Here is a 115,343-nt window from a genome sequence, read left to right as displayed (position 1 = left end):
GAACTGAAAAAAGCTTATCAGGAACAACAGAGACATGGCTCAATGAACTTTGCAGCAACCTGTCCATATGGGGGAGACAGATATGTTTTGAAACGATTATCAGATATGGGATTTGAGCTTGACAAGTATAGAAGCCAATGAGCGAGATACTGCTACGGACTGTTTTATGCAACTTCTGATGGAAATATGTATTGCTATATAAAAAAATAAATATTATTGACGATATTGATGCAATAATATATAATAAGCGTAAAACATATTCGGCAATGAAGAGGAAAGAGGAGCAAGCAAGCCGACAGAGAGAAAAACCCATGGGCTGAAAGGTTTTTTAGGTGAGAGCTACTCCGACCCGCCTCAGAGTCGTTGATGATGAATCAACCGGTTAGCCGTCGTTAAAGGCTTAGAGATGGCATGATCATGATTTTTCATGCTAAATTGGGTGGTACCACGAACACAACCTTCGTCCCATTATGGAGACGAAGGTTTATTTTTTTAATATAAAACATTTAATGGAGGAGTGACAGACATGGGTAATAAAAAAGAACAGGAATTTGTAAAAGAGATTACCCCAATGGAAGAAGATTTTTCCCAATGGTATACGGATGTAATACTTAAAACTGACATGGTAGACTATGCGCCTGTAAAAGGTTGCATGGTTATTAAGCCTTACGGCTATGGAGTATGGGAAGGCATTCAAAGGGTGGCTGATAAAAGATTTAAGGAAACAGGCCATAAGAACGCTTATTTTCCTCTGTTGATTCCCGAAAGCTTTTTGAAGAAGGAAGCAGATCACTTCGAAGGTTTTGCTCCTGAAGTTTTATGGGTTACTCATGGAGGCAACGAGGAGCTTGCTGAGAAGTTGTTTATCAGACCTACTTCAGAGACCATAATCTGCACCATGTATTCCAAATGGGTTCAATCCTACAGGGATTTGCCTGTATTGATAAATCAATGGGCCAATGTAGTCAGATGGGAAAAGACAATAAGACCTTTCCTAAGAACTGCTGAATTCTTATGGCAGGAAGGTCATACAGTCCATGCTACTGAGGAAGAAGCTCAGGAAGAAACCTTAAAGATGTTGGAAGTATACAGACAGGTGGCAGAAGATGAACTGGCTATGCCTGTAATCCTTGGCCAAAAGAGCGAAAAGGAAAAATTTGCAGGTGCCAATAAGACCTATACAATGGAAGCCATGATGCATGACGGTAAGGCCTTACAGGCAGGTACATCTCACAATCTAGGCCAGAATTTTGCCAAGATGTTTGATATACAATTCCTTGACAAAGACGGAGTAAGAAAGTACGCCTGGAGCACATCCTGGGGTATTTCAACAAGGCTCATAGGCGGTATAATAATGGTTCATGGAGATAACAGAGGATTGAAGATGCCGCCAAGAGTTGCGCCAATACAAGTTGTGGTTCTTCCAATAGCTTTCCATAAAGAAGGAGTATTGGATAAGGCGATGGAAATCAAGAATGAATTAGCAAAGAACTTTAGAGTGGAATTAGATGATAGGGATACCTACAGCTCCGGTTGGAAGTTCAACTATTGGGAGATGAAGGGTGTACCTCTAAGACTTGAAATAGGACCGAAGGATATTGAATTGGGTCAGGTTACAGCAGTCAGAAGAGACACATTGGAGAAATTCACATTACCTATGGAAGGCTTGACAGAAAAAGTAGGAGAGATATTGGACGACATCCATCAGACCATGTTCAATACTGCACTGAAGAATAGAGAGCAAAAGACTTACACAACCACAGATTATGAAGAAATAAAGAAGATAATGAAAGAAAACCCCGGATTTGTAAAGACCATGTGGTGTGGCAGCAGGGAATGTGAAGATAAGTTAAAGGAAGAAACAGGAGCTACCATAAGATGCATGCCTTTTGAACAGGAGCACTTGGGAGATACATGTCCATTCTGCGGCAAGAAGGCAGAGCACATGATTTATATAGCAAAGGCCTACTAGGCAAAATTTTTGAATAAACAGCTTGAAATTTTTCATAATAAGTAGTAATATATATAACAATCATATATTGGAAATGCATTGATGGGAAAAAGTAGATGCGACTGTCCTAAAGAGAGTCGGCGGCTGGTGGAAGCCGATGGGCAAGGCATTGAATTCCATCCCGGAGCAGCCTGTGATGAACAGGAACGGTAAATACCGTTAAATACTTGAGAGAGCAGTATATGCTGCTAATTAGGGTGGCAACGCGGAAAACCTTTCGTCCCTTTATGGGTGCGAAAGGTTTTATTTTTTATATTTATAAATTTATAAGGAGGAAGAGATTATGCTGGATATTAAGGAAATCAGGGCCAATCCTGAAGAAGTCATAAGAAAGCTCAAAAGAAGAGGCGGAGAATACAGGATTGCTGAAGTTTTGGAATTGGATGAGCAAAGAAGAGATATATTAGCAGCTGTTGAAGAGCTGAAGGCTAAGAGAAACAAAGTATCAGAAGAAATTGCGAAAATCAAGAAGGCAAAGGGCCATGCAGATGATTTAATTGCCGAGATGAAAGTTGTATCCGATAAAATTAAGGAAGATGATGACAAAGTAAGAGAGATAGAAGAGAAGATAACACAAGTACTAATGACCATACCAAATACACCTAATGACAGCATACCGGACGGCAAATCAGATGCAGACAACAAAGAAATGAGAAGATGGGGAGAACCTACTAAATTCCCTTATGAACCAAAAGCTCACTGGGATATTGGAGAGAATCTGGGTATATTGGATTTTGCTACAGCCGGAAAGGTTACGGGTGCAAGATTCACATTCTATAGAGGTTTAGGAGCAAGACTTGAAAGAGCCTTGATAAACTTCATGCTGGATACTCATATAGCCAATGGATACACTGAAATATTGCCACCTTATATGGCCAACACCAGAAGCATGCAGGGCACAGGGCAACTGCCTAAATTTGAAGAGGATATGTTTAAGGTAAACAACACTGATTATTACCTGATACCAACAGCAGAAGTTCCTGTTACCAACATACACAGAGAAGAAATATTGGATGGAACTAAACTTCCAATAAAATATACGGCATATAGTGCCTGCTTCAGAGCAGAAGCCGGATCTGCAGGAAGAGATACAAGAGGGCTTATCAGACAGCATCAGTTTAACAAGGTTGAATTGGTTAAATTCGCTCATCCGGATCATTCCTATGAAGAGCTTGAATCGTTAACCAATGATGCAGAGAGAATTCTCCAACTATTAGGTTTACCCTATAGAGTTGTATGCTTGTGTGCAGGAGATTTAGGATTCTCATCAGCCAAGACCTACGATTTGGAAGTTTGGATGCCCAGTTACAACAGATATGTGGAAATCTCAAGCTGCAGCAACTTTGAGGACTTCCAGGCCAGAAGAGCAGATATTAAATTTAAGGAAAATCCAAAGGATAAGGCTAGGTTTGTCCATACCCTCAATGGTTCAGGTGTGGCAGTAGGCAGAACCGTGGCAGCCATACTGGAAAATTACCAGCAGGAAGACGGAAGTGTAATTATACCGGAAGTATTGAGACCTTACATGGCCGGATTGGAAAAGATAAGCAAATAAAGACCATGTGTTGGCTGTCAAGCAAATAGAATAAAGAACTAAGAATCAAATGGCGCTAATCGTTTTATATATGATTGGCGTCATTTTTTAGTATACTACCATGAGTACAAGCTAGTGTATGAAGCAATTACATATATGCTACCGGATTGTGCCCGGCTATGTATGAAAGAAGTGGGGCTTTCATACTGTGAAAAAGCCCAGAGGGATTGACAGGAGCAATTGTGATTGAACTGAATTCAAAGGACCGTGTTTAATTATTCCATTTTCGTCAAAAAAGAGGTTAATTTCGCCATTTGAGATTTTAACAGTTTTTTTTTATATAATTATAATTAAAGGGTGTTGGTATATTTCATCGCATATGTGCAGCATAGTAAACCATAATTTTTCAACGAAATCTGCAAGCAACGGAGCTTGTTTTCATTGCTTTCTTAAACTGAGAAGACTAAGGGAGGGGGAAATACGAAAAATGTCAAAAGGCTTTTAGCAATTGCACTAATCCTGATTCTTTCATTTAATCAATTGTCCATGGCAGTGCTGGCGGAAGGTGGCGAGGAACCTTAGTCAGAGGGTGAAGGGCTTGCTGAACAGGCCATTGCCAGTCAGGTAAAAGAGATCACAGCTTTTGCCGAGCTGCCTGAGGATATTCGTATTCAGAATACCATGACACCCATATTTCCGGATACGGTGGCGGGCACTGTATATGGAGAAACAGTCCAAATCCCGGTGAGTTGGGAGATTAATGAGCCATATAATCCCGATGAACCTCAAGAAGGGACTTATGTATTTACGGCTGCTGTGGGGGAAGGATATATAGTGGCAGAGGGTGTAGTACTTCCATGCATCACTGTGGTCATCTCCAAAACAGAAGACAGGATATCTTTGCAAAGCAGCGGCAGTTATTTTGATGGAGAGGGAACATGGGAGAATCGCTACAAAATTTACACTGCTGAGGAACTTGCCAAGCTTGCGGAGTTGGTGAGTTCAAAAGATGAACATTATAGCAGTGCATATTATGAATTGATGAATGATATCGACCTTTCGGCCTATAACGAAGGTGCGGGCTGGAAGCCCATCGGAAGATATATTGAGAAGGCACCTTTTTCCTTTAACGATGCATCCTTTAGAGGTCATTTTGATGGCAAAGACCATAGCATTAGTGGCTTGACAATTAATTATAGAGGAATTTCAGATTTCAATTATCTAATGGATTCCATTGGTTTGTTTGGATGCATTGATGGTGGTGTAGTAGAAAATGTTAGGTTAATTGATGTAGATATTAACAGTGCGCTTGGCGCAGGTGCTGTGGTGGGACGTGTTAAGAGTGGAACAGTGCAAAACTGCGCAGCATTGAATTCTATGGTTAAAGGCTATAGTGATACTGGACGTGTTGTAGGAAAAATAATTGAAGGCACCCTTTTAGATAATGTTGCTTTCGAAGAGATGGAGGTTAATGAGGGATATGTATATGACGGTAATAGAAATGACAAGAACGGAGAAAGCATAAGTTTAGACCGGATTTATGATGAAAGTTTCTGGATGGGCTTAGGCTGGAGCGAAGATTGGGTTTTTGAGTATTATATGCTCCCTGTGCTTTCCATTTTCAAGGATCTGCTTGATCAACCAAGTATAGAAAAGGATTATCTCAAACAAGATCTTTCAAATGCTACAGTGGAAGTTACAGGGGATTTTACTTATAATGGCGAAAAAATCGAGCCGGAATTTGTCATTGGTGGTATGGCACTGGAGAAAGGCAAGGATTATATTGTTAATATTACCAGCAAAGACGGAGCAGGAACCAGTAAAGGCACAAAAGCCGGAGAGGTGACATTAGACCTGATATTCAGACGCCAATATAAGGGAATAAGAAAAGATGTTAAATATATTATTAAGAAGGCAAGGGTACAAAGCATTGACACAGTTGTAGACAATGATGAGATGACGGCGTATGAGGCCAAAAATGCAACAAACGGGGAAGAAGTAATCCAACTGGCAAAATTTCCTGATGAGGTTTCTGTCACAACTGATACGATAAAGACTACACTGCCTATCACATGGGCAACAATTACGCCATACAATGCCAAAGGTGCAGAGTATGAAGTAATTGGCACTCTCCAGGGCAATGAAAATATAGATGCCAATGGCAAGACCATAGAAGGGATAAGGGTCGTTGTTACTCCCATTACAGCGGAAAACCCTGTCTTCGATGAAGTACAGGTGGCAAGAAACGAGAATCCGGCTGCTACAGCCGATGATTTGGGAGAAAGCGTTTTGCCCATAAAGGGCAGCATAACCATTAAGGGTATAGATGATGTATCGGTTGACTATGCCATTGGTTGGGACAAGGATATAACGCTGGACAGAACCCGGGCAGGCAACGAACAGACCTTTAAAGGAACCGTCATATATGTTAATCCGCCTCAATGGCTGACTTTGCCCAGCAGTACGGAGGTCAGCCGAAAGGTGAAAGTAGTGGAAGAAATCTATAAAGTAACCTTTAATCTAAATGGAGGCACCCGTACAGGCGGCGGTGAATTGACCCAGCTCATTGCCAAGGGAAATGGGGCCATGGCTCCTACCGTTGTCCGCAATGGATACACCTTCATTGGATGGGACAAGGACTTTAGCAATGTGACGGAGGATCTTACGGTTACGGCTCAATGGCGTTATGACAGCGGATATAGTTCATCCGGTGGTCGATCATCCTCTTATGGAAACTCATCCTCCAACATCACTTTGTCAGGAGACTGGACTGTTGATACCATTGGCAACAAGCCTACCTTGGCAAGAAAAATCTTAAGAGATAAGCCTGATGAAAAAGGTAATCTCACCATAAACATCACCAATGAGATGGTGAAAGAAGGAATCAGTGAAGTCAAGAAAAAGTGGTCTGGGCGAGAAAGCTATGGCATTGCTCTAGCCTTTGACAATATATCTGAGGGTATCAAGACCATGACTGTCACCATTGAGGCTTCAGCCATAGACAATCTGGTTTCACAAGGCATTAGTAACTTGACCATACAATGCGTAATATACAGAATTACACTGGACGAAAAGGCCATCAAGATGCTAGATAGTCAATCTACCGGCAATGTGACCATCACAGTGACTCCATACAAAGTGTCTGGCATGGCGGCAACCGTCATTGGAAACCGCCCGGTTTTCGAAATCATTTTTAGGGATGGCAATGGTAAGGAAATTGTGGCATTCGGCAGCGGCACCATTACCAGAGGTATCAGGTATAACCCTGCATCAGGTGAAAACAAAGGCAATCTGTTTATAGTCAAAGTCACAGACCATGGTATAGAATGGATGGGAAATTCAGTATATGAAGAAGGCTGGATGATGTGGAGCGGAAGCAGCAATTCGGTCTATGGTGTGGGTTATAAAATACCTGCTTTATTCGCGGATACTAAAAACCAATGGGCAAAGGATAACATCGACTTTGTGGTAAATCGGGGGCTACTTTCAGGAGTATCATCCACCACATTTGAACCCAATAAAGAGATCACAAGAGCATATTTCCTAACGGCACTGGGCAAGTTATCCGGTGCGGATGTGGCAAATTTCAAGACTTCAAGCTTCACCGACGTGGCCAACGGCAGCACTGCCATTACAAGGGAAGAAATGGCGGTGATGATGCAAAATTACGCAAAGGCTTTAGGCTACACGCTGCCAGTTACCAATCAGCACACCCCATTTACTGATGAGAGCAACATCAGTAAATGGGCCAAAGATGCCGTCAAAGGCATTGCACAGGCCGGCATTATGATTGGCAAGGAAGATGGAAAATTCGATCCAAAGGGCAGTGTCACAAAAGCAGAAGCAGCTACAATTCTAAGGCGCTTTGTGGAAATAGTCGTTGATTAGCCCTTTTATATATGACTGGAATATTGAATATATCTAAATAGCGAAGCAGTCTTAACTGCCTCGCTATTTTTAGTGCGCCCAGCATGAATGCAAGCTAGTCGTGGAAAGTCCCAAGGAAACCATAGGGGTTTTAGTGAAAAAGTTGTGAAGCACCTTTCTTATAACCCATAGGAAAGTATAATTCTACCTTAATATTGACTTTCCGTAATGGGTTTCAAGAAAGGCTTCATTGATTGTTATAAACGCTTACAAAGGAAGCCTTTCTTACTTATGAACTATTGGACGAATATAAATATTAGTGATATAATTTCCTAAATGACAATTGTAATAATTGGTATGCATGACAATAAACACTAATGGAGGGGATGCAATGAAACGGTGTAGTTGGTGCGGTAACGATGAATTATACATAAAGTATCATGATGAGGAATGGGGAGTGCCTGTCTACGACGATAGGAAGCAATTCGAATTACTTGTGCTGGAGTCTGCCCAGGCTGGACTCAGTTGGATAACCATACTGAGAAGAAGGGAGAACTACAGAAAAGCCTATGATGATTTTGATCCTGTATTAGTGGCAAATTACAGAGAAGAAAAAGTACAGGAGCTGATGAGAAATGAAGGCATCATAAGAAATGAAAGAAAAATCAGAGCTTCAATAAACAATGCCAAAAGGTTTCTTGAGATACAAAAGGAGTTCGGCAGCTTCTGCGATTATATATGGGGATTCATAGGGCACAAGCCTGTTATAAACAGTTGGAAAAGCCTATCAGAGCTTCCTGCAAAGACGGAGTTATCAGAGATAATAAGCAAGGATATGAAGAAAAGAGGCTTTCAATTTCTGGGACCTGTTATCATGTATGCTCATATGCAGGCAACAGGCCTAGTCAATGACCATGTGGTGGACTGTTTCAGATATGAGGGGCTTATTGGCAGAGCCTATGATATGAAATAAGACCTGGATGATTTACTTTATTATGAATAAGGAGGTCATGTTATGTATTATGGAGATAAGGTAAAACTGAGAGCTTATAAAAGGGAAGATATAAAGTTAGCCTGTGAATACATGAATGATAATGAACTTAAAAGATTGCTGGTAAATAAAATCCCTTATCCCACGATTCTGGATCAGGAAGAAAAGTGGTTTGAAAGTCTTGTGGATCTAAAGGATTCCTATAACTTTGCCATAGAAGACCTGGAAACAGGAAAGTATATCGGAGGATGCGGAATAAATAAGATTAATTGGCTCAATAGACATGTAATTATAGGCATATTTATAGGAGATAAGAATTATTGGGGAAAAGGATACGGAACAGATGCTGTTAAGGTTTTGGTGAAATTCATATTTGAGCAGATGAATATGAATAAGATAAAGCTCAATGTTTTTTCATTCAATAAAAGAGCCATAAGATGCTATGAAAAGTGCGGTTTTCAGGTGGAAGGTATATTAAAACAAGAACTTTTCAGAGATGGCCAATACTATGATGAATATGCTATGGCTATATTTTTTGAGGATTGGAAGAAAGCCAATAAGTAGAAAAAAGGGACAAGGTTAAGTGAAAATTGAAAGGATAGCAAAGAGGGGTACATTGTTCACATTTCAAGAGGGAGATTCCCTCTTTTCTCAGGATACCTCTGTGTATCTAATAGATGTAGGAGATAAGCTTTTTTTATGTGACACCCATGTGGGACCAAAATCCATGGCTATTGTTAAAGACCATATAAATGCTGAAGGATTAGAAAATAAAGAAATTATAGTGTTCAACTCCCATGGGGATTGGGATCACATTTGGGGCAACTGTGCTTTTCCTGATTCAACCATCATAGCTCATGAAAGCTGCAGAAGGAGAATTATTGAATATGGAGAAAAGGACCTTGAGAGGTTCAAAGATAAGTACCATGATGGCTCCTTTGGATTGAAGCTGCCAAACCTGACCTTTGACAGCAGATTGAGCTTTGAGGACTACGGCATTGAGTTTATATATGCCCCGGGCCATACCGTTGATTCTGCAATTTGCTATGATAAGGAAGATTCTGTTTTATTTGTCGGGGATTTGATTGAATATCCGGAGCCATATTTACAGTATGAAAACTTACAAGAATATATAAACACACTGGAATACATAAAAAGCAAAAAAGCTGATGTCATTATATGCGGTCATTCAGGTATAGTTGATGATAATTTGATAAATGAAAACATTGATTTTATTAAAAGACAAATGAAATAGGAGGCTTACATGCATATTAAATCACTGAATAGATTGGATCCAATAACGGAAAAGGAAATTGAGGAAGTTTACTGGAGCTGCAAGGAGCATGATAATCTTAAAGGTAATTTATATCTGGATGGAACAGTAAATTTTAATCAAGAAATGAAATACCTTTTTTTGCTTTATGAAGAAAATAAATTGGTCAGCTTTCTATTTATGTTTATACCTACTCGGGAGGAAGCTGAAATATCAGCCTATACACTGCCTGATTATAGAAGAAGAGGTTACTTCAAAAAGCTATTGTCAGAGGCAGTTGAAGAATTAAAAATATATGATATAAAGGATATATTGTTTGTTTGTGAAAACCAATCCTTATCAGGCAAAGAAAGCATCAATAGCTTAGGGGCAGAGTATGATTTTACAGAATACTATATGAAGTTTGATAAAGCCAGCAAAATCCTTGACAATAGTGATGAGTTCAAAACAAAATTTTATTTACCTGATAAATCGGATATAAGAAGACTGGCCTATATAAGTGCCCAGGTATATGAAGGAAATTATGAAGAGGAAGAAGAATTTATAAAAAATTGCCTTAACTCAGCAGAAAGAAAAACCTATGCCACTGTTTTGGGAGACCAAATTATAGGAATTGGCAGCGGATACTTCGGACATGAAGAGGTTGCAATATATGGTGTAGGTATACTTCCGGAGTTTCAAGGCAAAGGATATGGAAAGGAATTGATTCTTCTCATAGTAAAACATCTGCTGGAAACTGGTCATGATGATATAACAATTGAAGTAGACAGCAATAATATAAAAGCATTTAATCTTTATAAAAATACCGGATTTGTAATAAAAACTGCATTTGACTATTACAGAAAACCTGTTAAAACCATTAATCTATAGGAGATGATTTATGATATGAAAAATTTATTAGATGTTTCAAGAATTCAATTGAAAAATATTCCATGCATATACATAAAACCTGTGTTCAATATGGAAGAAGTACCAACCATAATCTATTATCACGGTTGGGAATCAAATAAGGATAAAAATTTGTTTCTTGGCAAAATACTGGCTGTTCATGGATATAATGTGATTATGCCCGATGCCATCCATCACGGGGAAAGATGCAAACTGGAAAAGTATGGTGTACAAGAGCTTCGCAAATACTTTTGGGAGGTTGTCCTGAATACTGTAAAGGAGTATGAAACATTGATAAATGCTGCTGTAGATAGACTGGGAATATCTAGGGATAGATTGGCCGTAATGGGCCATTCCATGGGAGGATTTATCGCCAGCGGAATATTTGCATCTAATGATGAAATCAAGTGTCTCATTAATATGAATGGAGCCGGTGCATGGCAGAAGGCAGAAATGATATTTAAAGCTGTGGATTATGAAGGAAAAGGCATGGCGGATAAAAAGCAGTTGGAGGAAATGGCAAATTATGATCCCTTATCAAGGAAGGATGCACTATATCCCAGACCTATACTTTTGCTTCATGGAGACGCAGATACTTCAGTACCTATAGATATACAGAGATACTTTTATGACGAGATAAAGGAATTGTACAAAGACAAGGCAGAAAGACTTAAATTTGTTATAGAGCCAAAACTGAATCATTATAAGACCCTTGGAATGATGGAAGAAACTTTAGCATGGTTAGAGAAGTATTTGTAACTAATATAGGAAAAATGTAGCCTAAATATATAGCATATATTATAAAAATGGAAGAAGATTTAGAGGTGATATTATGAAAAAGATTTTTGAGCTTGCGGGCTCTGTTTTATTGGCCTTTGCCATTGCCATGTTTCTTAAGAGCAATGTATTTGCCATCCCTGAGGTAAGAATGAGTTCCATGGAAAATACTCTTATCCAAGGAGAAAGAGTATTGGAACTAAAATTTGTATATGGATTTACTGAGCCTAAAAGAGGGGATGTAATAGTATTAAACAGGGAAAGATAAAGTGAGGGATTTGTATCTGATTATTTCAATGAAATAAAGGATACAATAAATGTTATTAAAGGAGAAGTATCCAGAAATCATTTAATTAAAAGAGTCATAGGCATACCTGGTGATGAAATAGTAATTGATGGCGGCAAGGTATATATTAATGGCCAATTGATCCAAGAGGCCTATGTAAAGGGAGAGACTTATGCGGAAGGAATTGAGTTTCCGATAAGGGTGCCTGAAGGTAAGGTGTTCGTTATGGGTGACAATAGAGAGGTGAGTTTGGACAGCAGGCAGTTAGGCTTCATAGATTACAAGCAGATAGAGGGTAAAGCAGTACTCAAAGTCTGGCCTTTAAGTAAAATAAGAATAATCGAAAAGTGAGAAAAAAAAACCATAATGGAATTGGCACATAATAAATATATATCAAACGTGGAAATTAAAGAGTTAAAAGATATTGCAAATAATCATCAACCAGTTGAATATTTTTAGTTTAGAGATATTTCATTATATTGCGGCTTCAAAGCTATTGAAGACACAAGATTTCAAAGTATGGTTCTTTCATCGAAATAAATTTTATGTAATTGAGAATACTGATGATGTGGAAAGGATAAGCTAGAGATGTAAAAACTGAATAGGATTAATGAGGTGTAAGCAGTGGATTTATGGAGAAAAAAGATTTTTAAATGGCAAGTCATCTCAGTGCTTTGGATACTTGTTGCCGGATCATTATTGCACTTCACTTATGAATGGTCCGGAAAATCACCTATAGTGGGAGCATTCAGTGCAGTAAACGAAAGCGTTTGGGAACACCTCAAATTAGGATATTGGTCCATGATATTCTTTTGCCTTATTGAATATCCATTTTTGAAAGACATGGTAGGAAACTATTTTTTTGCAAAAGCTGTGGGTATAACAGCCATGAATGCTTTTATTGTAGTGTTTTTCTATTTATATGTTGCATTGACAGGAAAACACTCATTGTTTTTTGATATATTATTATATATAATAGGAGCAGTGATCTTTGGAATACTAAATTACACTATTATGATAAAAAAGCATGATGGGAAGCTTAATAGACTGGGAGTTGCTTTGCTTGTAATATTTGGTTTCACATTTATATTATTTACTTATTTTCCACCAAATTTGAAGATTTTCAAAGCTCCTTAGGAAAAGCTATGGAATAAAGACCACAAATTAACACTTAAATTTTCATTACTGTTGTTGACACTTAGAGTTTTACCTGATATAATTTAATATGTCTTAAATTTTGGAGAGATGTCCGAGTGGTTGATGGAGCTGGTCTTGAAAACCAGAGATGTTTCACGACATCCGTGGGTTCGAATCCCACTCTCTCCTCCATTTAATTTTATAGAAATTTAAAAACTTAGACCTGGAGAAGTACTCAAGTAGGTCGAAGAGGCGCCCCTGCTAAGGGCGTAGGTCGGGAAACTGGCGCGAGGGTTCGAATCCCTCCTTCTCCGCCATCAAAAAGCAAATCACTCACTAGAGTGGTTTTTTTATTTAATCCGAACAGGAAACTGGGATTCGAACGGGCGGAAAAAGAAAATGCGACCTTTGGAAGCATTTTTCCGCCCAGGCTTGATAGTGAGCGGAGCGAACGGAGCGAATCCCTCCTTCTCCCCCATTAGAAAAGTGATCATCTTAAAAGATGATCTTTTTTTGTTGTATAAAAATAAAATAACCGCATGGGGATTCGAATGCAAAAGCAGACTTTGAGGATGGTTTCAGAAAATAGATTGAGATTTCTGGAAAGTGGGTACATTTATGGGTAATTATGATTGTTTTCTGAAAGATTAGGAGCAATATGTCTATTGAATGACTTGTTTTGACTCTTGGAGAATTTTCAGGCTAAATCTCCTATTGACTTGTAATTTGATAGGAGTGTATCATAATATAGCACATATTAATGAAATGTACGCGTACGAAAGACAGATTTCCCTTTTTCAATATTACCTCTTCTGATAAAAAACATAAACAAAGAGGATCGGAACTCATTGGTGTTTTCACATGTAAAAGTGGAGAGAGGCAACTTTTTTATGGCTTGGATGAATATTTCAAAATTATGTATAGGTTGCCCGGAAGGGAACATTTGTTGAACTCGTATATTTCAGATGTGGAGCTGACGTTCTTAAGTAACAACAAGAAAGGATGTATTTCATGAAACCTATTTCAAGGAAGAAGCTCATTATACTTATCGGAATTATGATGGTTCTGGTATTAGCCACTGCATCAGGTGTCTATGCTGCCAGCAATGAAGTCGATAATTCCAGTATGTTCTATGGCACGGGGTGGGCTTTATTGCCACCAATGATAACTATAGTATTGGCTCTCATAACCAAAGAGGTGTACTCATCATTGTTCATTGGTATCCTCATAGGTTCTTTGATGTATGCAAACTTTAATTTATTGGGAATGCTTGATCAAACCGTATCCATTATAAGCAGCCGATTAGGTGATAATGGAGGTATTATTATATTTATTGTATGCTTAGGCATAATTGTGGCATTGTTTCAGGCTTCCGGATGTACTTCAGCCTTCGGCAGATGGGCATTAGAACATGTGAAAACCAAGAGAATGGCTCTTATCAGTACAACATTGTTAGGCTTATTTTTTGTAATTGATGACTACTTTAATGCGCTTACTACGGGCAATATCATGAGGCCTATGACGGACAGCAAGAAGGTGAGCCGAGCCAGACTTGCATATAATGTAGACTGTACATCGGCGCCAATATGTATCATTGCACCGGTATCATCATGGGCTGCAGCTGTTGCATCTTATGTTCCGCCGGAAGTAGATGCGGACGGATTTGTTCTTTTCTTAAAGTGTATACCCTATAATTTCTACGCAATATTAACATTATGCATGCTGTTTACATTGGCAATCATGAATTTTAATTTTGGACCTATGCGTACTTATGAGTATCTGGCGGAAGTAAAGGGTGATATATACGGAGGAACAGGAGACCTTTATGCAGCATCCAAGGCAGTAGAAGAAAATCCCAACGGAAAAGTTATTGATATGATACTTCCTGTTGTAGTTCTTATCGCATCCTGCATATTTGGACTTGTTTATACCGGTGGCATACTTGAAGGAGCAGGATTTATAGAAGCCTTCAGTGCATGCGATGCGTCCTTAGGCTTGCCCATTGGAGGTCTCATCGCTTTGGTATTTACCATAATATATTTCTTCGCTCGAAGAGTAATAACTTTTGAGCAATTTACAGAAGCTGTTCCCAACGGCGCAGTTGCCATGACTCCAGCCTTGCTGATATTGGTATTTTCCTGGGGCATCGAAGGCATCTGCCGTGAGAGCCTGGGCGCAAGTGTTTTCGTTGCAAATACGTTTGCAAACAGCACTTTCCCGATGATGTTCCTTCCGGCTATCTTCTATGTCCTGGGAGCATTTGTATCTTTTGCCACAGGAACTTCTTGGGGAACCTTCGGTATCCTTATTCCAATTTCCCTGGCAATGTTCGGAAATTCAGCAGCAAATCCTCTTGCTGTCATTACTCTTTCTGCAACACTTGCAGGGGCAGTTACAGGAGATCACTGCTCGCCGATTTCTGAAACAGCTATAATGTCATCGACAGCAGCTCAGGTAGATTTTATGACACATGTGATGACACAACTTCCATATGCTTTGTTTACTGCAGGTTTTTCACTGGTAGGATACCTGGTTGCAGGATTTGTAAAGAGTCCTATCGTACTTCCAATAATGGTCGCAATCATGATTGGGGTTTTGGTGGTTATGAAGCAAATATTGAAGGACAAGCCTATCCAGGAGCCTATCAGATATGTTTCTCAAAAAGCAAGAGAGATACAGGCACAGGCTCAACAGGAATAAGAGGATTTCATAAAGTGAGTCAGGTGCCAGCCTGTCAACTTGTCTACCATTTATATGTTATAAGCTACCACGCATTTCTAAGATAGATAAAAAAAGGAGGCAAATAGCAGCATTAGCTGCTGTTTGCCTCCTTTGCATTTATGTGGTAATATGTAAAAAAGCATATGATCATATAATATTTCAATAAAAATGAATCTACTATGAGGTTCATATTGCATGGAGGTAAGTATGGTTAAGATAGGATGCTGTGCCAGGTTTTTTAATAGGTATGAAAATGAAGTAAGGTTTGCAAAAGAAAATGGATTTGATTTTATGCAACTTTGGTATGATAGCAGAGGATTGTGTCTACATGAAGATGATAGAGATTTTATTGATACTATAAAAAGGCATGGATTTCCTACCATTATCCATGCGGTGCTTAATATAGATGAATTTGACGAACATGTACCTAAACTGCTTGCTTTATTAAAGGAATTGGGGCATAAAGAGTTAATAATTCATCCAATATGCATGAATCAACCTATAGATGAAGGCACATTAGATATATTAGATGAAAAGGTTAGATTTGCATTAGATGTTTTTAATCCGGAAGGCATAACATTACATTTGGAAAACAACAGCAAGCTAGATCCAATATTTACAGATACAAATGAGATTGAAAAAATATTTGCTAACAATAAAAGGCTGGAGTTTATATTGGATATTGCTCATATAGATAGCATGGAGCATTTAAGTGATATGGTCCATATAAAAAAGCCTAACATTTTGCATATAGCAGATAAGCATTTTAATGTTGTACATGAGCATTTGCCTATTGGACAAGGAGAGATGGATTTTAAACATATATTCAAAAACATTCTTAATGATTTTAACGGAAAGATAATATTGGAAATTGTGAATACAGATCAAGATATAGTAAATTCCAAGAAAATTATTGAAAGCATATTAAAGGAAAAATAGGTGAATCATGATTTATTTGATAACAAATTTGTCATAAGGAAAAAATTAAAATAACTTTATAATGCTGACACTGGGTAGAAGCTAATGAAGCTATGTTTTTTAAAGCATAGCTTTTTCTATTTTCCCCATGGCTGTAGACATTAGGTCTGAATGTTTTCAGGGGCTAAAGCAAGGTTTTAGATAAAACAGTAACTTTGGGAGTTATTGATGAGGAGAGGCACAAAGTAAATGTAGAAGAGCTGCAAAGCAGATAAATCTAAAACTCTACAACTCTAATAATTCACTTTTTTAAATCTATAGGATAAATATTTATTATTCCAAATTAATCTAATGCATGCAACAATTTACCTAAAATGTTGCTTTGAACTGTATTCGACATAAATATACATTCTCCTCTATAAATTTTGAATAATTTTTATTCTTATAGCATATATAAAAAGTTAAAGCTGTACCAAGGAATAAAGCTCATCCTTCTGATCCTGGTTCACTCCAATGTATCTCAGAGTAATACTTTGAGAACTATGGTTGAAGGTGTCCATTATCAGGCCGATATTATACAAAGACATTTTGTAGGTCCAATACCCCCATGTTTTTCTCAGACTGTGGGTGCCAAAATTCTGTATCCCCAACATATCGGCGCATTCCTTTAAAACCCTGTAGGCTTGAATTCTACCAATATAACCTCCCTTTTTGCTTGGAAACAAGTAACTCTCATAAGATAGTCCCGTATCTCTGACATATTCTTTGATTAGCTTCTTCAAAGCATCATTTATCTTTATTTTTTTCACCTTTCCCGTTTTCTTTTCCTTTAATATTAAGTAATCCTGGAATTGCATATTTGGGGTCATTATATCCTTTACCTTTAATGGGATAATGTCACTGATTCTCAGTCCGGTGTTAAGTCCAAACTTAAAAAGCAATGCATATTTCTCATCTTTTACCTTTAGAAGTTGATACATTTGTTTGATTTTTGCCTTGTCTCTAATTGGTTCTACTGTCATAAAATATCACTCCCTAATGCAACAAAATATATATTTTCTTGATAATATAATACATTGCATTTTATGTCAACTTTAAATCGCCATTCATATGGTGCATTGATGAAGCCTTGATATATCTGACTTATAAGCTTTTGATAAAGCAACATTTTAGGTAAATTGTTGCATAGTATTTAGGAACAGAGTATCAAAATAGGATTTGAGTCCTATGACAAAATTCAATAGAACCTTATGTAAAAGGCAAACTTATTGAAAAATAAGGACGCAAAGCTACGAGTCTAAGGTGAAATCACTATGATAGTCGGGTTGCCAGGATGTATTGAGATTTATGATTTAAAGCTATGGCAGACTTGTCATAGCTTTTGTTGTTAATGAATTGGCTGTAGTTTTCCACATGAGACAAAAGGATTTATTGCTAAACTTCACAAAACGGAAGTAGTTATAAATTACTTAATAGATTTAAAAAGGCCAATATGCACAAATAATCATGATTAAACAAAGGAGTGGCGGAAACATGCTTCAATTAACAGATGAAGAGCTTTTGGGATACATAAAAACCTGTGAATCTGAAGTTAACACATTGGCAGAAATTCACAAGTCCTTGATTCAAAGAAACATAAAGTGCAATATTGAAGAACTTCGACAAAAAATATCTTTTTTGTATCGTGACGGTTATATAGGAAATGAACCAACTGTTGACGGTGTCAATATGTACTACATAATTTTTAATCCCGGTGACATGACAGTAAATGATGCAACTTAATTAAGTCAGAATGTACGATGAATCAGGGAAAAAGAAATGCTTCTGACTGTTGTACATTCTATCAAATAAATCCTTGGAATTAACAATTTTAAGATTAGGAGGATAAAAGGTTATGGAGAAGAAACTTGCAAAACCTTCAAACAGTGGAATGGAGAAGGGGATATCACAAGGATCAATTTCAATAACAGATGAAATGGAGAAAAAAAGGGAACTTGCCAGAAAACATGCCCAAGATAAAGTGAAAGCCAGAACATTGGCAAAACAGCAGCAGTTGGCTGAAAGAATAGCCGTTGCAACAGAACAGCTTGCCTCCGGCATCGAGGAAGCAAGCAGTGCAGCAGAAGAACTTGGTGCAACGATGGCCCAGATTGCCAGAGGTGCCAACGAAGCATCTTCTGCAGCGGAAGAGTCAAGGGCTGCCATAAACCAGATAGACAAGGCTTCTGTTGTAGCTGAAAAGAATGCAAAGGAATCCCTGGAGAGGGTTAATATTGCAAAGGAGTTAATAGAAAATACTTCAAATGATATTGAAATGATGATTAAGGGAATTAAGGAATCTGCTGAAACCAACCTGGAATCTGTTAAGTTGGTGGGAGAACTGGAAAACCAATCCAATGAGATAGGAGAAATAGTGCAGGCTGTGGTGAGAATTGCGGATCAGACCAACCTGCTTGCTCTCAATGCGGCTATAGAAGCTGCCAGGGCCGGTGAGCATGGAAAAGGATTTGCTGTGGTAGCTGATGAAGTGAGAAACCTTGCGGAGATCTCGGAAAAATCGGCTAGAAACATTACAGAACTAGTAAATGAGATACAAAACAATGTAAAAATTGTTGTAGCTGACATCCAAAATGCCGGTAAAGCAGCCAATGAAGAAGTGGAAAAGGCAAAGAAAACCACTGCTGATCTTGTAAAAATAAATGAAGAGATTATTACTGTGAGAGATGGTGTTGCAGAGATATCACAGAATGCAGTGGATGCAAATAAAGGAGCAGGTGAGTTCCTGGTGTTGGCTGAACAGGTTGCAGTGGCTGCAGATCAACAAAGCAGTGCTGCAGAGGAAGTGGAAAAGTCAATCCAGATGCAAAACAGAGCCTTCAATGAATTGAATGCTGGTGCTGCGGATTTGGCACAGATGGCAGAAGATTTAAAAGTATCTACCGATGCACAAAAATCATCTGAATCTCTTGCAGCTGCCGCTGAGGAATTGTCGGCCAATGTGGAAGAGGCCAACTCCACTGCAAACGAGATATTGAAAGCCATGCAGCAGATAGCCTCCGGTGCCCAGGCTCAGGCTGAGCTTACCGACAATGCTGCAAAATTGGCTGAAAGACTTGCTGTTGCTGCGAAGCAAATGAGTGAAAGAGCAAAATTCTCAGCGGATAAGATAGAGGAGCTGCAGAATCTTCTGGAAGCAAACAAGATAGCTGTTGATAATTTGATTGCAGGTATTTCCGCTTCTGCAGAATCCAGCATGGTGTCAGCTAAGAATATAAAGAACCTGGAGGAAACCACCAGAAGGATTGATAAAATTGTTGATGCAATAGTAAACGTATCTATTCAAACAAATATGTTGGCTGTAAACGGTTCCATTGAAGCAGCAAGGGCAGGAGAATTCGGTAGAGGTTTCTCTGTAGTTGCAGGTGATATAAGAGCTTTGGCCAATGAGTCTGCAGAAAACACAGACAAGATCAAGGATCTTGTAAGAGGCATACAAAACCAGATTCAAAGGGTTGCAGCGGATATTGACCTTTCCAGCAAAACTTCTTTAGCAGAAGTAGAAAAGGCAAGGAAGACCACCCACAATCTCAATGTTATAGAAGAGAGCATGATAAGGATACTTGAAGGAGCAAGAGAAATTCTGAAGGGTTCAGAAGAATCCCTGGTGGCTCTGGAGCAGGCAAAGAAAGGTGTAGACCAGATTGCTACTGCTGCCCAGGAAGCCAGCAGTGGAGCTGAACAGGCAGCAGCTGCTGCAAATCAACAGGCAAAGGGTATGCAGGAACTTGCTGAAGCTATTGAAGAGATATCAGGATTGGCTGATGAACTTCAGAATATGTAAAGAATGGAGGGGATAGTAATGGCTACTGGTATAAACAATGCCAGCTTTACCGAACGCCAGCTAGTTACCTTCCTGCTTGGAGAGGATGAGTTCGGGATTGATATCATGAATGTGAAGGAGATCATCAGGGTTCCTGACATCACAAGAGTGCCTAATGCACCCTGCTATGTAGAAGGAGCATGCAATCTAAGAGGCAATGTCCTTCCCATTATCGATGGGAGAATATGGTTTAATATGGAGAGGAAGGCAAAAGACGAAAACAGCAGAGTCCTTGTAATTGACGTTGACGGTAAAGCAACAGGTATGATTGTGGATAAGGTATCAGAAGTAATGAGGGTAAGTATGGCGGATATAGAGGATACGCCGCAGATTGTAAGAAATGTGGATTCAGATTACTTAAAAGGCGTTGTGAAGCTGGATAGCGGAAACAGGCTTGTAATGCTGCTGGATGTTGTAAGAGCCTTGAGAGTTGATAATGATGGAGAAGGCAGGATAAGAGGACAAGATGAAAGTCTGCATAATACTGGTGCAATGCTGTATAGTACCGGTACCGAGTCCATCGATGAAGAGCAATTGGTTTCATTCCTATTGGATGAAGAAGAATATGCCATTGGAATCATGCAGGTTAAAGAAATTATCCGTACACCTCAAATCGTGAAGGTTCCAAACTGTGAAGACTACATAGAGGGGGTAGTTTCCATACGCAATAACCTACTTCCCATTATAAACTTGAGGACATATTTTGGGATGGAACACATGGATATTAATGATTATACCAGAATACTTGTAGTGGACATGGGAAATTTTACTGCTGGAATCATGGTGGACAAGGTTTTAGAGGTTTTGAGAGTGCCAAAAAGCATCATTCAACCTCCGCCAAAATTCTCAACACAAAGTGAGGAACAACTGAAAGGAGTAGCCAAGCTAAATGATGGCAAACGTATGATTCTAATGCTTGAACCATCTAAATTGATTTCACTAGATGAAATCAGCGGAATCAAGGCTACAGATGGTATTTATGAACAGGATGAAGATGAGAAAAGAACAGGAAGACAGATGGTTGATGAAGAGCAGTTGGTAACCTTTAAAATAGATTCGGTGGAGTATGGAGTTAAGATAGCCAATGTTCAGGAAATAAACAGAATGACGGAGGTTACTAAAATACCTAGGGCTCCTTACTATATTGAGGGAATTGTAAACTTAAGAGGAAATGTGATCCCCGCGCTGAATCTTAGAAAATTTTTCAATCTCCCGGAGAAACAGATAACTGATGCTACTAGAATTATCATCATTGATTTCAATGGGAAAAGGACCGGAATTGTAGTAGATTCGGTTTCAGAAGTGCTTACATTTGAAAAAACTCTTATAGAAGCACCGCCTGATTCATTGAGCAACGGTGTTGATACCGATTATGTGGAAGGCGTGGGGAAACTAAATGAGGGAAAAAGAATGATATTAATTTTGGATATCAGCAAGGTGCTGAATTTTATAATTAAATAGGTATTATTCCCAAGCCTTAATATATTTCTGCTTAGGAGAATGCCAGATTTATTATAAATTAACAGGTGATGACTTTGACAGACAAAATAAAAGTATTGATTGTGGATGATTCAGCTCTTATGAGAAAGGCTTTAAAAGAGATAATGATGACGGACCCGAGTATTGAAGTAGTAGGAACAGCGAGGAACGGTCAGGATGCCATTGAAAAAGTGCATGATTTGAAGCCAGATGTGGTTACTATGGACATCAATATGCCTGTTATGGACGGATTGACATCAATGCAATACATACTGAGTGATTATCCGGAAATGCCTGTTTTGATGGTCAGCTCGCTGACTGAGGAAGGGGCCTTGACTACTTTTGAGGCTTTGGAGCTAGGGGCTTTTGATTATGTTGCAAAGCCGTCGGGCACCGTATCTTCCGATATTTACATAGTTGGCAGGGAGTTAATAGAAAAAGTAAAGCTGGCTTATAAGAGTGCAAATAGGAAGAGTATCAACTATCGAATGCAAAGATCCAATAACTTGTCTGGGCAAAAGAAGACAGAATCTATGAAAAAACAGGATTTCGCAATGAACAATGAATTATCAAAGGTTGTTGTAATAGGTATTTCTACCGGCGGTCCAAGTACGTTAATGGAGGTTTTGCCAATGCTGCCTCAGGATCTTCAGGCTGCCATAATTATCATACAGCACATGCCTCCTTATTTTACATCTTCATTTGCAAAAAGGTTGGATGCTGCCTGTCGGATACCCATAAGGGAAGCCAAGGCCGGTGATGTGCTTCGTAACGGTATAGGATATGTTGCTCCTGGAGGATACCAGTTGGTGGTGAGAGGAGAAAATGGGACCATCAGATTGCCAACCACTCCTAAAACAGTTTTTATGCCTTCTGTCAATGTGACCATGGAAGCTGTATTGGATACTTTTGGTGGCAAGAATGTGATAGGCGTGCTTATGACCGGAATGGGTGACGATGGAGCAGATGCCATGGTAAAGATAAGAAAGGCCGGAGGTATCACAATAGCTGAGGATGAATCCACAGCAGTGGTTTTTGGCATGCCTAGGGAAGCCATAGAAAGAGGAGGCGCTGAGATTGTGGTGCCATCATACAGGATAGCTGATGAGATAATTAAAGCTGTTAGAAGAGTTTAGGGCAACAAGTTTAATGCTATGTATTTTTAAATCGTATGGAGGTTTCTAATGAAATATAAATATAAGGTTTTGATAGTTGACGAAGATGAAAATATATTATATGACATTAAAAAACTTTTGGAACAGGAAACCTATGTTGTTGAAACTACTCAAAGTGCCATGGAAGCTTTTGAAAAAGTTAAAAAAGACAAATATCACATTGTATTGGTGGATACAGATTTCCATGAGATGAATGGTATTGAGCTCTTAAAAGAGATAAAAAGATACGATGCTTTAACTCAGGTGATCATGATGTCAGGGCATTCTACCATGGAAAAAATATTGAATTCTCTTGAATATGGTGCTAATGATTATATCCTGAAGCCTTTTAGAAGCATGGATCATGTTATAGGGGTGATTGATTATTCTGTTCAGAAGCTGGAACGGTGGAGAAAATCCATTATTGAGATAGTGAAATAGCCAATCTATAAAGGATTGATATTACATGATATTAGGCGGTGATATTGATGGATGCCATGATCCAGTACTATATGGAAGAAACAGAAGATATGCTTCAAAAGGCGGAAGAATGCCTTATCCGGCTTGAGATGGAATATTCCTCCACTGATGTCAATGAGTTGTTCAGAATAGCTCATACAATCAAAGGTTCTTCACAGATGGTGGGATATGAGGATATTGGAGACATTATGCACAAAATCGAGGACATGCTTGATGGTGCAAGGAACAATTCCATACTGTTTGATCAAAGCATAGTGTCTTTATGCTTCAAAGGCTTGGATATGGTTAAAAAGATGCTCCAACATAAAAAAGAACAGGGCTCTCAGGAGATGATGGATGATTTTATCAATGATGCTACAAGAATTAAGGAAATGATCGAAGCTTTTATAAGAGCTAATAAAAAGGGCGGGGAAAAAAATGCTACTGAAGAGTCTGCCAAGGGAATAGTTTCTTCCCTTTTGAATAAAAAACCTAAAGGTAAAAACAGATTTTATATAACCTTCTTTATAGAAGAGGATGCACCCATGGTATCTCCTGTATTCATGATGATCTTAAAGACCATTGGGGAAATTGGGAATCTTGTGTATTCCAGCATAGGAGACAGTTACTTTTCCGAGTTATCAAGGGATAATGAAATTAGAACTTTTGACATAATACTATGTACAGACATTGAGGAAGCTGAGTTATATACCTATTTTGCCCTGTCTTATGTAGAAAGGATAAACATTGTAGATTTATCCAGAAGCAAACTGGAGGAAAATGATTATTGCTTCAGCAATGGAGATGATATTTCTTATATCATTATTCTAAGAGTCTTTATGAAACTATATAATATGCTTTTTAATGAATCCAAAGAGCTTAATATAAGTAAGGAAGAACTTTCTACAATAGAATCTTTATACCTGGAAGCTGCCAATGCCTGTGGCAGAATGAAGGATAAAAATAAAATAAGCACATTTATAAGAGATTTCAATGAATTATTTTTACATATCCTAAAAATGTGTGACGACCAATGGAATGCTGAAGAAGACTTTTGTTCCAATATTCGAACACAAATGGTAGAGCTGACGGAAAGAGCTTACAACTATACAAAAGGAAAGCATTTATTTAGAGTTTTTAAAGCGAAAAAAACGGATTTTGTCAATAGACTTAGGAATTTTATGGATATGGTTGATAAGGCATCAACCCTAATTATTCTTATTGATTTGAGCTCATTGGATATATTGGGTGAAACTGAAGTTAAGGCTCTCATTGAAATGAAAAGACAGATGGAGTTCCATGGCATAGAAACAGGAGTCATTGTAGATGGATATGATGCCAGAAAGATCATTAATATTTTTGATTCTATAAAACCTCTTGAGGAATTTCATCTGTTTAAAACCGAACTTGATGCCATATTAGGGGTGCTTTATTCACAAGATTCTTTCCATAGAATCATGAATAAGATAAAAGACGTGCAATATAAATAATCTAAGCCTATTGAATGAACAGACATAAAAAGGCTGATAACCGAAAAGCCATCAACAGATGTGAGGGTGAGTACCATTGCGTACAATTAACATAGATTCAGCAGTTATAATGTCATGAGCATTTCAAAATATGCCCTTGCAGCAGCGATACCCTCACAAGAAAGCTGCCGCTCATGCATTGGGTTTTTTGAATGACAGCAAAGCAGCCAATATGCTGCAAAGAGTGCTGGAGAAGCGAGAAAAAGAAGTGAGAGAAGCTGCTAAGAAGCTATGGGCGATAAAGAGGTGGGAAGATGATATTATCTGATGAATTATTCGATAAGTTTGCAAGACTGATTTATAAAAAAACAGGAATATATTATGAACCAAGCAAGAAGTATTATGTGGAAAAAAGGATAGAAAGATGTGCAGAGTTGCTTGATATGGAAAGTTTAAACCAGTATTACATGATGTTGAAATTTTCAAATGATACTTCTGAGTTTGACAAGTTGATAAATGAGTTAACAGTGAACGAGACATATTTTTTTAGAGATTTTCCTCAGTTGCGCAATTTTGCAGAAGATGTACTGCCTATTTTCGTTAGACAAAAAGGTGATAGTAGAAAAATAAAAATATGGAGCGCAGCTTGTTCCACAGGAGAAGAACCTTATACATTGTCCATCATTCTTCAGGAAATGCTTGAAAAGCCTCAGGAGTGGGAAATTGAAATACTTGCTTCCGACATAAATACAAAAGTATTGGAGGCTGCTAGAATCGGACTCTATGAAAGTAGGGCCGTAAGAGATGTGCCTCTTGAATATTTGGATAAGTACTTTACAAGGCTCAATAACAAATACCTTGTCAATCACAATGTAAGAAAATCTGTGACTTTTAAACGAATCAATCTGATGGATGAAAAGGAAATGAGTAATATTAGGGGATATGATTTCATATTTTGCAGGAATTGCTTAATATATTTCGATGATGAATCAAGAAAAAGTGTTTTATCCAGCTTTTACGAGACCTTAAATCCGGGAGGATTTATTTTTCTAGGACATTCAGAATCCGTAGGGAGGATCTCATCTGCCTACAAGGTTCAAAGAATAGGAGATACTATAGTATACTCAAGGCCAGAATGAGAGAGGAGGGCATTGCTCCTTTAATTCTAAGGAGAGAGCAATATGTACGGCAGGATCTATATAGAAGATATTGATGTAGTAAAAATGTTTGTCAATGAATGTAAAGAATGCCTTGAAGGGCTTGAGAAGGAAATACTGAAGCTTGAAGCAAATACTAAAGACAGTGAATTGCAAAGTTATATTTTAAGAAGGGTTCATAGAATTAAGATGGGTTCTTCCTTTACAGGGTTATGGGGTATTACAAGATTATGTAATGAAATAGAATTTATGCTGGATGCCATAGGGAATGGGAGGGCAACTGTAGATACAGGGCTGATTGACAGTCTTCTTATGTTCGTGGATTTCATAAATGGCTATATAAAAGACCTTGATGAAAAATTAATACAATGGATTTCTTCTGATGAAAACGATCTCAAGTATCTGGAGTTTGATAATGTACAAAAGGAAGAACAGATGCTTGAAAACTTGAAACAGGCATATGAGAATTGTAAAGTCAGTGATGGGGAAAACAGCAAGTTTATAAAGAAAGCTTTGGAAGAGTCAGATTTGGACGTTTTACAGTCGGAGAAATTTAAGAAGGATCTGGCGGAAGGACTCAGGGAGCAGTTTCTTCTTGAAAATGCAGAGCATATTGATAGGATTGAGAATGATTTGCTAATGCGGCTTGATGCAAACAGTGAAGATAAGGAGGCCGCCGATGAAATATTTAGGGCTGTTCATAGCATTAAAGGAGGAACAGGAATATATCTTGCAACCATATCTGCTGAAAATCCGCTGCATACCAGCTTAAAGAAGTTTTCAGAAGTTGTGCATGCTTTTGAAAATCTGTTGGCCTTGATAAGAGACAGAAGATGCAAGTTTGAAAGTAAACTTGTTGATTTAAGCTTTTCGGTAATGGATTACCTGAAGTCCTTGATGAATTCTATTGCTTCTGAAGAATCCATTGATTTTGATAATAATAGCGTGTTTGATGGAATAAGGGAACATATATCAAGAATCCAGTCATCATCGGGAGATATGATGCAGAAGGTTCCAATGACTAATCAGCAGCAATTGGGCAAAACTGATGACGTGAAATCCAAAACCAACGGGACCCAGAGTATCCGGGTAAATCAAGAAAAGATTGACATAATGATGAACATGATTTCAGAGCTCCTAATTGCCAAAAATTCATTTATGCACATCTCAACAAAATTGAACGTGGAGTATGATCTGCCTGAGATGGCAAAGGAAGTAAAGCAAGTAGGAGCATATGTAAATAAGATATCAGATGAACTCCAGAATGCCATCATGTCTATAAGAATGGTAGAAATCAAAACAATATTTCAAAGAATGCCCAGGGTTGTACGGGATATTGCCCAGAGCACTGGAAAGAAAATGGAACTGTATATGGAGGGTGAAAATACAGAGATTGATAAGACAATTATCGAGCAGATAAGCGATCCCCTGGTGCATTTGATACGCAATGCTGCGGATCATGGTATTGAACCTCCGGAAGAACGCCTGTCAAAGGGAAAACCGGAGACAGGAAGAATTGTGTTGAGAGCCTATAACAAGAACAAGCATGTATTTATTGAAATAGAAGATGACGGAAAGGGAATTGATGCTGAGAAATTGAAGGAAAAAGCCATTGAAAAAGGATTCATTACCCTTGTAGACGCAGAAAGGATGAGCCATGATCAATTGCTAAATCTTATTTTTCTTCCGGGTTTCAGCACTGCAAAACAGATTACTGAGATATCCGGCCGCGGAGTTGGAATGGATATAGTTAAAAGCAATATAGCAAAAATTAGCGGAAACATAATGATTGAAAGCAAAGTAGATGAAGGCACAAAAATGATTGTTCAATTACCTCTTTCGCTGGCAGTTTCCCGGGGTTTGATTGTGGAAGTATCGGGAGAAACCTATATTATCCCTCTGGAGTATATAGTCGAAACAGTCAAGATAAATAAAAACAGCATTCATAAATATAACGGGAAGTGTTTTGTATATTTAAGAGGAAATGTAATCAGAGTTGAATGGCTCAGCAAGATTTTTCTGATTGGTGATAGAGATACTGAAAAGGAAGAATTGAATGCTGTGATTTTATCCAATGGTGTTGAAAATTTTGCAATTGTTGTGGACAAACTTAAAAATGAACAGGAGTTTGTGGTGAAAACATTGGAAGGTCATTTGGCCGCCATTCCTGGGATATCCGGCTCAACCCTTCTGGGAAACGGACAAGTGGTTTTGATTATAAATCCTGTTGATGTATTGCAGCTTGTGGAAAAATAAAGTCATTACCGTTTGAAAGGAAGGGGTAGGCAAAAGCATCATAGCTGTTTATATTGCCCATGGTCTTGCCATCAAAGGGAAAAAAGTATTGCTTATAGATATGGATGGACAAAATGATGCCAGCCTTTTTCTGGGATTTTCTTCAGAGGATTATAGCAAGAGACTTTACCATATCCTTATGGGTCAAGATTCTGTTAGCATTTCTGAATGTATAATTAATACGAGAGACAATTTGGATTTGTTGCCTGTAAACACATCGACCGTATCAATGGTGAGCTATACGAAGAGACTGATATAAGCTGGTTTTTGAATTATAAGCCCAACGGTCTGGAGCAGTTGGGCTATAATTATGTGATTGTTGACTGCGAACCTCAACGAAGCAAAAACAATGATGAGGTTTTGCATTTAGCTGCCTGTCATAGACAGCAGAAAGTTGTTTGGTATGGCCCATGGGGAGCTTGGGGACAGCAGTAGAATCATTGTTGCTGATGTTTATGGAAAGAAGCCAGACGGGGGAGCTATAAATGGTATCCTTGTACTTAATGATGGAAAAAGGCTTGTCATGGTTCTTCATGCTGAGAAAATAATAAAATCAGGAAATGTTGATATAGCTCAAAATCAACAAGCAACATTTTTAGAGGATTTTACGGATTTAGAAAGAGAAGAGGATGGAGAAGAAATTATTCAAAGAGAGGAACCATATGGGAAATAGTTCTAATGAGGAGTTTGTCAAAGGGATTTTTAATTTGGACAACGGGAAAAGGCTGGTAATGATGTTGGAACTCAGCAAGATCATCTGTTTGGAGGATATAAGAGGTTTTCTGCATTGAGCCAAAATGGATGACATGGACTGTTTTTGGAATAATGGCTGATAGCAATAAGGCTTGCATATATTTACATACATTGGCAGCCATGTATATTATGGTTATAAGTAGAATTTTCTTATGATGCATTACAATAGAAATGGAATATTACTATATCCAAGCGGCGGCGAAGTGCATATATCCCCAAAGAGATGGGCAAAAATAAAGTTAGGATTCTACACTGTTCACTGATTCCGTGGGCAGTATTTTTTTGCACAAAAAATAGCACTTTGAGAAAAGTAAATGGCACTTTTGAAAAATTAAATGCTTTTGGGCTATGTTAATATAATAAAAAATTGCCATAATATGTGCCTGGCAAGTGCAATTTGGTGACTAGCACATATTTTTGTGGAAAAGAACAAAGAAAGGGAGAGGAGAGATGAAAATAAAAGGAATTGTGACCATTGCGCTGCTTGTACTGATGCTTCAGACTGTGTTGAGCGGCTGTTCACCAGAAGGATTAGGCCCTGGAAGTTCTGAGGAAAGTGGCAAAGCTCTTGAACGGAACTGGACTATTAAAGTGGATCAGACCATCCCTGTAAAAGACGGCGATATAACAGTAAATCAGACCCTGGTGCTTATCGCCCAAAAAAAGGGTGGAGATAATATCCATGGAACCTATGAGGGAGCGGCCTATATTGGCAGTCATTTGGATATTTCTCCTTTGGCAAAGGTATTAATCAAGTTAAGCAGAGGATTTGATATAGATATTTCTGCAAATAATCTGAGCTTCGAAATTGAGCCTTTTGACATGAAAAGATATTCTGCTTACGGCAGCAAAGATGAAGCCTCCTTGGCACCTCTTGTGCAACATGACTCCATGTCACTGCTATTACCGGAAATGAAGGGCGGTGTGATCATCAATCCGACTATCAAAGGAATCGATGGACTTCAGGGAAGTTATGAAGCATCAGGGGGAGGCTTAGAGACGGTACCGATGAAAATCGCAATCAAATCCCATGGCCAGATGAATTAGTTCCTAATACACCCAGGGCATTCCATCTGGTAAACAATGTTTATGATTGGAGAGATGAAGATGGAGATATTGAAATAAAAATATATATGAGCAAAGAGGAAGCTGAAGCCTATTTCTCAAAGCTTAAGGATTTGAGGATATCCGAACGGGGTGCATATATGAGTTCAGGCGATCTCCTTCTGGATGGAGCTGGCGATGATTTTGACCTTTTATGTTCATATTTCATAGAAAGTCAATATTTAAGAATTAACTATTATTATAAAAACCATTAACCAGAGAACCGTATTAAAAGCATTTTATGAACAGGGAGGGCAATTATGAAGCGTTTATTAACAATAGCAACAATCATTTGCTTGGTTTTATCTCTTGCAGGCTGCGGTAGTCCTGCCCTAGCAGTTAATAACGATGACAAAGCAGCAGTGGAGCAGAGCAAAGGAACCGTCAATAATGGCAACTCTGATTTTACAGAATGGGAAACACAGGAGATAATTGCTGATACAGATTTTGTTGAAGAGGGCACTGAAGCAATTGCCAGAACAGGAGGCACCATAGTCTGGGATGCTGAAAAAATGGGTGGTATGCCGCAGCCGGAAGGCACGACAGTTTTTATGGAGATGGACTTGACAAAAACTCTGGGGAGAGACTTTGCTTACAGTTATTCTGTAACCGGTTTAACGAAATAGGTTTATCAGGAATATATAAAACTTGCTGAGAAAAAATTTCCAAAGGTCATGGAAAATAAACTCAGTGACAAGGAAGGTTCTTTCATGGCTTTAACTACGGACAATGATAAAAATATATTGATGGGATTTATGATATGTATGGCACTGTTGCCTATGACAGTGCAGGCAGCAGAGCCATTTACAACAAAGCTGGAAGCACCCACCAATGTCGTGGTGAATCAGGCTCCGTAAGACCACGGCAGTTATATTATTGTTTCATTTAACAAAAGTCCGGAATTGTCAGCTATGATTGACGAGGGAAGTACCATAAGAGAGAAATATGGCTTGGACTATATCAGGTATTGCGTTCAAATTGACTGGTCCATTGATAGTACAAAGGATTGGAAATATAATCCCGATTGGGACAAGATGATTACACACACAGGCGATGAATATTGTGAAGCCGAGTATGTCAATGAAGATTTGCAATGGGACATAACGGAACGGAAATCAATTTTTGGTTTAAGTATGAAGGCCGATCCTAAGCAAGTAGAAATATAATGCCACAACAGGAGAAAGTATCAAACCTGAGGCAATGATTGACATTGCAGTATTAGTCTTGTAGGCAATAAAGCCGATTAAGGGACCGCTCAATATTTGCCCAAAGGAATCAATCTGTGTATAGGCAGATAAAACCGTCGCCCTTGCCTTTGAATCAATGTTTTCGTTAAGCCAGGCCCTATATATGGGGTCGTTTATTGTTCTTATGATATAGAAAGACATGTATGCAGAAAAGGCCATTACAAAATTCCTTGCCAGGCCGAAGGCTATGATGGTTGCCACCATCATAAAATTGATGAGTATCAGAAGCCATGCCTTTTGCAATTTTCCCGTCTTTCTTAAGACTCTTTTTATGTATTCCACAGCGCAAATACTTATTATCATGGATAAGCCTTTTATCACGCCAACCCAGATTACAGGTTTCATATCAATTGAGGGCAGTGTCCTATTATCAAGCATATGGGCGATCCATAGACGGTCCAAGCCCTCACTATACAAGCCGTAAAAAAGACATATCATCAGCATAACAATTAAAAAGGGGCTTTTTCTAATATATTGAAAGCCTACATCTAGTGTATGAAACATCTGCTGAAAGGAATTCCTATCTTCTAAAGGTGTTTTATGAAAAGCGGTTTCAGGCATGAATGCGATTAAAAATAATCCCAATAGTATAAATGAAATACCTCCTATAGCCATGGGCAGGCTGATCATTATTGTTCCCATAATGGTGCTTGCTATTATTGCCAAAAGAGCACCTATTTGTCCAATTTGAGCTCCTTTTAAAAATAATTGTTCCAGGTTTTTACCACCCAATTTATCAGCAATCCAGGCTTCATCAGCACCGCTGGTAAATGTGTAGCCAAATCCCCAGATAATTTGGCAAAGCAATATAGCCCAGAAATCAGTAACGAGACTCTCGGCGAGAAATCCAAGACCAATCAATATTAAACCTATGATTACGGATAACTTTCGACTCTTGATATCAGCTAATAAGCCTGTAGGCACCTCAAATAAAAAGCATGACAGTTCCAGGGCTGTTCCCACAAGCACCAGCTGCATGGCATCAAGGCCTGCTACCTCTATACGATATAACTGGTTTACTGTAAAAACAAAATCAAATAAGAATGCTGTAACACCTGCATATATTAAATAAATCCTGTATGCTGATAATTTTTTTGCCACTGTTTTTCCTCCTGTGTTGAAAAACATATGGTTTATATATTCTATTTTATAAGCATTATTCCTGCTATAATATGAATCTTTTGCATATCAACTATTTAAGAAATTTTAAACAACTATGCATCGAAATATGTCGATATTGGTAAAATTGTGCTATAATATTTTATATCATTTTTTAGGAGGGTATTATGAAAAAATTATTTATTCCATTAATCCTAATTATTGTGTTATTTTCTACAGGCCTATTGGTATATGGCGACGACTATTTCGTAAAACGATCTTATGATGCAGTTACAAACTCAGTAACATGGGAAAATGATTTGTACAAAGTGGTGTTTATGGGTAATAGCGCTTTCGACTTAAAGTATGAAGGTGAAAGGCTAAAGACAGTTGTTTTTACCGGACCAGTTCAGGTTCAGTTGGTAGGATCATATGATTTTGCCTTTCTATATAAGTATGTTAATGGCGAATGTGATTACTCAGAAAACTATTTTATATCCACTGATTATGTTCCTGATTCATATGGCATGCTTCAGACAAATATAGTGATGCTTACAGAGGGCAAATATGACCTGAGTTTTGCAATAAACTATGGAGATTATGGTGAAGCTGATGGAATTTCCATTGAAATCGGTAATGGTTCATATGATGAATCTCCAAAGGTTGTGCCTGTTGCTTCTAAGCCTGCCCAACCCACAATACCAGAGGACATGGATATGAACAGAGATTCATATTTTACTTCAGCAACAGTATTACCTGAAGATGCAATAATCCATCAATGGGCTAAGGATGAGGTCAACGAAGCCTTTGCCATGTCTATTGTCCCTATAAGCATATATAATGAGGGTAATTATCAGCGACAGATTACAAGAAAAGAATTTGCGTATATCATGGTAGGTGCAATGCAATCATTCAATTTTACTTTTGATGATTTGACTTCACATTTTGTTACATATGGTTTTGGCACAGAATTTACTGATACGGATAATGACCTGATAATACAGATAGCCCGTATGAAAAATATCATAAACGGTACTTCAGATACCACATTCTCTCCTGATGGATTGCTTACAAGGGGACAGGCAGCGGCAATGCTAGACCGTTTATATACACAATGCCATACTCAATATGGTATTACCAAGCCCATTATAAGCTCTCCTGCATACTTTGCAGACAGAGACAAGTTCAAAAGCTGGGAAGAGGAAGGCATCAATTTTATTTCCGGACTGACTGATCCTGTTAGCGGTAAGGTTGTAATGGGTGGTGTTGGAAACGACATGTTCTTGCCTGAAGGTAATATAACAGTGGAACAGTCACTTATTGCAGCAAAAAGGCTGATTTCTTTTGCCAGGGCTAAGTATGATGCCATACAGGCTTTCACAAACGGTAAACTATAATACTATGGAATAAAATGAAGACTTCTCTGTAATAATTAACAGGGAGGTTTTCTTTTTTGTGTATAGAAGGTATGAATTTTTCAATAGGAAGCTATTCTTATCATATTGCCAATAAAAATAATAGGAATATAATTGAAGTAGTAAGTAGAAATCAGTCAGAAAAGAGAAAAGGAAGGTAACGACTTATATGAAGAGGATAAGGTTTATCTACAATCCGGTAGCTGGTGATGCAAAATTTAAGAATAGATTGGATACGGTTATAAAGAATTTCCAAAAGTCAGGATATATGGTATCTCCCTACAGGCTTATGGGACCAGATGATATGGATAATGCATTGTGTGATATAGACGAAAAATATTCAGCTGTTGCCATATCAGGGGGAGATGGTTCAATAAACAACCTTATTAATGCCATGAAGAGAAATGATATTGATTTGCCTATAGGGATTTTTCCCTTCGGTACTTCCAATGATTTTGCAGCTCATATGAGGATTCCAAGGAATGTAAACAAATGTTGCGAGATAATAACTGATGGTGAATTACTGGAAGTTGATACGGGAGTGGTTAACGGCTATCATTTTGTAAATGTGTGCAGTGCAGGACTTTTAGCCGATGTAGCATATAAAACTGATATAGGCATGAAAAACAGCTTGGGTAAGATAGCATATTATTTGAGAGGTTTTGAAGAGATACCAAAGCTTAGACCAATATCAATGAAACTGGAGTATGATGATAAAGCAATCGAAGATGAACTATACCTGTTTCTCGTGTTAAACGGAAGTTCTGCTGGGGGATTTCCCAAGCTGGCACCCTATGCTTCTGTTTATGATGGATTGTTGGATGTAATAGCAATAAGAGCGGCCAATATACCCAACATAATCAATCTTGTCGTAAAGGTTTTAAGAGGTGAGCATGTAGGCGATCCTAACATATATCATTTTCAAACAGATAATCTGAAGATATCTTCTGATGAGACTGTTGAAAGCGATATAGATGGGGAGAGAGGGCCTTTTTTACCTCTGGATGTAAAGGTGGATAAAAAAAGCGTAAAAGTATTTATACCCAGATAAGGTAACTGCAGGATATAGTTAATAATCTCTGATTATGATAGTATATAATTGGGGTTTAAGAATAATATATATTGATTTAAATTTTAGAGGGGAATGATCTCAATGAAGCCCAAGCTTAAACTGTTGCCTTTATTCCTTGTATTGGTATTCGTAGTATCCGGCTGCTTAAGTCAAAAGGAAGCAGCACCGGTATTGCAGATGGATGAGATTGAAGCGAGAAGCTATTATAACATTGAAGCAGAACTCAATGTGGATGAAAAAACTTTGACAGCTGTGGAAGAGATTAATTACTATAACAATGACAACATTGAGATGAAGGAATTATATTTTCATGTGTATCCTAATGCCTTTAAGACTAAAGAAACTGCTCCCTTCCTTTTTGATGATTTTGACAATGCATACAAGAGAGGTTTTGAGTCGGGATATGCGGAAATTATTTCTGTGAAAAAGAAGAATACGGATGGAGAAAAACTTCTTAAATATTTTTTATCAGGGGAAGGAGATACAATTCTTAAAATTGAATTGGATTCATCATTGAAGCCCTATGAGAGGGTGAAACTGATAATAGAATTTGCATTAAAGATTCCTCCTGCAGGTGAAAGATTCGGCTATGGAGACAATAATTTTAACTTAGGCAATTGGTATCCTGTAGCGGCGGTATATGACCAGAAAGATGGATGGAATCTGGATAAATACTATGCTATCGGTGATCCATTTTACAGTGATGCTGCAGATTACAGGGTAGCTATAAAAACTCCCGAGGAATATATTGTTGCAGCTTCCGGTAAGTTGGTGGAGGAAATCAAAGAGGAAAATGGCAAGATAAAACGGGTCTATGAAGGAAAAGCTCTGAGGGATTTTGCCTTTGTAGCTAACAATAATTTTGCAGTAATTGAAGAAGAGGTTGATGGCGTTAAAGTAATGTCTTATTATTATAAGGAAGACAAGGTAAGAGGAGAGGAAGCTTTAGAGTATGGTGTCAAGTCCATAAGGCTTTTCAGCCAGATATATGGCAAGTATCCATATCCTGTTTACTCTGTGGTTGAGACGGAATTCCCAAGTGGAATGGAGTATCCTGCCTTGGTTTATATAAGTGATAAGTATTATAAGCCTACCTATTCCAGCGATCCTCTCATAATAACCGTAGTTCATGAAACAGCTCATCAGTGGTTTTATGGAATAGTGGGAAACGATCAGGTTGATGAGGCTTGGCTGGATGAAAGCTTTGCTGCATTTTCCGAAACCATATTTATAGAACGAACCTACGGTAAGAAGACAGGTCGCGATTATTATACCAGATCCATTGAAAACAGCGTTGAAGAAGCCATGTCTTCTCAGGTTATCGATGGGAAGGTGGTAAAGTCTTTATCTGAGTTTCAAAATTGGGATGATTATGGTCCTACTGTCTATGAACGAGGAGCCCAAATGCTTAATAAACTAAGAGAGACCCTTGGTGAAGATATGTTCTTGGAAATAGTCAGAGCCTATGTAGAAAAATATAAGTTCAAAATTGCCACTACCGGTGATTTTGTAAAAGTATGTGAAGAGGTAAGCGGAAAGGATTTAACAGAATTCTTCAAGCCTTGGATCAGTAATGTTCAATAGAATTATTTGCTGCGGATGTAATACGCAGCTTTTTTTCATACTTTTTACATAAATTTTCGTATATTAGAGTGTAATGACTATTAGTTAAAAGTGGGGGAATTTATATGAGAAAGAAAAAGGTTGGAACCATAACCTTGGCCATAGGTTTGATTACAGCAGGTTCTGTAATGTTTGCACAGAATTTTACTGACATTCCTATAACGGATGTATATAAGTATTGGCCTCTTCTTTTGATAGGATTGGGCCTGGAAATGTTAATTTATATGTCTGTTTATGGGAGAAATAGCGAAAATGTTAAATTTAGCATAGATGGATTATGCATTATTTTCATATTGCTTGCAGCAATTTTTGCAAACAGCAGCTTTATGGGTTTTAAACATGTAAATATAAAGGGCATAGGGGATATACCCTTTATGGGGAGTTTAAGTTATAAAGGGAAAATAAAAGAAAGAATCACAAAAGAGGGGATATCTAAAGATTACGACATGAAAGAGTTAAAGGTGACAAATAGCTTTGGAGATATTAAAATAAGAAAGGGTAATTCCAACGAAATAAGATTGGAAGCAGATGTTACGGTTCAATATAATGATGAAAAAAAGGCAAGAAATTATATAAAGAATGCAATAAAGATTGACGAGGGAGAGATTACACATGTTTATATAAAAGAGATATCATCCAATAAAAACAAAGACTATGATAAGGCCATGGCTGATTTTATAATCTATATACCTGAGGGTGTAACGGTAGATGTAATGAACAGCTTTGGAGATATTTATATAGAAAGTGCTGGAAAGGTTACAGTAGAAAATAGTCATGGAGATATTAAGCTTGCGAATTGCTCGAAGGATGCGAAAGTGAAAAGTTCCTTTGGAACAATTGATATAGGAAAGATAGGGGGAAATATTGACGTATCGAATAGCAATGGTAATATAAAAATAGTAGAAGTTGATGGAAATGCAGATGCACAAACATCCTTTGGAGATATATGGCTTATAAAAATAAAAGGAAATGTAGAAGCTGAAAGCAGCAATGGGGATGTGGAAATAGCAGGTGTAAAGGGAAACATTGATGCAAAAACTTCCTTCGGAGATGTGAAGATAGATGAAGAAAGCATTGAAAACGGAAGAATATATGCAGAAACCAGCTTTGGAAACATAAAAGGTTTTGAAGGTAATGCGAAAGATTCTGCGCAGAAAAAAACCCTGGAAAATAGAATTGGTGATGGCAGCAAAGAAATAAGGCTAAAAACCAACAATGGGGATATTGAGATGAAGTAATGGAGAAGACTTCCTTGATAGTCATAATGCTTTCAATGGAAGTCTTTATATTGTGATATAATTAATTATTGTTAAATGAAATATTTAACAGCTTATATTTTTGAAGGAAAGTAATTATTAAATCGTCAAAATAATTGTCGGAGGGTGGTGGCGATACTTGAGAGACGAAGAGCTCATAGAGCTTATAATAAAAGGGGAAGCAAATTTATATGCTGAGCTTGTAAGCAGATATCAGAACAAGGTTTTTTCTACAGCTTACAATTATACCAGAGATTATGAAGAAGCTAAGGATTTAACGCAGGAAATATTCATAAAGGTATATAACAATCTTGGTAACTTCCAGAATAAAGCTCAGTTTTCTACATATTTATTTAGAATTGCTGTAAACAGATGCATTGATTGGACAAGAAAAAAGAGGGCAAAAACTATTTCAATCCTTTCATGCCAGGATGAAGATGATGTTGATGTATATGATTTTATAGCTGATTGCGGAAGCAATCCTGAGGAGATACTATTAAGGCAGGAAAATGCAGATATAATAAGGGCAGAAATAAACAAATTGCCTGAAATCTATAGGACTGTCATGATAATGTATTACTTTCAAGATTTTAGTCCCCAGGAGATTGCAGATATATTGAAAGTTCCCAGAAAGACTATAGATACCAGACTTTTTAGGGCGAGAAAGTTCATAAAGAAGAGATTGGCACTAAAGGTGGATTTCGGAGGTGGGACAATTGCTTTGCAACCGAGTTAGAAAAAGCCTGCACCGATATGTTGCAGGAGAAACATCAAAGCTGGAGGATAAACTTATCAAGGAGCATTTAGATAGTTGCGATTCCTGCAAATTAGAGTATGAAAGGATAGTGGAGATAAAGTCAATATTGTCCCAAATCGGAAGAAATGTTGAAGCTCCGCCTGGTCTTATAGCAAATATAATGGGATCAATAGATCTTGATAAATATAAGTCAATCGGAGTTTATGCCATAAATAATATTAGAAGTCTGGGATTAAGTTTAATAGCAGCGGGGTTGATAATTGCTTTATTCAATTTATCACCCCATAGGAATCATTGTATTATAGATAGTATAGGGAAAAATATGGGAAATATTCAAAATAGCATTATAAAGCCTTTTGAAATGATGAACAATAACATAATGAATATTTCAGACAGGATATTTAACTTAAATATGACAATGGATGAAGATGATTAGGAGACTATGTTCAGGAGGAAACCAAGATGATCCGAGATATAATATTCTTTTTCTTTTCTTTAATACCTGGTGCTTCACAGATGTACATGGGGCTTTTTAAGAGAGGAGTTCAGCTAATGGTTACAACCATTGGATCCTTTACTCTTTTATTGAGCTTTAATGCAGAACAACTAATTCCTGTAATATGTGTTCCTTTATGGTTCTTCAGCTTTTTTGACGGATACAACATAAGAAAGCAAATAGCAGCAGGAAAAACAGTAAAGGATGAGGAAGTATATAGCTATGATATTTTTTTAAGCAATAAAAAGTTCGTTGGTTTTGCACTTTTATTTTTAGGTATAATTGGACTTATCAATTCTTTTCCCAGCAGTGTGATCATATCTTTGTTTGGTGTTGATTTCCAGAATGTATACTGGTCTTTAAGAAGAAGTATTGTTCCCTTATTCCTTATAATATCCGGTGCATATTTGTTGTTAAAAAGCAGAAAGATTGATGGAAAGGAATAAAGATGTGCAAATTTTGCTGTTTGATTTTCAAGCATATTTGTGATAATATATAATGTGTTCTTAAAAATGCGCTCGTAGCTCAGTTGGATAGAGTACTTGACTACGAATCAAGGGGCCACAGGTTCGAATCCTGTCGGGCGCACCATAATACAGCAATTTAAATAGATTGAGGCTATTTTCTAACTATATAAAATAGAATTCAGGCACTCTGATTATTTAGTAGCATAATACTAATCAGGGTGCTTGATTTATAATGCTATGAAAGTATAAATTTTTAATTTATACTTTCATAAAAGCATTTCAAGAAAGGTTTCATTGATTGTTATAAAAGGCTTCCAAAGGAAGCCTTTCTTTATGGATTACCGCACTCAGCAATACTTTTCTGGTTGATTTATGGAGGAATGGTTGTTGGTGGAGATGATTTCAATATGGACAATATGTTTTGAACATAGTGATTTTCAATATCATAAATGGTTAACATTTTAAGGTTTAAATAAATAATTTTAAAAATCCTTGTTGACTCTCACATTGTGATATACTCTAGAATGAAAATGAGCTCAAAAAAACACATATATGTGAGGAAATAAGCATGCTGAAAATAGGTGATTTTTCAGAATTGTCAAGGATCAGTATACGGATGTTGCGGCATTATGATGAAATAGGCCTGCTGGTGCCAAAAAGCATCGACAGTTTTACGGGCTATCGCTATTACAGTGAGGAACAGCTTTCTGTTGCTAACCGAATTACTGAGCTTAAGAATATGGGGTTTAGTCTTTCAACTATTAGAGAGATACTAAAAAGTTATGATGATTCCCAAACATTGGCTGAATATTTGCTAGTGAAGCGAGCCGAAGTGCAGGCTGAGGCAGAGGAAATCAGTCGTCGTCTGCTGCTCCTTGATACAGCCATCCAAAGACTGAGAAAGGAGGAAACAGCAATGAACTATAATGTTACCATCAAGGCTTTACCGGAACGTTATGTTGCTAGTGTTCGCCAGGTAATTCCTGCTTACGATCACGAAGGAATGCTATGGGATATTATGATGAGGGAAACTGCGGGAATGAACATGCAGATTGCAGATCCTAGTTATGGTATGGCCATATTTCACGATGAGGGACATAAAGAAAGCGATGTAGATGTGGAAATTCAGATGTCCGTAAAAGGTTCCTATGAAAATACTCATCATGTGGTATTCAAAAGGGTTCCTGCAGTGGAATTTGCTTCTGCAATACTAAAAGGGAGCTATGATTAGCTCACATCGATTCACAAAATAGTAGCCCAATGGGTTCGAGATAACGGTTATGAATTTAATGGACCAATGTTCTGCATTTACCATGTGAGCCCGGCAGAAACAAAAAATCCAGATGAACTGGTAACGGAGATATGCTATCCGGTAAAAAAGAAATAACATTTTTATAAGCCATGGGAAAGTATAGTTCCACTTTAATATAAACTTTCCGTAATGAGCTTCAAGAAAGGCTTCATTGGTTGATTTAAAGCTTCCAAAGAAAGCCTTTCTTATCGGAATACTGCCTGTGTGAAATAAGCAGGCAGTGTTTTTATGCGCTTTTGGAGGATGAGAGCGGTACTTATGATGGATGTTGACAAATCTGAGCTATAATGGTAAACTTTCATCATGCGGGGGAACTGCTTGGCAGTTGAGAAGGTAAAACCTGACCCTTTGAACCTGTTGGTTAATACCTACGTAGGGAAGCAGTGAATATTACATTGTATTTAATTAGGACGCTTCCCAAAAGGATGGCGTCCTTTTTCCATGAAATTATATACAATTGATATGATGGCGAGGGAACTGAACAAGGTTGAAAGGTTAGTACCTTTTTTGGACATGCAGGTTAATAACAATATAAGTAGCCAATATTCTAAGCGCCCTTGCATTTAAAAGAGCTTCCCAACTTATTTGGATGCTCTTATTTTATTTTAGGAGGTGAATGAAATGACATTCATGGAAGAAACTTTGGCTCAAGTTTTGCCTATTTGGGATCGTTGTGTAGAAGCCCCATTTGTGCAAGAGGTAAAAAAGGGAACCCTGCCCATGGAAAAATTCAAGCATTATATGATTCAGGACAGTATTTATTTAAAATACTATGCACGAGTATACGGAAAAGCTATATATCATTCCTCAACATTAAAGGATATTCAAATGTTTTATTCTGCTCTATGCTTTGTAACTGATACAGAATCAGCTGTTCGTTTAAGCTATTTAAACCGATTTGGATTAACAGACAGTGATATTGAAGATATAGAGCCATTTCCGGAAAATAAAAACTATATAGATTTCATGATGGATATTGCTGACAATGGCGATATATGTGAGATGCTGATGGCAGTTTTGCCTTGTATGTTAAGCTACAATTACATATTCAGAAAAATAGCCGCTGAACCTGAATCAAAAGGGTCAATATATCGGGACTTTATTGAAGATTATGCTAATGAACGTTATGTTGCAAGTTGTAGACTGTGGAGCGACTTTGCCGATGAAAAATGTGCTGCTTTGTCTGATGATAGAAAAAAGAAACTTGCAGCTATTTTTGAGAAGGCAAGCTTGTTGGAGCTTGATTTCTGGAATATGTCCTATAAGGAGTAAGGCATATGCCATAGTGTTGTCATCATAAAAGAGTGTTCTTCCAAAGAAAATAGAGGAGGGGATTCTACGATGAAAAAAGTTTTGACCATTGCCGGATCAGATTGCAGTGGAGGGGCAGGAATACAGGCAGATCTGAAAACCTTCTCTGCTCATGGTGTTTTTGGCATGAGTGTCATTGTCTCTGTTGTTGCGGAAAATACAAGCCGAGTCATCGATATACAGGATATAACGCCGGACATGATTAAAAAACAGATCGATGCAGTCTTTGAGGATATCGAGGTAGATGCCGTAAAGATTGGTATGCTTTCCACCCCGGCATGTATGCATGCTGTAGCTGAAAAATTGAAGGAATATCATCCAGCCAATGTGGTGGTGGATCCGGTAATGTATGCAAAAAACGGTTGCCCCCTTATGGAACCTACTGCAGTGGATACGTTGATAAAAACAATCATTCCTTTTGCTGATGTATTGACTCCCAATATTCCAGAAGCTGAAAAAATTGCGGATATGCGGATTACATCGGTAGCAGATATGGAAGCTGCTGCAAAAAAAATCTATTCAATGGGCTGTAAAGCCATAGTAATAAAGGGAGGTCATGCCTCTGGCAATGCAATAGACATTCTCTATGATGGAAAGGATTTCTACCGCTTTGAAACATCCCGTATTGCTACAAAAAATACACATGGCACCGGTTGTACCTTTTCCTCTGCAATTGCTTCCCAGCTTGCCAAGGGATTATCCGTTAAAGACGCAGTTGAAAAGGCAAAGGATTATGTGACAAAAGCCATTGAGCATTCCCTTGATATCGGTAAAGGGAATGGTCCTACACACCACTTCTATGAGCTTTATAAGTATGGTCTGCGAGATGAATAAGATCAGGCGGGATTATGTGAGCCATAGGAGTCCCATGGGTATATATACTAATCAATATCAATGACTCAACCTATAAGCCGCATTTTTATTGATTAATGAAAATGCGGCTTACTATCATACAAGGGAAGCAAGCCGCTGCAAAGGATGTTACCGTGATGGATTTTTACTGGAGCCTGCAATATCTACATGTGTTGCAAAAAGAAAAATATTTTTCATTGTGCCTTGTGCTGATCCAAAGCTTGAAGCCTTGATTTTGTTAGAGTATAATTTACTCATTGACAAGATACTTTAGTTCTACGGAAAGGGTATTCGGATATATTGGGATGCAGAAACGCATACCATAACTGTGAGGCTTTGTACTAATAATCAGGATAAGGATGATGATACCCTTCATAGGATGAAAAGGGTGGAAAGATTAAAGAATAACCGCTATTTAATGAGTAAGAATAGAGTTTTTAAATATTAGTTATAGAGGAAGGTGTGCCATAGTGATCAGCAAAAAATTATCTATATGCATGATTGGTTTTGGAAATGCGGGTAAGGAATTTTCCAGAATGCTTGTGGAGAAAGGGGAAGAAATCCGAAGTAAATATGATGTAAATGTAGTTGTCACTGCCATATCCACAAGGTCAAAAGGTTCACTTCTTGATCCATCAGGAGTGGATCTTGATAGAGCTTTGCATGAAGCAGAGACAGAAGGGAGATTTTCTCGGGATAATCCTCAAATAATAGATGGCAGTGTTTTGGATATTATACGAAAATCAGGAGCAGATGTACTCATAGAACTTAGCACACTTTCCATTAAGGATGGGCAGCCGGCAATAAGTCATATAGAAGAAGCCTTAAGGAATAATATGCATGTAATAACCGCCAACAAAGGTCCCATAGCCTGGGATTATAAAAGGCTAAAGAAGATGGCGGATGAAAAGGGCTTGGCTTTGCTGCATGAGACCACAGTTATGGACGGAACGCCCATATTCAATTTGGTGAAAAAAACTTTGCCAGGATGTACAGTGTTGGGATTTAAGGGCATTTTAAATTCCACTACTAATTTCATCATGGAAGAGATGGAAGCAGGATCAGATTATGAAGTTGCGTTGAAAGAGGCCCAAAGGAGAGGCTTTGCCGAGGCAGATCCTTCTATGGATATAGATGGTTGGGATGCTTCAGCAAAGACGGCTGCTTTGATTAATGTTCTAATGGATGGAGAGACCACTCCCATGACCATAGAAAGGAAGGGCATCTCGCATATTGCTTTGAAGGATATTGAAGATGCAAGAAGAAAAGGGGGAAAGATAAAACTCCTTTGTGAAGGCTACAGAGAAAATGGGACTGTGAAAGGCAGAGTTTATCCTGCCTTTGTAAACAACAGGGATATATTTAGCAATGTAGATTCCACCACATCTATACTATCCATTACCACAGATCTTATGGGTGAAATCTCCATTGTTGAGAGAAATCCAGAGATACAGCAAACAGCTTATGGTATATACAGCGATTTGCTTACATTGATCAAGGAATATTTGAAGTAAATCAATTATGAACCTAAGATTGAAATGACAAAGAATGGTTTTGGTTTAACTAAAACCATTCTTTGTTATATTCACTCAAATCAAGGATGTAAGGATATTTCACTTCTTCACGGAAAACATGGTGCCTGTAGAATTTTACATTGAGGGTTGGGTCATCATATTTCAATTTATTTTTTATGAATTATATCAATTGTTTCAAAATATTTCCACAAATACAGGAAGCAAAGATTAAACCGTTCATAAGCATAGAAGGAAATGGTATAATAATACCAGTAATTATTTGAAGATGGAGGATGATGGATGTGAAAATTAAATTTATTGGTCATGCATGCTTTTTGATAGAGGAAGGGGAGTACTCACTTTTATTTGATCCTTTTATAAGCGATAATCCTTTGGCAGCAGTAAAGGAATCAGAGGTTAATCCTACCCATATATTTGTAAGCCATTATCATGGAGACCATAAGGGAGATGCATTGGATATCGCCAAAAGAACCAACGCTACTATTTTTTCAACCAATGAAATTGGGGCTGAATTCAGGAAAAGCCATAATAATGTGATGGCAGGACATATTGGAGGTAAGGCAAAAACAGAGTTCGGAAGCGTCAAGTTCTTTCAGGCTTTTCATGGAAGTGGTATTGAAGGAGGCCATGCTTGCGGTTTCGTAGTTGATTTCATGGGGAAAAAGATATATCACGCAGGAGATACAAGCCTGACCAAAGATATGGAGCTTTTGAAAAGTTATAATATCCATGTAGCATTATTGCCCATAGGAGATTTCTACACCATGGGTCCCGAAGATGCTTTGGAAGCCGTAAAGATGATAAAGCCTAAGTATGTGATACCTATGCATTACAATACTTTCCCTGTGATTAAGCAGGACCCGGAGGTCTTTGCAAAAGCAGTAAAAGAAGAAACCTTTACGAGGGCAATAGTTCTCAATCCAGGAGACCAAGTGGAGATTTGATGGAAATAAAAGAAGGGCTTCCTTTGGAAGCCTTTCATCCCTGTTCTACTTATTCCAAACTCAGAAGGTGGTCTATAAATAATCAAAAAGGGTATGTTCTTTTTCCTGGGTTGTGGGCTTTATATGAAAATCTATGAATCGAGGACTGTTTATGAGAGATTTAAGCATATAAAGGTCAGTGGTGGTATCCAACCATATACTTTCTTCTTCTCTACTAAGAATCAAGGGCATCCTGTTGTGGATGTTTTTCATTTTCTCTGTAGAATCCATTGTCAATATAACAAAGCCATTATCATCATATATTGCAGCTATGGAAAAGATTTGTTCTCCGTTTTTATTTATTTGATGCTTTAATTTTTTGCTGCCTTGTGATTTCCACTCGAAGAAAGCATTGGCTGGAACAATGCACCTTCTCCTTAAAAAGGATGATTTGAACATAGGCTTTTTATCCACTGTCTCAACTCGTGCATTTATGATAAGCCTTTTGCTGTTGTCAATGGGCAAGCCCCACCTCATAGGCATTAGCTTTATTTCATCTTCTGCTTTTATAACAGTAAGAGGATTTTCAGAAGGAAAAACTTCCCCGGATTTATAATTTTCCATGGAGTATTCTGCATTATATCTCGCTACTAAATCTTCCACTTCGCTTTCCAGCAAAAATCTGCCGCACATATTCATTACTCCTTTATATGGTATTGAGATAATATTAGCATATTAGAATTTTTTAGGAAATATCTAAATGAATTATGATGCAATAAATATATAAAATCAAATAATGATAAGGAGTTGATTGGGATGAAAGGTAAAATTGAAATTTATCTCGGTGACATTACTAAGCTCCAGGTTGATGCCATAGTCAATGCAGCCAACAACAGCCTTCTAGGTGGTGGAGGTGTAGACGGTGCTATACATAGGGCAGCAGGGCCAAAACTGTTGGAGGAATGCAGGACCCTAGGAGGTTGTGAAACAGGAGAAGCCAAGATTACAAAGGGTTATAATTTGCCAGCAAAGCATGTAATACACACCGTAGGACCGGTATGGAGAGGGGGAAGCAATGGAGAAGACGAGTTATTGAGAAATGCTTATAGGAATTCTTTGAAGCTAGCAGTAGAAAATAATATAAAAACCATAGCTTTTCCTGCCATAAGCACAGGTGTCTATTCATTTCCTATTGAGAGAGCTACAAGAATAGCCGTAGAAGAGGTTCAAAAATTTTTATCAAGTGATACTTCCATAGAAAAGGTTGTATTTGCATGTTTTAATGAAAAAGCCTATGAGTGCTATAGATCATTACTTGAGCAAACCAATTAATAAAATTTTTAATAAAATAGATATCATAGCATTTCCTTGATTTATGAAGATATATATGATGAAAAGATGAAATTTTCATCATATTAACATTGATAAATTTTCAAAAATTTATTATAATAACAAAGTACGATAAAAATGCACCTATAGCTCAGTAGGATAGAGCAACGGTTTCCTAAACCGTGTGCCGGGGGTTCGACTCCCTCTAGGTGCACCATAGCGAAATCCATGTGTAAGGATTCAAACCTGCACATGGATTTTCTTATATTGCTAGGAAAGTGCAAATTTTTAATTTATGCTTTCCTGGCATTTCAAGAAAGGCTTCATTGATTGTTATAAAGGCTTCCAAAGGAAGCCTTTCTTATGGTTATTTTTATGTTATACTTATTTCAGACTATTTATCAAATGAGAGGTATTTAAGATGCGAGAATTTTTTATGAAAACAAAACGGATTGGTTTTTCAAGATGGAACAGTGCGGATTTGGATTTGGCTACTCAGTTATGGGGAGATAAGGAAGTAACAAGATTCATCTGTGCTACAGGTGTTTTTACAAGACAAGATATCATTGATCGTTTGTATGTAGAAATACATAATGACAAAATGTTTAACATACAGTACTGGCCTATTTTTGACCTTTCCACGGAAGACCTGATTGGTTGCTGTGGTATCCGTCCTTTTAATTCTGAAATACATTCATATGAAATTGGATTTCATCTGCGCAAAAAATACTGGGGAATGGGATATGCTTTAGAAGCGGCAAAAGCCGTTATTGATTACAGTTTTAATAATTTAAAAGCAGATAAATTGTATGCGGGGCATCATCCGCAAAATGAAGATTCAAAAAAACTATTGACCAAGTTAGGCTTCCGGTACATTGGAGAAAACTATTACAACCCCACCGGTCTGTATCACCCGTCATACGAATTAGTGAATGACAACTTGTAGTCATAATAACAATCTGCATCTAAATTGATTAAATGGAACATATGATATTTAGAAAATATATCCTTGTTGTAGATTATTTAAGAATTATTGCTGCATTAAATCTAGAAACACTAAAAGCCTAGAATTCATACATTCCGTATGATTCTAGGCCTATGATTGAATTTTAGCAAGGTTTATTAAGTTGTTCATCTAAAATTATGTCTTCTTTGCCGACAACTATTCATTAAGAAACGTTATACGTTTCTTAAATTTTCATCAATAATACTATTATCAAGTGGAGATTCAACTTTAGCTTGATTTTTGAATTCTGTTACTGCCTTTCTTACTCTATTAAATGAAGCCAATGTACCAGGTCCAGCGATACATCCTCCTTGACAAGCCATACCTTCAAGCAAATAACCATTTTTCTTTCCTGCCTTAGCTGCTCTCATAAGCTTTACACACTCATGTAAAGATGATGCACATTCAACATTTATATCTTTTGATGGATCTATTGCCAATGCTGTCTTTTTTACTGCTTCAGCAACTCCGGTGGCTATAGCGTAACCTCGTCCTAGTGCCGATGCATCTTCGATTTCTTTAGATACTTCAATTTCCGATAATTCTATTCCTTTGGCAACAAACATACCCATAAGCTCTTCAAATGTTATTACAAAATGAATATAATCCTTAACATCTTCTCTTAATGCTTCTAATTTCTTAGAGATACAAGGACCGATGAAAGTAACCTTTGCCTGTGGATCTTTAGCTTTAATATACTTAGCAGTCTCAACCATCGGAGATGCAGAGTCTGATATATATTCAAATTGATCCGGAAACAGCTTCTTTACCATTAAAGTCCAGGAGTTGCAGCAGCTTGTACCCATATAAGGAATCTTGTTTGGTACTTTTTCCAGAAATTCTTTAGCTTCGTGAATAGTTGTAATATCAGCCCCTAAACTTACTTCCACAACATCTTTAAATCCAAGTTGCTTTATACCCTCAAATATTTGTGCAGGGGATGCTAATGGACCAAATTGTCCAATAAAAGATGGAGCTATTATGGCATACATATGGTCATTAGCTTTAATTGCTTTTATAAGCTGATATATCTGAGACTTGTCCGATATCGCTCCAAAAGGACACTGTATGATGCAATTTCCACAAGATACGCATTTATCACTGTTTATTTTAGCTCTTCCCAAATGGTCGCTTTCTATGGCATTAACGCCGCATGCAGCAGCACATGGTCTATCATATTGCACAATTGCGCTATATGGGCATGTTTCTTTACACCTGCCGCATTTAATACATTTCCCATGATCAATAACGGCCCTGTTCTTTCCTATGGAAACTGCATTTACAGGGCATACATTTGTACAAGGATGAGCTAAACATTTTCTGCAATTGTCTGTGACATAAAAAGCTTTTGTGGGGCAAGCTTCACATGCATGGGGGATTACATTTATCAATGGTTCGATAAATTGTGTTTCTGCCACATCTACTTCTGCTATTCCGTCTGTAACCCGATTATATTCAGTTGGCTTTCGGGCATTTAATCCCATTGTAAGCCTTAGTCTTTCTTCAACTATTGCTCTCTCTCTAAATATACTCTCCCTATAAGTAGCCACTTCACCGGGTAAAATCTCAAAAGATGCTTTCTCTAATTCACTTAAGTCAGTACCATCATAGGCTATCTTAGCGATTTTCGCAAATATCTGTCTCCTTATGTTAATTAGATCAACATAACTTTCTTTCATTGAAATTATTCCTCCGTATTTTTAGCGTCATTTCTAATTCTGTTTTCTAATCTTATTGACTATTTTCTCCATAACAGCTTGACTTGTAGCATTAAACATAGGTTCCTCATCAATGACTACTACCGGTGCAACCTTCTTGTTAGTATTTTTACAGTATCCTAAGCACTTTATAACTTCTACTTCTAAAATTTCATCGCTGTAATTGTCAGCGTCTTCGCTTATAATATCTTTTAAATCATCAATCTGGTCTAATATATTCATTGAGCCTAACAATGTACAATTTGAACCTGCACAGACTTTAATCTTCATAATATTCCTCCATATTTATAATAATTTAACTTCTTGTGATAGCCTTGATTTATTGAAATTTATGAATGAAAAGCTCCAACATATCATATAATCTATAATTTATAATTACAAAATGATAGAGGCATATATCTGTTGGAGGTTGATATAAACTATTCTATTGTAGAATTTGAAAATTAAAAAGACTTTTACTGTGGCTTGTGTGCTGAAAAATCATATTTGCCAAGAAGTTACTCCAACACATATTAAAATCGTTACAACATAAATATATCTAAGACTAATGACAGCAACGTGATCATCTCCAGTAAGGCTGCTTTATTAATAATTATATATTATAAATGTCAACTTTTCTACATAAGAGGGAAATTAATAAGCATATTCTTTTAGCGAAAAATTGGCAAGTTATATATAAGTCTATTTAATAAAAAGTAATTTAGCCTATTCCTCTCAAGCTCAGGATGATTTAAAAGCATTGGTTTATATTCTTACAATTTTACATTATGGCATTGAAAGCAAACCGACAATGAATGTTGCTTATTAATATCTGGTGAAAGGGATTGTTGTTTTATTTGCTATTGCACATATACTTTAAACAACGTACATGGTAGAGGAATGCTTTGATTGTGGTCGGGGAATTCCAAAGGATGCACCAATTTTTATGGAAAAGGTATTTTGAGAAGCTTTTTTACAATCGGAGGGGCCAGATAAAAAATATTTGATTTCTAAAAGTTATCGGAGATTTGTTAGAATACTTTAAACGTAGGTGTTTTATAGCGAGGATATGTTATAAGCAGTTCAAGGATGAGTTGATCTGTGACTGAATATAAGAAATTAGGAGTTTGATAATAAGCCCTATTAGAAAGTTTAAGAATAAATCCAAATGTGCTAAAATATGTTTTAGATATACTGTTATAGATAATATAAAATTATTAAATGAGAAGAGGCAACGAAAGATGGAAGAGGTAAATAATAACGATATTGAGGAAAAGTCAATATCTGATTCAAAAAATTCTACCGTAAGAAATGATGTCATAAAAATAGCTTGGCCGGTGCTGATAGAACTCCTTTTAGGGTCCTTATTCGGAATGATAGATATGATGATGCTTGGGAGAATTCCGGATCAGTCATTAGCAGCAGCATCTGTAGCTGCAGTGGGAATGACAAATCAGCCGTTATTTATTGGCTTATCCCTTGTTCAGGCATTGAATGTGGGAGGAACGGCCATGATTGCCAGATATTTCGGTGCCAAGCAGAATGATAGAATGGAAACGGTTCTTAAGCATGTAATATTATTAAGCATGACACTTCTGGTCATACCTTTGACAATATTGGGAATAATTTATACGGATAATATCCTAAATCTTATGGGAGCAGAGCCAGATGCTTTAGAAGCTGGCAGATATTATTTCAAAATAGTTATGATTGGTTTTGTTTTTCAATCCTTTAACATGTCCATATCTGCTGCATTAAGAGGAGTAGGTGACACAAGAACACCTATGAGAGTAAATTTAATGTGCAACTTCTTAAACGTTATAGGCAATGCTCTGCTCATATATGGATTGCTGGGATTCCCGTCTCTTGGTGTTACAGGTGCGGGAATATCAACTGCATTGTCCCAGGTTATAGCTTGCGTACTGTTATTCATATATGTTATAAAAGGGGAAAGCATCATCAAGCTTGATTTAAGAAGCAGATTTACGTTTGATAAAAATATAATGTACAATTTGGTAAAAATAGGTCTGCCTGCATCTATAGAGCAAATGTTTTTAAGAGTAGGAATACTAATATTTGTTAGAATAGTTGCTGGTCTGGGAACAGTTATTTATGCGGCTCATCAGATAGCGCTTAACATATTGAGCCTTTCTTTCCAGCCGGGACAGGCTTTTGGAATAGCGGCTTCGTCCTTGGTGGGCAGATCATTGGGAGCTAAGGACCATGAAAAGGCGGAAGCCTATGCAAAGAAAACCAGAAGAATTGGATCTTTGATTTCTACATTTATGGCTGTTATATTCTTCTTTTTCGGACGTCAATTAGTAGGGCTTTACTCCACGGATCCTTTAATCATCGAAAGTGCATCGGGAGCATTGAAGATAATTGCATTTGTTCAGCCTTTTCAATCGTCTCAATTAATATTGGCAGGAGCCTTGAGAGGTGCAGGAGATACATTCTGGCCTCTGGTGGCTACCTTTGTGGGAGTACTTATAGTTAGAGTAGTTCTTGCCTATATTTTTATCATCATCATGGGATGGGGATTGACAGGAGCGTGGATAGCGGTATTCATCGATCAGTTTGTAAGATGGGTTTTTGTATATATAAGATTCAGGACAGGCAAATGGAAACATGTAAAAATAAGATAGATATGGATTGGCAAATAAGAAGGATTCCAAAGGAAACCTTCTTATTTGCTATGTATAGAGTATAAGGTAAATTTGTGATAAGCTTTATATAAGAAAGGCTTCCTTTGGAAGCATTTTGACAATCAAGGAAGACTTTCTTGAAAGCCATTAGGTCGAGATTATGTTAAGGTAGAATTATACTTAACTATGGGTTATGAGAATTTTATATGAGGTGATGGTCTATGGAGTATGTATGTGTAGAATGTGGCCATAGGTTCTCTTTGGATGTGAATCCTTGGAAATGTCACTGTGGTGGATTGTTAAGTATTGAATATGAAAAAAAGCCCATAGATTTTGAAGCTACAGCCATTTCAAAGGATCATTCACTATGGAAATATATATATGCGCTTCCTTTTGAAAATGATGATTGTTGGAGAAGTATTACCATGGGAGAGGGCGGTACTCCTTTGATTTCGCTGGCACGAAACCTATATGCAAAGGCAGATTACCATATGCCTACGTTATCTTTTAAAGACAGAGGTGCTGCAATACTCGTTGCCATGGCAAAAAAACTGGGAGTGGAAGAGGTTGTTGCAGATAGCAGCGGAAATGCTGGGACAGCCATTGCTGCCTATGGAGCAAGAGCAGGGATAAGGTGTCATGTGTTTGTTCCTGCTTCAACATCTCATAAGAAGATAAAGCAAATAGAAGCTCATGGAGCAGAGATTCACAAGATTCCTGGAAACAGGGAGGATACTGCAAAGGCAGCTATAGAAATGGTGGAAAGGACAAATATGTTCTATGCCAGCCATATTTATAATCCATTGTTCTGGGAAGGGACAAAGACTTATTTTTATGAGGTTTTTGAGCAACTTAATGGTAAGATGCCTGATGCCTTTATAATACCTGTAGGGAATGGTACATTGCTTATGGGTGCTTATATTGCTTTTAGAGAAATGATATCATGGGGGATTATAAATAAAATGCCAAGAATATTGGCAGTGCAAGCGGAGAATTGTGCCCCTATAAAAAGTGCTTTTATAAGCAATAAGACCAAGGTAGAACCCTGTGAAAATAAAGGAACTTTGGCGGAGGGAATAGCCATTGCAGCTCCTGCAAGAGGGAGTGAAATATTGAAGGCTGTGAGAGAAACAGATGGGGATATAATAGGTGTTACGGAAGAGAATATAGCCAGTGCAAGAGAAGTATTGGCCCATAAAGGCATATATGTTGAAGTTACGTCTGCGGTAAATTATGCGGCTTATTTGAATTACATAAGCAAATATACGGAGCTAAAGGACAAGACAGTCGTGCTGCCTTTAACCGGTGCAGGTATAAAGAGCAATTGATGTTAATTCACATGATGAAATAATATTATATAATCATAAGCAAGTTTGTCGGAGGGATGTAAATGGATTATAGAGAATTGGATACTCCTGCCTTGATAATAGATGAGGAAAAGCTTTTAGAAAATATTTGCTTCATGCAATCCTATGCTGATAAAAATCATGTAAACCTAAGGCCTCACACCAAGACTCACAAGATGCCCTATTTGGCAAAGCTTCAGGAGGAATACGGAGCAAAAGGTATTGCCGTAGCTAAAGTTGGAGAGGCAGAGGTTATGGCAGATAATGGATTGAAGGACATATTCATTGCCAACGAAATAGTGGGCGGGGCCAAGTTAAAGAGGATCAGGGAGTTGGCAAAGGCAGTGGATATATCCTTTGGAGTTGACAGCATACCTCAAGTGAGTATGGTGGAGGAGGTTTTCGAAGGAGCGGATAAAAAGGCTCAGGTTTTAATAGAAATAGAAGTGGGAGAAAATCGGTCAGGTGTAATAAAAGAAGAGGATTTTATTAATCTGGTGAACCATATAAAGAAATGTAGAAATGTGCATCTCAAGGGCATATTCTCTCATGACGGGCATTCCTATGGTGCAGACAATGTAGAACATTGCAAAGAGTTGTTTGATGAAAGTCAGAAGAGAACTTTGTTCTTCGCAAAGTTAGCAGAAGAACTAGGCTGCAAGTTAGAAACCGTCAGTATAGGTTCCACTCCTTCCTCAATGTTTGATTTTGATATTATGAAAGGCATTACAGAACTTAGGGTAGGAACATATATTCTAATGGATGCTTCCCAGGGAAATGCCATAGGGACATATGACCGATGCGCAGCAACGGTGCTTACTACTGTAATTAGCCGTCCTACTGAGGAGCGGGTTATTACTGATGTAGGAGCAAAGGGTATAACAATGCAGACCAGAAATAAGGGTATTTGTGCCACCAAGGGATTGGGTGTCATAAAAGGATATAAAGATGCATATATCCACTCAGTATTTGATGAACATGCTATCATTTACAATAAAGAACTAAGAGACAAAATAAAAATAGGAGACAAGCTGGAGATTATTCCAAATCACATATGTCCCGTATGCAACCTATACGACAAAGCCTATCTGGTATCTCATGACAAAGTTATCAAAGAGATTCCGATATTATGCAGAGGGAAATTGACATAAATGTTACTCATGAAGGATATTGTTGGGAAACGATGAAGTCTATGACTGCATCGTTTTTTCTTTTTAAAGCTTATGGTTATATTTATCAAAAAAATTGCAGAACATATGTATATGTATATCATAAATCAGGAGGAAAGCTGATGAGTAAGAAGTTCGCAAAGTCATACTTGATTATTCTGGTAATTGCTATATTTATTATGAGCACATTAACAGGATGTGCAGGAGGAAATGAAACACCGTCACCAACTGGAGATAATACAGGTGCAAAGCAAGAAGAAAAACCACAGGATGAATATATAAAAGCAGGTATGTATAAGGTAGGTCAGGATATTCCTGCAGGGGAGTATTTCATCATACCGGAGGGGTTAGCTTATTTCCAAGTATCTAAGGACAGCACTGGAAGCTTAGAAAGCATAATTGCTAATGATAACTTTAGCGGTACCAGATATGTGACTGTATCAGAAGGACAATACTTGGAGATAAGAGCTGCAAAGATGATATCGGCGGACAAAGCCCCCAATCAGGAAGCAAAAGACGGTAAGTATCCTGAAGGCATGTATAAGATAGGAAAGGAAATACCTGCTGGTGAATATAAGGTAGTTTCTGAAGGAGGTTTGGCTTACTATGAAGTCACAAAGGATAGTAAAGGAGATTTAAATAGCATAATTACAAATGATAATTTTGAAGGAGAAAAGTATATTACGGTAAAAGAGGGCAATTATCTAAAGCTAAATGGTTGTTACTTAATATCTAAATAGTAGGATAAACTAAAACTGACCAAATGGTCAGTTTTAATGTTAAATTTCTTCTATTTCATTTTTATACGTTTCTCAATGGATTTCTTATGAAGAACCATGTGATTACCATAGGGTATCTATTGTGGAAAATTTTTGGAATAATAAATTTCAATAAAGTTCTGCCTGATTGAAAAGGATCTTCCATGGGAAGGTTAAAATATTATATAATATATATATATAAAGTTATATGACACAGGAGACTATATATGAGATATTTAAAAAGATTTTCCCTAATATTAATTACTATGACATTTATAATATCCATTTCCTCGGTTTATTGTGATGATCTTATTTATATAGCTTATTTTAACAAAATTCTTTACCAGGGAGATACATTCATGGTGTATATATCAGGTATAAATCCTGATGACACGGTTAAGGTTACATCGAATTTGAAAGCAAGATCAGAAAAATTTTTCCCATATAAAAAGGGCCAATTGGCCATAGTTGGTGTTAGTTGCACTGCAGAGCCGGGGGAATACAGATATGATATACTCATATCTAGGGAAGGCAAAATTCTAAGAGAAGTGGAAAATACAATAATAATCAAAGAAAAGAATTTTAAAAAAGATTACATAACCGTATCAAAAGAAGTTCAAGAAAAGAAAAGCCAGGAAAATTTGAATTCGGATACGGAGAATATTGCAAAGGCAAAAGCAAATCCTATCCCACAGCCACTATATGAAGGAGTGTTCATAGCTCCGGTAGACGCAGAAATAAACACGGAATTTGGCGCAATGCGTTATGTAAACGGAGTAAGAAGCAGCGTTCATTCGGGTCTGGATTTTAAAGCTAAAAAGGGGACTCCGGTAATGGCATCTAACAATGGGAAAGTGGTGCTTGCAATGGAGCTTAATGCATCAGGCAATACGGTGATTTTAGATCATGGGCTCAATATATATACATCATACTGTCATTTGGATACCATAAGTGTGGAAGTTGGAGATATGGTGCAAAAGGGGGATATTGTGGGCAATGTAGGTTCTACAGGATATTCTACCGGACCACATCTTCATTGGACTTTTTCTATAGGAAGGCAATCGACAAATCCAATACCTTTTATGGAGGGCTTTGCGATTCCAGATTTTTAGACTCAGTTAATTGGTATTGCTAAAGAAGATTATTTTTTATATAATAATATAGTGTGCCAATAAAGCAAATAAAGGATTTTAAATATGGACACCCATGAATATTTTATGAAAATGGCATTGGATGAAGCAAAAAAAGCTGAAGCTATGGACGAGGTTCCTGTAGGGGCTGTTATTGTAAAGGATGGAATCATCATATCTAAAGCTTTTAATACCAGGGAAACAGATAAGGACGCTACATGCCATGCAGAGATGACTGCCATAAAGAAAGCCTGTGAAATATTAGGCGGTTGGAGGCTTATAGGCTGCAGCATGTATGTAACCTTGGAACCATGTCTTATGTGCAGCGGTGCTATACTTCAATCCAGAATCGAGAAGCTATATATTGGAGCTATGGATCCAAAAACCGGAGCTGCTGGATCTGTTTTAAATGCATTCGAAGATTACTGGTTTCATCATAAATGCGAGGTATATGCAGGAATCCTTCAGGAAGAATGCAGCAACATATTAAAAGAGTTCTTTAGGAAAAAGAGAGCTAAATAGGTTATATATGGAGAGGTATCGAAGTGGTCATAACGGGGCTGACTCGAAATCAGTTTGGGAGCAATCCCACGCGGGTTCGAATCCCGCCCTCTCCGCCATAATAAAAGATATTAATTGCTATAGCGATTTTGAATATAAAAACTGCATTTATGAAGAAGAAACACCTATTTATTATGGATAGGTGTTTTAAAATGTAAATGAAACTACTCAATAGTATATTGTTTAAAGGGGTAGAACATATGAATACACAATACTTAGAGTATGCCATAGAAGTGGAAAAGGCAGGCTCCATTACACAAGCAGCGGATAATCTTTTTATGGCGCAGCCTAATCTTAGTAAGGCTATCAAAGAACTTGAAGATCATCTGGGATTTATGATTTTTGAAAGGACTTCCAAGGGAGTAGTGCCTACGCAAAAAGGCGCTGAATTCTTGGTGTATGCACGGAACATACTGGAGCAGATTGACAAAATGATGGCATTATCTAAACATGATGATCCAGACACTCAAAGGTTTAGCATTTCTATTCCTCGGGTAAGCTATATAGCCCATGGCTTTACTAAGTTTGTTGCTGGATTGGATCCGGATAAGGGAATTGAAATAAATGTACAGGAAACAAATTCTATGCAGACAATAAACAATATAGTTGAAGGAAAATTTAACCTTGGAATTATTAGATATGATAATGCTTATGAAAGCTATTTTCTGGATTACTTAGAGGATAAAGGGCTGGCCCATAATCTTATCTGGGAATTTGAATATCTGGCATTGATGTCAAAAGACCATCCTCTTGCTACGGTTCAGGAAGTCCTTTACGATGATTTGATTCAATATGTTGAAATTATTCATGGAGACAATACCATACCCTATCTGTCTTCCGGTGACATAAAGAAACAGTCTGAACCGCAGCGTATTGAAAAGAAAATATACCTATATGAGCGTGGCAATCAATTTGAGCTATTGTCTAACATACCTGCAACTTTCATGTGGGTGTCCCCGGTGCCGGATATTTTCCTAAACAGATATAATCTGGTACAGCGAAAATGCAAGGGAGCCAATAACAAGAGCAAAGATCTGCTCATTTATCCAAAAGGGTATAAATTCACAAAATTGGATAAGAAATTTATAAACAAGTTATATGAATCAAAAACTGAAGTTTCATTCAAAGAGTATTTTTAGAAAGATTGAACTTATTAGAATATTATATTAATTGATTTATAGCGGCATATGGACCTTCATATATCCGTATGCTGCTTTTATATTTCTTTTTCATTATAGAAATTGTTAAAATAATAACAAACTGTGAATCGGGAGAAGTATTTATGGAAATAACCATATGTGTCGGCAGTGCATGTCACCTTAAAGGGTCGCGAGAAGTTATAGAGCAGCTTCAGAGAATTTTGGCAGAGAGGAATATGGAGGCTAAAGTCGATTTGAAAGGCTCTTTTTGCATGAACAATTGCTTAGGAGGAGTATGTGTCAAAATAGGTGATGAGTTGTTTTCGGTGCGGCCAGAAAACACACTATCCTTCTTTGAGAATGAAGTGGTAAAAAGGCTAATGGAATAAAAAGAGAAGGGAAGGAAGCAAATGGCTGAGTGCATCAAATTCAAAGAGGCAAATTGTAAAAATTGTTATAAATGTATACGCCATTGCCCCGTGAAATCCATTGGTTTTTCCGAAAACCAAGCTCATATCATTACTGAAGAATGCATACTCTGCGGTAATTGTTTTGTAGTATGTCCACAAAATGCAAAGGTCATACGAAACGATATATCATCAGCGAAATTGCTTATTAAAAGCGGTGCACCAGTTTATGCAAGTCTGGCCCCATCTTTTGTGGCCAACTATGAAGGGGTCACTATCAGTTCCATGGAGGAGGCCTTAAGTCAGCTTGGCTTTGCAGGAGTTGAAGAAACAGCTATAGGTGCAACAATTGTGAAAAAGCAATATGAACACTTGACACATAATGGAAATGGAGAGGTTATCATTTCTTCCTGCTGTCATACTGTCAATTTGCTGATTCAAAAATACTACCCCAGAGCATTGCCTTACTTGGCACAAGTTGTTTCTCCCATGCAAGCCCATTCAATGGATATTAAGAGAAGATTCCCGGGGGCAAAAACTGTATTTATAGGTCCTTGTATTTCTAAAAAGGCAGAGGCAGAAAGCTATAGAGGAATGGTTGACTGCGTAATTACCTTTGAAGAACTTACAGCTTGGCTTGAAGAAAAAAAGATTGAACTGAAACATGATAAAGACAATAATGATAAAAGCCGCGCTAGGTTATTCCCTACCTCAGGGGGCATATTGAGAACAATGACTGCAGCTAATCAGGATTATATATATATGGCTATTGACGGAATTGAGAATTGTATACCTGCTATAGAGGATATAATCGAAGGGAAACTGAAGAAATGCTTCGTAGAGATGTCTGCTTGCAAAGGAAGCTGTATTGGTGGTCCTGCAATGGATAAGAAGCACTCTTCGCCAGTGAAGTATTATATGTTTGTAAATAAATATGCAGGAAATGAGGATTTTACTGTTGAGAATTACCAAGAGGAAGAATTGAAGAAAGACTTTCCCTCCCTTGTGCCCCGCCAGGTAAATTTAGGTTCCAAAGCAATAGAGGAAGTCCTAAGGAAAATGGGAAAAACCAAACCTGAAGATGAACTTAATTGCGGCAGCTGTGGTTATAACACATGCAGGGATAAGGCAAAGGCAGTATTACAAGGGAAGGCAAACCTTCATATGTGCCTGCCCTATTTAAAAGAAAAAGCAGAATCATTTTCTGATAATATAATAAAAAATACTCCCAATGGCATTATTGTCCTTAATGAATCTTTTGAAGTGCAGCAGATCAATGATGCTGCATGTAAAATGTTGAACATAAGGAACGAGACAGATGTAATGGGGGAAAATGTTGTATGCATTCTTGATCCTCAACCTTTCATAGAAGCCTATGAAAAGGGTGGAGAATGCCATTATAAAAGCATTTATCTTCCGGAATATAAGAAATATGTTGATCAGACGGTTATTTATGATAGAAGCTATAATATCATTGTCTGCATAATGCGTGATGTTACTGAAGAAACCCTGCAGAGAGAAAAGAAAGAAGCAATTAAACGCAGCACTATAGAAATTACAGATAAAGTTATTGAGAAGCAAATGAGAACTGTGCAAGAGATTGCATCCTTATTGGGTGAGACAACTGCTGAAACAAAGATTGCACTTACAAAGTTGAAGGAGTCGTTAATGGATGAATGATTTATGTACTGATGTAGGCTATGTAAGCGTAAACAAATTCGGAGAACAATTATGCGGTGATCATGTGGAAGTTGTTGTCCAGGGAGATAATTCCACAGTTGTGGTTTTAGCAGATGGACTAGGAAGCGGAGTAAAAGCAAGTATCCTATCTACTCTTACTGCTAAAATCATATCCACCATGATGGCAAATGGATTATCTGTAAGGGATTGCGTTACTACAATAGCATCGACTCTTCCTATTTGTAAAATAAGGCAAGTGGCTTACTCAACATTTACCATTATTCAAATTGCGGATAATATGGAAGCTGAGATCATTCAGTACGATAATCCCCATGTAATACTTTTAAGAAAAGGAAAGAACATGGATTACCCTAAGACATTAGAAATAATTGATAATAAAACAATATATAAATCCAATATAAAGCTTGATGAAGAAGATACTTTTGTTGCAGTGAGTGATGGCGCCATTCACGCTGGAGTTGGAACATCCCTTAATTTTGGATGGCAGAGAGAAGATATAATAAAGTACTTAGAAAACATATATGAACCGAGCCTTACGGCTAAAACGCTTAGCAGCATGTTGCTTAACGAGTGCTACTCCCTTTATGGAGGAAAACCCGGTGATGATACTACTGTATGTACTGTTAAGATTCGACAGAGGAAGCCGGTAAATCTTTTAATAGGTCCGCCTGCAGATCCAAAGGATGTGCGAAAGATGATGTCCTTGTTCTTTTCAAAAGAAGGAAAACATATAGTCTGCGGTGGAACTACATCAACTCTTGCAGCAGAGTTCCTGAAAAAACCTCTTGAAGTAGGGATACCTAAGTATATAGATCCTGATATACCTCCAACAGCAAAAATCGAAGGTGTTGATTTGGTTACAGAAGGAATCATCACCATCAACAGAGTTCTGGAGTATGCAAAGGATTATTTGAAAGAGAACAGAAAGTACACAGACTGGATTTATAAAGAAGATGGTGCCTCTCTTATAGCGAAAACCCTTTTTGAGGAAGCTACAGATATAAACTTTTATGTAGGCAAGGCTATCAATCCGGCCTATCAAAATCCAGATCTGCCCATAGGGTTTAATATTAAAATGAGACTGGTAGAGGAATTATCACTCTGCTTAAAAGAAATGGGAAAAAGAATCAAGGTTAGTTATTTCTAGAATGGAGGATATATATGAATCAAACAATTGATTTCCAAGTGGTAGACAATATTATTGAAGAACTTGGTTGCAAGCCCAGCGCGATTATAGGAATACTTCAAGGCATACAAGAGCATTATCGCTATTTGCCAAAAGAAGTTTTTCCATATCTGGCAAAGAGGCTTGGAATTAGTGAAGCAAGGATTTACAGTGTGGCAACTTTTTACGAAAACTTCTCCCTTGAGCCCAAGGGCAAATTCGTCATCAAAATATGTGACGGAACAGCTTGCCATGTAAGAAAATCCATTCCTATACTTGAGAAGCTTCGTGAAGAACTGGGCTTGTCAGAAAATAAGAAGACAACAGATGACTTGGGCTTTACTGTTGAAACAGTATCTTGTCTCGGTGCTTGCGGATTGGCTCCGGTGTTGACGGTAAATGACAAGGTATATCCGGCTATGACTGTGGACAAGGTGTCTGAACTGCTAAAGAATCTAAGGGAGGAAATGTAACATGCTGAAAAACAGAGAAGACTTGAAGAATCTGCGTGATATATACAGCAGATCGCTGGAAGCTCAGAAAAAGAAAATATTGGTATGTGCAGGTACAGGGTGTGTTTCTAGCGGATCTCTTGAAATATTTGATAGATTTGTGGAGATTATGAAGGAAAAAAACATTCCGTGCACTGTTGAGCTTCAGGAAGAATCTCATGGAGATACTGTGGGGATGAAAAAAAGCGGCTGCCATGGTTTCTGTGAAATGGGTCCTCTTGTAAGAATAGAACCTCAGGGATGGCTGTACACAAAAGTAAAACTTAGCGATTGCGAAGAAATAATAGAAAAAACCATAATGCAGGGAGAACATATTGAAAGACTTGCTTATCAGAAAAGCGGTTCTGTATGCAAGAAACAGGATGAAATACCTTTTTATCATAAACAGACCCGTGTTGTTTTGGAACACTGCGGTCATATTGATGCCACTTCAATAAAGGAATATTTGGCTATAGGCGGCTATTCTGCTTTTGAAAAGGCCCTATTCGACATGACTGCTGATGAAATAATCAATGAAATAGTAGAATCCAATTTGCGAGGCAGAGGAGGCGGCGGTTTCCCTACAGGTCGTAAATGGTCACAGGTTAAGAGGCAGAAGGAAGAGCAGAAATACATCGTTTGCAATGGTGACGAAGGAGATCCGGGAGCATTCATGGATAGAAGCATCATGGAAGGGGATCCTCATAGAATGCTGGAAGGCATGATGATTGCGGGTCTTGCCTGCGGTGCATCTGAAGGATATATATATGTTCGTGCAGAATATCCTATGGCTGTCAACAGGCTAAAAATGGCTATTCAACAAGCCACAGAGTATGGCTTATTGGGAGACAATATCCTAGGTACAGATTTTAGCTTCCATTTGCATATAAATCGTGGAGCAGGAGCTTTCGTATGTGGTGAAGGAAGCGCTCTTACTGCATCCATAGAAGGAAACAGGGGTATGCCTAGAGTAAAACCTCCAAGGACAGTAGAACAGGGATTGTTTGGAAAGCCTACAGTCCTCAATAACGTTGAAACATTTGCCAATGTGCCTTTAATCATCCGAAAAGGAGCTAAATGGTTTAAAGAGATTGGACCGGAAAATAGCCCAGGAACCAAAGCCTTTGCTTTAACAGGCAATATAATGAACACGGGATTAATAGAAGTACCCATGGGAACAACTCTTGGCGAAGTAATATTTGATGTAGGCGGAGGCATGAGAGGCGACGGAGAGTTTAAAGCAGTTCAGATAGGAGGCCCTTCAGGTGCATGCTTGACTAAGGAGCACTTGGATATGCCATTGGATTTCGATTCCTTGAGCAAAGCACATGCAATGATAGGCTCCGGCGGACTGGTTGTTATGGATAGCAAAACCTGTATGGTTGAAGTAGCACGATTCTTTATGAAATTTACTCAGAATGAATCCTGCGGTAAATGCGTTCCCTGCCGTGAAGGTACAAAGAGAATGCTAGCTATTTTGGAGAAAAATGCTAGCTATTTTGGAGAAAATCGTAGAGGGAAAAGGTGAAGATGGAGATATTGAGCTGCTATTAGAACTGGCAGATACTATTTCAGCTACCGCACTCTGCGGTCTTGGCAAAACTGCGCCTAATCCGGTAGTTAGCACCATAAGAAGCTTCAGGGATGAATATGAAGCCCACATTTACGAAAAAAGATGTCCTGCTGGAAGTTGTCAGAAACTAAAGAAGATAGTAATAGATGAAAACTTGTGCAAAGGTTGCTCAAAGTGTTCCAGAACTTGTCCGGTAACAGCCATAAGCGGAAAAGTAAAAGAACCTTTCACTATCGATCAAACAAAATGCATAAAGTGCGGAGCTTGTATAGCAACCTGTCCGTTCCATGCAATCAAGGAGGTTTAAAACATGGGAAACAAAGAATATATGATAATAGATGGTATACCGGTTGAAATAAATGGAGAGAAAAATCTTCTTGAGCTAATTCGCAAGGTAGGAATAAAATTGCCTACATTCTGCTATCATTCAGAGCTTTCAGTTTATGGCGCATGCCGTATGTGTATGGTAGAGACTGAGAGAGGAAGCCTGGAAGCTGCCTGCTCAACTCCTCCCAGAGCAGGCATGGAAATAAAAACTAACACTGAAAGACTGAGAAAGTATAGAAAAAATATATTGGAACTGCTTCTTGCCAACCATTGCCGTGATTGCACAACCTGCAATAATAACGGCAAATGCAAGCTACAGGATTTGGCAATGAGATTCAATATTCAGAACGTTCGTTTTCCAAATACAGCAGCTGAACCAAAAGTTGATGATTCTTCTCCATCTATAACAAGAGATACAAATAAATGTATACTATGCGGTGACTGTGTAAGAATGTGCAACGAAATTCAGAATGTGGGAGCCATCGATTTTGCTCACAGAGGATCAAAGATGACCATTAGCACTTCCTTTGATGCTCCAATAGCTCAATCTCCATGTGTTGGTTGTGGTCAATGTGCCGTTGTATGTCCTACAGGTGCTATCGTAGTTAAGGATAATACAGCTGAAGTTTGGAAGGCTCTAGATGATAAAAATACGAAGGTTACAGTTCAAATTGCACCTGCTGTACGAGTGGGATTGGGCAAAGAATTGGGATTATCCGATGGAGAAAATGCCATGGGAAAAATAGTTGCGGCCCTTCGTCGTATGGGATTTGATGAAATATACGATACTTCCACCGGTGCAGATTTGACTGTTTTGGAAGAGTCCAATGAACTTCTTAAGAGATTAGAAGAAGGCAAACAGGATATGCCATTGTTTACATCTTGCTGCCCTGCATGGGTTAGATATTGCGAAAAGAATTATCCTGAACTACTACCCCATGTTTCTACTTGCCGCTCACCTATGCAGATGTTTGCAGCAATAATAAAAGAAGAAAGCAAAAATTCATCAAGAAAAGCTGTTCATGTTGCTGTAATGCCTTGCACAGCAAAGAAGTTCGAGGCTACCCGCGATGAGTTCAAGGTTAATGGAATACCTAATGTTGATTATGTTATCACAACTCAGGAACTTATACAGATGATTAAGGAATCAGGCATTGTATTCAGTGAGTTAGAACCTGAATCCATTGATATGCCTTTCGGAACAATGACTGGAGCAGGTGTCATATTCGGAGTCACCGGTGGTGTTACAGAAGCTGTATTGAGAAGAATTGCTTCAGATAAATCAAATACAGGACTTATGTCCATTGCTTATAAAGGCGTCCGTGGAATGGAAGGCGTAAAAGAGACAACCATAATGTATGGAGACAGAGAAGTAAGGATTGCCATTGTCAGCGGCTTGAAAAATGCCAGCGATCTTATTGAAAGGATCAAAGAAGGAGAACATTATGATTTTGTTGAAGTCATGGCTTGCCCAGGCGGATGCATAAACGGCGGAGGACAACCTTTTGTACCTTATGAAGCGAGAGTAATGAGAGGAAAAGGATTGTATTCAGCTGACAAGCTATGCAACATAAAGCGCTCCGAGGAAAATCCACTTATGATGTCATTATACAATGGTATCTTAAAAGGAAGAGTCCATGAATTGCTTCATGTGGAATATGCTTCGAAAAACCAGGAGGGCTAAATTATGAAAGTGAATGTATGCATCGGCAGTTCTTGCCATCTAAAAGGCTCATACAATGTAATTCAAGCATTCCAACAGCTTATTGAAGAAAATTCTTTGCATGATAAAGTTGATTTTAAAGCTACATTTTGTGCCAAGCAATGCCAGAATAAAGGTGTAACTGTTTCAATTGATGGTGAAAAGTATAATGTTTTACCCGAAGAGGCAAGAGAGTTCTTTAAAAGCAAAGTTATACCTAATATATAAATATATTAATTCAAATAAAGCAAGCTAGTTTCATTAACCCTTTCCTAAATAATGGCCGGATTATTTCAAATAATAATCCGGCCATATTAATGAAATGGGTTTTAAGCATAGTTGAGGTTCTTAAGATGTCTTCTGATGTTAGATATCTGTCCTAGGATCTTTATAGCTATTTCAGGCTTATTCATGGTATATAAATGGATTCCGTCCACACCAGATGAAAGAAGATCTATAATTTGCTCGGTTGCATAGGCAATACCGGCTTCTTTTAAAGCTTCCGGGTTATTTTCATATCTATCCAGAATGCGCCTGAATTTTGCAGGAATACTTGCTCCACAGAGACTGGTTATACGTTCTATTTGCTTTTTATTAATGACTGGCATTATTCCTACTGATATAGGAACGGATATATCCATTACGCTTATTTTTTCCATGAAATCATAATAAAAATTGTTGTCTAAAAAAAGCTGAGTTATGAGAAAATCAGCGCCTAGGTCAACCTTTCTTTTCAAATTGAGCAGATCAGCTTCACGACTCTCTGCTTCAAGATGAATTTCCGGGTAACATGCAGCACCTATGCAGAAATTCCCTAGGCTTTTTATATGAGCAATGAGATCCGATGCATATTCATATTCCTTATGTTTTCGAGCAGCATAGATTTCATCCTTTGGTTTGTCGCCTCTAAGGGCTAGTATATTTTCAATATTTGATTTTTTGAGTTGATGTAAAATACCATCTATCTCATATTTTGTGGAATTTATGCAGGTAACATGGGCTAGTGCTTCTATGCCGTATTTGTTTTTTATAATATCTGCAATTTGCACGGTAGGGCCTTTGGTACTCCCTGCGGCTCCATAAGTAACGCTCATAAAGTCCGGTCTTAAGGCAGATAAAGCGTCTACTGTTTCCAAAACAGTGTCAATTGGTGATTCGGGCTTTGGGGGAAATATCTCCAAGGATATTACTGGTTTTTTTCTAAAAAGATATTTTATTTTCAATTTTATCCTCCTCTCATGAACTTGTCTGCTTATGTAATGGGAAGGGAGCATCTCATTTCCTATTGTCATCATAATCCCATTATTTCTGAATATTTTTGCATTTTCATAATAATGAAGCGACCTAACTAAAAAAGGTTGCCTTCAGATAAGAAAGCAACCTTACAAACCTATAAAGCATCATATGCTTTGTGCACATGTTACTCTTATCTCTCAGGACCCGTGTATAATCCTGCAGGAATTGACACCGATGCATTGGAATGAGAATGCCGGTTGTCGGGTTTCATAGGGCCAGTCCCTCCACCTCTCTGGATAAGTAATTATTAAATTTTATGACCATAGGAAAGTTATGATTCTACTTTTTCGCAAAGGGTTCCAAGAAAGGCTTCCTTAGTTGTTAAATGATTCAATAGGAAGCCTTTATTATATTTATGAGAAATTTTAAGCTAAGGAGTAACATTTGTCAAGACAATTATATATAATCACTTGATTTTCTGTATATTTATGTGTAATATATTCTAAATCGGAGGGATTCAGGTGAATATTGACAGGAAAGAAGTTTTAAGGTACTTAGGCTATAAGAATCAGAGCATTGATGAAGTCATGGAAAAACTAATAGACGAAGCTATGATTGAAATAAAAGAAATCATGAGGAGAAACTATGTTTATAATATATATGATATAGAAAATCAAAGCGAAAAAGTTATTCTTAAGAATACAAACATCATTTTCCAAAGCAAATCTCTGGGAGAACATTTGCACAACTCGGATAGATGTGCTCTTATGGCAGCCACATTGGGCATTGAGGTGGACAAGAGGATCCAATACTATTCCAGGATAAACCTTACCAAAGCAATAGTTATGGATGCATGTGCCACTGCTGCAATAGAAGCTTTATGTGATAAGGTACAGGAAAACATGAGGGAGATGGCACAAAGGGAAGGATATAATATAACAAGTAGATACAGCCCGGGATATGGGGATCTGTCAATAACCAATCAAAAGGTTATCATTGAAGTGCTCAGAGCTTATACAAGAATTGGGCTTTCAGTGAATAATAATTACGTAATGATTCCAAGGAAGTCCGTGACTGCCTTAATAGGGTTTCAGAGAGGAGAAGAAAATATTGTAAAATGCAAATGCAGCAGATGCGAAGAAAAAAATTGTATGTACAGAAAGTGTGGAGTTGCAAATGAGTCGGAATGTTGATTTTAATAAATTTTTAGTATTCGACGGGGCCATGGGGACTATGCTTCAGGCCTGTGGAATGAAAGCGGGAGAGCTTTCTGAAAGATACAATATTGAGAAGCCGGAAGTCATTGAAAAGATACATAGGGCTTATATAGATGCAGGGGCTGATGTGATAACAACCAATACATTTGGTGCCAACAGGTATAAATTAAATGATACAGGTCTTAACTTGAATGATGTTATAACAAGGGCAGTAGAAGTAGCCACAAAAGCAGCAAAAGATAAATTGGTGGCTCTGGATGTGGGCCCTTTGGGCCAGCTTATGGAACCCTATGGCAGCTTGAGCTTTGAAGAAGCCTATGAAGCTTTCAAGGAGCAAGTTTTGGCGGGAGCTTTAGCAGGTGCAGATATTATAATAATAGAAACTATGTCAGACATATATGAAGCCAAAGCTGCCATACTTGCGGCAAGAGAGAACTCCAACCTGCCCATAATATGTACCATGACATTTCAAGAGGATGGAAGAACTCTCACAGGTACAGATCCGCTGACCATGGTTAATATACTGCAAAATCTTGGAATAGCAGCTTTAGGCATCAATTGTTCGCTAGGACCGAAAGAGATGATGCCTTTAGTTCATGAAGTTCTCAAATATTCAAGGATACCTGTGATAGTACAGCCCAATGCAGGATTGCCCAAGATGGCGGGCAGTGAAACCATATTCGAAATAACTCCTGAGATGTTTGCAGCCTATGGTAGACAAATGGCTGAAGCAGGAGTAAGAATACTAGGGGGCTGCTGTGGTACTACTCCGGAACATATAAGGGAACTTAAGAATGCCTTGATAGGCTTGAAACCTGTTAAAACTCATATCGAAAGGATTACGGCAGCCAGCTCTTCCACTTGCACAGTAACCTTAGGTGGGGAAGTAAAGATAATAGGAGAACGAATAAATCCTACAGGCAAGAAAAAGCTGAAGGAAGCCTTAATGAAGGACGATATGGACTATATTTTGAGAGAAGCGGTGGACCAAAAAGACAATGGGGCTCATATTCTTGATGTGAATGTAGGGATTCCGGAGATGGATGAAGAAACTGTGATGGTAAGAGCTATAAAGGAAATACAAGGAATAGTAAACCTTCCATTGCAGATAGACAGTGTAAAACCGAAGGTTATTGAGGCAGGAGTAAGGGTTTGCAACGGAAGACCCATAATTAACTCAGTCAATGGGGAAGATAAAGTTATGGAAACTATTTTCCCCATTGTAAAAAAATATGGCTGCTTGGTGGTGGCTCTTACATTAGATGATGGGGGAATACCTAAAACAGCGGAAGAAAGGTTGAAGATAGCAGAAAAGATAATAAAAAGAGCCGGCGAGTATGGTATACCAAAAGAAGATATAATAGTGGATTGTCTTGTTCTTACAGCTTCAGCTCAACAAAAGGAAGTAAAGGAAACTATAAGAGCAGTGAGACTGGTTAAGGAGAAATTGGGAGTGATGACCACTCTTGGAGTCAGCAATGTATCTTTCGGGCTGCCTGCACGAAGCCTATTAAATAGGACATTTCTGGCAGCAGCCCTCTCAGCTGGTCTGGATGCACCTATTATGAATCCCATGGATGCTGATATGAGGGATACAGTTAGAGCATTTAATGTTCTGTGGAATCATGACAAGGATAGCAAGGAGTATATAAATGCATATGCAGATTCAAAAGCTAAACCTGAAAATAATGATAATAAAACCAACAAAGATTTAAAGAAAATTATAATCGATGGATTGAAAGAAGAGGTAAAAGAGACAGTCAGGGAGTTTCTTAAAGAATTTAAAGCCTTGGAGATAGTTGATAATTACCTTATACCTGCTTTAGATATAGTAGGGGAAAAATATGAAAAGGGAGAAATATTTCTTCCTCAGCTTATATTGTCTGCAGAAACGGTGAAAAACGCATTTGAAGTTATAAAAGAAGATATTATGAAGAACTCCTCACATGATAGAGCTATAAATAAAGGAAATATTGTAATAGCAACTGTTAAGGGAGATATTCATGATATAGGCAAGAACATCGCAAAGATACTTTTGGAGAACTACGGTTTTCAAGTGTATGACCTGGGCAAAGATGTGCCCACGGAGAAAATTGTTGGTAAGGTTAAGGAAGTAAAAGCTCCTTTAGTAGGGTTAAGCGCCTTGATGACAACAACTGTACAAAGCATGGAAGAAACCATAAAAGCTCTCAAGCTTCATTGTCCAGATTGTGTTGTAATGGCAGGAGGAGCCGTACTAAATGAAAACTATGCAAACATGATTGGGGCGGACTTTTATGTAAAGGATGCCAGAGATTCAGTGAAGGTTGCGGAAATGGTTATAAATGGAGTGAAGAAAAATTAAATTTTCTGAAAATTTATGTATATTTTTTATTGATTATGTGATATACTATAAGTAAGAAAGATGGCGAACATCTTTCCTGCAGACTCTAATTCAACCAACGATAAGTTTGTCAGGTTTCCAATGTTTAGGTTAGTTTATTGGATAACGAAGTTAATCTTTTTCGGTTAAAACAAGTTGGGTAGTAAGATCAAATTGGCTTAGAGTTTGTCAGGTGAGCTAGAACATTGATTGGTTTGGAAAAGGAATGAGGTAACTAGATTTGGTTGATTCAGGTATCTGTGTTGAATTAGAGTCTGTTTTATAAGTTGGCTGGATTTTAAGAAATAAGACCCAGCCAACTTTTTGGTTTTTATGCACCTCTATACCATGAATCGTCAAGGACTATGGGCTCAAGGTAAGGAAATTCATATTGGGATAACTCCAATTCCTGAAGCTTTTTTATTACTTCTGTAAAGCTACTTTGGAGTGTGAGGTTGTCCTGGGAAAGAATGTGCCTTAGATTTTCATTTTCCCAATCAAGCCATCTTGAATACCTAAGCCTCTCTTCTTCATATTTATGAAACAACTCATGAGATTCTGCTGCTTCAGACACTTCCTTGCATATGAAAAAATTGCACACGAAGGTTCTGAATCTTGGAGGTAAGGTGCATCCTTTGCCTGATTTTACGAAAGGACAGCCTCTGAAAAATATGGTGTGATCTTCCAAATGATCTGTCTCCGGCAGTATGCCGTTTTCCATATACTTTTTATATTCAGCTTCATCAAAGAAACCTTTGGCATGGATATAGTAATTATATATTTGAGTACCGGGATTGCTTAATATCTTGTTGAGGGCTTTAAGGCCATCTGGCGTTTTGGACATTCTTTGAATATCTATCAGGGTGAATTTGGGAAAGTACCAGCAACATCCTCTGTTTTTTACTTTGCAAAGGCTTTTTCCAAATAAACTATCACAGGAGCTGCAACTTGTGCAGGCATATCTGGGAATATTGTGATCCAATTCAACATAAATTTTAATCATATTTTAACCTCAATTCTATATTAGAGTTTGCTTTATATGATGCATAGGAAAGTAAAATTTCTTAAGTTAAACCTTCTCATGCATATGTAAAAAAATGCTATTAAAATACTTTTAATGGAAGTACTTTTTATTATAATTTGACATAAAATATTAAATCAAATTTTCCTATAGTCCATTTTGAACCATATAAATTTGCAATGGGCGATATAGACAAGCCTGGTTTTTCAATCTTTTTACAGCTTATTATTTTTCTTCCTTAGGTTTTATTGATTATTTAAATATTTTGCTGTATGATTCTTTTAAGATAAATCTGTTGTTTGCTTATATAGGGATCGGAATATACAATTCATAAGCTGCATAGAAGTTCCCAGAGCTGTAATACTCAAAGACTGGATAAGGATTAAACTGAGAGGGTGTGGAGAAATGAAGTATAAGATACTTGTGGTGGATGACGATCAGAATATAGCGGAACTTATCAGAATCTATCTTGAGAAGGAAATGTATGATGTAAAGATAGCATATGACGGCAAAAAAGCGTTGGAGGATTTTTATCAATGGACTCCTGATCTGGTGATTCTGGATATAATGATACCTCATATGGATGGTTATGAAGTATGTAAGCAGATTAGGAAGGCAGGCAATATACCTATTATTATGCTTACAGCTCGAGGAGAGGTAATAGATAAGGTATTGGGACTGGAACTGGGAGCTGATGATTATATTGTGAAACCTTTTGATCCAAAGGAGCTTTTGGCCCGCATTAAGGCTGTGCTGAGAAGAGTTCAGAACAATGATATGGTAAAGGAAGAGAAACTGGTATTTCCAGGATTAACTATAGATAAAAACGATTATACAGTAACCTTTAAAGGCAATAGGTTGGAGCTGCCTCCTAAGGAGATGGAGCTTTTATACTTTCTTGCTTCAAGACCCAACCAGGTTTTTACCAGGGAGCAGCTATTGGAGAAGGTATGGGACTATGATTACATAGGAGATTCAAGAACTGTAGATGTCCACATAAAGAGGTTGAGGGAGAAGCTTCATGATGATATGGGGAGATGGGAAATAAAGACTGTATGGGGTGTTGGATACAAATTTGAGGTGAAAAGATGAAGAAAAGCATATTTCAAAAGCTTTTTATAACATATGGAATAACCATAATATTGGGATTTGGCATATTGGCTTTGGTGCTTATGAAGCTCTTTTCCCAATATTTCATAGATAGCAAAAAGGATCTGCTGCTGGAATATGGCCAGAAGATAACCCAAGACATTGCAATCGGGCTCTATTCTGGAAGGCTTGACAGGGAAACATTAATTGAGGACTTGAAGATTCTCGATAAGTTTTTGGATGCCAGAATATGGATAATAGATAGGAATGGTATGATTTTTGGAGTATCCGGAACCAATGAGGAGCAATATTTAGGACAACAAGTGGACAACACAAGATTGGGAATTTTATATAGAGGCAGGAATATTATTGAGACAGGCAATTTTGGAGGCAAGTTCCGTGAGCCGGTGCTGACGGTAGGTTACCCAATATTCTACAATGATGAATTTGAAGGTGCCGTTTTAGTACATGCCTCCATGCCGGGGATTCAGAAATCCTTCAGGGATATATACAATATAACCATACTTGCAATTATATTTTCAGGTCTTTTTGCATATGTGATCCTATATTTTCAAATAAAGCGTATTTCCATGCCTCTGATGGAGATAAGCAAGGCTGCTAAGGTCATATCGGGAGGAGAGTTTCAGAAGAGGCTGGAAATAAAGACAGGTGATGAAATAGAAGAATTGGCAAAGAGCTTTAATGATATGGCGGAATCCTTGGAAAAGATCGAAGAAAACAGGCGTAACTTCATAGCAAATATTTCTCATGATCTTAGGTCTCCCATGACTTCCATAAAGGGATTTGTGGGAGGAATAATGGACGGAACAATACCTCCTGAGATGCAAGGACATTATCTCAACATAGTCATGGATGAATGTCAGAGGCTTATAAAGATGACCAATGAGCTTCTGGAACTTAACAATATTCAGCAAGGCAAGGTAGAAGTAAACAAAACCAATTTTGAGCTAAACGAAATGCTGAGAAGAAAGCTCATAAATTTCGAAAATGAAATAACAAAAAAGAACATAGATGTGATGTTGAAGCTCCATGATGATTCCACCTTGGTAAATGCAGATAAAGCAATGATGGAAAGGATAATTACCAACCTGCTGGACAATGCGGTGAAGTTTACAGAGGAGAATGGGTATATAAGTCTAAGAACCAGAGAAGAAAAGAGTAAGGTAGTGGTGGAGATTATAAACACATGTGAAAACGTAGATGAAATTGAAATAAAAAATATGTGGGAGAGATTCCATAAAGGGGATCAAACCAGAGGAATATACAAATCTGGTTTTGGTCTTGGATTATCCATAGTAAAGGAAATGATCATACTTCAAGGTGAAAAAATTTGGGCAGATAAGCTGGATGGGGCCATAAGATTCTCATTTACCATTGGCAAAGCTAAATAATTAACATTTTATTCATATTTTATTAAAATATATGTCTTACAATTAAAATAGTAAAACTAAGGAGGGATACAAAATGGATGATGATATCAGAAGGGATATAATTGAAGATGAAGCTATAGAAAGCGTACCTACGGGAGATACAGTTATAGAAAATGCGACTAAAGAAGACATACCTGTAGAAGATGTAGCTATAAAAGAGACACCTATAGAAAATGAAGCTACAGGAAGAGTTGATGAGAATATGCCTATGCCCACATCCACATTCTATAGGGAAGTGATCGAAAAGAAGCCAAAGAAATGGGGTAAGTCAGCTATAGCTATAGCGTTAGCCATAGGATTGGCTTTCGGATCTGCTTTTGGTTTCATAGCGGATAACATAATGGATAACATGAAAGGAAAAAATGTGGTCTATGCAAGCCAAGACAAGCAATATAACTATACTATAGACAAGACTGTATCACCGGTTGTTCCCATAGCTAAAAAAGTATCTCCTTCCATCGTGGCTATAAGAATTAAAAAGAGCATGAGAGACTTTTTCGGGTATACCTATGAAAGCGAAGGAAATGGTTCGGGCATAATAATTGACAGCAATGGACATATTGTAACCAACAACCATGTAATAGACGGCTCCGATAATATAACGGTAATACTACATGATGGAACCGAATTGCCAGCAAAAGTGGTAGGGAAAGATTCTCAAACGGATTTGGCTGTTATAAAGGTCGAAGGAAAGAATTTACAACCTGCTGAGCTGGGAGATTCATCAACTCTGGAAGTTGGAGAGCTTGCAGTGGCAATAGGAAGCCCAATGGGCACTGATTATGCAGGTTCTGTGACAGCAGGAATAATCAGTGGATTGAATAGAGAGTTATATGTAGGGAACAGAACAATGAAACTTATACAGACAGATGCGGCAATAAACCCAGGAAATAGCGGTGGCGCTCTGGTAAACTCTGAAGGCAAGGTAATAGGGATAAACACTTTGAAGCTAGTAGAGAACAAGGTAGAGGGTATGGGCTTTGCAATACCTATAAATGAAGCCAAGCCAATCATAGAGCAGCTTATACAGAACAGGAAGGTATCCAGACCTTACTTGGGGATCACAGGACAGACTATAGATGAGAAGACAGCGAAACAATATGATGTTCCACAGGGAGTCTTGATTAGACAGGTTATAGAAGGAAGCGGAGCAGATAAGGCAGGTCTGGTTAGAGGTGATATCATTACAAAGGTGGATGGTGAAAGGATAACTACAATAGAGCAATTACAGCAAATAATTCAGAAGCATAAAGTAGGAGATGTGGTAAAAGTAGAAGCCTATGGCGAGTTGAACAGATATAAGACCGTCGAAGTAAAACTTACAGAAAGCGATAGCTAATACAAGAGCAGGTTGGCATACTTGCTCTTTTTCTTTTTCCTTTTTGTTAATACTAAGTTATGATATAATCTAAAAAAAGATGTGGGGGCACTATATAACCCCATTCAAGAAGAGTGGTGGGTGATGATTATGGCTTTTAAAAATTGCAAAGACGTAGGTTTTGAACTTATCTATCAATGTTTTAATCAGGGGTTTTCAGATTATATTGTTAATCTTCATTTGCCTTTGGAAGAATTTAAAAAAAGATTTTTTGGTCCGGAAGGCAATGAACTCAAAAATTCTTTTATTGCCATAGAAGAGGAAAGGCCTGTGGGACTAATTTTAGGTGGCATAAAAGATTATAATGGGATAAAAACTATGAGATGTGGCGCTCTTTGCATTATTCCCGATTACAGAGGAAAAGGAATAGCAGATGAACTTTTTTATCTTCATAAGGAAAGAGCCATTAGTGAAGGCTGCAAAATGATGATGTTGGAAACTATAATAGGAAACGACAGGGCATTGAATTTTTACAAGAAACATGGTTATGAAAAAGTGTACGAACTTCAATATTTTCAATTATCGGATTTAAGTAAATTTGAGAAGTTCAATAATCCATATGACATAAAACCTATTGAATTCAGCCAATTAAAAGAGATAAGAGATGAGATGGGAGATGTGTATATAAACTGGCAGAATGATTTGCCATATATAGAAAAGTCAGAAGGACAGCATAATTATGGAGCTTTTATAGAAAATAAAATTGTGGGAGTATTGAGCATAAATGAGTATGGTAGAATAAACTTGATTTGGGTAAATAAAAAACACAGAGGACAAGGAATTGCAACTGGTCTTCTAAGAAACGCAATAGATAAGCTGAACCTAATAAAACTTGGAACAAGCTTTCCAAATAATCATGTTTTATATGGTTTTTATAAAAAACTAGGGTTTGAAAAAGAAAAAGTAGCTCAATATGAAATGTTTATGATTCTTTGATAAAATTTCATGTTGCTATTTAGTGATTTTTTTAGTATAATAACATAGTGCGAGCAACAAAACGGAGAGATGGCTGAGTTGGTCGAAGGCGCACGACTGGAAATCGTGTGTAGCTACAAAACGGCTACCGAGGGTTCGAATCCCTCTCTCTCCGCCATACATAGTGAAATGAAGGGTTACAGAGTTTTATCTGTAGCCTATTTTTATGCCACAATCCTTTTATATAGCTTTTCATGTCACAAATATGTCACAAGAGAATAAATGAAATAACTTTATATATTTATCTAATTTTTTAGCGGCTTGTTTTTTCTTTTCTTCTATAACGTGACTATATATATCTGCTGTGATGGAAATGCTGATATGGAAAAGAATTTCAGATACAGTTTTAAGTTCTACACCTTCATGTAGCATTAAACTAGCAGCGGTATGGCGTAGATCATGAAAATATACAGATTTTAGAGATGAAAGCTATCCAAGAAAGATGATACATGATAAGTATTTAGACAGTTTAAAAGATGGCGTAATATGAAAATATTTACTATACATACTGTGGTAAAGGCATGTGTCAACTGTGGTGATTACTTTAAAAGTGTAGAAAGTTATTCAACTGGTGAATATGAATGTTGTTGTAGTTAAGAATACTGTATCCAATTTTCAGTTATGGATAACTGAAAATAGTGGGGATAGGCTGCTGGTATATTTTTAAATAATACTAAGTAAGAGAAGTTAGTAAAGCCTGATTTTTTACAAAGTCAGGCTTTACTGTGATATACTTTATTCATGATAATGTCGAAATAATAAATGACTGGATTTTATTTAAGAGAAGTGGAAAGTGGAGGAAATAAAAATGAAATTTGTTGCTGCTTTTAGTACAGGAAAAGATAGTATATTGGCATTACACCGCATGGTTCAGCAAGGGCATAAGCCTATCGGACTCATTGTTATGTATAACACAATGGCAAAGCGTTCATGGTTTCATGGTGCTGATAAGAAGCTGCTTAAAAGCATCTCAGAGTCCCTTGGGATTCCACTGGAGTGTTATGATACCGATGGCATGGATTATGATGTTATTATGGAAAAGGCTCTTTTGGAATGGAAGAAGCTTGGTGCGGAAGCATGTGTATTTGGGGATATTGACATACCAGAACATAAAATGTGGGATGAGGAAAGGTGCAGAAAGGCAGATTTAATTCCAATACTACCTTTATGGAATGAGAATCGTGAAGAACTTGTACGGGAGGTAATTGGTGCAGGATATAAATGCCTGATTAAATGTGTTCATCCAGAAAAGCTGCCGGCAGATTTTCTTGGCAAAATAATTGATGAGAAGCTCTTGGATGATATGAAACAGTATGGCATAGACCTCTGCGGAGAAAATGGAGAATATCATACAATAGTTGTGGATGGGCCCCTATTTAGAACTTCTGTACCCTATCAATTGGGAGAAATACTTAAATTGGAACATGTGACAGCCATTGAATTAAAAATAATAGATTAAACAATCAAAGAATGTCCAGAAAAAATAATTTTGCCAGAATCAGAATAATTCGAAATTGATATGCTAATGTGATAATAAGCCTAAGTGTGGCAGCAAAATGTGTGACCTTTACATTATTTAATCCCTATAAATTAGAAATATGTACTAAATGTGTAAAAAGTACTGTCAAATACGTATGGAATACGTATGATGTAATTGTAGGGAGGGAACAACAGATGAAGAGGAAAGACATGATAGAACTTCTTGAAAAGAATGGATGGTATTTGAAACGAAGAGGCGGAAAAAGCAGGGATAAACTTTTCAAAAGTGTTGCATGAAGTGTTATTGCAAAGATTAAATATTTCAAAATAGGACTAATAAGACATCTGAAAAGATGTCTTTTTTCATGTGCGACCAGCATGGGCGCAAGCTAGTCGGTGAAAGTCCGATACGGGGGTTGATAGCGCCAACCGTTAGCTTAAGACAAGGGTATCCATCGCGAGGTGGAATCTGAAGGAAGTCGGCGGCAAAACTCCGGTCTGAGGAACACGAACTACATATAAGGCTTAAGTCTGTGGGTGAGTTTGCATGACAAAACAAAGCCCGATAGCTATCCGAAACAGGCAAAGTAAATGTATCAGATATATGGAGGGAAAGTTTGTGCTCTTACCTGGGGAGGTCTCATGGACGTGAAGAAATGAAATTTGAATCACGTTTGAAACAAGATTTACCATGAGAAGTCAACAGAGGTCATAGTATCAGGGTAGTCATGAATATCTTGGGAAGGACTGAACAATAGGAGGTCTCGGGGATTTAAAAAATTGGTAAGGAGCGAGTTGTATGGAGATATGACCCTATAATTGTAACAAAGGAGATCGATGCACAGTTTCATATAACAAAGTTTCATGAAATGGCACAAATATTGAAAGATTATACAAACACAGTGGTTATTAGTATTTTGGATAATTACCGAAAGATAAAAAGAAGGCTACAGTCCATTGGGGTAAGAGACATATCATCAACGGAGATAGAGTTAATTGCTACCTCCTTTAAGAATATTGCAGATAAGTATAATTTAAAGATTTCAAGTTGTGCTGAAATCATTGATTTGAGGCCATATGGTATAATGTCAGGCAAGTGCATAGATGATCGGCTCATATCAAAGCTTATAGGTAAGGAGATAAATATTCCAAAGGATAAAAATCAAAGATCAATCTGTGGATGTGCGGAGAGCATTGATATAGGAACATATAATACATGTATAAATAACTGCAAGTATTGTTATGCCAATTATGACGAAAGCGTTGCCAGAGATAATTATTTAAATTACGATGTCAATTCACCGTTTTTATTTAGAGTAATCAGAGAGGATGATAAAATCACCAATCGCCAAGTAAAAGTTTATAAGGCACAAACAGAGCAGCTTTCATTTTTTTGATAAATAAAAAAACAAGGGTTACAGATGTGCATTTACAACCCTTGTTTTTTAGCTTTTTTATTGGTTATTTCGGAGATTCTTTTTAAGATATCTTCATTTTTTTCTCAAGCAATTTTATCTGCTCTTGTATCCAATTGATAACCTCATTTTTATCTTTATTGATAGGAGCAATATGCTCCCATTTTTCATTAAAGTATTCTTGGCAAGCTTTAACCACCATAGGTTCTTCTATAGATAACCGCATTAATGGCATGTTTTTTGAAGGCTCATATGCTTCAAGCAATACAGCTTGTCTCTCTTTGACCATACAGTAAAACTCGTTGCCTTCTGAAATATAATCTTTTGAAATGTAATTTGGATATTTATTATTAAAGGCGATATTATAGTTTTTATATCTTTTAAGCAGGCTTATCACATTATTTAAAATTTCAATGACATCTTTAACCTCCAGGTTAACTGGTCTAACTCCCATATGATAATAAATGAAAAATTGCTGATGTTTAATAAGCTGCACAACAGAATCATAGCAATAGATATCTTTATACTCATAATTTTCAACATTAGAAAGAAATGCCTTTAGGCGTCTATCATAGTATTCTTGTGAAGCAAAGATTTCATTGCGTGAAAGTCCCATCTTATTAAGTATTTTTATATATAAATTCTTGGGTATGGTCAGTAAACTAAAACAGTATTTGTATAAAGTCCGGTTACCAATACTCTCTTCATTTTCAATTACATAATGATTATATTTGAAATAATCATTTTCCGGATAATAATTGAAAATAGGCTGAGCACATGTTGAGAGAAGTACATTGAAGTAGTTTTTTATAATATCTATAGCAACTTCAGTCTTAAAGTAAAAAGCACAATCCATTCCGGAAAGAGGATTGGTTAAAAAGCAAGATAATGCCCCTATTCCAGGAATGCATAAATTTTCTTTTCCTGTAGAGGAAACATCATATCTTTTCAGGTAATAAGGATGGAATTTTCCCGTTTTTATAAGTGGTTTTGCAAAGTTGATAAGTTCTATTATCCTATTAATATTATTACTTATCCTGATAAATAGGATTATATTCCATCCACAGTTAATAGCTTTGCTTATTATTTCTCTAAAATAAACTAAGTCAGGATATTGGAAGCTTATGTTAATATCATTAATTAATGAAATGTAAATCGCATTACCGCTTCCGCAATTCTGACTTGCAGTTTTGAGCAAATGCATACCTGCACTTAATACATTGCTTTTTCCTATAATTATCTTATCTTCATTTGATAACCCAATGCAATTTGAGGGATTATATGGAAGATCATCAGAGAGCTTGTTCGAGAGATTATCCTTATTAGGACCATTGGAGATTTTTTCTTTCTTTTTACATTCAATAGAATATCCCTGAGTTTCCGATAATACTTTCCTTATTTTTTCCTCTATGCTGTCTTCTGAGCTGATGTTTTCACAAATATCCATGAATATTTTATTCAGGTGCTGCATTTGAAATGTATTATTCACATTTTTTGATAAATATCCAGAAATACGTTCAATATAAGGAGTATTGTACATGGGTACCCGTTTATCATGTATCCATCGATTCACCAGCGAATTATCTACATTTATTGCTTTAGATAATTGATTCATGCTTACGCCAAGAGTAGAAAGTAAAAGCTTTAAGCATTCTCCGAATTTCATATTGACCATAAGAAGTGCTCCTCCCCGTAGCTAATAGATTAGCAATTACAATATATAAGTATATCATGGATTGTGCTTGATTGGCACTTGTCATAACCGTGACAATGACAAATGGATAGGTCCAACACACCAAAATCAAATTTTATTATATAATATCACTAATTTAGAAGATTTAGAAATTTCATATCCTTAAATAATTACTATCAATTGAAACTCGACTTGGTATAAGTGATAATCTAAAAGCTGTATCAATGGAAGAAGTATGTTAAATTACTAAAGAAATGGAGGAGAGAAACATTGCAGTTTAAAAGTATTAAAACAAAGTTGCTGTTATTTTTTGGGGTGTTGTTATTGTTTACTTGTATTGGCTTTGGAGTTATAGCTAATAGAAAGTCTACAGCTGCACTATCTGACAGCATAAATGAATCCTTGCAGCAATTGGCAAGAGAGGCTGTCAAGGTGGTGGAGAGCGAGACAAAAGCCCGGCTTGATACCATGGAAGCTTTGGCAGAAACAGAAATTATAAAGAGTGATGTATTTACTATGGATGAGAAGCTTGAGTTATTAAAATGCGAAGTAAGCAGAAGCGGGCACTTAAGCATGGGCATTGCAGATCTAGAGGGCAATGTTGTATTAACTGACGGAACTACTGCTAATGTTTCAGACAGGGACTACTTTAAAATGGCCATATCAGGTCAAAAGGAAGTTTCTGATCCAATAGTGAGCAAGGTTACCAATAGCGTTATTTTGGTCTATGCAGTACCAATCAAGATTGACAATAAGATTAAAGGAGTACTTATGGCTACCCGTGACGGGAATGCGCTGAGTGATATCACTAATAACATAAAATTTGGCAAAAGCGGCCAGGCTTATATGATAAACAATACGGGAACAGTTATTGCTCATAGTGACAGGAATCTTGTTATGGAAATGTACAATGCTATTGAAGATTTCAAAGAAAACCCGGAGCTGGAATCCTTAATCCAACTGGAAAAGCAAATGATTGAAGGAAAAGAAGGCGTGGGGCAATACACATTTAAAGGTATGACAAAATATATGAGTTTTGCACCGGTACCTGGAACGAGATGGTCAATAGCGATAACTGCTCCAAAGTCAGAGGTTATGGAGAAAATAAGCGAACTTACAGTGGTTATGATATGCATATCAATTGCTTTTTTGATAATTAGCATTGTTATTACGATACTCATTGCCGAAAGCATTTCAAAACCAATAAAATTGGCCTCAAATTATCTGAATATTGTTTCAACTGGAGACTTTACCGGAGAGATACCTAAGAAACTCCTCAAGATGAAGGATGAGAGCGGTATATTGGCCAATGCAATAAGTGCCATGCAACAATCGATAAGCAATATTATTAAAGAGGTTGTAGATGAATCAACAAATGTAAGTGAGATGCTTATCAATATCAATGCTAAGATGGAACAGCTTAATAAAAATATTGAGGAAATATCCGCAACAACTGAAGAACTTTCGGCGGGTATTGAAGAGACTTCCGCATCGACTCAGGAGATGAATGCAACCTCGGAAGAAATTGAGTCAGCAATTGAGGGCATAGCATCAAAAGCACAAGAAGCTGCAATAGCAGTAAGCAATGTAACCGGCATGAGCGAAGAAATGAAGCAAAAAGCAATAATTTCTAAGGAAACGGCTTTGGAAATATATGAAAAGGCAAAGAATGATTTGCAGAAAGCCATTGAAAAATCAAAGGCAGTAGCTAAAATCAATGAATTATCCGAAGCAATACTTGAAATAACATCCCAAACCAATCTCCTTGCGTTAAACGCTGCAATTGAGGCTGCCAGAGCAGGTGAAGCCGGGAAAGGCTTTGCAGTTGTAGCCGAAGAGATCAGAAAGCTTGCAGAAGGATCTAAAAATACGGTTTCAAGTATACAGGAAATGACCATGCTAATATTTGAAGCAGTTAATGATCTTTCCTCAAGTTCGGGCGAAATCATGAATTTTATTGACGAGAAAGTAATAAATGACTATAACTACCTCGTTAGTTCCAGTGAGAAATATAGCGAGAGCTCGGTTACCATAAATGACATGATAAATGAATTTAGTGCTACCTCTGAAGAGCTTTTAGCATCAATGCACAATATGGTTAAAGCAATAAATGAAATTTCAGCGTCATCGAGCGAAGAAGCACAGGGGGCTTCGAATATTGCACAGGATGCAACTGAAATAGCACAAATGGCAAATGAAGTTATCAATGCAGCAGGATTGGCAAAAGGTAAATCGGAATTACTGATAGGAGTTGTATCCAAGTTCAAGATATAGGAAAGCGAGATATGCAGGATATGATTAAATTCATATGAAGAACTTGGAAGATAATCAATGAAGCTTTTATATCAAGCATGAATACGAAGTAATAAAATACATGGTCTCAACAACATAGTTATTTACAAGGGATATTTGGCTTTGGGAAAATTTTATATTGTACATAAAATTGTAAACGTTATAGACACTAGTTTTATAATAATTTACATGTAAAGAATCAATACTGTAATAAACCATATAAAGGAGAAACTTTCGTGGAATGTGTGGGCTTGTAACAAAAAGTTTGCAGAGCAATGTGAAAATTGATCTAGTTGCTGCTATGGAAAAGGAAGAGCTATTTTTGTGCTATCAGCCTATTATAAATACCATGACAAAAAGAATCGCCGGAGTGGAAGCATTGATCAGATGGAAGCATCCGAACCAAGGCATAATTAGTCCTCTTCAATTTATTCCCGTTGCAGAGGAGACAAGGCTTATAATACCCATAGGTTTATGGGTGCTAAGAACTGCTTCAAGTAAGTTAAAGGAATGGCATGAAAATGGTTTTGCTGATATTAGTCTATCAGTAAATGTATCAGCAATTCAGCTGCAGCAACCCGATTTTGGTGAAGCTGTAATCAAGATTCTTTATGAAACAGGAATGTTTCCTGAATATCTTGAACTAGAAATTACTGAAAGTCTGCTTTTAGAGTCTTCACTTATTGCAGCAAATAATTTAAGTTATTTAAATAAACAAGGGGTTAGAATAACAATTGATGATTTTGGCACCGGATACAATTCACTTAAGTATATTCAGGAACTTGATGTAAGCAGTTTTAAAATAGATAGAACATTTATTTATAATATTGGGGATAAAGTTAATAAAGCCATTATCGATGCTATTATAAAGCTTGGGCATGATATAAATATTGAAATTATAGGAGAAGGAGTAGAGACGAAAGAACAATATGACTATCTAAAAAAGAAAAGATGCCATAAGGTTCAAGGATACTATTTCAGTAAACCCCTTTTGCCAGAAGAAATGGGTGAATTTTTAAAAGAATATATCAAGAGAAAAGGTTATTAAATAAAGCCAGGTTGGAATGCTCTTCAACGACATGTTGGAGAGCATATTTAGCAGAGTCAAATTATAAATCGCTAGGTATTGGTGGGGATTGTATGCTTTCAAGAAATATATTGCAAATAAAGAAGTTGTATATAAAAATATGGTATATTAGATTTAGTAAAAAGTACGTGCGATAGTGAATAATGTCAGAATCAGATATAAAGTTAGGGGGATGTATATGGATAATAGCAAAAATCTCAGAAGATTTCTAATGGATTTAGACAGACAATTTGATAAAGATACGTCTACAGGCGGAATAGATGCATGGGTTTCTTATTTTGCTGATGACGGTGTAATGGTGCTGTCTCAAGGCGATGATTTAAAAGGTCGGCAAGAAATATATAAGTCCATGGAAAGAGCCTTTTCACTTCCTGAATTCTCTCTTAGATGGGAACCAATTGATGCCAAGGTTTCTGAAGATGGAAGCCTTGGATATACATATGGCAAGTATGTAAGAAGATACCTTGATGATAAAGGGGATGAGGTTCTTGCCACAGGCAAATATACTACCGTATGGCAAAAACAAAGAGACGGAAGTTGGAAGATAGTATTGGATATTGGAAATTAAGTGGGTTGCATTTTTTGGAAGTTTATGTTTTTGCCGTAGATGAAACATAAGATTATCCAAAATATCATTAACCAAATTAGTACATGCCACATATATAGTAGCAGGGGAATAAATTTCTATTCAAAAGGTGGTGATATTTTGGAAAGATTTTATGATTCCGTAGGAACCCTTTACGGTTATGTAGACAACAATGTAATCTATGACTGCTGTGGCAGAGTAATGGGTTATACAGACGGCTGCAATATATATGATTCCTGTCGAAGACCTTTGGCTTATATAAACAGGGGTTATGTATATTCAAGCAATGGGACACCTTTAGGATACTATAATAGCAGAAATTACAGATTGTATGATATGAATGGAAACTATTTGGGGTATGGCAATAGCGGATATAGCGGATTGCTTGGAGCCATATTGCTATTGCTTCTATTAAGGCCATTTAGCAGATTCTATTTCTAGGGACCAATTGAATATTAGGCACGGACTAGTCCATCAGATCCAGTAAGCTGTACGTGATGCATATGCATGTTAATATAAGTGGATACAAGATAATGCCGTAGGCATCTTGTATCCACTTAATTATACGTAAAAGTCTAAATTTGGAGGAAATGAAAGAATACTGTCGAATACTAAATATCATAACCATTGATATGGTTTTCGATGAGAAATTGGAGGGATAGGATGTTTAGTTCTGATGAAATGATTGTGGCTAGTCCCATAATAGAAGGTTTCAAAAAAATTCTTCTTGAAGAAGATTACAATAGATGCATTGAATATGTAAAAACACAAAAAGAATTAAGAAATATTTTTGATGCTCATTTTGATAGAAGCAAGAAAGTGAGGAAAATAATATCCCAATATAAGGATGAGTACATAAAAAGCCAGGATCATTATGTGTTATTCAATATAATTATGTTGAATCGCGATGAATATTGCTACCAACCATGGATAGAGCTTTTTGAAGTTTTTGCACAGGATTCGCCTCTCTATTCCTATAAGTGCCTTTCAATTTATCATGACTTACGAGAAAGGGGGCTGTTGCCACAAGAAGCAGGGGAAGTAAAGGCAGACCTTTTCAGGAAGTGGGAAACTCAAAAGAGTCTTTGCAAGAAAAACAATCTATGGATTGAAGCCTTTGGTGCCGCATTAAAGCAGGCTAGCATTTCAGATGATTACCTTATAAGCTTTTTAACTTTTCTTGATTACAATTTGAGCAATCTTATAAGCTTTAACGCTGAACAACAGCCTCATATGACCAATCTTATTGAAAAAATTAAAGGATTTTTAAACAGTAAATTATCCAACAAAAAGTTCAGCAACTGGATACAAGCTATATTATCTGAAATGCATGGAGATTTGGATAGCTCCATGAGTTGGAGATTGCAGGATTATAGGAGACATAATAATCCTATGGCTATAGTAAGAAAACTCTATTCCATAAAGGAATTTGATCGATTGGAGCAATTTCTCCATGATGAATTGGAGTTGAATCCAGAAAACAGCGAAATAGGCAAAAGCTTAAAAAGGGCTGATATGTTAAAGTTAGCCGCAACAATTGAAAGTGAAGAATTGGTGGCGATGATAGAAGATATAGCACTCAAAGGACCTCAGGTGCCTTCTGGGGAAAGACTAGATGCATTGTACAAAGCCTTTAAGAGATATGGCTTAACAAAGGACGGGGTGAAGTTTTTTGCCTTGCTTAAGCAATTATTTCCTCTGGATCATGAGGTCAACAAATATTACGGGAGGATCCTTGAAGCTGACGGTCAGATTGAAGAAGCTTTTAAAAACTATGACTTAATGCTCATGTCTGGTTCTGATAATAAGAGAACTATTATTGATATTAGGATGATTTTTATATCAGCTTTGGCTCAAGGAAGGATTGAGTATGGAGATAAAGTCATGTCCAAATTGGATGAGATGGAGGATTTGAAAAGAGAAATAGAAGAGTTTCTTGAATCAGGCAATAAAAAAAGTATGGAAGAAATCCATAAATTATACAGACGAGTGAAGAGAGAACTTGAGATGTTTAGAAGCTTGTATGAAAAGATAAAAGAAAGTGACAAAGCAATGGAATTTCAGCAAACTTTTACATCTCTATGCTTCAAAGCACAAGATTATGATTGCATAGGCATTGTGGATGATCTGATATGCTTAGAATCCTTAGATTTTATTATGTATGAGGAAGTAAAAGGGCTTATAAGTATTACGGCTGTTCATTCTAAAAAAATATTTCCTCTGAAATTTCACATTGTAAACAAATTTATGGATTCAATAATTCATAATTCCTTACAGGGCAAGCATATATTGGACATCATAGAAATCATCAATAATGATATATTTTGTGCTCTTAAGTTTATCTATGAAAATCAGCACATTAACATTGAAAAGATAAAAGAGATAACGAGAATATTAGGATCTCAAAATGGAGTTAACATTACGCTAAAAACTTCAATGGATATTCTATATAAAACTCAGGATGATGGCATAAGAAAGTTTTTGCTGCTTTTGCTTGCAGCATTATATAACAGTACCAGACTTATAACAAGCATATATAAAAGCAGTTACGATAAAGAATTCAACAAACAATTGATAATGGAGCTATGCAATTTATATATCCATGATCTGAACAAGAATTCACATTTTCATATGAGGCTTGGCTTTGATCTTATGGAGTGCTCCTATATAGAAGAAGCAAAAGGATATTTTTATTATGCTATGAATAACATACCGGAAGAAGAAAATGGTTCATCCGTTTCATTGCTCATGTATTGTGTTTGTGATCTTTTAATGAAAATGGATCGAGGGTTGGATATAAATCCTGATGACTACGAAAGGAAAAGTTACTTTGCAAAGGCCCTATTATCAATAGTAGAAAAAGAAAAGTACAAAGATTATGTTTCTAAGTACATATCCTTCAGTCAAGGAAAAGAAGACAGAACCAGAATAATGATAGAGGCCTTCAGAGCAGCATTAGAGCAAGATTATTCAAAAGCTATGGAAGAATTGAAGAAAATTGAATATGATCAGCAATTATTCGAAGACGGTAAGATACAAATAAACAGCCTTTCGGTAAAGAATAATGGCTATGAAACCGAGGGAAATTTCCCAATGGATGAGGTTGACGTCGTAGCAACAGAGAAGTTCCGCGAGAATGAGGCGGGTATGATAGAGGATTTCTTGAGAATATTTGATGACATTGAGGATTCTAGTGTCTTTATTGAAAAGCTTATACAGCATGTACCTGTGTTGGCTGATGGTATATATGGATGTCAGCTTCCGGAGGAAGGACTGGAGGAGCAATATAAAGTATGGACCGGTATTGTTGACAGGTATGTTGGCTCTATAGAAGCCCTATCCATACTGGATTTGAGCAATAGATGCCATGCTAGTTTGAAGGCAGCGGTAGCAGCAATCATTATGGGCAGATATAATGAGTTTTTCAAATATATAATTGAGTATTGCGAGGCAGAGTTGCAACGGCAGATAAAAGTGAAGCAAAGATCCAATCAACAAGTGGCTTTTGCATATGAGGCTCATCTCATTTGGTATGCCAGCTATAGGTACTATAGGAAACATGATTTGACCTTAAATAAGATAGAAAAAGAGTTAGGTTATTATCACGTATGTTTTTTTAAGACATATACTCTCATTGAAGATTTTTATGCTCTTATGGAGAATATGACATATGCAAAAAGAATGAATCTGCTTTTTGGCAGATTGGGTTATAGATTCATAACAGCCTATGATATAGAATATAGAGATAAAAATGAAGGCATATTAAGTTATTTTCACTCATTTGCTGTTGCTTTGGAGAGGTATGCATCTGTTGAAGACATAGAGGAAAAGAGAATATGGATAAACAATGCTGTTAAGCAGATTAAGAAAATGAATGAAATAGCGGATAAGCAATTCCTCAAGAGGTATAAGTATGAAGCCATAAAAGATTTTATAAATAACCTATTGTATGTTTGTAATGAAGAATTGAAAAAGCTGGAAAATAGACCGTTAATAAAGGCTGCTTTTTTAAATCATGAAGATCTTCATACCATTACCGTAGATAATAAGTTTCAGTGCAGCTTTCATTTTCTCATAACCAATGAAGGACAGGAAAAGGCTTGGGACTTGAGTTGCAGCTTCAAAGTGACAAAGGATAATAGACTGTTGTCAATTCCTTTAAACATTGAAAACAGAACATTGAGGGAAGGAGAAAAGCTACCTGTAGGCTTTAAGCATAATTTTGAAGAAGAGGGGCAGTATGAGATACGGATTGAAAGCAAATATGCCCATGGTCCTTTTAAAACTTTTAATTATGGAATAGATGTGAGAAACAAGAGTTTTGATTTTGAAAGGATAAAGGAGAATACATATCCTACAGGCCCGATAGATGATGAAAGCAAATTTTTCGGTCGTAAAGCCATAATACAGAGAATAAAGGATCGGTTATATGACGAAAGCGACAGGACTACTTTCCTCATATATGGGTCGCGAAGGGTAGGCAAGACTTCCTTGCTTTATCATATGGAAAAAATCTTTGGGGACAAGTTCTATCCAATTATATGTGACTGCGAGAACATCTTTGATGCTGATGATACAAGTGAATTGATTTATCAGCTTTTTGTAGAAAATATAGTGGATAGGTTGACTTTTGAATATGGCATTGAGATAGATATGCCTTTGGAAGAGGAGTTTAAAAAAAGTCCTCTACGCCAGTTGAAAAGATTCTTTATGGATGTGGAAAAATCTATAGGAGATAAATCTTTGCTTCTTATGGTGGATGAGTTTGACGAAGTTGTGAAGAAGGTAGAAGACGGTGTCTATTCCGATGAGTTGTTCAACTTCATAAGGACAAAGATGCAGCATTCTAATAAGACTCGATTTATTCTGGCAGGAGGTTCCTATATTTTAAACATGATGAAGAATAAGGCATTGAAGATTTCTGATACGGCAAAACCTCTAGAAATAGGATTTCTGGAGTTGGACGAGGCCAGAGAAATGATATTGAAGCCATTGGGACAAAAGGGAATACAATGTGTGCCGGAGGCGGTGGATAGAATTATCATGATAACATCAGGTCATCCATATTTCCTTACGGCCATGGGTAATAGCCTTGTGGAGCTTCTTAACAGGGAGAAGGAAAGATATGTGATTTATCCTGATGATGTGGATTATATTTCGGACAAGCTTATTGATATGACTCAAAAGAGCATGTATGAGCATTTTTGGAATTCTTTGGACTCAAATTACAAGAAATTGATAATTGCAATAATTGGTGAGGAGACTGATAGCTGGAATGATTTTGTGGAAATAGACAGAGTTTATGACAGGCTTAAAGAAGTTTGCGCTGAAGGTCCTCTGTCAGAGGGTTTGTATAAGGATAAGGTGAGGGCAATCATCAATGAGCTTGTGGCAGGAAAGATTTTGTTTATGGAAAACAAAGTTGAGCCTTCAGTTCGCATATCTGTTGAGCAATTGAACAAGTGGACCAGAAGGTGGAAAAATACAGACCAGGTTTTATACGAAATACAAGGAGGCATTGAATCTTATGAGCAGTAATATTCAATTGATAGGAAGAGATGAAGTGATCAACAGGATTATTGACAGAGTGGAATCTCAAGATAGCGTGTCCATAGTAGGTTATGATGGCATGGGTAAGTCTTCTTTGCTCAGTGCCATAATTGCAAACTTTCATAAGCCAAACACACTCATAGTTGAAATATTTGATTCAGAGCCTTCTAATACTTTGGAATTCTATCAAACTCTTTTCGAAAGTCTTGAGAGGGAGATTGAAGGGAATGAAGAGATTGATATAGAGTTGAAATACAGGTTAAAAGGAGAATTTTCCAAATGCGATGATTTTCATCTGGCAGCAGCCTTGAGAAAAACCTTGAACAACGCTTTTTCCATACTGAGGCGATGGAATGTTAATACCATTCTTGTAATTGATGATTTTGATCGTATGACCAAATGCATCAATGAAGGCAATAAGGAAGATGCAGTAGAGAATTTTAAATACCTGAGAAATTTGGTGTAGCCGGACAAGATTTTTGGCAAAAATGGACAAGATTTTTGACAAAAATAAAAGGCTTATCCAAGTATAATTATGCATATTCTTTGAATAAGCCTTTGTGTTTTGTTTATTTTTTTAAGCCTCTGTTATTACGCACAATATTGTAACCTTAGTCCCAGCAAACCTCACCATTTATATAAACTAAATGGAGCGAATCTCCTTTGTTATCAGTCACCTTTACAGTAGACTTATCTATCAATTCAATTAAAATATTATCAGTCTCAAAATTCTTCTTAATGAACTCTAAAACCTTGTACTGCTCAATCGTGTTAGCTCTCATAATGAAGCCCCCTTGTTTACCGCCTTTTTACTTTGAAAGTCTATAACTACAGCAGTTTTAGAATCACTTTGCATAGATGTTTCCTGCTTCTTTAGATCTTCTATATCCGAATTTAAGAGCTTATTTATGCGTTCTGAAGCAATTCTCTTTGATAGCGGGGAAAGTCTTTTATACATATTCCCTATTTTACATCGCTTTCCTTTATAACTTGGCTCCAGCTTAAAGAGTTCATATATACAATCATTAATCTCTGCTTGTATATGAAATGGAAGCCTAAAATATGCATCAGTTGTAACTCCATACTCATTGAATAGAACCTTTGTTTTATCATCTTCCGGTCTTTCAGGGTATTCTAAATCAGATTTTAGGGCTATATTTAATTGCATTATAACGTTTTCTTTTCCTCGTACTGAGAGTTTCCTAAACTTGTACAACAGGTATTTCTCATTTTCTGCAATGGCTTTCAAATCATATTCTATGTCCAGCATCATTTTTTGACGTTCTGAATCCGTCATTTCCACATCCTCCTTGTTTAACCCTTCGGAGTATGCTAAAATAAACGTAGCAATACCCTTTCAGGGGTGTTGTTTGTGTAGGGAATTCGCAAACTTTGGTCGGGGAGCGAGTTCCCTTTCGTTTTTATTTACTTTGCTCATTGAGCCATTTTTGGACTTGCTCCTTGTCATATCTAACGGTATTTCCAACTCTAATGTAGGGCAAGCCTTTACGCCTCCAATTGTTAGCTGTATTGTGACTGATTTTAAGCCACTCACATAATTCCTTGGTTGTAATATATTTTTCTATATTGACCACCTCCTTGTAATCATATTATATCACAAGTCATCACAAGTCAATATATATTATAACATTTAATACGACAAGAGATTCATTAATCCTTAAAGGCATCCTCCAAAATGCTCTTTATTTCTTTTTGGTCGTCCTCACTGATACCTAGGAACGGACGAGCAGGAATATTTACTTTGACTTTTTTCTTAGTAACCCATTTATCACCGATTTTGAAGCGTAAGCCTTTCCTGTTTTCTGCTCTTATAGTTCGGCGTGCTCCGAATTGATGTGTCCCCGCATAAATTGTATTTGTACCAACTGCCACCCCCGACCTATTTGCTGATGATTTAATTGAATTTTTTAGCCTTGCGCTATCGGTCAATGTTACACCGCCATTCTCAGAAGCTCTTATAGAGTTTTTCCACTTCTTCCCGCTTGGGTCTTTCTGTTCCTTGAAGCGTTCAACTGTGCCCGTTCGTAAGCTCTCGGCAATATCCTTATTTATGCCCGTGGTATCAATATTTTGTAGCTTCTGTAATTTCTTCATGAGCTGTCTTGTATCGCCTTCAAGCCGTATGCTGTACAAACATTCCACCTTCTTTTGTTAAATATAATAATATGGCAATTAATATCGCCGTAAACCGCGTTAGCACGCGCGATAACGGGCGTTACTTATTTCTTAGGTAGGTTTATATTATACTGCCCTAAAAATTGATTAGAGAGGCTTTTAAGACCTTATCTGCTATATTTCCTTATGTCCTCATCTGAAAGTCCTAAAATTTCACTGATGGGACTTGAAGCGTTAGCCTCTTTACCTCTTGGAATTTCATCCTTGAAGTATTCAAGCTCTCCATACTGTATAACGGGCTTCGCCTGATTGACAAAAGTTTTGAGAATAGATATATCTTTGTCGGCAAGTTGCTCCGCCCAAGTCTTTTGAAAAGGCAGTATTTTTCCTGTCTTTAATGCCAATGAAATAAGGTTATCACGTTCCTTTTGATAAGCCCCATTGACAAACATTCTAAAGCCGTCAATATCCTCCATACATCTGCTAACAGCCCATTCCTTTTGCTCCTCTGATATCTGCCCGATTGATAAAGCTATCTGAACAAGCTCATCGCTTTCATTCCTTATCTTTTCGGCTTTGAGCTTGTTTACAATAATTTCGCTTTCGGTCTTGCTATTCTTTAGTGCCTGAATAGCTTCTAATATTTCCTGTAGCTCTGAATCAGGTTTAAGACCTAATTCTTTTATAATTGCCTGTAATTCATCCTGGATGTTGGCAGACTGCTCAACCGTCTTTTTATTTTCTTCCTTTCCGGAAATGTCCATATTTTCAGCCCCTTTGATATTGTTGTCAAGGCTGTTTATAATTGCTTCCATACCGTCAATGGCTGGTGTGTTCGTCAATGCTACTGAATGGAGCGCTACAGCCTTTTTATTCCCCTTGTTGACAAGTACAACAGGGGAAAGATACCTATATTCCTTGTTTCTAAGATATTCAATAGCTTTTGGAGTCCATTCCACCTTTGCATAGATACCATCATTTTTTAATATCAGGCTTTTTATCCAGCCTCCTGCGGGTGCTTGGACATCCTTTAATGTTTGGTGCTCATAATCTATGACTAAATCAATTTTCCTGCTGATAAAATTCTGACTTATCAAGTTGTATGAGCTTTTATCAACATAAAAATCGCCCTTTTGAGACTTCACAAGACCTAAAGGAAGTATCTTTATTTCATTGGGAACGCCTTTTAAATCTATGCTGTTTGATATCATTAAAACCTTGTTACTCAAACCTTATCATCCTTCCAGATAGTATTTATAAAGAGTACCCATAAATCGGATACTCTTTATGTCCTTGCTTATGCTCCAGTTGTCTCTGCTTCTTCACCAGTGGAACCATAGGCTAACTGCCATAATCCATATCCTGCATTGTAACGGGCATCAACGCCATATATATACTCCTTGCGATAAAATACATTTTCGTCATTTTCACTGTCTAAGGATACAAAACTCGGTTTTTCTCTAATCTGGAAAACTAAAGGCTTTATTGCCCTTTTGGTACATAACAAATACCATTGTTCAGGGTAATCAGCTAATTCAGGAGCAACTAAAAGCTCACAGGTATTTTTATTTACATTGGTATTGCCTGCAATCAAATCTGCAAATAGTATTTGCCTTGCAACTGCTTCATTTTGTGGAGCGACAACAAGCAAGTCGGGAACTATTTTTAATGACTTCCCATTCTCGCCTTTAATAATCATCATTTGCGCCCTTGCTTCGGCGTAAGATGCGGGAGTTAGTTTTTTTGTGCCTTTATTACTCTGCGTTTTACCTTTCATGTATGGATGGTCGTCCGCAAAGAATGGTTTACTATCGTAGCATTTATTTTCAAATCCCTGCCCCAGCAAGGAAAAAACAAGCTCGTCCGGGTGTCGTTTTGCTGTCTGTGCCATATCCTGAATTAAAGGCTTATAGATGCCGATTTTATCATCCGCTATATCGTTTTTCTTTACTGCAATGGTAAGCTCAAAATCCTTGTTTTTGATGGCGTATGTATAGGCACTCAGGTTTTGAATTTGCCTGTCTCCAATCCATTCCCTCATACTTGGAAGCTGCCCGAACCATGCATAATTCTCATCACTGCTTGATGAAGGAACTTCCATTGCCACCAGTGGATAATTTGGCTTTGTTTCATCAAATGTCTTGTTGAAAAGAACGTTAAAATTGGTATACATGTCCCTGATTAACTGTTGATTTACTATCATTTACTTATCCTCCTCATTTTTTAATAATTTGGTAAATGTACTTAACTTTTTATTATTTCTGCTTTCTGACACTGTCACCTCGTTTTCCGGAAGTGTAGTCAGTGTTCGCGTTCTCTACAATCAACCGAACCCAGCGTTCGCTAACCTTGTATTTTTTTGATAACTCAAAAGAATTGAAGCCGTTATATTCTTTACGGATTTTTTCATCGCGCCAGCCTTTTAACATCGTTTCAGGTTTAGGAAAATAAAAGGTTGCGCCTCCTACTAACTCCAAAACTTCAAATAAGTTTTTTATTCCGATTTTTTCAGCAATCTCCTTGCACATTCCATCTGGTATCATATCTATTGTTACTTCTTGCATCCATGTGTCTAACATAACTTACACCTCCATTTCTTGTATTTTTATAATTATATAGTAGTAGTATTTCTATGAATTTTATATATGAATTACTTCTTAAAAAGCCTCATAAGCAAATTTAGAACACTCAACGCATATGTATAAATAGTGTATATTGTGCATATTTATACATCTTTTTGTCACATTGCTAAGTGCTGTTTTTGCGTAGACCGAAGAGCCGCAAACCCTTGATAATAGGGCAATGTGACAGGTTTTTAATGATTTTATAGTTTTGTCACTTTGCTCACGCCCCTTTTTTACCCCTTTTTTATGGTTTTTCGCACGGTCGCGCACGCGAAAACTAACGCTCTAACGCCTGAAAAAGCCTGTATTTTCGGGCTTTCTTCTTGAGACCGTTACCTCATTTAACGCTCACTAACGCGCCGTTAGCACGTTTTAAAAAAACAATCGTTTAATTGAAAATCTATCATCCCAAAAATGATTAAAAAAAACGCTTAAACCGTTGATTTTAAAGGGTTTAAGCACAATTTATCTTTATTTAATACAGTTGTATTGCAATTCTCAAAATAATTGTCAATCTTTCCCGACCTTATCCCGTTGAATCCCTTATAATATCAGGGTTTCCCGTCTTTTCCCGGGTATTCTTTGGGTATCCCGTTTTTGTCAATTATCTTGTCTGAGTACATTTGGCAAATAAGAATACAATAAAAGTGAGATATATCGTCACCAGCAAAAGGAGCATTGAGGCCATTTCTGAGGAATGCATGGTATCAGGGCTTCCGGGCATATTCAATAATCCAATAAAGCTGGAACTTTTGGAGGATGTCGATGTAAAGAAATACATATTGAGGAGCTTTTCACGATATCAATATAAAATAAGCAATTATGAAGATGAACTCATAATGAGAGTTGGAGGAAAGGTTCCAGGAATACTTAAGGTTGCAGTTGATGTTTTAATGGATTATAAGCGGTCAGTGGGAGAAATAGACAGCAGCAATGAATTGGAATACTTACGCAAGGTGGAAGAGGGCTGCAATCACATATTCCAGTCCTATTGGAAATGCATAAGCTATGAAGAGCAAAGGTTGTTGAAACATTTATGCTGTGGAGAGGATATATCAGACATAAAAGAATCCATACTTGGAGTGGCAAAGCTTTCATGCCGGGATATGAAACTCCTCAATGAAGATGATACCTTTGTATCGGAGGTCTTTATGAACTATGTGAAAAAGGCAGAAGTAAAGAAAGACGATAAAATGGATGTAGAAAAAGAAAGGGATAAGGATGCTGAGGAGTATATGCAGGATGCCATCGGTATTCTTAAAAAATCTAATGATATCATAAAGGCTTCTCTAGAAGAATTGTGGGGTGCCTATGATGTTGCTAAAAGAGTTATGATAGAGAGCCTTAAGACAGATAGTAAAATCAGTGCTATGGACTTTGCCAAGAGGGAAGATTACAATCAGTATATTAGCAATTATTTTAAAGACCAATTTGAGAAATATGGTATGGATATAGACCATTGTGAGTTGTTGAACGGCATGTCTATTCAAAATGTATGGGATAGGTTGGACTTGGATATTAAAAGGCAGATAATACAGGCAGAGCTTCTGAGTCATGTTTACAGAGATACAGGTTTTGATCAGTCGCCTTCCTGTAACCCTTATTGCACTGCATTTGAAGCCATAATCAACAGGAAAGTGATGAAACATGTTATTCAGACAATGCAAAAGCTTCATCCGGAATTTGAAATAAAGAAACCAAGCAAATTCGGGTACAATGAGGATGGGTTGCTAAGCTCAATGATGATAGGTGAATTTAGGACCCTTCTCAATGATTACTTCTTTTATATAAAAAACAATTATAGGAATGAATTGAAGACTGATCCCATATTGGAAATATATGATCTGAAGTTTAAGGTTAAGTTGACAGATATTCATGAAATCAGGAAAGCATGCATGCATTGGGAAGAGATAACCACAGGAGAAAAGACTGTTGAAAGGAAGACATTGGATGTATCTCATTTAGATCTCCTGAGAAAGCAAATGTTAGGAAAAGATGATACTAGTTGTGTAGAATATTTGCTGAAGCTTGCAGATAAATGTGAAGCTTTAAATTAAAGAAGCGGAGACTATGTTCTTCGCTTCTTTAATAGTATTTATACCTCAATGTTATCAGCGGCTTAATATTTTTAACTCTTGTTTCCTAATTAAGGTTAGTAGTTGCTAATTTCCAGTGTTAAGGCATTTTGCCCACTGCTGTGTGCTACGAAAGCCATGGCATTTCTCGGCTTGGGGTAGAAATGCCAGATACACTGCAGATTTGTAGTCGGTACAGGCTGCAATAACAGCAACCGGGCTAAGTAATACTGCTACAGCTCTCTGGCATAGACCTACTTCCTCATTATACGGTTTAAAGATTCCTCATTCAGGTTTTTAATGACTTCTATAGCCAGATTAATCGTAGCATCTATATCTTCTTCGGCACAGAAATTATAATGAGTGTGAACATATCTGGATGGTATTCCCAACACCAATACAGGAACGGCCTTTCCTTCCAGATGTATTTTACCTGCATTGGTGCTGCCTCGCTTTCTTACTGCAGATTGATATTTTATGCCTGAAGCATTGGCTTGTTCCTTAGCAAATCTTATAAATTCTGTGTTGCTTATGTAGCTTTGATCCATATGTCTGATTTGAACGCCCTTCCTTAAAGCGCATTGGGCTGTAAATTCATCAAAATACAAATCATCGGCAGGTGAGCCTTCAAATACTATGGCAAGATCAGGCGCAACCACTTGGCTTGTTACAGTGGCTCCCCTCATTCCAACTTCTTCTTGAGCAGCAAATGCTCCAACCACATCAACATTTAGATCAGCTTTGTCTTTTAATGCGTTTAATGTTTCAATTATGCACATACAACCAAGTCTGTTATCAAAGGCTTTGCCTCTGAGTATTCCATTTTTCTTATTGTACTCAAAAGTCACATCAGGCATGACAGGATCTCCCACTTCTATGCCAAAGTCTTCAACAACTTCCTTTCTGCTTGTAGCACCTACATCGATATATAGATAATCAATATCCGGTCTATCACTTGCTCTTTCTGCATCTGTCATAAAATGTGGAGGCTTTGAAGTGATTATGCCTGTTATCAATTCTCCTTTGCTGTTTTTTATTTTTACCGTATGAGCAGGTATGTTGCTTGTGACCCAGCCTCCTAAAGTTGCAAAGCTTATGAGTCCTTTGCTGTTTATGGACTGCACTATAAAGCCCACTTCGTCGGTATGAGCATCCAGCATTATTACCGGTTTTTTACCGGTGTTATTCTTTAATCTGGCATAAACATTATGCATGCTGTCGTTTGTTACATCCATACCAACACAGTATTTTTTAATAACTTGTACAACATCTTCTTCAAAGCCTGATGGGCCAAAGGCATTGGAGAGATCTCTTATGATATTGATATTTGCCATAACAATCCCCCTAAACTAAATGATAATATCAACAATTATAATACTTTGGATTCTAAATGGAAATAGGTGTTTTTATGTCGCAATGAAGCCTATTGATAAAAATAAAGTTGTAGTAATAAGGGAAATATTGCGAATATTCCTATTGACATGTTAACAAAAATAATATATTATTAACAATAATAAGTTTTGATAATTTTATAAAAAATAATATGGCGGTATATAAGATTGGGAGGTGAGAACTATGGCAAAAACATCAACAAATAGCTTGTTAAGTGAAAATGTGGTGACATTTCTGAGAAATAAAATTTTAAACGGAGAAATATCTCCGGGAGAAAGAATCATAGAAGCGGATATCGCAGCAGAGCTTGGAATAAGCAGAGGACCGGTGAGAGAGGCTATGCGACAGATTGAGAAGGAAGGTTTGGCAACTTATGTGCCAAACAAAGGCTGCTCTGCAACAGTACTGTCATCGGAAGATGCCTGGAAGGTATTTTACTTAAGAGGCAGTCTTGAAAAGCTGGCGCTACAGACTTGCAACGGAAAACTGGATGATAAAAGCATTTTTATCATGGAAGATGCAATCGCACAGATGAAGGAAGCCGGACAAAACAACAGATGGGTTGAAGTTGTTGAATGTGATGAGCTATTTCATAAAGAGATTATAAAGGCCCCCCGAATGAAAAGATTACTCCAAATGTGGGAGAGTCTCAGCGGATTGAACTTTGCGATGTTCTTCGCTGGGAAGAGAGCTAATATATTCCAGATTGATATTCAACATGAGCATCACAGCAAGATGCTTGAGATACTTGCTAAAGGCAATCTGGAAGAGTCGTGCAAGGCAATAGATGAACATTATGTAAAAACAGGCAAGAAGCTATATAAATACTACAGTATGCAAAAAAACAGTTTGTAGAAGTGAGTAAGAGAAGAGGGAGCAATTATGCATAAATATGTACTTAAAAGGTTTGCTATGTTAATTCCGGTTTTGATTGGGGTAACCTTTATCGTATTTTTCATTTTGGCACTAACGCCCGGTGATCCTGTCACCATTATATTAGGAGACAATGCTACAGCAGAAAATATAGCAAAGCTGACAGAGGAATTAGGACTGGATGATCCGCTACTAGTGCGCTATGGTCGTTATATGCTGAACCTCCTTAAGGGTGATTTGGGGAAATCATACAGCAATCAGCTAAGTGTAGCGGATCAGATATTGGAAAGATTCCCTAACACTTTCATATTAGCGGTAGCTGCCATCCTGGTTGCATTAATTATAGGTATACCCGTTGGAATCATTTCCGCCAAGAAGCAATATACTTGGTTAGACAACACCTTCATGGTTTTAGCATTAGTAGGAGTATCAATGCCGGTGTTCTGGCTGGGACTGGTTCTGGTTATAGTATTTTCATTGAACTTAAGATGGCTTCCATCTCAAGGGATGGGACAAGGTTTCATGGGAATATTGAAGAGCCTGGTACTTCCGGCGGTTTCACTGGGCGCGGGATCTGCAGCAATGGTGGCTCGTATGACCAGATCCTCAATGCTTGAGGTAATAAGACAAGATTATATCGATACAGCCAGAGCAAAGGGTGTAAAGGAGTCAACTATTACAATAAGGCATATGCTGAAGAATGCATTAATACCCATCATAACAGTAGTAGGCCTGCAATTTGGTCAATTGTTGGGTGGTGCAGTGCTTACAGAGACTGTATTCTCTTGGCCGGGATTAGGACGTTTCATGGTGGAGGCAATAAAGAAAAAGGATACGCCTTCTGTTCTCGGCTCTGTAATATTCCTATCAGTGGCATTCTCCATTGTCAATTTGTTGATAGACATTTTGTATGCATATGTAGACCCGAGAATTAAGTCACAATATAAGGTGCAATCAGCTTTAGGAAGAAGAAGAGGTGAATAAGGTGGAGAAGGTTCAAAAGAAAGAAAAGACTCTATTCCAAGAGTCATAGAGAAGATTTAAGCAAAATAGACTGGCTATGGTTGGATTAGGATTTCTAGGATTATTAACAATGATTTCAATAACAACAACCATAATAGATGTTGTCACGGATAATAGAGTATATGATACATATGTAATCAGCCAAAACTTGGTTATGAGACTTAAAGGACCTTCTGCAGAGCATATCTTTGGACTCGATGAGTTTGGGAGAGATATTTTCCTCAGGATGCTCTGGGGTACCCGTTATTCCCTGTTCTTAGGAGCCATAGGCATTTTGGCGTCAACAATTGTTGGCGGTACATTAGGAGCTATAGCGGGTTTTTATGGCAATGCAATAGATAATATAGTAATGAGGTTCATGGACATACTTCTGGCTATTCCATCAATTTTACTGGCCATAGCCATAGTAGCAGCTTTGGGACCAGGCCTGGTAAACATATTGATAGCCATTGCCATATCATATATTCCCACCTTTGCCAGAGTTGTTCGCGCAAAGGTTATGTCCATCAAGGATCAGGAATTTATCGAAGCAGCACGAGCCGTGGGTGCAAGTGATGCCAGAATTATTTTCAAATATATCATCCCCAATTCCTTAGCGCCAATTATTGTACAAGCAACCCTCGGCGTAGCAGGTGCTATTTTATCTATAGCGGGGCTTTCATTCCTGGGTTTGGGAATTCAGCCCCCTATGCCCGAATGGGGAGCCATGTTGTCAAATGCAAGAACATATATCAGAGACGCGTGGCACATAACAGTAATACCGGGTTTAGGAATTATGTTGACTATACTGTCTCTGAATCTGGTAGGGGATGGGCTTCGTGATGCTTTAGACCCGAGATTGAAGAACTAGTGATTGGAGGGACAGATATGGCAGAATTGTTGGAGGTTCGTGACCTATTTATAAGATATGAAACAGTAGATGGAGTTGTAGAAGCTGTAAACGGTATTTCACTCAAGCTGGACAAGAGCTCTACTCTAGGTTTAGTAGGAGAGACGGGAGCAGGAAAAACAACTCTGGCTAAAGGCATTATGAGGCTGGTACCCAATCCTCCCGGCAAAATTACCAAGGGAGAGATAATATTTAACGGTAAGGACATATTGAAGCTTTCTGAGGCAGATATGAGAAAAGTAAGGGGCAAGGAAATATCGATGATATTCCAAGACCCTATGACATCATTGAATCCTGTAATGACTGTTGGAGAGCAAATTGCAGAAGTAATAAGCATCCATGAAAAGGTAAGCAGCAAAGGAGCTATGGAAAAAGCAAAAGAAATGCTTGAGATGGTTGGTATTCCAGCAGAACGTGCAGAGGAATATCCTCATCAGTTTTCAGGGGGAATGAAACAAAGGGTTATAATAGCTATAGCTCTTGCATGCAACCCAAGCTTGCTTATAGCAGATGAGCCTACTACAGCACTTGATGTTACAATTCAAGCTCAGGTTCTTGATATGATGAAGAAGTTGAAAGATAAGTTGAATACTTCCATGATACTCATCACTCATGATTTGGGAGTAGTTACACAGACCTGTGATTATGTTGCCATCATGTATGCAGGTGAAATTGTAGAATATGGTTCACTAAGAGATGTATTCAAGAATCCTCAGCATCCATATACAAATGGTCTATTTGGATCTATCCCAAGCTTAGCTGAGGATGTGGACAGGCTGAAACCCATAAAAGGATTGATGCCGGACCCCACAAACCTGCCTAAGGGCTGCAAGTTTAATCCCAGATGCGAGTATGCAGAAGAAATATGCAGATGCCAGTCACCTGAGACTACAGAAGTAAAAGGTATACATGTGGTGAAGTGCTTTAAGGCGCAGGGTCTAGTATAGACGGAGGTAAACTTTATGGAAGAAAAAGTAAAAAGGACTGAATTATTGCAAGTCAAAAACTTAAAAAAGTATTTTAAGACACCGAAGGGTATGCTTCATGCAGTTGATGATGTGTCTTTCAGTTTGCATGAAGGAGAAACTTTGGGAGTAGTAGGAGAATCAGGATGCGGTAAGTCTACCATGGGGCGTGCCATATTGCGATTGCATGAACCTACCTCCGGTGAGGTCATATTCAAAGGGGAAAACATATTGAAGTTTGATAAGAAAAGAATGAAAAAGCTTCGCGAGGAAATGCAGATTATATTTCAAGATCCTTATGCATCATTAAATCCACGCATGACGGTAAGTGAAACCATAATAGATCCTCTAATTATTCAAGGGAAATACAAGAAGAGCGATAAGGAAGGACTTCAGAAAAAAGTAAGGGAAATTATGGATCTTGTGGGGCTTTCACAGAAGCTTATCAATACATATCCCCATGAACTTGACGGTGGAAGAAGGCAGAGAATAGGCATAGGAAGAGCTTTGGCTCTGAATCCTAAGTTTATAGTATGTGATGAGCCTGTTTCTGCATTGGATGTTTCCATACAAGCACAGGTTTTAAACTTGATGCAGGATTTACAGGAAGAACTGGGATTGACATATATGTTTATAACTCATGACCTTTCCGTAGTTAGACATATATCTGACAACATAGCAGTAATGTATTTGGGACAGATAGTGGAGAAAGCACCTGCCAAATTGCTTTTCAAAAATCCCCTTCATCCCTATACTCATGCTTTGTTGTCGGCAATACCGGTTCCAGATCCTGATTATAAAATGAAAAGGATATTGCTGCAAGGAGAACTCACATCTCCAATAAACCCTGCACCGGGATGCAGATTTGCAAAAAGATGCATACATGCAACACCAGAGTGCAGCCAGCAAGAATATTCACTAAAGGAGGTGGAGCCTGGACATTTTGTGGCATGCAGCAGATTCAATGAAATTAAAAATTAGACAAATTACTAAGCAGAATGGAGGAATAAAAATGAAAAAGTTAACAAAAGTATTAGCGCTTGCTCTTGCATTTACTCTTTTGTTGGCAGGATGTGGAGGTTCAGCCACTCAGAGTACGTCAGCAAATGAAGGGCAAACAGCTGAAACACAAGAAAGCGAGCTTAAGGACACGGTTATATTCGCTCAGGGAGCAGACGTAACATCATTGGATCCTCATATAGGAAAAGAAACACCTGCAGTAACTGTTCATGGACAAATTTTTGATACGCTTCTTGCGACAGATAAAGATATGAACATAATTCCTGGCTTGGCAGAAAGTTGGGAGATATTATCAGATACTTCATATAAGTTCAATATCAGAAAAGGTGTTAAATTCCATGACGGAAGCGAATTGACAGCTGAAGATGTTAAGTTCTCTTTAGATAGAGCAATGGCTTCTTCCTATGTATCTTACATTGTTAACTTCATAGACAATGTAGAGGTTGTAGACAATTATACAGTAATTGTCAATACAAAAGAGCCATATGCTCCAACATTGATGAATCTTACACATCCATCTGCAGCAATTGTACCAAAAGCAATTGTAGAAAAAGATCCTGAGGCTTTAAAAACACATCCAATAGGTACTGGACCATACAAGTTTGTTGAGTGGAAACCAGGTGAATATGCAAAACTTGAAGCTAACCCAGATTATTTCCGTGGTGCTCCAAAGACTAAATATGTAATAATGAAGGTTATACCAGAGGCAGCTCAGAGGACAATCGCGTTGGAAACTGGTGAAGTTGATATAGCATATGATTTATCAGCCAACGATTTGTCAAAGGTTGCTGAAAATTCAGATTTGAAATTGTTGGAAGGAACCTCTCTAAGTGCATGGTTCTTGCAATTTAATACAAAGCATAAACCCTTTGATAACAAGTTGGTAAGACAAGCAATAAGATATGCAATAGATTCACAGACAATTGTTGATACATTATTATACGGTGCAGGCGAGGTTGCAGGATCAATCATACCACCGGTCGCATTTGGATATCAGGAAGTTGATACTATAAAATACAACAAAGAAAAAGCAAAAGAATTGCTGGCACAAGCAGGATATCCAAATGGCTTCGATGCAACACTTTATGTAAACGATAATCAGCAGAGAATAGAGATATGCCAGGTAATACAGAGCCAGTTAAAAGAAGTAGGTATCAATGTAGAAGTCAAGGTTCTTGAATTTGCTACATTCATCGATAGCACAAATAAAGGTGAACATGATATGGGTTACTACGGATGGGTAACATCTACAGCAGATGCAGACTATACATATTATCCTATCTACCATTCATCCCAGCATGGTGCACCTGGAAACAGATCATTTATTGCAAATGCTGATATAGACAAATATATAGAAGAAGGAAGAGTAACTACAGATCCGGCTGCAAGACTTCAAAGTTACAAGGCCCTTGAACAGATATTGACAGAAGAATCACCAGTTGCTCCATTATACTACAGTGAAGTAAATGTGGGTACATCCAAAAAGGTTCAAGGCTTCGAAGTTCAGCCTGCAGGATACCACAGCTACCTTAATGTAACAGTTTCTAAGTAATTTTTAAAGGGGCGGGCATTGCCCGTCCCTTAAACAATTGATATTTCAGAACATACGACAGGAGGTTTGTATTATGAGGTTAGCACATATATCATGGAAAAAGGTTGAAGAATATTTTAAGACTAACGATACAGTTATAATTGCTGTAGGAAGCATCGAAAACCATGGTACACATGTTGGACTTGGTACGGATACCTTAATCCCTGATAAGATCTTGGAACTAATGGAGGACAAGACAGATGTATTGATTGCTCCTACTGTGCCATATGGCAATGCAGATTCTCTGGCAGATTTTCCCGGAACAATAACTATAGGATATGATGGTCTTTATCTGATAATGACTAAGATCACTGAATCCCTTTACAAGTTTGGTGCCAGGAAATTTGTGTTTTTAAACGGTCATGGAGGAAATATAGGGGCTTTGGATGCAGTGTCTCTGGATTTAAATAGAAAGGGAGCACTGGCTGCCACTTTTAATTGGTGGCTTATAGCCGGGGATCTGAACCCTGCATGGAAAGGCGGCCATGGAGGTGCTGAAGAGACAGCAGCAATGCTGGCTGTCAATCCGGACTATGTGGATATGGATGCCATTGAACCAATGACATTGAATGATTTATCCGAGAATTTAAAGGCAACGGGGTATAAGACAGTGGAGTTTAAGGGGATAAACATAAATGTTACAAGAAGTGTTCGAAACATTACAGGAAACGGTTGGATAGGACCTGATTATCCAGCAAATGCTACTGTGGAATGGGGAAAAGATATGTTGGAAACTACTGCAAATTATTTTGCTGAGTTTGTAAATGAGTTTAGCAAAGTAAAAATTGAAAAATAATGAAGATGATATATGAGAGCATTAGATATTTATAACAAGTTAGAAAAATATTTTAAACCTGAACAATGCACCGATGTGGTTAAAAACGGGATACAATACCATAATGCTGAAGAGATTGAAAAAGTGTACACTGCTACTTTTGCATCGGAGTCTGTTATTAGTGAAATTTTAATGAGAGGTCAAAAAAATGTGCTGCTTTTTACTCATCATCCACTACCTCAGAGAAAACCACCTGATTATGGACCCAGTGAAATCTCAAGGCGTTTAATCATGGAAATGAAAGAAAACAAGGTATCACTTTTTTCATACCATATTCCGTTGGATAGAAACGGAGTATACTCTCCAGGAAATAATCTTGCAAAAGCAATGGGTATAATCCCTTATGATGAATTTTATTTTCAAAATAATGTGTTTATGGGAGTATTATGCAACTCACACTTTGCTACAGTTTATGAAGCAAAAGAAAGGCTGGAGCAGGCAATAGACCATAAGGCAAAACTATATTGTTATGGAGATTCATATTTAAATGACGGAAGGATAGCCATAATGGCGGGAGGAGCTTCAAACCTTGATATATATGAATACTTGGCAGATAAAGGTGTAAATACATTTATTACTGGAGTTACAAATCCTAAAAAGGCAGAATGGATAGCAGAGATCCATGAAAAGGCAAAGGAGAATGGTATTAATCTTATAGGAGGTACTCATTGCTCCACGGAGAAATTTGCCTGCATTGCCATGTTGGACTTTTTCAGGGGTATGGGCTTGGAATCAGAATTTATCGATGAAGAGCCGGATTTTTGCGATTTATAGCCCTTGTAAAATATAATTCTAATTTAACATTAATGGTTTTTAACTAAGAGAAATGAAAGCACTGTCTTAATATACTATTGTTAATGATGTTCGTACTGGATCTCGGCTCCTTTGGAGTTTAGATTCAACACCATTGGGGATGAAAGGTTTCCTAAGTATATAAGCAGCTTCTTAGGAAGCCTTTCCATCCTCATTTTATATAGCTAGAAAGCTTCATATATGGCTCTTATGGCATTTTCAAAATCTGCATTTTCAACTCCAACTATTATGTTCAATTCGCTGGAGCCTTGAGTTATCATTCGAATATTTATACCTTCCTTGGCTAAAGCAGTAAAGACTTTCGCGGATATGCCCTTGGTTTTAATCATGCCTCTTCCTACTACTGCAATAAGTGCCATATTGGGATAGCAGATTATTGAATCCGGGTTGCAGTATATTCTTATTTCTTCAATCACTCTTTGGAGTTTCGAGTTAAGCTCTGAATTAGAGATAACCAGTGATATGGAGTCTATGCTGGAAGGCATATGTTCTATGGCAATATCATTTGTTTCCATTATTGTCATCAGTTTTCTGAAGAAGCTTTTGTCAGAGCCCATGAGTGTCTTTTCGATGGATATTACAGTGAAATCCTTTTTACCGGCGATTCCCGTGATGGTGCCATGATGGCTTATTGGGGAGATGTCACTTAATATCATGGTGCCTTTTTCTTCCGGCGCATTGGTATTTTTTATTATGATAGGAATTCCTGTTTCCTTTGTGGGAAAGATGGCTTCTTCATGCAATACGGAAGCACCCATGTAGGAAAGTTCACGAAGCTCCTTGTAGGTAATTTCTTCAATTGGTCGAGGGTTCTTTACAATATTCGGGTCTGTCATGAGAAAACCGGAAACGTCGGTCCAGTTTTCATATACTTCGGCGTTTATACCCCTTGCTATTATGGAACCTGTTATATCAGAACCTCCTCGTGAGAAAGTTTTTATAGCCCCATTGGGCATTATGCCGTAAAATCCGGGTATCACTGCTTTCTGTACCTGAGAGAGGCTAGATTCAATTCTATTATAAGTAGCATCAGCATCAAATTTTCCTGATTCATCAAACAAGATCAATTCTGAAGCATCAATGAATTCATAACCTATATAATGAGACAATATAAGGCCGTTAAGATATTCTCCCCTGCTGGCGGCATAATCTTTTGAGGCACCTTTAATTATTTCTCCCCTTATTTCATCCAAAATATCTTCTATCCCAAAGGAAAGGCTCAGATCTGAACATATGTCCATGTATCTTTTTTTTACAATATTATAAACCTCATCGAAGCTGAGATTATGTGCAGCAAGTTGCTGACACATGTACAGAAGATCCGTTACTTTATGATCCTTTCTATCCCTTTTACCCGGGGCAGAAGGTATTATGTATCTTCTCCTATTATCGGATTCTATAATCTTTTTTACCTTGGCAAATTGTTGGCTATCTGCCAGAGAACTACCGCCAAACTTTGCAACTATTATGCTATTCATTACTATTCCCCCTCATACTCTGTAATAATAAAAACCCTATCCAAATATAGGATGAGGGTTCCGATAAAGCTCGTCCTAATCATTATTCTCTATTTTATGATGGCTGCATCGATTTGTCAAGCTACAAATTACAAATGTACTTCTAATACGAACATATCGGTGTTATGTATTCTAAAGTCACAAATAAACCATATTATATAGGAATAAAGTGTGATATAGTAATAATATGGAAGGTCAATGAAGAGAAAGGAGGGAGCCTATGAAAAAAATTGCTGCCTTTACAGGTGCAGGTATATCCAAGGCTAGCGGCATACCAACATTTCAGGATATGGATGGGGTAAGGGAAAAGCTGAGCATAGACTATTTTATGAGCAATACTGAGGATTTTTATAGAGTTCTCCTTGAGATGAAAAGGAACATCGATAATGCTTCCCCTAATGCAGCTCATATGGCCTTAACTGAATATGACATACCTGTGGTTACTATGAATATTGACGGACTTCACAAAAAGGCAGGAAGCAAGCAGGTTGTTGAGATACATGGCAATTTTGACTATGTGTTTTGCACCAGATGTAATAAGCATTTTGATTTCTCATATGTGAACAAATCCCTGCACTGTGACGAATGCAGCGGACTGTTGAAACCCAACATAGTTCTATACGGTGAAAACATACCCAGATATTATGATGCAATTGATCTTATAGGCTCTGCCGATGAATTGCTGGTAGTAGGTACATCCTTCTATACTTCTACTGCAACAATGATGGTTGGAGCAGCCCAAAGGGCAGGTATAAAGGTAGTCACTATAAACAAAGAGGCAGAATATGAAGTTCCCAGGTACTTACGTGAACAACTGGGTGGGAAATAGCATCTGCAAGCAAATTTTATGATATACTAATAAAAAAATAATGGAAGGAGTAGTGATGATATGAAAGAGATATATACTAGAAGAAGTATTAGAAAATATGAAAACAAACCAGTAACAGATGAGCAGATCAATGAATTGCTCAGAGCTGCCATGTATGCGCCTTCTGCCGGTAATGAGCAACCTTGGCATTTTGTAGTCATAAGGGATAGAGCCATTCTGGATGAGATACCTAAATTCCATCCTTATACTCAGATGCTATATGAAGCGCCTGTGGCAATTGTGCCATGTTGTGATACAAGCAACTTGAAATATGACGGTGTCTTCTGGATACAGGACATGTCCGCAGCTATACAAAACATTCTTCTTGAAGCCCATTCAATGGGATTAGGAACATGCTGGTGTGGTGTATATCCTAGGGAAATTTTTATGGAAAAGGTTTCAGAAATGTTATCTTTGCCTGAGCATGTAGTACCTGTGGCAGTTATTGCAGTAGGATATCCCGGTGAGGAAAGAGAAGTAAGAGAAAGATTCAGGCCTGAGAGAGTTCATTATAATAAATGGTAAATTGAGGATACTGGTATATGAAAGTAGTCATAGCTCCTGATTCATTCAAGGGAAGCCTTTCATCCCGTCAAGTATGTGTTGCCATAGGAAAGGGTATAAAAAGAGCTGATCCATCTGTGGAAATTGTTGCAATACCTATGGCAGACGGGGGAGAAGGCACGGTGGATGCTCTTATGGATTCTCTGGGAGGACATAAGGTTATTGCTGAAGTTAAGGATCCATTATTTAGAGATATTAAAGCCCAGTATGGATTGGCAGATAAGGATGAAACTGCGGTAATTGAGATGGCGGCTGCTTCTGGACTGGCATTGCTGTCAGACATGGAAAGAAATCCGATGAAAACTACTACATATGGAACGGGACAGCTCATAAAGGATGCTTTGGACAGAGGTTGCCGAAACTTTATAATAGGCATCGGAGGCAGTGCTACCAACGATGGAGGCATCGGAATGGCTGCTGCATTAGGAGCAAAGTTCTATGATTGGGATGGCAATGCAATTGAGTTGAACGGAGGAGGACTGCTGAAACTGGATGCCATAGATTTGAGCCAATTGGATCCAAGGGTGGCAGAGAGCCGTTTCAGGGTATTTTGTGATGTGGATAATATACTCTATGGATCAACTGGAGCTGCCTATGTATACGGAAGGCAAAAAGGTGCAGATGATGCCATGATAGAGAAGCTTGACATGGCATTGAAGCGCTTGTCGGAGATAATAGAAAGAGATCTGAATAAAAGTGTAGCGCTTGTTCCCGGAGCGGGAGCGGCAGGAGGATTAGGAGCAGGACTGCTGGCTTTCCTTGATGCCAAGCTGGAGAAGGGCATAGACATATTGATGGAAACTATTGGTTTTGAAGAAAGGATAAAGGGTGCAAACCTGATTATCACAGGAGAAGGCAGGATGGATCATCAGACTAAATACGGCAAGACCATTTCTGGCATAATAGAGGCTGCTAAAAAGCAGGGGATTCCTGTTGTGGGCATTTGTGGATCCATAGGTGATGGAGTGGAGGAACTTTACTCAGAAGGTCTAAACAGCGTATTTTCCATAATCAATCGACCCATGTCTCTTGAGGAATCCATGGTGGAAACCTCTGAGCTTCTGACCTCCACCGCCCAGAATGTTATGAGTCTTTTTATGGCTAATGTTTCTCAGCCATGAAACCAATAAAAGTGTCTTTATGTAGGCGCCAGTGATCTACCCCAATACCCGTAGCACGGTGCCGGACACTGGAAAAATACACTAGGCAACACAGCACGTAGCATCAAACATTTACCACATTAATAGGGTTTCCTGATAAATAGTGTTTCAAGTTATCTACAGCCATATCCATGATCCTCTGTCTTGCTTCCTTTGAAGCCCAGGAAATATGAGGTGTGATAATGCAATTCCTTGCATTAAGCAGGGGATTGCTTTCTTTTATAGGTTCTGAAGATACTACATCAAGGGCTGCGCCTGCTACTTTTCCGCTGTTTAATGCTTCTGCCAGATCATCTTCCATTATTAAGGTTCCTCTGGAGTTGTTTATTATGATTACACCATCCTTCATTTTAGCTATGGTATTCTTGTTTATTATTCCTCTAGTATCCTCTGTGGAAGGACAGTGCAAGGCTATAACATCTGAATTAGCCAGTAATTCTTCCAGTTCCGCATATCTCATGGTTTCACATTCCAAATCTTTATTTTTATAGGTATCGTATGCCAGTACATTCATGCCTATGGCCTGTGCGATCTTTCCTGTAGCCTGACCTATTCTTCCATATCCTATTATCCCCATGGTCTTCCCTGCCAGCTCTATTATGGGATAATGCCAATAACACCAGTCAGGACAGTTTGCCCAATCACCCTTATGCACTGACTCATTGTGAGCTCCCACATGATGACATATTTCCATCAGCAAGGCCATTGCCATCTGGGCAACAGTAGCAGTGCCATAACTGGGTATGTTGGTTACGATTATGCCTTTTTGGGCTGCTGTTTTTATATCCACCACGTCATAGCCTGTTGCGAGGACACATATGAATTTAAGCTTTTCCGTTTTTTCCAAAACATTGCCAGGCAACGGAGTTTTATTGGTAAAAACTATATCCGCATCTCTGATTCTTTCAAGTATTAAATCATCGTTATTTCTGTCAAAAGCAGTTCTGTCATAGACCACCAATTGTCCAAAAGCTTCAAGTTGCTTCCAGGACAAATCTCCAGGATTCAACGTGTATCCATCCAGTACAACCAGCTTCATTTGTCATACTCCTTTCTGAATATTAATATGGCTTCATTAAAATCTATGAGACTTTCCCTTATGCTTTTACTTTATACTACAAATGGAAGAAATCATTGTCAATGTAAAGCTTTAAGTGAAAAATGTCTTATTAAGACGAAAAAATATTTTAGGAAATATAATATTACGAACCTGGAAGGGAAAAATCTATGTAAGATAGAAATAATAAGAATCGAAAGTCAAAATCATATTAATATTTAGGATGAAGGTGTATATAGTGAAACAGGTAACAGCTGCAATAATAAAAAAGGATGGAAAATATCTCATATGCCAGCGGGGAGCTGATGACGAATGCGGACTTCTGTGGGAGTTTCCCGGTGGCAAGTTGGAAGAAGGGGAAACACTGGAGGAGTGTATAATACGTGAAATAAAAGAAGAGCTTGATTTGGATATAAGAGTACTGGATGTATTTACCACAAATGTATATCATTTTGACAACAAAGAGGTGCTCTTCACAGTTTTTAATGCAGAGATAACAGGAGGTACCATGAAGCTTAATGAGCATAATGATGCAAAGTGGGTAACATTGGGAGAACTGGCGGACTATGAATTCATGCCTGCAGATATTGTGTTTGTTGAGAAGTTGTTGAAGTCTTATCCTGAAAATTAATCTAAACAAAATGTAATTTAAGAAAGGTTTCCTATTTGGAGGATCACATCCAAAGGAAACCTTACTCATGCGATTATTGCAGCCACATGCAAATTTAATATATACATTCAGTTGCTTACTTCCTCCTGCTTCAGTATCCATCGTGAAAACTCGTATTTCAATAAAGGAGGCAGAAGTTATTCTTTTTCGGCATGGAGGTATAAAAATTTATTGCTGGTTTAGCCATTTGGAGATATTATCTATAAGATCTTCCATGTGATTGTCATTTATATATGCACTTAAGAGGCTTTTGTCATTAATAACCTTTTCCAGATCTGTTCCTGCAATTCTATAAAAATAAATCCGTTGCGGATGCTTGTCTATATAAGCTAATATATGGAATTCTCCTTTCATTTCGGGCTTTATTATATAATACCTTTTATTATTGATGCCAATGGTCTGTGCATTACTTATCTTGTTTTCTACTTGATTTTTGTACCAATCCATGTCCGGCATGATTCCGGTTAAATACTTATCTACTGATATTTCACTTAATTTAGATTCACCATAGTAGCATATGGACATATTATTAAATTGGGAAAGTATATTTTTGTGGTTATAGACTTTTCCCGGTTCATGCTGGTTAGCTGGAGGAGTATCAACAAATTTGCTTTTGAATGCATTTATGCTGATTTCTTTCAGAGGCAATCCGTTTAATTCCGCAGGTATAAAGCTTAAATCATCACTTCCCAACAATTTGTTTGCTTCCTCCAATGAGCCTTTGAAGTTTCCATTGTGTATATATAAGAGCTCTCCGTCAGCTTCAACGAATTTATACTGTCCGAAATCCAGTCTTTCCTTTTCCTCTTTGATTATCCTGCTTATTTGATCCGGTTCGTTTTCCAGCTCCTTGTCTATATACTCTGTAACAAATTTAGTCAAGGCGTCGCTGATTTTTTCCATAAAGCCTGTGTCAAGCTTGTCTGCCGTGTCATCAACAGTATGGATTAGATCAAAGTTGTAACCTGTAGTAACATTTATACCTACAGAAAATGAGTAATGATCGCTTGTATATTTGCCTGATGCCACCTCAGACTTGAAGCCGCTTTGTTTAAAATGTTCCGATAAATATTTGGCGAGATTTTCCGATTCCGATGATTGAATATCGGCATCAACATATACAGCGTCTTTTCCTTTTTCTCCCACGCAGTCTATGTTAATATTTGTTACTTCACCATATCTATTATAGATTTCCTCTGCAAAGGCCCTGCTTCCGTTTAAAAAAGTTTCTTCTCCGTTTACGGCGCAAAAAACAATGTCACAGCCCAATTTATTTGATTTTGCATATTGAGCCAACTTGTTGACCATATCCATCATTAGGGCCACGCCGGAGCCGTTGTCTACAGCACCACGCCATATGGTGTTTCCGATGCTGCCCACATGGTCAATATGAGCCATGATAACAACAGCCTTGTTGGAATTGTGACCTTCCAACACCCCTGCTACATTGTTTTCTGTTATTTCGTCTATGCTGTAGTCAAGGGAAAGATATGCTTTATCTGCCTTCTTTAACTGTTCATAAACCTTCGGTGTTATAGAAAAAACGCATTTACTGCCCAACCTGTTTGGCGATATTGAACCTCTGAGAAGCTTTTCTGATACCACCAATGCAGCTTTTACTTTGTCATTTTTGATGTTTGGATCAATAATATCCTCAGTTACCAGTATGCAATCCTCATTAATATCATTTCCGATGTGCAAAGGAAGTTCTAATTTGCAACGGCTCAATGACCTCTCTATGTAATCCTTTCCGTATTCCAGATTCTTTGAGTCTTTTTTAGAATCATCCAACTTCAGTTCAAGGATATTTTCCTTGAGGTTTATAACTTCCTGGGAGTAAGGGTGGTAATAGCTTCCATTGAAAGGCTTGATTAAATACTCCTCAAACTTTTTAACTACATATTCCTGAGCCTTTTTGTTGCCGGCGGTACCAATGAGCCGGCCGTCACACTCATCAGAAGTGAGGTAATGGATTGTGGCTTCTATGGGAGAACTGCTGCTGACCTTGCTTGCCGCAGCTTGTTTAATCCCTGCATTGCAGCCTGATAATAGGATTGACAACATTATTAATACGGCGGTGAATTTCATGTTTTTTTTGTACATATGTATCCCTCCTAGGTTTTAATATAGGCTCCTGTAATTAGGGGAGCCAGCCATCTGTTGCATGAGATCTGGAATGCTCTTCTTTTGTTTAGATATTTTCTATGTGCTTGCAGTTATAGCATTGGAAGTATTCAATAACAGATATTTCATATTTTTTTATTGCACAGGTATAGAAGTTTTTACATAGATAAGCATCTATATAATATCCAGGGGCAGTTATGTAGTTTGATAAGGATCGCATTATTCTTGCGATTAGGACACATGGGTCCTTTTATAATGCTTAGATATGCAGAGTGAATATCGTTGTCTGCCAGAAGAATACCCTGTGAGGAAGGGGTAAACGACAGACAGAAAATGAGAATAGATACAATTGTAATCAATGGTATCGTTATTTTCTTTTTTAATCCTCCTAAAATTAATATGCTATAGTTACATCTTCTCTTTACGTTCATATGCTCATGACCTGGATAGTACAATATTGCTGATAAATAACTTTAAATATTTTCTTCACTTTGCCTTCACTAATATAACGAAATGAGGGAGGTGTTTTGGGACACTTGTTATAAAAAATTTTTAATTTTTTATAACCCATAGGAAATATAATTTTACCTTAAGATTACTTTCCGTAATGGGTTTTAAGAAAGGCTTCCTTGATTGTTATAAATATTTCTAAA

Annotated in this window: 100 protein-coding genes, 6 tRNA genes, 6 pseudogenes, 3 riboswitches and 1 other annotated feature; of the genes and pseudogenes, 92 read left to right on the top strand and 20 right to left on the bottom strand. The window is 37.5% G+C overall.

All coding sequences use genetic code 11. From position 1 onward, the window contains the following. The first annotated feature begins 526 nt into the window (after nt 1-526). The 14 genes and pseudogenes from proS to BUB48_RS07860 all read left to right on the top strand — a co-directional run bounded on the left by proS (nt 527) and on the right by BUB48_RS07860 (nt 16,424). Complete coding sequence (proS, locus tag BUB48_RS07930; RefSeq protein ID WP_073025706.1) at nt 527-1,972, top strand: proline--tRNA ligase; 1,446 nt, start codon at nt 527-529, stop codon at nt 1,970-1,972. Between the two features lie 69 nt (nt 1,973-2,041). Next, nucleotides 2,042-2,239, top strand: a binding site (T-box leader). A 55-nt stretch (nt 2,240-2,294) separates the two neighbouring features. Continuing rightward, nucleotides 2,295-3,566: a serine--tRNA ligase gene (gene serS / locus BUB48_RS07925; protein WP_073025705.1), complete on the top strand. Its 1,272-nt coding sequence runs from the start codon at nt 2,295-2,297 to the stop codon at nt 3,564-3,566. 660 nt (nt 3,567-4,226) lie between these two features. Beyond that, complete coding sequence (locus tag BUB48_RS07920; RefSeq protein WP_073025704.1) at nt 4,227-7,433, top strand: S-layer homology domain-containing protein; 3,207 nt, start codon at nt 4,227-4,229, stop codon at nt 7,431-7,433. A gap of 370 nt (nt 7,434-7,803) precedes the next feature. Continuing rightward, the gene (locus tag BUB48_RS07915; protein ID WP_073025703.1) at nt 7,804-8,385 is read left to right on the top strand and encodes a DNA-3-methyladenine glycosylase I; all 582 of its coding nucleotides are present in this window, start codon (nt 7,804-7,806) and stop codon (nt 8,383-8,385) included. Between the two features lie 42 nt (nt 8,386-8,427). Beyond that, a complete protein-coding gene (locus BUB48_RS07910) occupies nt 8,428-8,967 on the top strand; it encodes a GNAT family N-acetyltransferase (protein WP_073025702.1) in 540 nt (179 codons plus the stop codon). Nucleotides 8,968-8,986: 19 nt separating this feature from the next. Next, complete coding sequence (locus tag BUB48_RS07905; RefSeq protein ID WP_073025701.1) at nt 8,987-9,658, top strand: MBL fold metallo-hydrolase; 672 nt, start codon at nt 8,987-8,989, stop codon at nt 9,656-9,658. 9 nt (nt 9,659-9,667) lie between these two features. After that, nucleotides 9,668-10,546 carry a GNAT family N-acetyltransferase gene (locus tag BUB48_RS07900; protein WP_073025700.1) on the top strand — a complete coding sequence of 293 codons (879 nt, stop codon included), beginning with the start codon at nt 9,668-9,670 and terminating at the stop codon, nt 10,544-10,546. Nucleotides 10,547-10,561: 15 nt separating this feature from the next. Beyond that, nucleotides 10,562-11,323, top strand: coding sequence for an alpha/beta fold hydrolase (locus tag BUB48_RS07895; protein ID WP_073025699.1), 762 nt, complete (start codon nt 10,562-10,564; stop codon nt 11,321-11,323). 73 nt (nt 11,324-11,396) lie between these two features. Continuing rightward, nucleotides 11,397-11,978, top strand: a pseudogene (lepB, locus tag BUB48_RS18525) (signal peptidase I). Between the two features lie 273 nt (nt 11,979-12,251). Next, complete coding sequence (locus BUB48_RS07885) at nt 12,252-12,764, top strand: DUF6512 family protein (RefSeq protein ID WP_073025698.1); 513 nt, start codon at nt 12,252-12,254, stop codon at nt 12,762-12,764. 102 nt (nt 12,765-12,866) lie between these two features. After that, nucleotides 12,867-12,956 (top strand) — tRNA-Ser (locus tag BUB48_RS07880). A 33-nt stretch (nt 12,957-12,989) separates the two neighbouring features. Beyond that, a tRNA-Ser gene (locus BUB48_RS07875) sits at nt 12,990-13,081 on the top strand. A gap of 694 nt (nt 13,082-13,775) precedes the next feature. After that, a complete protein-coding gene (locus tag BUB48_RS07865) occupies nt 13,776-15,464 on the top strand; it encodes a Na+/H+ antiporter NhaC family protein (RefSeq protein ID WP_073025696.1) in 1,689 nt (562 codons plus the stop codon). Between the two features lie 228 nt (nt 15,465-15,692). Beyond that, nucleotides 15,693-16,424, top strand: coding sequence for a sugar phosphate isomerase/epimerase family protein (locus BUB48_RS07860; RefSeq protein WP_073025695.1), 732 nt, complete (start codon nt 15,693-15,695; stop codon nt 16,422-16,424). Nucleotides 16,425-16,864: 440 nt separating this feature from the next. Here BUB48_RS07860 and BUB48_RS07855 read toward each other — a convergent pair whose 3' ends face one another. Beyond that, complete coding sequence (locus BUB48_RS07855) at nt 16,865-17,425, bottom strand: tyrosine-type recombinase/integrase (protein ID WP_073025694.1); 561 nt, start codon at nt 17,423-17,425, stop codon at nt 16,865-16,867. Between the two features lie 226 nt (nt 17,426-17,651). Beyond that, nucleotides 17,652-17,736, top strand: a riboswitch (cyclic di-GMP riboswitch). A 200-nt stretch (nt 17,737-17,936) separates the two neighbouring features. Between BUB48_RS07855 and BUB48_RS07850 the strand changes: the two genes are divergently transcribed. The 17 genes and pseudogenes from BUB48_RS07850 to BUB48_RS07785 all read left to right on the top strand — a co-directional run bounded on the left by BUB48_RS07850 (nt 17,937) and on the right by BUB48_RS07785 (nt 31,319). Further along, nucleotides 17,937-18,185 (top strand): hypothetical protein, encoded by a 249-nt coding sequence (locus BUB48_RS07850; protein ID WP_073025693.1) that lies wholly within the window; start codon nt 17,937-17,939, stop codon nt 18,183-18,185. 112 nt (nt 18,186-18,297) lie between these two features. Next, the gene (locus BUB48_RS07845; RefSeq protein ID WP_073025692.1) at nt 18,298-20,244 is read left to right on the top strand and encodes a methyl-accepting chemotaxis protein; all 1,947 of its coding nucleotides are present in this window, start codon (nt 18,298-18,300) and stop codon (nt 20,242-20,244) included. 18 nt (nt 20,245-20,262) lie between these two features. Beyond that, nucleotides 20,263-21,744 (top strand): chemotaxis protein CheW, encoded by a 1,482-nt coding sequence (locus tag BUB48_RS07840; protein ID WP_073025691.1) that lies wholly within the window; start codon nt 20,263-20,265, stop codon nt 21,742-21,744. 68 nt (nt 21,745-21,812) lie between these two features. Beyond that, nucleotides 21,813-22,898 (top strand): protein-glutamate methylesterase/protein-glutamine glutaminase, encoded by a 1,086-nt coding sequence (locus tag BUB48_RS07835; RefSeq protein WP_073025690.1) that lies wholly within the window; start codon nt 21,813-21,815, stop codon nt 22,896-22,898. A gap of 48 nt (nt 22,899-22,946) precedes the next feature. Then, nucleotides 22,947-23,357 carry a response regulator gene (locus BUB48_RS07830; RefSeq protein ID WP_073025689.1) on the top strand — a complete coding sequence of 137 codons (411 nt, stop codon included), beginning with the start codon at nt 22,947-22,949 and terminating at the stop codon, nt 23,355-23,357. Between the two features lie 47 nt (nt 23,358-23,404). Next, nucleotides 23,405-24,865, top strand: coding sequence for an Hpt domain-containing protein (locus BUB48_RS07825; protein WP_073025688.1), 1,461 nt, complete (start codon nt 23,405-23,407; stop codon nt 24,863-24,865). Between the two features lie 130 nt (nt 24,866-24,995). Next, nucleotides 24,996-25,172: a hypothetical protein gene (locus BUB48_RS18075; protein ID WP_175548386.1), complete on the top strand. Its 177-nt coding sequence runs from the start codon at nt 24,996-24,998 to the stop codon at nt 25,170-25,172. Continuing rightward, on the top strand, nt 25,159-25,983 hold the full coding sequence (locus BUB48_RS07820) for a CheR family methyltransferase (RefSeq protein ID WP_073025687.1): 825 nt from the start codon (nt 25,159-25,161) through the stop codon (nt 25,981-25,983). Before BUB48_RS18075 ends, BUB48_RS07820 begins: the two co-directional genes overlap by 14 nt. A gap of 42 nt (nt 25,984-26,025) precedes the next feature. Then, nucleotides 26,026-28,257 carry a chemotaxis protein CheA gene (locus tag BUB48_RS07815; RefSeq protein WP_073025686.1) on the top strand — a complete coding sequence of 744 codons (2,232 nt, stop codon included), beginning with the start codon at nt 26,026-26,028 and terminating at the stop codon, nt 28,255-28,257. 28 nt (nt 28,258-28,285) lie between these two features. Then, nucleotides 28,286-28,555: pseudogene (locus BUB48_RS19110) on the top strand (ParA family protein); the annotation flags it as partial. An 8-nt stretch (nt 28,556-28,563) separates the two neighbouring features. Further along, nucleotides 28,564-28,731 (top strand): hypothetical protein, encoded by a 168-nt coding sequence (locus BUB48_RS18070; RefSeq protein ID WP_175548385.1) that lies wholly within the window; start codon nt 28,564-28,566, stop codon nt 28,729-28,731. Then, a complete protein-coding gene (locus BUB48_RS07805) occupies nt 28,700-28,969 on the top strand; it encodes a hypothetical protein (protein WP_073025684.1) in 270 nt (89 codons plus the stop codon). Before BUB48_RS18070 ends, BUB48_RS07805 begins: the two co-directional genes overlap by 32 nt. Continuing rightward, on the top strand, nt 28,959-29,087 hold the full coding sequence (locus BUB48_RS18825) for a hypothetical protein (protein ID WP_278308949.1): 129 nt from the start codon (nt 28,959-28,961) through the stop codon (nt 29,085-29,087). Before BUB48_RS07805 ends, BUB48_RS18825 begins: the two co-directional genes overlap by 11 nt. Before the next feature lie 412 nt (nt 29,088-29,499). Continuing rightward, entirely contained in the window at nt 29,500-30,096 is a 597-nt protein-coding gene (locus BUB48_RS07800; RefSeq protein ID WP_073025683.1) for a hypothetical protein, read from the top strand. Nucleotides 30,097-30,413: 317 nt separating this feature from the next. Beyond that, nucleotides 30,414-30,779, top strand: a complete 366-nt coding sequence (locus BUB48_RS07790; RefSeq protein ID WP_073025681.1) for a hypothetical protein — start codon at nt 30,414-30,416, stop codon at nt 30,777-30,779. Between the two features lie 84 nt (nt 30,780-30,863). Continuing rightward, nucleotides 30,864-31,010, top strand: a complete 147-nt coding sequence (locus BUB48_RS18065; RefSeq protein WP_175548384.1) for a hypothetical protein — start codon at nt 30,864-30,866, stop codon at nt 31,008-31,010. Nucleotides 31,011-31,064: 54 nt separating this feature from the next. After that, nucleotides 31,065-31,319 carry a hypothetical protein gene (locus BUB48_RS07785; RefSeq protein WP_073025680.1) on the top strand — a complete coding sequence of 85 codons (255 nt, stop codon included), beginning with the start codon at nt 31,065-31,067 and terminating at the stop codon, nt 31,317-31,319. On the opposite strand, the gene BUB48_RS07780 is transcribed toward BUB48_RS07785, so the two are convergent. Next, a complete protein-coding gene (locus BUB48_RS07780; RefSeq protein ID WP_175548383.1) occupies nt 31,281-32,501 on the bottom strand; it encodes an MFS transporter in 1,221 nt (406 codons plus the stop codon). The two genes, BUB48_RS07785 and BUB48_RS07780, sit on opposite strands and share 39 nt — an antisense overlap. Before the next feature lie 185 nt (nt 32,502-32,686). On the opposite strand from BUB48_RS07780, the gene BUB48_RS07775 reads away from it, so the two are divergent. The 15 genes and pseudogenes from BUB48_RS07775 to BUB48_RS07710 all read left to right on the top strand — a co-directional run bounded on the left by BUB48_RS07775 (nt 32,687) and on the right by BUB48_RS07710 (nt 45,538). Next, entirely contained in the window at nt 32,687-33,895 is a 1,209-nt protein-coding gene (locus tag BUB48_RS07775; RefSeq protein WP_073025678.1) for an S-layer homology domain-containing protein, read from the top strand. 56 nt (nt 33,896-33,951) lie between these two features. Beyond that, nucleotides 33,952-34,074, top strand: a complete 123-nt coding sequence (locus tag BUB48_RS18820) for a hypothetical protein (protein WP_278308948.1) — start codon at nt 33,952-33,954, stop codon at nt 34,072-34,074. 8 nt (nt 34,075-34,082) lie between these two features. Further along, the gene (locus BUB48_RS07770) at nt 34,083-34,964 is read left to right on the top strand and encodes a YegS/Rv2252/BmrU family lipid kinase (RefSeq protein ID WP_073025677.1); all 882 of its coding nucleotides are present in this window, start codon (nt 34,083-34,085) and stop codon (nt 34,962-34,964) included. A 102-nt stretch (nt 34,965-35,066) separates the two neighbouring features. Beyond that, nucleotides 35,067-36,569 carry a M1 family metallopeptidase gene (locus tag BUB48_RS07765; protein WP_073025676.1) on the top strand — a complete coding sequence of 501 codons (1,503 nt, stop codon included), beginning with the start codon at nt 35,067-35,069 and terminating at the stop codon, nt 36,567-36,569. Nucleotides 36,570-36,673: 104 nt separating this feature from the next. Further along, nucleotides 36,674-37,846, top strand: a complete 1,173-nt coding sequence (locus tag BUB48_RS07760) for a DUF4097 family beta strand repeat-containing protein (RefSeq protein WP_073025675.1) — start codon at nt 36,674-36,676, stop codon at nt 37,844-37,846. Nucleotides 37,847-38,003: 157 nt separating this feature from the next. Beyond that, entirely contained in the window at nt 38,004-38,600 is a 597-nt protein-coding gene (locus BUB48_RS07755; protein WP_073025674.1) for an RNA polymerase sigma factor, read from the top strand. Beyond that, nucleotides 38,581-39,057: a zf-HC2 domain-containing protein gene (locus tag BUB48_RS07750; RefSeq protein ID WP_073025673.1), complete on the top strand. Its 477-nt coding sequence runs from the start codon at nt 38,581-38,583 to the stop codon at nt 39,055-39,057. The genes BUB48_RS07755 and BUB48_RS07750 overlap by 20 nt, the downstream gene beginning before the upstream one ends. A gap of 26 nt (nt 39,058-39,083) precedes the next feature. Next, the gene (locus BUB48_RS07745; protein ID WP_073025672.1) at nt 39,084-39,563 is read left to right on the top strand and encodes a hypothetical protein; all 480 of its coding nucleotides are present in this window, start codon (nt 39,084-39,086) and stop codon (nt 39,561-39,563) included. 68 nt (nt 39,564-39,631) lie between these two features. Next, nucleotides 39,632-39,708: transfer RNA gene (locus tag BUB48_RS07740), tRNA-Arg, on the top strand. Between the two features lie 444 nt (nt 39,709-40,152). Further along, a pseudogene (locus BUB48_RS07735) lies at nt 40,153-40,971 on the top strand (MerR family transcriptional regulator). A gap of 222 nt (nt 40,972-41,193) precedes the next feature. Further along, nucleotides 41,194-41,293, top strand: a riboswitch (TPP riboswitch). 224 nt (nt 41,294-41,517) lie between these two features. Continuing rightward, nucleotides 41,518-42,168, top strand: a complete 651-nt coding sequence (gene tenA, locus BUB48_RS07730; protein ID WP_073025671.1) for a thiaminase II — start codon at nt 41,518-41,520, stop codon at nt 42,166-42,168. 69 nt (nt 42,169-42,237) lie between these two features. Further along, a complete protein-coding gene (thiD, locus tag BUB48_RS07725) occupies nt 42,238-43,041 on the top strand; it encodes a bifunctional hydroxymethylpyrimidine kinase/phosphomethylpyrimidine kinase (protein ID WP_073025670.1) in 804 nt (267 codons plus the stop codon). Between the two features lie 88 nt (nt 43,042-43,129). Further along, nucleotides 43,130-43,333: a hypothetical protein gene (locus tag BUB48_RS07720; RefSeq protein ID WP_073025669.1), complete on the top strand. Its 204-nt coding sequence runs from the start codon at nt 43,130-43,132 to the stop codon at nt 43,331-43,333. Nucleotides 43,334-43,529: 196 nt separating this feature from the next. After that, nucleotides 43,530-44,573, top strand: a complete 1,044-nt coding sequence (locus tag BUB48_RS07715) for a homoserine dehydrogenase (protein ID WP_073025668.1) — start codon at nt 43,530-43,532, stop codon at nt 44,571-44,573. 302 nt (nt 44,574-44,875) lie between these two features. Then, a complete protein-coding gene (locus tag BUB48_RS07710; protein WP_139249943.1) occupies nt 44,876-45,538 on the top strand; it encodes a metal-dependent hydrolase in 663 nt (220 codons plus the stop codon). A 72-nt stretch (nt 45,539-45,610) separates the two neighbouring features. On the opposite strand, the gene BUB48_RS07705 is transcribed toward BUB48_RS07710, so the two are convergent. Then, nucleotides 45,611-46,210 carry an SOS response-associated peptidase gene (locus tag BUB48_RS07705; RefSeq protein ID WP_073025666.1) on the bottom strand — a complete coding sequence of 200 codons (600 nt, stop codon included), beginning with the start codon at nt 46,208-46,210 and terminating at the stop codon, nt 45,611-45,613. Between the two features lie 123 nt (nt 46,211-46,333). On the opposite strand from BUB48_RS07705, the gene BUB48_RS07700 reads away from it, so the two are divergent. The 3 genes from BUB48_RS07700 to BUB48_RS07690 all read left to right on the top strand — a co-directional run bounded on the left by BUB48_RS07700 (nt 46,334) and on the right by BUB48_RS07690 (nt 47,792). Continuing rightward, complete coding sequence (locus BUB48_RS07700; protein ID WP_073025665.1) at nt 46,334-46,849, top strand: O-acetyl-ADP-ribose deacetylase; 516 nt, start codon at nt 46,334-46,336, stop codon at nt 46,847-46,849. Nucleotides 46,850-46,986: 137 nt separating this feature from the next. Next, nucleotides 46,987-47,063 (top strand) — tRNA-Arg (locus tag BUB48_RS07695). Between the two features lie 204 nt (nt 47,064-47,267). Further along, nucleotides 47,268-47,792, top strand: coding sequence for a GNAT family N-acetyltransferase (locus BUB48_RS07690; RefSeq protein ID WP_073025664.1), 525 nt, complete (start codon nt 47,268-47,270; stop codon nt 47,790-47,792). Between the two features lie 233 nt (nt 47,793-48,025). Here BUB48_RS07690 and BUB48_RS07685 read toward each other — a convergent pair whose 3' ends face one another. Together BUB48_RS07685 and BUB48_RS07680 are read right to left on the bottom strand one after the other, a co-directional pair. After that, nucleotides 48,026-49,531 carry a 4Fe-4S dicluster domain-containing protein gene (locus BUB48_RS07685; RefSeq protein ID WP_073025663.1) on the bottom strand — a complete coding sequence of 502 codons (1,506 nt, stop codon included), beginning with the start codon at nt 49,529-49,531 and terminating at the stop codon, nt 48,026-48,028. Between the two features lie 33 nt (nt 49,532-49,564). After that, entirely contained in the window at nt 49,565-49,840 is a 276-nt protein-coding gene (locus BUB48_RS07680) for an NAD(P)H-dependent oxidoreductase subunit E (protein ID WP_073025662.1), read from the bottom strand. A gap of 950 nt (nt 49,841-50,790) precedes the next feature. On the opposite strand from BUB48_RS07680, the gene BUB48_RS07675 reads away from it, so the two are divergent. The 15 genes and pseudogenes from BUB48_RS07675 to BUB48_RS07605 all read left to right on the top strand — a co-directional run bounded on the left by BUB48_RS07675 (nt 50,791) and on the right by BUB48_RS07605 (nt 65,891). Next, nucleotides 50,791-52,194: an MATE family efflux transporter gene (locus tag BUB48_RS07675; protein ID WP_073025661.1), complete on the top strand. Its 1,404-nt coding sequence runs from the start codon at nt 50,791-50,793 to the stop codon at nt 52,192-52,194. A 221-nt stretch (nt 52,195-52,415) separates the two neighbouring features. Next, nucleotides 52,416-53,522 carry a threonine synthase gene (gene thrC, locus BUB48_RS07670; RefSeq protein WP_073025660.1) on the top strand — a complete coding sequence of 369 codons (1,107 nt, stop codon included), beginning with the start codon at nt 52,416-52,418 and terminating at the stop codon, nt 53,520-53,522. Between the two features lie 62 nt (nt 53,523-53,584). Continuing rightward, nucleotides 53,585-54,691: a D-TA family PLP-dependent enzyme gene (locus tag BUB48_RS07665; RefSeq protein WP_073025659.1), complete on the top strand. Its 1,107-nt coding sequence runs from the start codon at nt 53,585-53,587 to the stop codon at nt 54,689-54,691. Nucleotides 54,692-54,831: 140 nt separating this feature from the next. Continuing rightward, nucleotides 54,832-55,449 carry a hypothetical protein gene (locus tag BUB48_RS07660; protein WP_139249942.1) on the top strand — a complete coding sequence of 206 codons (618 nt, stop codon included), beginning with the start codon at nt 54,832-54,834 and terminating at the stop codon, nt 55,447-55,449. A gap of 377 nt (nt 55,450-55,826) precedes the next feature. Continuing rightward, nucleotides 55,827-56,579, top strand: coding sequence for a M23 family metallopeptidase (locus tag BUB48_RS07655; protein ID WP_175548382.1), 753 nt, complete (start codon nt 55,827-55,829; stop codon nt 56,577-56,579). An 84-nt stretch (nt 56,580-56,663) separates the two neighbouring features. After that, the gene (gene tadA / locus BUB48_RS07650) at nt 56,664-57,119 is read left to right on the top strand and encodes a tRNA adenosine(34) deaminase TadA (RefSeq protein ID WP_084524430.1); all 456 of its coding nucleotides are present in this window, start codon (nt 56,664-56,666) and stop codon (nt 57,117-57,119) included. 9 nt (nt 57,120-57,128) lie between these two features. After that, nucleotides 57,129-57,217, top strand: a tRNA-Ser gene (locus BUB48_RS07645). Nucleotides 57,218-57,358: 141 nt separating this feature from the next. Continuing rightward, a complete protein-coding gene (locus BUB48_RS07640) occupies nt 57,359-58,297 on the top strand; it encodes a LysR family transcriptional regulator (RefSeq protein ID WP_073025655.1) in 939 nt (312 codons plus the stop codon). 143 nt (nt 58,298-58,440) lie between these two features. Next, on the top strand, nt 58,441-58,686 hold the full coding sequence (locus BUB48_RS07635; RefSeq protein WP_073025654.1) for a (2Fe-2S) ferredoxin domain-containing protein: 246 nt from the start codon (nt 58,441-58,443) through the stop codon (nt 58,684-58,686). Nucleotides 58,687-58,707: 21 nt separating this feature from the next. Next, complete coding sequence (locus BUB48_RS07630) at nt 58,708-60,384, top strand: [Fe-Fe] hydrogenase large subunit C-terminal domain-containing protein (protein ID WP_073025653.1); 1,677 nt, start codon at nt 58,708-58,710, stop codon at nt 60,382-60,384. Beyond that, the gene (locus tag BUB48_RS07625) at nt 60,377-61,552 is read left to right on the top strand and encodes a SpoIIE family protein phosphatase (RefSeq protein WP_073025652.1); all 1,176 of its coding nucleotides are present in this window, start codon (nt 60,377-60,379) and stop codon (nt 61,550-61,552) included. The genes BUB48_RS07630 and BUB48_RS07625 overlap by 8 nt, the downstream gene beginning before the upstream one ends. 14 nt (nt 61,553-61,566) lie before the next feature. Beyond that, a complete protein-coding gene (locus BUB48_RS07620) occupies nt 61,567-62,043 on the top strand; it encodes an NADH-quinone oxidoreductase subunit NuoE family protein (RefSeq protein ID WP_073025651.1) in 477 nt (158 codons plus the stop codon). A 1-nt stretch (nt 62,044) separates the two neighbouring features. Then, nucleotides 62,045-63,941, top strand: a pseudogene (locus BUB48_RS07615) (NADH-ubiquinone oxidoreductase-F iron-sulfur binding region domain-containing protein). Nucleotides 63,942-63,944: 3 nt separating this feature from the next. Next, nucleotides 63,945-65,645, top strand: coding sequence for a [FeFe] hydrogenase, group A (locus tag BUB48_RS07610; protein WP_073025650.1), 1,701 nt, complete (start codon nt 63,945-63,947; stop codon nt 65,643-65,645). A gap of 3 nt (nt 65,646-65,648) precedes the next feature. Next, complete coding sequence (locus BUB48_RS07605; RefSeq protein WP_073025649.1) at nt 65,649-65,891, top strand: (2Fe-2S) ferredoxin domain-containing protein; 243 nt, start codon at nt 65,649-65,651, stop codon at nt 65,889-65,891. 101 nt (nt 65,892-65,992) lie between these two features. On the opposite strand, the gene metF is transcribed toward BUB48_RS07605, so the two are convergent. Further along, a complete protein-coding gene (metF, locus tag BUB48_RS07600) occupies nt 65,993-66,886 on the bottom strand; it encodes a methylenetetrahydrofolate reductase [NAD(P)H] (RefSeq protein WP_073025648.1) in 894 nt (297 codons plus the stop codon). A gap of 200 nt (nt 66,887-67,086) precedes the next feature. Then, nucleotides 67,087-67,202, bottom strand: a riboswitch (SAM riboswitch). 218 nt (nt 67,203-67,420) lie between these two features. Here metF and BUB48_RS07595 point away from each other — a divergent pair. Further along, nucleotides 67,421-68,092 carry a vitamin B12 dependent-methionine synthase activation domain-containing protein gene (locus BUB48_RS07595; protein ID WP_073025647.1) on the top strand — a complete coding sequence of 224 codons (672 nt, stop codon included), beginning with the start codon at nt 67,421-67,423 and terminating at the stop codon, nt 68,090-68,092. Continuing rightward, nucleotides 68,076-70,460 (top strand): homocysteine S-methyltransferase family protein, encoded by a 2,385-nt coding sequence (locus BUB48_RS07590; RefSeq protein ID WP_073025646.1) that lies wholly within the window; start codon nt 68,076-68,078, stop codon nt 70,458-70,460. The genes BUB48_RS07595 and BUB48_RS07590 overlap by 17 nt, the downstream gene beginning before the upstream one ends. 349 nt (nt 70,461-70,809) lie before the next feature. Here the strand turns inward: BUB48_RS07590 and BUB48_RS07585 are convergent, their stop codons facing one another. Beyond that, a complete protein-coding gene (locus tag BUB48_RS07585; RefSeq protein WP_073025645.1) occupies nt 70,810-71,481 on the bottom strand; it encodes a hypothetical protein in 672 nt (223 codons plus the stop codon). A gap of 423 nt (nt 71,482-71,904) precedes the next feature. Between BUB48_RS07585 and BUB48_RS07580 the strand changes: the two genes are divergently transcribed. The 5 genes from BUB48_RS07580 to BUB48_RS07560 all read left to right on the top strand — a co-directional run bounded on the left by BUB48_RS07580 (nt 71,905) and on the right by BUB48_RS07560 (nt 76,510). Next, entirely contained in the window at nt 71,905-72,591 is a 687-nt protein-coding gene (locus tag BUB48_RS07580) for a response regulator transcription factor (RefSeq protein WP_073025644.1), read from the top strand. After that, on the top strand, nt 72,588-74,000 hold the full coding sequence (locus BUB48_RS07575; protein ID WP_073025643.1) for a sensor histidine kinase: 1,413 nt from the start codon (nt 72,588-72,590) through the stop codon (nt 73,998-74,000). The genes BUB48_RS07580 and BUB48_RS07575 overlap by 4 nt, the downstream gene beginning before the upstream one ends. Before the next feature lie 73 nt (nt 74,001-74,073). Then, complete coding sequence (locus BUB48_RS07570) at nt 74,074-75,378, top strand: S1C family serine protease (RefSeq protein ID WP_207648327.1); 1,305 nt, start codon at nt 74,074-74,076, stop codon at nt 75,376-75,378. 129 nt (nt 75,379-75,507) lie between these two features. Further along, the gene (locus tag BUB48_RS07565; protein ID WP_207648326.1) at nt 75,508-76,353 is read left to right on the top strand and encodes a GNAT family N-acetyltransferase; all 846 of its coding nucleotides are present in this window, start codon (nt 75,508-75,510) and stop codon (nt 76,351-76,353) included. 63 nt (nt 76,354-76,416) lie between these two features. Continuing rightward, a tRNA-Ser gene (locus tag BUB48_RS07560) sits at nt 76,417-76,510 on the top strand. A gap of 74 nt (nt 76,511-76,584) precedes the next feature. On the opposite strand, the pseudogene BUB48_RS19105 reads toward BUB48_RS07560, so the two are convergent. Further along, nucleotides 76,585-76,794, bottom strand: a pseudogene (locus BUB48_RS19105) (tyrosine-type recombinase/integrase); the annotation flags it as partial. Nucleotides 76,795-77,200: 406 nt separating this feature from the next. On the opposite strand from BUB48_RS19105, the gene BUB48_RS07550 reads away from it, so the two are divergent. Beyond that, entirely contained in the window at nt 77,201-77,851 is a 651-nt protein-coding gene (locus tag BUB48_RS07550) for a Dph6-related ATP pyrophosphatase (RefSeq protein WP_073025641.1), read from the top strand. Between the two features lie 799 nt (nt 77,852-78,650). After that, nucleotides 78,651-79,268: a DUF1848 family protein gene (locus BUB48_RS07545; protein WP_084524428.1), complete on the top strand. Its 618-nt coding sequence runs from the start codon at nt 78,651-78,653 to the stop codon at nt 79,266-79,268. A gap of 82 nt (nt 79,269-79,350) precedes the next feature. Here BUB48_RS07545 and BUB48_RS07540 read toward each other — a convergent pair whose 3' ends face one another. Beyond that, the gene (locus tag BUB48_RS07540; protein WP_073025639.1) at nt 79,351-80,961 is read right to left on the bottom strand and encodes a helix-turn-helix transcriptional regulator; all 1,611 of its coding nucleotides are present in this window, start codon (nt 80,959-80,961) and stop codon (nt 79,351-79,353) included. 333 nt (nt 80,962-81,294) lie between these two features. Between BUB48_RS07540 and BUB48_RS07535 the strand changes: the two genes are divergently transcribed. The 6 genes from BUB48_RS07535 (at nt 81,295) to BUB48_RS07510 (ending at nt 90,960) form a co-directional block, all read left to right on the top strand. After that, nucleotides 81,295-83,253 (top strand): methyl-accepting chemotaxis protein, encoded by a 1,959-nt coding sequence (locus BUB48_RS07535; protein WP_242944182.1) that lies wholly within the window; start codon nt 81,295-81,297, stop codon nt 83,251-83,253. Nucleotides 83,254-83,548: 295 nt separating this feature from the next. After that, complete coding sequence (locus tag BUB48_RS07530; RefSeq protein WP_175548381.1) at nt 83,549-84,319, top strand: putative bifunctional diguanylate cyclase/phosphodiesterase; 771 nt, start codon at nt 83,549-83,551, stop codon at nt 84,317-84,319. 217 nt (nt 84,320-84,536) lie between these two features. Further along, nucleotides 84,537-84,926 (top strand): YybH family protein, encoded by a 390-nt coding sequence (locus BUB48_RS07525; RefSeq protein WP_073025636.1) that lies wholly within the window; start codon nt 84,537-84,539, stop codon nt 84,924-84,926. A gap of 138 nt (nt 84,927-85,064) precedes the next feature. After that, nucleotides 85,065-85,385, top strand: a complete 321-nt coding sequence (locus BUB48_RS07520) for a 5-fold beta-flower protein (protein WP_073025635.1) — start codon at nt 85,065-85,067, stop codon at nt 85,383-85,385. A gap of 222 nt (nt 85,386-85,607) precedes the next feature. Continuing rightward, nucleotides 85,608-90,482, top strand: coding sequence for an nSTAND1 domain-containing NTPase (locus tag BUB48_RS07515; RefSeq protein WP_073025634.1), 4,875 nt, complete (start codon nt 85,608-85,610; stop codon nt 90,480-90,482). Then, the gene (locus BUB48_RS07510) at nt 90,472-90,960 is read left to right on the top strand and encodes an ATP-binding protein (RefSeq protein ID WP_073025633.1); all 489 of its coding nucleotides are present in this window, start codon (nt 90,472-90,474) and stop codon (nt 90,958-90,960) included. The genes BUB48_RS07515 and BUB48_RS07510 overlap by 11 nt, the downstream gene beginning before the upstream one ends. 145 nt (nt 90,961-91,105) lie before the next feature. Here the strand turns inward: BUB48_RS07510 and BUB48_RS18060 are convergent, their stop codons facing one another. From BUB48_RS18060 to BUB48_RS07480, 7 genes are all read right to left on the bottom strand, one after another. After that, a complete protein-coding gene (locus tag BUB48_RS18060) occupies nt 91,106-91,276 on the bottom strand; it encodes a hypothetical protein (RefSeq protein ID WP_175548380.1) in 171 nt (56 codons plus the stop codon). Then, complete coding sequence (locus BUB48_RS07505; RefSeq protein WP_073025632.1) at nt 91,273-91,791, bottom strand: hypothetical protein; 519 nt, start codon at nt 91,789-91,791, stop codon at nt 91,273-91,275. Before BUB48_RS07505 ends, BUB48_RS18060 begins: the two co-directional genes overlap by 4 nt. Nucleotides 91,792-91,915: 124 nt before the next feature. Continuing rightward, nucleotides 91,916-92,089 (bottom strand): helix-turn-helix domain-containing protein, encoded by a 174-nt coding sequence (locus BUB48_RS19100; RefSeq protein ID WP_084524426.1) that lies wholly within the window; start codon nt 92,087-92,089, stop codon nt 91,916-91,918. A gap of 76 nt (nt 92,090-92,165) precedes the next feature. Next, nucleotides 92,166-92,648: a phage virion morphogenesis protein gene (locus BUB48_RS07495; protein ID WP_242944181.1), complete on the bottom strand. Its 483-nt coding sequence runs from the start codon at nt 92,646-92,648 to the stop codon at nt 92,166-92,168. A gap of 149 nt (nt 92,649-92,797) precedes the next feature. Next, nucleotides 92,798-93,859, bottom strand: a complete 1,062-nt coding sequence (locus BUB48_RS07490) for a phage protease (protein ID WP_084524425.1) — start codon at nt 93,857-93,859, stop codon at nt 92,798-92,800. Nucleotides 93,860-93,927: 68 nt separating this feature from the next. Further along, nucleotides 93,928-94,833 carry a Mu-like prophage major head subunit gpT family protein gene (locus BUB48_RS07485; RefSeq protein WP_073025631.1) on the bottom strand — a complete coding sequence of 302 codons (906 nt, stop codon included), beginning with the start codon at nt 94,831-94,833 and terminating at the stop codon, nt 93,928-93,930. A gap of 52 nt (nt 94,834-94,885) precedes the next feature. After that, on the bottom strand, nt 94,886-95,209 hold the full coding sequence (locus BUB48_RS07480) for a Mor transcription activator family protein (protein WP_073025630.1): 324 nt from the start codon (nt 95,207-95,209) through the stop codon (nt 94,886-94,888). Nucleotides 95,210-95,877: 668 nt separating this feature from the next. Here BUB48_RS07480 and BUB48_RS07475 point away from each other — a divergent pair. Next, nucleotides 95,878-97,311, top strand: coding sequence for a hypothetical protein (locus tag BUB48_RS07475; protein WP_073025629.1), 1,434 nt, complete (start codon nt 95,878-95,880; stop codon nt 97,309-97,311). 272 nt (nt 97,312-97,583) lie between these two features. Here the strand turns inward: BUB48_RS07475 and BUB48_RS07470 are convergent, their stop codons facing one another. Beyond that, nucleotides 97,584-98,663, bottom strand: coding sequence for a M42 family metallopeptidase (locus tag BUB48_RS07470; protein WP_073025628.1), 1,080 nt, complete (start codon nt 98,661-98,663; stop codon nt 97,584-97,586). A 241-nt stretch (nt 98,664-98,904) separates the two neighbouring features. Between BUB48_RS07470 and BUB48_RS07465 the strand changes: the two genes are divergently transcribed. From BUB48_RS07465 to BUB48_RS07430, 8 genes and pseudogenes are all read left to right on the top strand, one after another. Further along, a complete protein-coding gene (locus BUB48_RS07465) occupies nt 98,905-99,576 on the top strand; it encodes a GntR family transcriptional regulator (protein WP_073025627.1) in 672 nt (223 codons plus the stop codon). A 27-nt stretch (nt 99,577-99,603) separates the two neighbouring features. Further along, entirely contained in the window at nt 99,604-100,578 is a 975-nt protein-coding gene (locus BUB48_RS07460; RefSeq protein ID WP_073025626.1) for an ABC transporter permease, read from the top strand. After that, a pseudogene (locus BUB48_RS07455) lies at nt 100,571-101,467 on the top strand (ABC transporter permease). The gene BUB48_RS07460 and the pseudogene BUB48_RS07455 overlap by 8 nt, the downstream one beginning before the upstream one ends. A gap of 17 nt (nt 101,468-101,484) precedes the next feature. Then, complete coding sequence (locus tag BUB48_RS07450; RefSeq protein ID WP_073025625.1) at nt 101,485-102,453, top strand: ABC transporter ATP-binding protein; 969 nt, start codon at nt 101,485-101,487, stop codon at nt 102,451-102,453. Between the two features lie 15 nt (nt 102,454-102,468). After that, nucleotides 102,469-103,452, top strand: coding sequence for an ABC transporter ATP-binding protein (locus BUB48_RS07445; RefSeq protein WP_073025624.1), 984 nt, complete (start codon nt 102,469-102,471; stop codon nt 103,450-103,452). 31 nt (nt 103,453-103,483) lie between these two features. Beyond that, nucleotides 103,484-105,043 carry an ABC transporter substrate-binding protein gene (locus BUB48_RS07440; protein ID WP_073025715.1) on the top strand — a complete coding sequence of 520 codons (1,560 nt, stop codon included), beginning with the start codon at nt 103,484-103,486 and terminating at the stop codon, nt 105,041-105,043. A 73-nt stretch (nt 105,044-105,116) separates the two neighbouring features. Beyond that, nucleotides 105,117-105,878 carry a creatininase family protein gene (locus tag BUB48_RS07435; protein WP_073025623.1) on the top strand — a complete coding sequence of 254 codons (762 nt, stop codon included), beginning with the start codon at nt 105,117-105,119 and terminating at the stop codon, nt 105,876-105,878. A gap of 12 nt (nt 105,879-105,890) precedes the next feature. Then, nucleotides 105,891-106,691 (top strand): Nif3-like dinuclear metal center hexameric protein, encoded by an 801-nt coding sequence (locus tag BUB48_RS07430; RefSeq protein ID WP_073025622.1) that lies wholly within the window; start codon nt 105,891-105,893, stop codon nt 106,689-106,691. Nucleotides 106,692-106,894: 203 nt separating this feature from the next. On the opposite strand, the gene BUB48_RS07425 is transcribed toward BUB48_RS07430, so the two are convergent. Continuing rightward, nucleotides 106,895-108,208 (bottom strand): aspartate kinase, encoded by a 1,314-nt coding sequence (locus BUB48_RS07425; protein ID WP_073025621.1) that lies wholly within the window; start codon nt 108,206-108,208, stop codon nt 106,895-106,897. A gap of 259 nt (nt 108,209-108,467) precedes the next feature. On the opposite strand from BUB48_RS07425, the gene BUB48_RS07420 reads away from it, so the two are divergent. The 3 genes from BUB48_RS07420 to BUB48_RS07410 are packed head-to-tail and all read left to right on the top strand — an operon-like array spanning nt 108,468 to nt 110,800. Next, nucleotides 108,468-109,076, top strand: coding sequence for an SIR2 family NAD-dependent protein deacylase (locus tag BUB48_RS07420; RefSeq protein ID WP_073025620.1), 609 nt, complete (start codon nt 108,468-108,470; stop codon nt 109,074-109,076). Nucleotides 109,077-109,136: 60 nt separating this feature from the next. Further along, complete coding sequence (locus BUB48_RS07415; RefSeq protein WP_073025619.1) at nt 109,137-109,640, top strand: nitroreductase family protein; 504 nt, start codon at nt 109,137-109,139, stop codon at nt 109,638-109,640. Nucleotides 109,641-109,657: 17 nt separating this feature from the next. Continuing rightward, nucleotides 109,658-110,800 carry a glycerate kinase gene (locus BUB48_RS07410; RefSeq protein ID WP_073025618.1) on the top strand — a complete coding sequence of 381 codons (1,143 nt, stop codon included), beginning with the start codon at nt 109,658-109,660 and terminating at the stop codon, nt 110,798-110,800. Between the two features lie 103 nt (nt 110,801-110,903). Here the strand turns inward: BUB48_RS07410 and BUB48_RS07405 are convergent, their stop codons facing one another. Beyond that, nucleotides 110,904-111,878, bottom strand: coding sequence for a D-2-hydroxyacid dehydrogenase (locus BUB48_RS07405; protein ID WP_073025617.1), 975 nt, complete (start codon nt 111,876-111,878; stop codon nt 110,904-110,906). Nucleotides 111,879-112,134: 256 nt separating this feature from the next. On the opposite strand from BUB48_RS07405, the gene BUB48_RS07395 reads away from it, so the two are divergent. Then, the gene (locus BUB48_RS07395) at nt 112,135-112,527 is read left to right on the top strand and encodes a (deoxy)nucleoside triphosphate pyrophosphohydrolase (RefSeq protein ID WP_084524423.1); all 393 of its coding nucleotides are present in this window, start codon (nt 112,135-112,137) and stop codon (nt 112,525-112,527) included. A gap of 207 nt (nt 112,528-112,734) precedes the next feature. On the opposite strand, the gene BUB48_RS07390 is transcribed toward BUB48_RS07395, so the two are convergent. Next, the gene (locus BUB48_RS07390) at nt 112,735-114,669 is read right to left on the bottom strand and encodes a M28 family metallopeptidase (protein WP_073025614.1); all 1,935 of its coding nucleotides are present in this window, start codon (nt 114,667-114,669) and stop codon (nt 112,735-112,737) included. Nucleotides 114,670-115,343: the final 674 nt, after the last annotated feature.

It is taken from the genome of Lutispora thermophila DSM 19022 (assembly GCF_900142105.1).
Classification (GTDB): domain Bacteria; phylum Bacillota; class Clostridia; order Lutisporales; family Lutisporaceae; genus Lutispora; species Lutispora thermophila.
The sequence above is the reverse complement of the archived record's forward strand: the minus strand, read 5'-3'. Positions and strand labels throughout refer to the sequence as shown.

Excerpts from the sequence above, each read along its gene's own strand:
- proS (WP_073025706.1), top strand. The coding sequence starts at position 527 with ATGGGTAATAAAAAAGAACAGGAATTTGTAAAAGAGATTACCCCAATG.
- serS (WP_073025705.1), top strand. The coding sequence starts at position 2,295 with ATGCTGGATATTAAGGAAATCAGGGCCAATCCTGAAGAAGTCATAAGA.
- BUB48_RS07920 (WP_073025704.1), top strand. The coding sequence starts at position 4,227 with ATGACACCCATATTTCCGGATACGGTGGCGGGCACTGTATATGGAGAA.
- BUB48_RS07915 (WP_073025703.1), top strand. The coding sequence starts at position 7,804 with ATGAAACGGTGTAGTTGGTGCGGTAACGATGAATTATACATAAAGTAT.
- BUB48_RS07910 (WP_073025702.1), top strand. The coding sequence starts at position 8,428 with ATGTATTATGGAGATAAGGTAAAACTGAGAGCTTATAAAAGGGAAGAT.
- BUB48_RS07900 (WP_073025700.1), top strand. The coding sequence starts at position 9,668 with ATGCATATTAAATCACTGAATAGATTGGATCCAATAACGGAAAAGGAA.
- BUB48_RS07895 (WP_073025699.1), top strand. The coding sequence starts at position 10,562 with ATGAAAAATTTATTAGATGTTTCAAGAATTCAATTGAAAAATATTCCA.
- BUB48_RS07865 (WP_073025696.1), top strand. The coding sequence starts at position 13,776 with ATGAAACCTATTTCAAGGAAGAAGCTCATTATACTTATCGGAATTATG.
- BUB48_RS07860 (WP_073025695.1), top strand. The coding sequence starts at position 15,693 with ATGGTTAAGATAGGATGCTGTGCCAGGTTTTTTAATAGGTATGAAAAT.
- BUB48_RS07855 (WP_073025694.1), bottom strand. The coding sequence starts at position 17,425 with ATGACAGTAGAACCAATTAGAGACAAGGCAAAAATCAAACAAATGTAT.
- BUB48_RS07850 (WP_073025693.1), top strand. The coding sequence starts at position 17,937 with ATGCTTCAATTAACAGATGAAGAGCTTTTGGGATACATAAAAACCTGT.
- BUB48_RS07845 (WP_073025692.1), top strand. The coding sequence starts at position 18,298 with ATGGAGAAGAAACTTGCAAAACCTTCAAACAGTGGAATGGAGAAGGGG.
- BUB48_RS07840 (WP_073025691.1), top strand. The coding sequence starts at position 20,263 with ATGGCTACTGGTATAAACAATGCCAGCTTTACCGAACGCCAGCTAGTT.
- BUB48_RS07835 (WP_073025690.1), top strand. The coding sequence starts at position 21,813 with ATGACTTTGACAGACAAAATAAAAGTATTGATTGTGGATGATTCAGCT.
- BUB48_RS07830 (WP_073025689.1), top strand. The coding sequence starts at position 22,947 with ATGAAATATAAATATAAGGTTTTGATAGTTGACGAAGATGAAAATATA.
- BUB48_RS07825 (WP_073025688.1), top strand. The coding sequence starts at position 23,405 with ATGGATGCCATGATCCAGTACTATATGGAAGAAACAGAAGATATGCTT.
- BUB48_RS18075 (WP_175548386.1), top strand. The coding sequence starts at position 24,996 with ATGCCCTTGCAGCAGCGATACCCTCACAAGAAAGCTGCCGCTCATGCA.
- BUB48_RS07820 (WP_073025687.1), top strand. The coding sequence starts at position 25,159 with ATGATATTATCTGATGAATTATTCGATAAGTTTGCAAGACTGATTTAT.
- BUB48_RS07815 (WP_073025686.1), top strand. The coding sequence starts at position 26,026 with ATGTACGGCAGGATCTATATAGAAGATATTGATGTAGTAAAAATGTTT.
- BUB48_RS07805 (WP_073025684.1), top strand. The coding sequence starts at position 28,700 with ATGGCCCATGGGGAGCTTGGGGACAGCAGTAGAATCATTGTTGCTGAT.
- BUB48_RS18825 (WP_278308949.1), top strand. The coding sequence starts at position 28,959 with ATGGGAAATAGTTCTAATGAGGAGTTTGTCAAAGGGATTTTTAATTTG.
- BUB48_RS07800 (WP_073025683.1), top strand. The coding sequence starts at position 29,500 with ATGAAAATAAAAGGAATTGTGACCATTGCGCTGCTTGTACTGATGCTT.
- BUB48_RS07790 (WP_073025681.1), top strand. The coding sequence starts at position 30,414 with ATGAAGCGTTTATTAACAATAGCAACAATCATTTGCTTGGTTTTATCT.
- BUB48_RS18065 (WP_175548384.1), top strand. The coding sequence starts at position 30,864 with ATGGCTTTAACTACGGACAATGATAAAAATATATTGATGGGATTTATG.
- BUB48_RS07785 (WP_073025680.1), top strand. The coding sequence starts at position 31,065 with ATGATTGACGAGGGAAGTACCATAAGAGAGAAATATGGCTTGGACTAT.
- BUB48_RS07775 (WP_073025678.1), top strand. The coding sequence starts at position 32,687 with ATGAAAAAATTATTTATTCCATTAATCCTAATTATTGTGTTATTTTCT.
- BUB48_RS07770 (WP_073025677.1), top strand. The coding sequence starts at position 34,083 with ATGAAGAGGATAAGGTTTATCTACAATCCGGTAGCTGGTGATGCAAAA.
- BUB48_RS07765 (WP_073025676.1), top strand. The coding sequence starts at position 35,067 with ATGAAGCCCAAGCTTAAACTGTTGCCTTTATTCCTTGTATTGGTATTC.
- BUB48_RS07760 (WP_073025675.1), top strand. The coding sequence starts at position 36,674 with ATGAGAAAGAAAAAGGTTGGAACCATAACCTTGGCCATAGGTTTGATT.
- BUB48_RS07745 (WP_073025672.1), top strand. The coding sequence starts at position 39,084 with ATGATCCGAGATATAATATTCTTTTTCTTTTCTTTAATACCTGGTGCT.
- tenA (WP_073025671.1), top strand. The coding sequence starts at position 41,518 with ATGACATTCATGGAAGAAACTTTGGCTCAAGTTTTGCCTATTTGGGAT.
- thiD (WP_073025670.1), top strand. The coding sequence starts at position 42,238 with ATGAAAAAAGTTTTGACCATTGCCGGATCAGATTGCAGTGGAGGGGCA.
- BUB48_RS07705 (WP_073025666.1), bottom strand. The coding sequence starts at position 46,210 with ATGTGCGGCAGATTTTTGCTGGAAAGCGAAGTGGAAGATTTAGTAGCG.
- BUB48_RS07700 (WP_073025665.1), top strand. The coding sequence starts at position 46,334 with ATGAAAGGTAAAATTGAAATTTATCTCGGTGACATTACTAAGCTCCAG.
- BUB48_RS07690 (WP_073025664.1), top strand. The coding sequence starts at position 47,268 with ATGCGAGAATTTTTTATGAAAACAAAACGGATTGGTTTTTCAAGATGG.
- BUB48_RS07685 (WP_073025663.1), bottom strand. The coding sequence starts at position 49,531 with ATGAAAGAAAGTTATGTTGATCTAATTAACATAAGGAGACAGATATTT.
- BUB48_RS07680 (WP_073025662.1), bottom strand. The coding sequence starts at position 49,840 with ATGAAGATTAAAGTCTGTGCAGGTTCAAATTGTACATTGTTAGGCTCA.
- BUB48_RS07675 (WP_073025661.1), top strand. The coding sequence starts at position 50,791 with ATGGAAGAGGTAAATAATAACGATATTGAGGAAAAGTCAATATCTGAT.
- thrC (WP_073025660.1), top strand. The coding sequence starts at position 52,416 with ATGGAGTATGTATGTGTAGAATGTGGCCATAGGTTCTCTTTGGATGTG.
- BUB48_RS07665 (WP_073025659.1), top strand. The coding sequence starts at position 53,585 with ATGGATTATAGAGAATTGGATACTCCTGCCTTGATAATAGATGAGGAA.
- BUB48_RS07660 (WP_139249942.1), top strand. The coding sequence starts at position 54,832 with ATGAGTAAGAAGTTCGCAAAGTCATACTTGATTATTCTGGTAATTGCT.
- BUB48_RS07655 (WP_175548382.1), top strand. The coding sequence starts at position 55,827 with ATGGTGTATATATCAGGTATAAATCCTGATGACACGGTTAAGGTTACA.
- tadA (WP_084524430.1), top strand. The coding sequence starts at position 56,664 with ATGGACACCCATGAATATTTTATGAAAATGGCATTGGATGAAGCAAAA.
- BUB48_RS07640 (WP_073025655.1), top strand. The coding sequence starts at position 57,359 with ATGAATACACAATACTTAGAGTATGCCATAGAAGTGGAAAAGGCAGGC.
- BUB48_RS07635 (WP_073025654.1), top strand. The coding sequence starts at position 58,441 with ATGGAAATAACCATATGTGTCGGCAGTGCATGTCACCTTAAAGGGTCG.
- BUB48_RS07630 (WP_073025653.1), top strand. The coding sequence starts at position 58,708 with ATGGCTGAGTGCATCAAATTCAAAGAGGCAAATTGTAAAAATTGTTAT.
- BUB48_RS07625 (WP_073025652.1), top strand. The coding sequence starts at position 60,377 with ATGAATGATTTATGTACTGATGTAGGCTATGTAAGCGTAAACAAATTC.
- BUB48_RS07620 (WP_073025651.1), top strand. The coding sequence starts at position 61,567 with ATGAATCAAACAATTGATTTCCAAGTGGTAGACAATATTATTGAAGAA.
- BUB48_RS07610 (WP_073025650.1), top strand. The coding sequence starts at position 63,945 with ATGGGAAACAAAGAATATATGATAATAGATGGTATACCGGTTGAAATA.
- BUB48_RS07605 (WP_073025649.1), top strand. The coding sequence starts at position 65,649 with ATGAAAGTGAATGTATGCATCGGCAGTTCTTGCCATCTAAAAGGCTCA.
- BUB48_RS07590 (WP_073025646.1), top strand. The coding sequence starts at position 68,076 with ATGAGTCGGAATGTTGATTTTAATAAATTTTTAGTATTCGACGGGGCC.
- BUB48_RS07585 (WP_073025645.1), bottom strand. The coding sequence starts at position 71,481 with ATGATTAAAATTTATGTTGAATTGGATCACAATATTCCCAGATATGCC.
- BUB48_RS07580 (WP_073025644.1), top strand. The coding sequence starts at position 71,905 with ATGAAGTATAAGATACTTGTGGTGGATGACGATCAGAATATAGCGGAA.
- BUB48_RS07575 (WP_073025643.1), top strand. The coding sequence starts at position 72,588 with ATGAAGAAAAGCATATTTCAAAAGCTTTTTATAACATATGGAATAACC.
- BUB48_RS07570 (WP_207648327.1), top strand. The coding sequence starts at position 74,074 with ATGGATGATGATATCAGAAGGGATATAATTGAAGATGAAGCTATAGAA.
- BUB48_RS07565 (WP_207648326.1), top strand. The coding sequence starts at position 75,508 with ATGGCTTTTAAAAATTGCAAAGACGTAGGTTTTGAACTTATCTATCAA.
- BUB48_RS07550 (WP_073025641.1), top strand. The coding sequence starts at position 77,201 with ATGAAATTTGTTGCTGCTTTTAGTACAGGAAAAGATAGTATATTGGCA.
- BUB48_RS07540 (WP_073025639.1), bottom strand. The coding sequence starts at position 80,961 with ATGGTCAATATGAAATTCGGAGAATGCTTAAAGCTTTTACTTTCTACT.
- BUB48_RS07525 (WP_073025636.1), top strand. The coding sequence starts at position 84,537 with ATGGATAATAGCAAAAATCTCAGAAGATTTCTAATGGATTTAGACAGA.
- BUB48_RS07515 (WP_073025634.1), top strand. The coding sequence starts at position 85,608 with ATGTTTAGTTCTGATGAAATGATTGTGGCTAGTCCCATAATAGAAGGT.
- BUB48_RS07510 (WP_073025633.1), top strand. The coding sequence starts at position 90,472 with ATGAGCAGTAATATTCAATTGATAGGAAGAGATGAAGTGATCAACAGG.
- BUB48_RS18060 (WP_175548380.1), bottom strand. The coding sequence starts at position 91,276 with ATGAGAGCTAACACGATTGAGCAGTACAAGGTTTTAGAGTTCATTAAG.
- BUB48_RS07505 (WP_073025632.1), bottom strand. The coding sequence starts at position 91,791 with ATGACGGATTCAGAACGTCAAAAAATGATGCTGGACATAGAATATGAT.
- BUB48_RS07485 (WP_073025631.1), bottom strand. The coding sequence starts at position 94,833 with ATGATAGTAAATCAACAGTTAATCAGGGACATGTATACCAATTTTAAC.
- BUB48_RS07480 (WP_073025630.1), bottom strand. The coding sequence starts at position 95,209 with ATGTTAGACACATGGATGCAAGAAGTAACAATAGATATGATACCAGAT.
- BUB48_RS07470 (WP_073025628.1), bottom strand. The coding sequence starts at position 98,663 with ATGGCAAATATCAATATCATAAGAGATCTCTCCAATGCCTTTGGCCCA.
- BUB48_RS07465 (WP_073025627.1), top strand. The coding sequence starts at position 98,905 with ATGGCAAAAACATCAACAAATAGCTTGTTAAGTGAAAATGTGGTGACA.
- BUB48_RS07460 (WP_073025626.1), top strand. The coding sequence starts at position 99,604 with ATGCATAAATATGTACTTAAAAGGTTTGCTATGTTAATTCCGGTTTTG.
- BUB48_RS07450 (WP_073025625.1), top strand. The coding sequence starts at position 101,485 with ATGGCAGAATTGTTGGAGGTTCGTGACCTATTTATAAGATATGAAACA.
- BUB48_RS07445 (WP_073025624.1), top strand. The coding sequence starts at position 102,469 with ATGGAAGAAAAAGTAAAAAGGACTGAATTATTGCAAGTCAAAAACTTA.
- BUB48_RS07440 (WP_073025715.1), top strand. The coding sequence starts at position 103,484 with ATGAAAAAGTTAACAAAAGTATTAGCGCTTGCTCTTGCATTTACTCTT.
- BUB48_RS07435 (WP_073025623.1), top strand. The coding sequence starts at position 105,117 with ATGAGGTTAGCACATATATCATGGAAAAAGGTTGAAGAATATTTTAAG.
- BUB48_RS07430 (WP_073025622.1), top strand. The coding sequence starts at position 105,891 with ATGAGAGCATTAGATATTTATAACAAGTTAGAAAAATATTTTAAACCT.
- BUB48_RS07425 (WP_073025621.1), bottom strand. The coding sequence starts at position 108,208 with ATGAATAGCATAATAGTTGCAAAGTTTGGCGGTAGTTCTCTGGCAGAT.
- BUB48_RS07420 (WP_073025620.1), top strand. The coding sequence starts at position 108,468 with ATGAAAAAAATTGCTGCCTTTACAGGTGCAGGTATATCCAAGGCTAGC.
- BUB48_RS07415 (WP_073025619.1), top strand. The coding sequence starts at position 109,137 with ATGAAAGAGATATATACTAGAAGAAGTATTAGAAAATATGAAAACAAA.
- BUB48_RS07410 (WP_073025618.1), top strand. The coding sequence starts at position 109,658 with ATGAAAGTAGTCATAGCTCCTGATTCATTCAAGGGAAGCCTTTCATCC.
- BUB48_RS07405 (WP_073025617.1), bottom strand. The coding sequence starts at position 111,878 with ATGAAGCTGGTTGTACTGGATGGATACACGTTGAATCCTGGAGATTTG.
- BUB48_RS07390 (WP_073025614.1), bottom strand. The coding sequence starts at position 114,669 with ATGTACAAAAAAAACATGAAATTCACCGCCGTATTAATAATGTTGTCA.